This window comes from Lentzea atacamensis, from assembly GCF_003269295.1.
GTDB classification, from domain to species: Bacteria; Actinomycetota; Actinomycetes; order Mycobacteriales; family Pseudonocardiaceae; genus Lentzea; species Lentzea atacamensis.
Map to the genome: position 1 here is coordinate 171,902 of NZ_QLTT01000005.1, position 112,731 is coordinate 284,632.

At 68.4% G+C, this 112,731-nt stretch carries 113 protein-coding genes, 3 tRNA genes and 1 pseudogene (2 of these 117 only partly in view); 65 read left to right on the plus strand and 52 right to left on the minus strand.

Annotated elements, in window-relative coordinates; genetic code table 11:
- From C8D87_RS23370 to C8D87_RS49230, 3 genes are all read right to left on the minus strand, one after another.
- Positions 1–287: the 5' portion of a hypothetical protein gene (locus C8D87_RS23370; RefSeq protein ID WP_215732448.1), read on the minus strand. 13 nt of this gene lie to the left of the window's left edge; only the first 287 of its 300 coding nucleotides appear in the window; its start codon is at positions 285–287; the stop codon falls past the left edge of the window.
- A gap of 37 nt (positions 288–324) precedes the next feature.
- Entirely contained in the window at positions 325–834 is a 510-nt protein-coding gene (locus C8D87_RS23375) for a nucleoside-diphosphate kinase (protein ID WP_112228371.1), read from the minus strand.
- A gap of 83 nt (positions 835–917) precedes the next feature.
- Positions 918–1,424 (minus strand): substrate-binding domain-containing protein, encoded by a 507-nt coding sequence (locus C8D87_RS49230; protein ID WP_411711460.1) that lies wholly within the window; start codon positions 1,422–1,424, stop codon positions 918–920.
- A gap of 200 nt (positions 1,425–1,624) precedes the next feature.
- Here C8D87_RS49230 and C8D87_RS23385 point away from each other — a divergent pair, with 200 nt between their 5' ends.
- Positions 1,625–2,941, plus strand: a complete 1,317-nt coding sequence (locus C8D87_RS23385) for a ferredoxin reductase family protein (protein WP_112228372.1) — start codon at positions 1,625–1,627, stop codon at positions 2,939–2,941.
- Positions 2,942–2,975: 34 nt separating this feature from the next.
- Positions 2,976–3,341, plus strand: coding sequence for a hypothetical protein (locus C8D87_RS23390; RefSeq protein WP_109640757.1), 366 nt, complete (start codon positions 2,976–2,978; stop codon positions 3,339–3,341).
- Here the strand turns inward: C8D87_RS23390 and C8D87_RS23395 are convergent.
- Entirely contained in the window at positions 3,338–4,138 is an 801-nt protein-coding gene (locus C8D87_RS23395) for an NAD(P)H-binding protein (RefSeq protein WP_109640756.1), read from the minus strand. The two genes, C8D87_RS23390 and C8D87_RS23395, sit on opposite strands and share 4 nt — an antisense overlap.
- 88 nt (positions 4,139–4,226) lie before the next feature.
- Here C8D87_RS23395 and C8D87_RS23400 point away from each other — a divergent pair, with 88 nt between their 5' ends.
- Complete coding sequence (locus tag C8D87_RS23400; protein ID WP_112228373.1) at positions 4,227–4,988, plus strand: AraC family transcriptional regulator; 762 nt, start codon at positions 4,227–4,229, stop codon at positions 4,986–4,988.
- Here the strand turns inward: C8D87_RS23400 and C8D87_RS23405 are convergent.
- Positions 4,951–5,634 (minus strand): LysR family transcriptional regulator, encoded by a 684-nt coding sequence (locus tag C8D87_RS23405; protein WP_112228374.1) that lies wholly within the window; start codon positions 5,632–5,634, stop codon positions 4,951–4,953. The genes C8D87_RS23400 and C8D87_RS23405 overlap by 38 nt on opposite strands.
- 30 nt (positions 5,635–5,664) lie before the next feature.
- Positions 5,665–6,228 carry a TetR/AcrR family transcriptional regulator gene (locus C8D87_RS23410; RefSeq protein ID WP_112228375.1) on the minus strand — a complete coding sequence of 188 codons (564 nt, stop codon included), beginning with the start codon at positions 6,226–6,228 and terminating at the stop codon, positions 5,665–5,667.
- 86 nt (positions 6,229–6,314) lie between these two features.
- Between C8D87_RS23410 and C8D87_RS23415 the strand changes: the two genes are divergently transcribed.
- On the plus strand, positions 6,315–6,953 hold the full coding sequence (locus C8D87_RS23415) for a class I SAM-dependent methyltransferase (RefSeq protein ID WP_112228376.1): 639 nt from the start codon (positions 6,315–6,317) through the stop codon (positions 6,951–6,953).
- Here C8D87_RS23415 and C8D87_RS23420 read toward each other — a convergent pair.
- Positions 6,901–7,704 carry a DUF3152 domain-containing protein gene (locus C8D87_RS23420; protein WP_112228377.1) on the minus strand — a complete coding sequence of 268 codons (804 nt, stop codon included), beginning with the start codon at positions 7,702–7,704 and terminating at the stop codon, positions 6,901–6,903. The two genes, C8D87_RS23415 and C8D87_RS23420, sit on opposite strands and share 53 nt — an antisense overlap.
- A gap of 79 nt (positions 7,705–7,783) precedes the next feature.
- On the opposite strand from C8D87_RS23420, the gene C8D87_RS23425 reads away from it, so the two are divergent.
- Positions 7,784–8,449, plus strand: coding sequence for a response regulator transcription factor (locus C8D87_RS23425; protein ID WP_112228669.1), 666 nt, complete (start codon positions 7,784–7,786; stop codon positions 8,447–8,449).
- Positions 8,446–10,167 carry a sensor histidine kinase gene (locus tag C8D87_RS23430; protein ID WP_112228378.1) on the plus strand — a complete coding sequence of 574 codons (1,722 nt, stop codon included), beginning with the start codon at positions 8,446–8,448 and terminating at the stop codon, positions 10,165–10,167. The genes C8D87_RS23425 and C8D87_RS23430 overlap by 4 nt, the downstream gene beginning before the upstream one ends.
- Here C8D87_RS23430 and C8D87_RS23435 read toward each other — a convergent pair.
- The gene (locus tag C8D87_RS23435) at positions 10,151–10,957 is read right to left on the minus strand and encodes an NAD(P)/FAD-dependent oxidoreductase (RefSeq protein WP_112228379.1); all 807 of its coding nucleotides are present in this window, start codon (positions 10,955–10,957) and stop codon (positions 10,151–10,153) included. The genes C8D87_RS23430 and C8D87_RS23435 overlap by 17 nt on opposite strands.
- Positions 10,958–11,007: 50 nt before the next feature.
- Here C8D87_RS23435 and C8D87_RS23440 point away from each other — a divergent pair, with 50 nt between their 5' ends.
- A complete protein-coding gene (locus C8D87_RS23440; protein WP_109640748.1) occupies positions 11,008–11,568 on the plus strand; it encodes a helix-turn-helix domain-containing protein in 561 nt (186 codons plus the stop codon).
- A gap of 7 nt (positions 11,569–11,575) precedes the next feature.
- Positions 11,576–11,845: a DUF2277 domain-containing protein gene (locus tag C8D87_RS23445; RefSeq protein ID WP_112228380.1), complete on the plus strand. Its 270-nt coding sequence runs from the start codon at positions 11,576–11,578 to the stop codon at positions 11,843–11,845.
- Here the strand turns inward: C8D87_RS23445 and C8D87_RS23450 are convergent.
- Positions 11,842–12,099, minus strand: a complete 258-nt coding sequence (locus C8D87_RS23450) for a hypothetical protein (protein ID WP_109640746.1) — start codon at positions 12,097–12,099, stop codon at positions 11,842–11,844. The genes C8D87_RS23445 and C8D87_RS23450 overlap by 4 nt on opposite strands.
- Positions 12,100–12,413: 314 nt before the next feature.
- On the opposite strand from C8D87_RS23450, the gene C8D87_RS23455 reads away from it, so the two are divergent.
- Both C8D87_RS23455 and C8D87_RS23460 read left to right on the plus strand, forming a co-directional pair.
- On the plus strand, positions 12,414–13,064 hold the full coding sequence (locus C8D87_RS23455) for a hypothetical protein (protein WP_233440129.1): 651 nt from the start codon (positions 12,414–12,416) through the stop codon (positions 13,062–13,064).
- A 103-nt stretch (positions 13,065–13,167) separates the two neighbouring features.
- Complete coding sequence (locus C8D87_RS23460; RefSeq protein WP_112228381.1) at positions 13,168–13,893, plus strand: class I SAM-dependent methyltransferase; 726 nt, start codon at positions 13,168–13,170, stop codon at positions 13,891–13,893.
- Here the strand turns inward: C8D87_RS23460 and C8D87_RS23465 are convergent.
- Together C8D87_RS23465 and C8D87_RS23470 are read right to left on the minus strand one after the other, a co-directional pair.
- Entirely contained in the window at positions 13,880–14,521 is a 642-nt protein-coding gene (locus C8D87_RS23465) for an HNH endonuclease family protein (RefSeq protein WP_112228670.1), read from the minus strand. The two genes, C8D87_RS23460 and C8D87_RS23465, sit on opposite strands and share 14 nt — an antisense overlap.
- 63 nt (positions 14,522–14,584) lie before the next feature.
- The gene (locus tag C8D87_RS23470; protein WP_112228382.1) at positions 14,585–15,532 is read right to left on the minus strand and encodes a methionyl-tRNA formyltransferase; all 948 of its coding nucleotides are present in this window, start codon (positions 15,530–15,532) and stop codon (positions 14,585–14,587) included.
- A 92-nt stretch (positions 15,533–15,624) separates the two neighbouring features.
- Between C8D87_RS23470 and C8D87_RS23475 the strand changes: the two genes are divergently transcribed.
- Together C8D87_RS23475 and C8D87_RS23480 are read left to right on the plus strand one after the other, a co-directional pair.
- Complete coding sequence (locus C8D87_RS23475) at positions 15,625–16,875, plus strand: lysine N(6)-hydroxylase/L-ornithine N(5)-oxygenase family protein (protein WP_112228383.1); 1,251 nt, start codon at positions 15,625–15,627, stop codon at positions 16,873–16,875.
- A complete protein-coding gene (locus tag C8D87_RS23480; protein WP_112228384.1) occupies positions 16,872–18,401 on the plus strand; it encodes an amidohydrolase in 1,530 nt (509 codons plus the stop codon). Before C8D87_RS23475 ends, C8D87_RS23480 begins: the two co-directional genes overlap by 4 nt.
- A gap of 1 nt (position 18,402) precedes the next feature.
- Here the strand turns inward: C8D87_RS23480 and C8D87_RS23485 are convergent, their stop codons facing one another.
- The 3 genes from C8D87_RS23485 to C8D87_RS23495 are packed head-to-tail and all read right to left on the minus strand — an operon-like array spanning position 18,403 to position 19,990.
- Positions 18,403–18,714 carry an ArsR/SmtB family transcription factor gene (locus C8D87_RS23485; protein ID WP_109640742.1) on the minus strand — a complete coding sequence of 104 codons (312 nt, stop codon included), beginning with the start codon at positions 18,712–18,714 and terminating at the stop codon, positions 18,403–18,405.
- Positions 18,711–19,145 carry an SRPBCC family protein gene (locus C8D87_RS23490; RefSeq protein WP_215732451.1) on the minus strand — a complete coding sequence of 145 codons (435 nt, stop codon included), beginning with the start codon at positions 19,143–19,145 and terminating at the stop codon, positions 18,711–18,713. The genes C8D87_RS23485 and C8D87_RS23490 overlap by 4 nt, the downstream gene beginning before the upstream one ends.
- Before the next feature lie 35 nt (positions 19,146–19,180).
- Positions 19,181–19,990: a hypothetical protein gene (locus tag C8D87_RS23495; RefSeq protein ID WP_112228386.1), complete on the minus strand. Its 810-nt coding sequence runs from the start codon at positions 19,988–19,990 to the stop codon at positions 19,181–19,183.
- A 153-nt stretch (positions 19,991–20,143) separates the two neighbouring features.
- On the opposite strand from C8D87_RS23495, the gene C8D87_RS23500 reads away from it, so the two are divergent.
- Both C8D87_RS23500 and C8D87_RS23505 read left to right on the plus strand, forming a co-directional pair.
- Positions 20,144–21,616, plus strand: coding sequence for a CYTH and CHAD domain-containing protein (locus tag C8D87_RS23500; RefSeq protein ID WP_112228387.1), 1,473 nt, complete (start codon positions 20,144–20,146; stop codon positions 21,614–21,616).
- Positions 21,617–22,039: 423 nt separating this feature from the next.
- On the plus strand, positions 22,040–23,608 hold the full coding sequence (locus tag C8D87_RS23505; protein WP_411711461.1) for a beta-N-acetylhexosaminidase: 1,569 nt from the start codon (positions 22,040–22,042) through the stop codon (positions 23,606–23,608).
- 3 nt (positions 23,609–23,611) lie between these two features.
- On the opposite strand, the gene C8D87_RS23510 is transcribed toward C8D87_RS23505, so the two are convergent.
- Positions 23,612–24,949, minus strand: coding sequence for an aldehyde dehydrogenase family protein (locus C8D87_RS23510; protein WP_112228388.1), 1,338 nt, complete (start codon positions 24,947–24,949; stop codon positions 23,612–23,614).
- A gap of 182 nt (positions 24,950–25,131) precedes the next feature.
- Between C8D87_RS23510 and C8D87_RS23515 the strand changes: the two genes are divergently transcribed.
- The 8 genes from C8D87_RS23515 to C8D87_RS23550 are packed head-to-tail and all read left to right on the plus strand — an operon-like array spanning position 25,132 to position 31,227.
- Complete coding sequence (locus C8D87_RS23515) at positions 25,132–26,487, plus strand: GAF domain-containing protein (protein WP_233442250.1); 1,356 nt, start codon at positions 25,132–25,134, stop codon at positions 26,485–26,487.
- Positions 26,488–26,544: 57 nt separating this feature from the next.
- Complete coding sequence (locus tag C8D87_RS23520) at positions 26,545–27,819, plus strand: FAD-dependent oxidoreductase (RefSeq protein ID WP_112228390.1); 1,275 nt, start codon at positions 26,545–26,547, stop codon at positions 27,817–27,819.
- Positions 27,797–28,354, plus strand: a complete 558-nt coding sequence (locus C8D87_RS23525; protein WP_112228391.1) for a ribonuclease FAU-1 family protein — start codon at positions 27,797–27,799, stop codon at positions 28,352–28,354. Before C8D87_RS23520 ends, C8D87_RS23525 begins: the two co-directional genes overlap by 23 nt.
- Complete coding sequence (locus C8D87_RS23530; protein ID WP_109640865.1) at positions 28,351–28,953, plus strand: nucleoside/nucleotide kinase family protein; 603 nt, start codon at positions 28,351–28,353, stop codon at positions 28,951–28,953. The genes C8D87_RS23525 and C8D87_RS23530 overlap by 4 nt, the downstream gene beginning before the upstream one ends.
- A 47-nt stretch (positions 28,954–29,000) precedes the next feature.
- Positions 29,001–29,546 (plus strand): RNA polymerase sigma factor, encoded by a 546-nt coding sequence (locus tag C8D87_RS23535; RefSeq protein ID WP_109640734.1) that lies wholly within the window; start codon positions 29,001–29,003, stop codon positions 29,544–29,546.
- Complete coding sequence (locus tag C8D87_RS23540) at positions 29,543–30,262, plus strand: hypothetical protein (protein WP_109640733.1); 720 nt, start codon at positions 29,543–29,545, stop codon at positions 30,260–30,262. Before C8D87_RS23535 ends, C8D87_RS23540 begins: the two co-directional genes overlap by 4 nt.
- 10 nt (positions 30,263–30,272) lie before the next feature.
- On the plus strand, positions 30,273–30,569 hold the full coding sequence (locus tag C8D87_RS23545) for a DUF6412 domain-containing protein (protein ID WP_112228392.1): 297 nt from the start codon (positions 30,273–30,275) through the stop codon (positions 30,567–30,569).
- A 40-nt stretch (positions 30,570–30,609) separates the two neighbouring features.
- A complete protein-coding gene (locus C8D87_RS23550) occupies positions 30,610–31,227 on the plus strand; it encodes a YidC/Oxa1 family membrane protein insertase (protein ID WP_112228393.1) in 618 nt (205 codons plus the stop codon).
- Here the strand turns inward: C8D87_RS23550 and C8D87_RS23555 are convergent.
- Complete coding sequence (locus C8D87_RS23555; protein ID WP_112228394.1) at positions 31,209–32,717, minus strand: PucR family transcriptional regulator; 1,509 nt, start codon at positions 32,715–32,717, stop codon at positions 31,209–31,211. The genes C8D87_RS23550 and C8D87_RS23555 overlap by 19 nt on opposite strands.
- A gap of 111 nt (positions 32,718–32,828) precedes the next feature.
- Between C8D87_RS23555 and pruA the strand changes: the two genes are divergently transcribed.
- Together pruA and C8D87_RS23565 are read left to right on the plus strand one after the other, a co-directional pair.
- Positions 32,829–34,457, plus strand: coding sequence for an L-glutamate gamma-semialdehyde dehydrogenase (pruA, locus tag C8D87_RS23560; RefSeq protein WP_109640729.1), 1,629 nt, complete (start codon positions 32,829–32,831; stop codon positions 34,455–34,457).
- Positions 34,457–35,380, plus strand: a complete 924-nt coding sequence (locus C8D87_RS23565; protein ID WP_112228672.1) for a proline dehydrogenase family protein — start codon at positions 34,457–34,459, stop codon at positions 35,378–35,380. Before pruA ends, C8D87_RS23565 begins: the two co-directional genes overlap by 1 nt.
- On the opposite strand, the gene C8D87_RS23570 is transcribed toward C8D87_RS23565, so the two are convergent.
- Together C8D87_RS23570 and C8D87_RS23575 are read right to left on the minus strand one after the other, a co-directional pair.
- Positions 35,367–37,799: an ATP-binding protein gene (locus C8D87_RS23570; protein WP_112228395.1), complete on the minus strand. Its 2,433-nt coding sequence runs from the start codon at positions 37,797–37,799 to the stop codon at positions 35,367–35,369. The genes C8D87_RS23565 and C8D87_RS23570 overlap by 14 nt on opposite strands.
- A 21-nt stretch (positions 37,800–37,820) precedes the next feature.
- Entirely contained in the window at positions 37,821–38,234 is a 414-nt protein-coding gene (locus C8D87_RS23575; protein ID WP_112228396.1) for a hypothetical protein, read from the minus strand.
- 690 nt (positions 38,235–38,924) lie between these two features.
- Here C8D87_RS23575 and C8D87_RS23580 point away from each other — a divergent pair.
- The 3 genes from C8D87_RS23580 to C8D87_RS23590 all read left to right on the plus strand — a co-directional run bounded on the left by C8D87_RS23580 (position 38,925) and on the right by C8D87_RS23590 (position 42,195).
- The gene (locus C8D87_RS23580; RefSeq protein ID WP_411711462.1) at positions 38,925–40,565 is read left to right on the plus strand and encodes a bifunctional 3'-5' exonuclease/DNA polymerase; all 1,641 of its coding nucleotides are present in this window, start codon (positions 38,925–38,927) and stop codon (positions 40,563–40,565) included.
- Between the two features lie 125 nt (positions 40,566–40,690).
- On the plus strand, positions 40,691–42,070 hold the full coding sequence (locus C8D87_RS23585; protein ID WP_109640725.1) for a carbohydrate-binding protein: 1,380 nt from the start codon (positions 40,691–40,693) through the stop codon (positions 42,068–42,070).
- A gap of 53 nt (positions 42,071–42,123) precedes the next feature.
- A tRNA-Val gene (locus C8D87_RS23590) sits at positions 42,124–42,195 on the plus strand.
- A gap of 59 nt (positions 42,196–42,254) precedes the next feature.
- Here C8D87_RS23590 and C8D87_RS23595 read toward each other — a convergent pair.
- Positions 42,255–42,491, minus strand: a complete 237-nt coding sequence (locus tag C8D87_RS23595) for a hypothetical protein (RefSeq protein ID WP_109640724.1) — start codon at positions 42,489–42,491, stop codon at positions 42,255–42,257.
- Between the two features lie 76 nt (positions 42,492–42,567).
- Between C8D87_RS23595 and C8D87_RS23600 the strand changes: the two genes are divergently transcribed.
- Complete coding sequence (locus C8D87_RS23600; protein WP_233442252.1) at positions 42,568–43,209, plus strand: helix-turn-helix domain-containing protein; 642 nt, start codon at positions 42,568–42,570, stop codon at positions 43,207–43,209.
- Here C8D87_RS23600 and C8D87_RS23605 read toward each other — a convergent pair.
- Positions 43,191–44,012: a hypothetical protein gene (locus tag C8D87_RS23605; RefSeq protein ID WP_109640723.1), complete on the minus strand. Its 822-nt coding sequence runs from the start codon at positions 44,010–44,012 to the stop codon at positions 43,191–43,193. The two genes, C8D87_RS23600 and C8D87_RS23605, sit on opposite strands and share 19 nt — an antisense overlap.
- 147 nt (positions 44,013–44,159) lie before the next feature.
- Between C8D87_RS23605 and C8D87_RS23610 the strand changes: the two genes are divergently transcribed.
- From C8D87_RS23610 to C8D87_RS23625, 4 genes are read left to right on the plus strand one after another with little or no spacing between them, the layout of a single operon-like run.
- A complete protein-coding gene (locus tag C8D87_RS23610) occupies positions 44,160–44,567 on the plus strand; it encodes a hypothetical protein (protein WP_109640722.1) in 408 nt (135 codons plus the stop codon).
- Positions 44,568–44,583: 16 nt separating this feature from the next.
- A complete protein-coding gene (locus C8D87_RS23615) occupies positions 44,584–45,156 on the plus strand; it encodes a DUF3558 domain-containing protein (protein ID WP_109640721.1) in 573 nt (190 codons plus the stop codon).
- Between the two features lie 5 nt (positions 45,157–45,161).
- Positions 45,162–46,481: a PPE domain-containing protein gene (locus C8D87_RS23620; protein ID WP_112228398.1), complete on the plus strand. Its 1,320-nt coding sequence runs from the start codon at positions 45,162–45,164 to the stop codon at positions 46,479–46,481.
- 9 nt (positions 46,482–46,490) lie between these two features.
- A complete protein-coding gene (locus C8D87_RS23625) occupies positions 46,491–47,267 on the plus strand; it encodes an ESX secretion-associated protein EspG (protein WP_109640719.1) in 777 nt (258 codons plus the stop codon).
- Positions 47,268–47,310: 43 nt separating this feature from the next.
- On the opposite strand, the gene C8D87_RS23630 is transcribed toward C8D87_RS23625, so the two are convergent.
- From C8D87_RS23630 to rox, 6 genes are all read right to left on the minus strand, one after another.
- Positions 47,311–48,471: a lactate 2-monooxygenase gene (locus C8D87_RS23630; protein WP_112228399.1), complete on the minus strand. Its 1,161-nt coding sequence runs from the start codon at positions 48,469–48,471 to the stop codon at positions 47,311–47,313.
- 12 nt (positions 48,472–48,483) lie between these two features.
- On the minus strand, positions 48,484–48,855 hold the full coding sequence (locus C8D87_RS23635) for a VOC family protein (protein WP_109640717.1): 372 nt from the start codon (positions 48,853–48,855) through the stop codon (positions 48,484–48,486).
- A gap of 10 nt (positions 48,856–48,865) precedes the next feature.
- The gene (secD, locus tag C8D87_RS23640) at positions 48,866–50,986 is read right to left on the minus strand and encodes a protein translocase subunit SecD (RefSeq protein WP_325049703.1); all 2,121 of its coding nucleotides are present in this window, start codon (positions 50,984–50,986) and stop codon (positions 48,866–48,868) included.
- A gap of 78 nt (positions 50,987–51,064) precedes the next feature.
- Positions 51,065–51,391, minus strand: a complete 327-nt coding sequence (locus C8D87_RS23645) for a hypothetical protein (RefSeq protein ID WP_109640715.1) — start codon at positions 51,389–51,391, stop codon at positions 51,065–51,067.
- Positions 51,391–52,344, minus strand: coding sequence for a tetratricopeptide repeat protein (locus C8D87_RS23650; protein ID WP_109640714.1), 954 nt, complete (start codon positions 52,342–52,344; stop codon positions 51,391–51,393). Before C8D87_RS23650 ends, C8D87_RS23645 begins: the two co-directional genes overlap by 1 nt.
- 45 nt (positions 52,345–52,389) lie before the next feature.
- On the minus strand, positions 52,390–53,805 hold the full coding sequence (rox, locus tag C8D87_RS23655; RefSeq protein WP_112228401.1) for a rifampin monooxygenase: 1,416 nt from the start codon (positions 53,803–53,805) through the stop codon (positions 52,390–52,392).
- Between the two features lie 217 nt (positions 53,806–54,022).
- Between rox and C8D87_RS48665 the strand changes: the two genes are divergently transcribed.
- Both C8D87_RS48665 and C8D87_RS23660 read left to right on the plus strand, forming a co-directional pair.
- Positions 54,023–54,157: a hypothetical protein gene (locus C8D87_RS48665; protein WP_267899881.1), complete on the plus strand. Its 135-nt coding sequence runs from the start codon at positions 54,023–54,025 to the stop codon at positions 54,155–54,157.
- Positions 54,124–55,089: an MFS transporter gene (locus C8D87_RS23660; RefSeq protein WP_112228402.1), complete on the plus strand. Its 966-nt coding sequence runs from the start codon at positions 54,124–54,126 to the stop codon at positions 55,087–55,089. Before C8D87_RS48665 ends, C8D87_RS23660 begins: the two co-directional genes overlap by 34 nt.
- On the opposite strand, the gene C8D87_RS23665 is transcribed toward C8D87_RS23660, so the two are convergent.
- The 3 genes from C8D87_RS23665 to C8D87_RS47055 all read right to left on the minus strand — a co-directional run bounded on the left by C8D87_RS23665 (position 55,090) and on the right by C8D87_RS47055 (position 57,986).
- The gene (locus C8D87_RS23665) at positions 55,090–56,940 is read right to left on the minus strand and encodes a glycoside hydrolase family 97 protein (protein WP_112228403.1); all 1,851 of its coding nucleotides are present in this window, start codon (positions 56,938–56,940) and stop codon (positions 55,090–55,092) included.
- Positions 56,941–57,002: 62 nt separating this feature from the next.
- Entirely contained in the window at positions 57,003–57,395 is a 393-nt protein-coding gene (locus C8D87_RS47050; protein ID WP_109640710.1) for an NUDIX hydrolase, read from the minus strand.
- 9 nt (positions 57,396–57,404) lie between these two features.
- Positions 57,405–57,986, minus strand: a complete 582-nt coding sequence (locus C8D87_RS47055) for an FMN-dependent NADH-azoreductase (RefSeq protein WP_215732454.1) — start codon at positions 57,984–57,986, stop codon at positions 57,405–57,407.
- Between the two features lie 82 nt (positions 57,987–58,068).
- Between C8D87_RS47055 and C8D87_RS23675 the strand changes: the two genes are divergently transcribed.
- Complete coding sequence (locus C8D87_RS23675; RefSeq protein WP_233442253.1) at positions 58,069–58,539, plus strand: MarR family winged helix-turn-helix transcriptional regulator; 471 nt, start codon at positions 58,069–58,071, stop codon at positions 58,537–58,539.
- Here the strand turns inward: C8D87_RS23675 and C8D87_RS23680 are convergent.
- Complete coding sequence (locus C8D87_RS23680; protein WP_112228405.1) at positions 58,536–59,723, minus strand: NAD(P)/FAD-dependent oxidoreductase; 1,188 nt, start codon at positions 59,721–59,723, stop codon at positions 58,536–58,538. The genes C8D87_RS23675 and C8D87_RS23680 overlap by 4 nt on opposite strands.
- Before the next feature lie 200 nt (positions 59,724–59,923).
- Here C8D87_RS23680 and C8D87_RS23685 point away from each other — a divergent pair, with 200 nt between their 5' ends.
- The 3 genes from C8D87_RS23685 to C8D87_RS23695 are packed head-to-tail and all read left to right on the plus strand — an operon-like array spanning position 59,924 to position 63,033.
- Positions 59,924–60,124 (plus strand): hypothetical protein, encoded by a 201-nt coding sequence (locus C8D87_RS23685; protein ID WP_109640706.1) that lies wholly within the window; start codon positions 59,924–59,926, stop codon positions 60,122–60,124.
- Positions 60,125–60,178: 54 nt separating this feature from the next.
- Entirely contained in the window at positions 60,179–61,678 is a 1,500-nt protein-coding gene (locus C8D87_RS23690; RefSeq protein WP_170166558.1) for an AMP-binding protein, read from the plus strand.
- A gap of 26 nt (positions 61,679–61,704) precedes the next feature.
- On the plus strand, positions 61,705–63,033 hold the full coding sequence (locus tag C8D87_RS23695; RefSeq protein ID WP_112228406.1) for a LuxR family transcriptional regulator: 1,329 nt from the start codon (positions 61,705–61,707) through the stop codon (positions 63,031–63,033).
- A 222-nt stretch (positions 63,034–63,255) separates the two neighbouring features.
- Here the strand turns inward: C8D87_RS23695 and C8D87_RS23700 are convergent, their stop codons facing one another.
- Entirely contained in the window at positions 63,256–64,494 is a 1,239-nt protein-coding gene (locus C8D87_RS23700) for a helix-turn-helix domain-containing protein (protein WP_170155248.1), read from the minus strand.
- 29 nt (positions 64,495–64,523) lie between these two features.
- On the opposite strand from C8D87_RS23700, the gene C8D87_RS46095 reads away from it, so the two are divergent.
- The 4 genes from C8D87_RS46095 to C8D87_RS23715 all read left to right on the plus strand — a co-directional run bounded on the left by C8D87_RS46095 (position 64,524) and on the right by C8D87_RS23715 (position 67,034).
- Positions 64,524–64,682, plus strand: a complete 159-nt coding sequence (locus tag C8D87_RS46095) for a hypothetical protein (protein ID WP_170155247.1) — start codon at positions 64,524–64,526, stop codon at positions 64,680–64,682.
- Positions 64,683–64,805: 123 nt separating this feature from the next.
- Entirely contained in the window at positions 64,806–65,288 is a 483-nt protein-coding gene (locus tag C8D87_RS23705; RefSeq protein WP_459178196.1) for a PH domain-containing protein, read from the plus strand.
- Positions 65,285–66,808 carry a PH domain-containing protein gene (locus C8D87_RS23710; RefSeq protein WP_233442254.1) on the plus strand — a complete coding sequence of 508 codons (1,524 nt, stop codon included), beginning with the start codon at positions 65,285–65,287 and terminating at the stop codon, positions 66,806–66,808. The genes C8D87_RS23705 and C8D87_RS23710 overlap by 4 nt, the downstream gene beginning before the upstream one ends.
- A gap of 31 nt (positions 66,809–66,839) precedes the next feature.
- Complete coding sequence (locus C8D87_RS23715; protein ID WP_112228407.1) at positions 66,840–67,034, plus strand: hypothetical protein; 195 nt, start codon at positions 66,840–66,842, stop codon at positions 67,032–67,034.
- Here C8D87_RS23715 and C8D87_RS23720 read toward each other — a convergent pair.
- Entirely contained in the window at positions 67,013–67,954 is a 942-nt protein-coding gene (locus C8D87_RS23720) for a GlxA family transcriptional regulator (RefSeq protein ID WP_112228408.1), read from the minus strand. The genes C8D87_RS23715 and C8D87_RS23720 overlap by 22 nt on opposite strands.
- 71 nt (positions 67,955–68,025) lie before the next feature.
- On the opposite strand from C8D87_RS23720, the gene C8D87_RS23725 reads away from it, so the two are divergent.
- On the plus strand, positions 68,026–69,291 hold the full coding sequence (locus C8D87_RS23725) for an MFS transporter (RefSeq protein ID WP_233442255.1): 1,266 nt from the start codon (positions 68,026–68,028) through the stop codon (positions 69,289–69,291).
- On the opposite strand, the gene C8D87_RS23730 is transcribed toward C8D87_RS23725, so the two are convergent.
- Positions 69,223–70,743: a helicase HerA-like domain-containing protein gene (locus C8D87_RS23730; protein ID WP_112228410.1), complete on the minus strand. Its 1,521-nt coding sequence runs from the start codon at positions 70,741–70,743 to the stop codon at positions 69,223–69,225. The genes C8D87_RS23725 and C8D87_RS23730 overlap by 69 nt on opposite strands.
- Before the next feature lie 72 nt (positions 70,744–70,815).
- On the opposite strand from C8D87_RS23730, the gene orn reads away from it, so the two are divergent.
- The 3 genes from orn (at position 70,816) to C8D87_RS23745 (ending at position 73,241) form a co-directional block, all read left to right on the plus strand.
- The gene (orn, locus tag C8D87_RS23735; protein WP_109640701.1) at positions 70,816–71,421 is read left to right on the plus strand and encodes an oligoribonuclease; all 606 of its coding nucleotides are present in this window, start codon (positions 70,816–70,818) and stop codon (positions 71,419–71,421) included.
- Between the two features lie 64 nt (positions 71,422–71,485).
- Positions 71,486–71,558, plus strand: a tRNA-His gene (locus C8D87_RS23740).
- Between the two features lie 57 nt (positions 71,559–71,615).
- Complete coding sequence (locus C8D87_RS23745) at positions 71,616–73,241, plus strand: ABC-F family ATP-binding cassette domain-containing protein (protein ID WP_112228677.1); 1,626 nt, start codon at positions 71,616–71,618, stop codon at positions 73,239–73,241.
- Positions 73,242–73,263: 22 nt separating this feature from the next.
- Here the strand turns inward: C8D87_RS23745 and C8D87_RS23750 are convergent, their stop codons facing one another.
- Positions 73,264–74,301: a L,D-transpeptidase gene (locus C8D87_RS23750; protein WP_325049704.1), complete on the minus strand. Its 1,038-nt coding sequence runs from the start codon at positions 74,299–74,301 to the stop codon at positions 73,264–73,266.
- A gap of 380 nt (positions 74,302–74,681) precedes the next feature.
- Between C8D87_RS23750 and C8D87_RS23755 the strand changes: the two genes are divergently transcribed.
- A tRNA-Lys gene (locus C8D87_RS23755) sits at positions 74,682–74,755 on the plus strand.
- 119 nt (positions 74,756–74,874) lie between these two features.
- On the opposite strand, the gene C8D87_RS23760 is transcribed toward C8D87_RS23755, so the two are convergent.
- Positions 74,875–76,107, minus strand: a complete 1,233-nt coding sequence (locus C8D87_RS23760) for an IS110 family RNA-guided transposase (protein ID WP_112228412.1) — start codon at positions 76,105–76,107, stop codon at positions 74,875–74,877.
- Positions 76,108–76,909: 802 nt separating this feature from the next.
- Entirely contained in the window at positions 76,910–77,929 is a 1,020-nt protein-coding gene (locus C8D87_RS23765; protein WP_112228413.1) for a Ppx/GppA family phosphatase, read from the minus strand.
- Positions 77,930–78,045: 116 nt separating this feature from the next.
- Here C8D87_RS23765 and C8D87_RS23770 point away from each other — a divergent pair, with 116 nt between their 5' ends.
- Positions 78,046–78,489 (plus strand): DUF4383 domain-containing protein, encoded by a 444-nt coding sequence (locus C8D87_RS23770; RefSeq protein ID WP_215732455.1) that lies wholly within the window; start codon positions 78,046–78,048, stop codon positions 78,487–78,489.
- A gap of 251 nt (positions 78,490–78,740) precedes the next feature.
- Here C8D87_RS23770 and C8D87_RS48670 read toward each other — a convergent pair whose 3' ends face one another.
- Complete coding sequence (locus C8D87_RS48670) at positions 78,741–79,157, minus strand: Crp/Fnr family transcriptional regulator (protein ID WP_112228414.1); 417 nt, start codon at positions 79,155–79,157, stop codon at positions 78,741–78,743.
- A 515-nt stretch (positions 79,158–79,672) separates the two neighbouring features.
- Here C8D87_RS48670 and C8D87_RS23780 point away from each other — a divergent pair.
- Positions 79,673–80,047: an STAS domain-containing protein gene (locus C8D87_RS23780; RefSeq protein WP_112228415.1), complete on the plus strand. Its 375-nt coding sequence runs from the start codon at positions 79,673–79,675 to the stop codon at positions 80,045–80,047.
- 20 nt (positions 80,048–80,067) lie between these two features.
- Here C8D87_RS23780 and C8D87_RS23785 read toward each other — a convergent pair.
- From C8D87_RS23785 to C8D87_RS23810, 6 genes and pseudogenes are all read right to left on the minus strand, one after another.
- Positions 80,068–80,882 (minus strand): annotated as a pseudogene (locus tag C8D87_RS23785) (ANTAR domain-containing protein).
- A 243-nt stretch (positions 80,883–81,125) separates the two neighbouring features.
- A complete protein-coding gene (locus C8D87_RS23790; RefSeq protein WP_112228416.1) occupies positions 81,126–81,398 on the minus strand; it encodes a hypothetical protein in 273 nt (90 codons plus the stop codon).
- 127 nt (positions 81,399–81,525) lie between these two features.
- Positions 81,526–82,008: an MSMEG_6728 family protein gene (locus C8D87_RS23795; protein WP_112228679.1), complete on the minus strand. Its 483-nt coding sequence runs from the start codon at positions 82,006–82,008 to the stop codon at positions 81,526–81,528.
- Between the two features lie 26 nt (positions 82,009–82,034).
- Positions 82,035–83,453 carry a PP2C family protein-serine/threonine phosphatase gene (locus C8D87_RS23800; RefSeq protein WP_112228417.1) on the minus strand — a complete coding sequence of 473 codons (1,419 nt, stop codon included), beginning with the start codon at positions 83,451–83,453 and terminating at the stop codon, positions 82,035–82,037.
- Positions 83,454–83,506: 53 nt separating this feature from the next.
- The gene (locus tag C8D87_RS23805) at positions 83,507–84,229 is read right to left on the minus strand and encodes a GAF and ANTAR domain-containing protein (RefSeq protein ID WP_112228418.1); all 723 of its coding nucleotides are present in this window, start codon (positions 84,227–84,229) and stop codon (positions 83,507–83,509) included.
- A 46-nt stretch (positions 84,230–84,275) separates the two neighbouring features.
- Positions 84,276–85,667 (minus strand): glutamate--cysteine ligase, encoded by a 1,392-nt coding sequence (locus tag C8D87_RS23810; RefSeq protein ID WP_233442256.1) that lies wholly within the window; start codon positions 85,665–85,667, stop codon positions 84,276–84,278.
- Positions 85,668–86,024: 357 nt separating this feature from the next.
- Here C8D87_RS23810 and C8D87_RS23815 point away from each other — a divergent pair, with 357 nt between their 5' ends.
- The gene (locus C8D87_RS23815) at positions 86,025–87,245 is read left to right on the plus strand and encodes a cytochrome P450 (protein ID WP_112228420.1); all 1,221 of its coding nucleotides are present in this window, start codon (positions 86,025–86,027) and stop codon (positions 87,243–87,245) included.
- On the opposite strand, the gene C8D87_RS23820 is transcribed toward C8D87_RS23815, so the two are convergent.
- On the minus strand, positions 87,232–87,987 hold the full coding sequence (locus tag C8D87_RS23820; RefSeq protein WP_112228421.1) for an alpha/beta fold hydrolase: 756 nt from the start codon (positions 87,985–87,987) through the stop codon (positions 87,232–87,234). The two genes, C8D87_RS23815 and C8D87_RS23820, sit on opposite strands and share 14 nt — an antisense overlap.
- Before the next feature lie 111 nt (positions 87,988–88,098).
- Here C8D87_RS23820 and C8D87_RS23825 point away from each other — a divergent pair, with 111 nt between their 5' ends.
- From C8D87_RS23825 to C8D87_RS23840, 6 genes are all read left to right on the plus strand, one after another.
- On the plus strand, positions 88,099–88,866 hold the full coding sequence (locus C8D87_RS23825) for an esterase/lipase family protein (RefSeq protein WP_112228422.1): 768 nt from the start codon (positions 88,099–88,101) through the stop codon (positions 88,864–88,866).
- Positions 88,856–89,380, plus strand: coding sequence for a DEAD/DEAH box helicase (locus C8D87_RS48940; protein WP_325049705.1), 525 nt, complete (start codon positions 88,856–88,858; stop codon positions 89,378–89,380). The genes C8D87_RS23825 and C8D87_RS48940 overlap by 11 nt, the downstream gene beginning before the upstream one ends.
- Positions 89,368–90,024, plus strand: coding sequence for a helicase-related protein (locus tag C8D87_RS48945; RefSeq protein WP_325049706.1), 657 nt, complete (start codon positions 89,368–89,370; stop codon positions 90,022–90,024). The genes C8D87_RS48940 and C8D87_RS48945 overlap by 13 nt, the downstream gene beginning before the upstream one ends.
- A complete protein-coding gene (locus tag C8D87_RS48950) occupies positions 90,021–90,467 on the plus strand; it encodes a RecQ family zinc-binding domain-containing protein (RefSeq protein ID WP_325049707.1) in 447 nt (148 codons plus the stop codon). Before C8D87_RS48945 ends, C8D87_RS48950 begins: the two co-directional genes overlap by 4 nt.
- A 60-nt stretch (positions 90,468–90,527) precedes the next feature.
- Entirely contained in the window at positions 90,528–91,427 is a 900-nt protein-coding gene (locus C8D87_RS23835) for an SDR family oxidoreductase (protein WP_112228423.1), read from the plus strand.
- Between the two features lie 70 nt (positions 91,428–91,497).
- Positions 91,498–92,967, plus strand: a complete 1,470-nt coding sequence (locus tag C8D87_RS23840; RefSeq protein WP_112228424.1) for an aminotransferase class I/II-fold pyridoxal phosphate-dependent enzyme — start codon at positions 91,498–91,500, stop codon at positions 92,965–92,967.
- 5 nt (positions 92,968–92,972) lie between these two features.
- Here the strand turns inward: C8D87_RS23840 and C8D87_RS23845 are convergent, their stop codons facing one another.
- A complete protein-coding gene (locus tag C8D87_RS23845) occupies positions 92,973–94,430 on the minus strand; it encodes an amidase family protein (protein WP_112228425.1) in 1,458 nt (485 codons plus the stop codon).
- A gap of 185 nt (positions 94,431–94,615) precedes the next feature.
- On the opposite strand from C8D87_RS23845, the gene C8D87_RS23850 reads away from it, so the two are divergent.
- The 4 genes from C8D87_RS23850 to C8D87_RS47065 all read left to right on the plus strand — a co-directional run bounded on the left by C8D87_RS23850 (position 94,616) and on the right by C8D87_RS47065 (position 97,278).
- Positions 94,616–96,388, plus strand: a complete 1,773-nt coding sequence (locus tag C8D87_RS23850) for an N-acetylglutaminylglutamine amidotransferase (protein WP_112228426.1) — start codon at positions 94,616–94,618, stop codon at positions 96,386–96,388.
- A 55-nt stretch (positions 96,389–96,443) separates the two neighbouring features.
- Complete coding sequence (locus C8D87_RS48675; RefSeq protein ID WP_267899882.1) at positions 96,444–96,575, plus strand: hypothetical protein; 132 nt, start codon at positions 96,444–96,446, stop codon at positions 96,573–96,575.
- Positions 96,575–96,844, plus strand: a complete 270-nt coding sequence (locus C8D87_RS47060) for a hypothetical protein (protein ID WP_215732456.1) — start codon at positions 96,575–96,577, stop codon at positions 96,842–96,844. The genes C8D87_RS48675 and C8D87_RS47060 overlap by 1 nt, the downstream gene beginning before the upstream one ends.
- 113 nt (positions 96,845–96,957) lie before the next feature.
- Positions 96,958–97,278: a hypothetical protein gene (locus C8D87_RS47065; protein WP_215732457.1), complete on the plus strand. Its 321-nt coding sequence runs from the start codon at positions 96,958–96,960 to the stop codon at positions 97,276–97,278.
- 42 nt (positions 97,279–97,320) lie between these two features.
- Here the strand turns inward: C8D87_RS47065 and C8D87_RS23860 are convergent, their stop codons facing one another.
- Positions 97,321–98,628 (minus strand): glycosyltransferase, encoded by a 1,308-nt coding sequence (locus tag C8D87_RS23860; protein ID WP_112228427.1) that lies wholly within the window; start codon positions 98,626–98,628, stop codon positions 97,321–97,323.
- A gap of 728 nt (positions 98,629–99,356) precedes the next feature.
- On the opposite strand from C8D87_RS23860, the gene C8D87_RS48955 reads away from it, so the two are divergent.
- From C8D87_RS48955 to C8D87_RS49235, 4 genes are all read left to right on the plus strand, one after another.
- Entirely contained in the window at positions 99,357–99,755 is a 399-nt protein-coding gene (locus C8D87_RS48955) for a hypothetical protein (RefSeq protein WP_325049708.1), read from the plus strand.
- Positions 99,756–99,807: 52 nt separating this feature from the next.
- Complete coding sequence (locus C8D87_RS23870) at positions 99,808–100,308, plus strand: ATP-binding protein (protein ID WP_112228428.1); 501 nt, start codon at positions 99,808–99,810, stop codon at positions 100,306–100,308.
- Between the two features lie 207 nt (positions 100,309–100,515).
- Positions 100,516–101,295, plus strand: a complete 780-nt coding sequence (locus C8D87_RS23875) for a GAF and ANTAR domain-containing protein (RefSeq protein WP_112228429.1) — start codon at positions 100,516–100,518, stop codon at positions 101,293–101,295.
- A 294-nt stretch (positions 101,296–101,589) separates the two neighbouring features.
- Positions 101,590–101,799 carry a Scr1 family TA system antitoxin-like transcriptional regulator gene (locus C8D87_RS49235; protein ID WP_411711463.1) on the plus strand — a complete coding sequence of 70 codons (210 nt, stop codon included), beginning with the start codon at positions 101,590–101,592 and terminating at the stop codon, positions 101,797–101,799.
- Between the two features lie 57 nt (positions 101,800–101,856).
- Here C8D87_RS49235 and C8D87_RS23880 read toward each other — a convergent pair whose 3' ends face one another.
- The 5 genes from C8D87_RS23880 to C8D87_RS23900 form a co-directional block, all read right to left on the minus strand.
- The gene (locus tag C8D87_RS23880) at positions 101,857–102,681 is read right to left on the minus strand and encodes a hypothetical protein (protein ID WP_146771842.1); all 825 of its coding nucleotides are present in this window, start codon (positions 102,679–102,681) and stop codon (positions 101,857–101,859) included.
- Positions 102,682–102,890: 209 nt separating this feature from the next.
- Complete coding sequence (locus tag C8D87_RS23885; protein WP_112228431.1) at positions 102,891–107,282, minus strand: hypothetical protein; 4,392 nt, start codon at positions 107,280–107,282, stop codon at positions 102,891–102,893.
- Positions 107,282–108,028: a hypothetical protein gene (locus C8D87_RS23890; RefSeq protein WP_112228432.1), complete on the minus strand. Its 747-nt coding sequence runs from the start codon at positions 108,026–108,028 to the stop codon at positions 107,282–107,284. The genes C8D87_RS23885 and C8D87_RS23890 overlap by 1 nt, the downstream gene beginning before the upstream one ends.
- Positions 108,015–109,517 (minus strand): hypothetical protein, encoded by a 1,503-nt coding sequence (locus C8D87_RS23895; RefSeq protein WP_112228433.1) that lies wholly within the window; start codon positions 109,515–109,517, stop codon positions 108,015–108,017. The genes C8D87_RS23890 and C8D87_RS23895 overlap by 14 nt, the downstream gene beginning before the upstream one ends.
- A gap of 349 nt (positions 109,518–109,866) precedes the next feature.
- Positions 109,867–111,516, minus strand: a complete 1,650-nt coding sequence (locus C8D87_RS23900) for a helix-turn-helix domain-containing protein (RefSeq protein ID WP_215732458.1) — start codon at positions 111,514–111,516, stop codon at positions 109,867–109,869.
- A gap of 279 nt (positions 111,517–111,795) precedes the next feature.
- Between C8D87_RS23900 and C8D87_RS23910 the strand changes: the two genes are divergently transcribed.
- Positions 111,796–112,716, plus strand: a complete 921-nt coding sequence (locus C8D87_RS23910; RefSeq protein ID WP_112228435.1) for a hypothetical protein — start codon at positions 111,796–111,798, stop codon at positions 112,714–112,716.
- A gap of 6 nt (positions 112,717–112,722) precedes the next feature.
- Here the strand turns inward: C8D87_RS23910 and C8D87_RS23915 are convergent, their stop codons facing one another.
- A protein-coding gene (locus C8D87_RS23915) for a hypothetical protein (RefSeq protein WP_112228436.1) crosses the window boundary here: on the minus strand, positions 112,723–112,731 show its final stretch. The gene runs 1,350 nt beyond the window's last position; only the last 9 of its 1,359 coding nucleotides appear in the window; the start codon falls outside the window, past its right edge; its stop codon occupies positions 112,723–112,725.

Sequence of the window (112,731 nt, forward strand, 5' to 3'; positions counted from 1 at the left end):
TCGGCAAGGCGTTGCCGAACTACGCCCGTGTGCAGAAGATCAGGGATCGGAATCCCGCCCACGATCTGTCGCGTGCTTGAGACCTCACCAAGCCCGGCTGAAGGCAGCAGCTCCAGTAGCTCAACAGAACGGGTAGCCCAGATCTTTGCCAGGTCGAACCGACGCCGACCGTCAACATCCTCGTTGCGGTAGCGGAACGCGAGCGCGTATGCAGTCTCGGCGGCCGCACGTTTGTCGGTGACAAGTTCGCGATCGAACGCCAACTCAAGCGCTTCGATCGAGATCACGCTTTCCGCATCACCGACCATGGCTGTACGCGCCCCCTCAGTACGCGAACTTCTCGGCAAGAGTTTCGTACTCGAACTGCTCGGAAGCGTCGAACCAAAGCTCCACTTCGTACTTCGCTTCCTCAGAGTTGCCGGACGCGTGAACGAGGTTCATGACAGCCTTGCCGCTAACCTCAGACGACGCCTTCGTCTGGTGCGCAAAGTCGCCTCGCACGGTGCCCGGAGCGGCCTGATCCGGGAAAGTGCTACCGATTATCTTCCGTACCTTGGCTACCGCGTCCACACCTTCGAGCGCGAGCGCGAGAACCGGAGCACTCTGCATGAAACCAGCAGTGCAGTTGTAGATCTCCGCACCAGCGCGGTCTTCGAGGTCGAAGTAGTGCTTGCGGGTGAACTCCGCGTCCATGTGCTTCATCTTGACGCCGACAATCTTCAGTGCGGCATCCTCGAAGCGAGTGATAATGCGGCCCGCCAGGCCACGAGCGAGCGCATCAGGCTTCAGCAGAACAAGAGTCCGTTCAACACCAAGGTCCAGCGAATCAGACATATGTCTTCCTTCCGCAGAGGCTTGTGACGGGAATGCTACCGACGCCGACGACAACTCTTCCGTTGGTAGACTGAGACGGCAACTCAGACGGCCACCAAACCATCCACTATGGACAGTCGAGAGGCTCCCAGAGCCGTGGTGCGGGTCGTGGTGCGAACTGTGCTGAAACTGTGACCACAGAGACCCATATCGAACTTCGCACCACACCATAAGTGCTGGTAGACCCACCGAAGACGCCCGTATGGATCACTTCTAATCCCGAGGTCGCAGGTTCGAATCCTGCCGGGGGCGCTCCACGAAGTGGCCTCTGACCTGCATGGACAGGTCAGGGGCCATTTCTTTTCGATCTTGTGTCTGGTGGAGTAGCGAGGGGTCAGCACCGGCTGCACCAGCCGGCGCCGTTCCACACCGGTGCGCGCATTGATCAGAGCGATCAGCAGGTCGACCGCCTCATCTCCCACCTGGTCCGACCGGAGGCTGACCGTGGTGACGGCCGGAGTCGTCGTCGCGTAGTCCGGATCTTCGCTGATGCACGCCACCAGCAGGTCCTGCGGCACCCGGAGCCCGTGCTGCCGGGCGGCGGCGAGGATGTTGTGGTCGTGCGGTCACGGCCTCCAGGGTGGGACGCCGCCAGGCAGGCGTGCTCTTCATGTCGATCCCAACAGCCTGTGCCAGCTTGTGGTCAAGACGTCAATCACTCAACGTACCGGGCTACAGCGGCCCGGTCGGCCGCTGGACCCGCAGTGTCATGTGGACAAGAGGGGAAGCGGTGGAGGCGAGGATTTCACAGGTGCGGCAACGGGCCGTACCTCCGGTCGTTGCGGCGCGGTGGGCGCTGTGGACGTTTGTCGTCGTCAACTTGTTGATCGTCGAGCTGCTTTTCCTCACCGCGGGGACCGGCAAGAACGAGGTGCTCACGGTCGCCAAGTTCTTCGGCCTGCACGCCGCCGTGCTGATGCTGTTCCAGTTGCTGCTGGTGGCGCGGCTGCCGTGGCTCGACCGGCGGATCGGCATGGACCGGCTGACGGTGTGGCACCGGTGGGTCGGCTTCACCCTGCTGTGGACCGTCCTCACGCACGCCGTGCTGGTGGTGCTGGGCTACGCGAGGCTCGATGACGCGTCGATGACGAAGACGTTCTTCGCGCTGGCCGGGGTGCCGGCCTCGCTGCTCGGGATGGGCGCCGCGACGATCATCGTCGTGGTCGCCGCGGTCTCTGCCCGGTATGTGCGGCGGCGGTTGAGGTACGAGACCTGGCACGGGCTGCACCTGCTGCTGTACCTGGCGCTGGGGCTGGCGTTCGTCCACCAGTTGCTGGAGACGACGACCTTCAACTCCTCCGCGCTCGCGAAGACGTACTGGTGGGCGCTGTGGCTGTTCGCGTTCGGGGCGCTGGTCGTGGGGCGGATCGTGATGCCTTTGTGGCGCAACGCCCAGCACCGGTTCGAGGTCGCGGAGGTCGTGCGGGAGTCGGACGACGTGGTGTCGGTGCACGTCACCGGCCGTCACCTGGACAAGCTGCCCGCCAGGGCCGGGCAGTTCTGCATCTGGCGGTTCCCGGGGCACAACCACTGGTGGCTCGCGAATCCGTTCTCGCTCTCGGCGGCGCCCGACGGCCGCGCGTTGCGGCTGACCGCGAAGGCGGTGGGCAGCGCCAGTGCCGGGCTGCGGCACCTCCCGGTCGGGAGCCGTGCGTTCGTCGAGGGGCCGTACGGGGCGTTCACCTCGTTGCATCGGACGCGGCCCGGCGCGCTGCTCATCGCCGGAGGGGTGGGGATCACGCCGATTCGGGCCCTGCTGGAGGAGGAGTCGGCCGGCGACGTGGTCGTGCTCTACCGGGTGCGCAGCGAGAGCGACGCCGTGCTGGCCGACGAGGTGCGGGCACTGGTCGAGGAGCGCGGCGGGCGTCTGCACCTGCTCACCGGTCGCACGGCGGAAGGGCTTTCGCCGTTCGAGCCGGAGAGTCTCCGTGCCCTGGTCTCCGACATCACCGAACGGGACGTGTACGTCTGCGGCCCGCCCGCGATGACCTCGGCCGTGCTCAGCTCCCTGCGCGCGCTGAAGGTTCCCCGCCGGCAGGTGCACTCCGAGCGGTTCGGCCTGGCCTGACGAGCGACGGCGGGAGGGCTGGTTAACCTGCCGTGTGGACAAGACGCGGTTGGGCATCGGGCTGGTCATCGGCGTGCTCGTGGTGCAGACGCTGGCCTGTCTGGTGTGGAGTCCTGATGCGACGCTGACCGGGATCGGTCTCGCCTTCAACGCGGTGGCCGCGGTGTCGGCCGGGTTGTTCGTGCGGCGGGGCGGGCGGGCTGCCTGGGTCGTGGCCGGGTGGTGCGCCGGGTTCTTCGGCTGGCACGTGGCGGGGCTCGGCGAGCTGGCCGGCTGGTGGACGACCGGGATGGACGCGGCGTTTCTCGTGGCGTCGCAGTACCAGGTCTCGGTCGTCTACCAGGCGGTGATGGCCACGGCGGCCGGGTTCGCCGTGCACCTGTTGTTGCCTCGGCGCTAGCGCCAGGTGTTGGCCACGTAGGTGTCGAAGCTGGTGGCCGGGCGACCCAGCAGGCGGCTGACGTCGTCGGTCGGGGTGGCGAGCAGGCCGTCGCGCATGGCCTCGAACATGCCGTTCAGTTCGGCTGTCTCCTCCTCGGAAACGCCGTAGGACAGCAAAGTCTCGCGGTACTCGGCCGGGGTCAGCTTGACCAGCTCGATGGTCGGGGAGATCTTCTGCAGCGCCGCGGCGAAGGTGATCGCTTCGGGGCCGGTCAGGTTGTAGGTCTGGCCGTCGTGTTCGCCGTCGGACGTCAGGACGACCGCCGCCACCTCGGCGATGTCCTGGACGTCCACGAACGGTTCCGGCGTGTCGTCGACCGGGAGGGACAGGCGGCCGGCCCGGACCTCGGACTCCCAGATCTCCTCGGAGAAGTTCTGGTTGAAGTTGTTGGCGCGCAGCACGGTCCAGGACAGGTCGCTGGCGTGCAGTGCCCGTTCCGTCGCGGCCATGCCCTGGAACAACTGCTCGGGGGTCTCGTCGAGGCCCCGGCCGGAGAGGGCGACGAGACGGCGGACGCCTTCGGCCTGGGCCAGTTCGACGAACGGGGCAGCCGCGGCCGGGTCGGACGGGGCGATCACGTAGGCCGCGGTGACGCCGTGCAGGGCAGGTTTCCAGGTGGACTCGTCGGACCAGTCGAAACGGATCGCGCTGGAGCGGGAGACCGGGCGGACCTCGACGCCGGACTCTTCGAGGGTGCGGACGACGCGGCGTCCGGTCTTGCCGGTCGCGCCGATGACCAGGATCTCTTGTGACATGGGACCAAGCCAACGCGACGGGGCCGCGATCGACCATGGGTGAAAGTTCATCGATGATGTTCGATCGTTCTTCACTATCCTGGGTGGCATGGAGGCGTTCGACGAACTGCTCCGCGGAGTGCGCGCGGATGGTGCTGGGGTGCGTCGGGTCGAGGTGGCCGGGAGGGAGGTGGTCTCAGGCCTCACGTTGTACGCGGTGGCGTCGGGTTCACTCCGGGTCCTGGACCAGACCGCGAAGGCCGGGGACATCGTGGTGGTGCAGGGAACCGTTGCCGTGGAAGGGCTTGCGACGGTCATCAGCGGTACGTACGACGTGGTGGGGGCTGTGGCGCGCCGGCTCACGGCGGTGTTGCCCGCCGCGTTGGTCGCGCCCGGATCCGACGAGTGTGCGGACTTCTACTCGAACGTCGGCACCGCGTGGCCGGGTGTGGTGGCGGATCGGCTGCTGGACTGGATGATGGTGTGCGCGTTGCGGGAGTGGTTCGACCGCGAGCACGGCACCGGATGGCTGGCGGCGCTCGGGGACGAGGTGGTCGGACCGGTCCTGCGTGCGATGCACGCGGAGCCGGCGCGGGCGTGGACGCTGGCGTTGCTGGCCAAGGAGGCAGGGGTGGCGCGGACGACGCTCGCCGGGCGGTTCGCGCGGCTGGTCGGGGTGCCGCCGCTGACGTACCTGACCGAGTGGCGGATGGCCCTGGCCGCGGACCTGCTGACGGAGTCTTCCGCGACGGTGGCCGCGGTGGCGCGGCAGGTCGGGTACGCGGACGCGTTCGGGTTCAGCGCCGCGTTCAAGCGCGTGCAGGGCGTGAGCCCTAGCGAGTGCCGCAGCCGGTGCGTCGCGACTGCGTGACGTCCAGGCAGCAGCGGACGAACTCCGCCGCCGCCTCACCGGCGTCCGGCAGCCAGGCGACGCCGACCTCGCTGGGACTGATGCCGGTCACCGGTACGCAGTCCACGATCTCGTCCCGGTGAGCCAGCGGATGAGCGGAAGACAAGGCCACGCAACGAGGTTCGGTGAACAACGACCGGACACCGAACGCATCCTGGCCGGGGAAGGGCAACCGCAGCAACGCGACGGGCACCTCGGCGCTGGCGAGGCCCGCGGTCGCGTCCGTCCACGACGCCTGCCGCAGGTCGACCCGCCAGTCCGGCCTGCGTCGCGCGAAGGCGGCGACGATGTCCGGCGTGGCCTCGTTCGCCGCACCGGCCAGGAAACCGACGCGCAGCACACGCGCGGCGCTCCTGGTGTCGCGCACCGCGGTGTCCCAGTCGGCGAGCACCGGTGGCACCCGCGCGGCGAGGGTGTGGCCGGCCTCGGTGAGCGTCATACCGGTGCTGGACCTGGTGAAGAGCCGCACGCCCAACTGCGATTCCAGGTGCTTCAGCTGCTTTGTGAGCGATGGTTGTGACACGAAGAGCCGATGCGCCGCGCGCGTGAGGTTGCCCTCCTCGGCGATGGCGGCGAAGTACCGCAGCAGTCTCGTGTCCACGTCCATGCCGTCAGGTTATGGAGATGGACATCAACCTCAGGTGAGCACACGAGAGAGTTGGTGATCTACCAAGTCTTCCGCGGCTTCCGGCGTGACCTGACCTATCAGCACCTGAAGCATCAGGCCGTCGACGAACGCCAGCAACGCCATCGCGTCCCGCTTCGGATCACCGCCGGGACGCACCGCGGTGATCATCCCCGCCAGCCACGCCACCATCTGCTCGTTGCCCTCGTGCAACGGCACTCCGAGACGCGGCTCGACCACGGCCTGCGCCAGGAATGCCGCGAGCACCGGGGCCTCCGCGCGGGCGTCGGGACTCAGGGGCAGGAGCTCGAGCAGGATCGCGCGCAGGTACTTCGCGGGGTCGTCCGAGTGCACCGCGCCCAGCCGGGCAGCCACGCGTTCGCTGATCAGGTCGAACGCGAACATCAGCATCTCGTCCACGGTCGCGAAGTAGTGCTGGACGCGCCCCATGGACACGCCCGCCTCCGCGGCCACGTGACGCAGGCTCACGGCGTTCAGGCCTCGTGCGGCGATCACCCGGCACACGGCGTCGCCGATCTGGCGGCGGCGTTCGTCGTGGTCTACCTGCTTGGGCATGCGGCATCTCCAATGCGATCGCATTGCATCCTACGCACAACCTGTTTTACGATGCGTTCGCATTGCAAAAACGTCAGGGGGACGTCATGCAGCTCTGGGACTTCGCCGCACTCACCTACTACCGCGTGCTCGACCGGTTCGCAGGGACGCTCAACACGCTCGCGGTCGACAAGCTCGAGCTGGAGCCCGGCGAGGCCGTGCCCGACATCGGGTGCGGGACCGGGGCGTCGATCCCCGCACTCGTGGAAGCCGTTGGGCCGCAAGGACGTGTGGTCGCGATGGACTTCAGCCCGCGCATGGTGGCCATCGCCAGGAGACGGGCCGCGAAGTGGCCGAACGTCGAGGTGCGCCTGGCCGACGCGTGCACCACCGACCACGGAGCCGGGGAGTTCGACGCGGCGGTGGCGCTCGGGGCGTTCAGCGCGATGCCCGACGTGCCGGCAGCGATCGCGAACGCGGCCGACGCGCTGCGGCCGGGCGGGCGGTTGTTCGTGTTCGACGTGCGGCTGGCAAAGAAGACGCGGACTACCCGGTTCCTGCGGGCGGCCTACCGGAGGATCGCCGGGTTCACCGGCGCCGACGTCGTCGAGGAGCTTCGGAACGTGTTCGAGCGCGTGGAACCGGTGTTCCGGATCGAAGGTGACACCACGACGGTGGTCATGGCCAGGAAGCTCACGGATACGGCCACGGGTTCGGCGTGCACACCTTGCCGTCCTTCGGGATGACCGCGCCCTGGGGAACACCGTTGGTGATGTGGACGATCTCGTCGTTGGACACGCTGAACGTCTGCTGCATCATCACCGGAGCGGGGGCACCCGAAACCTCGCAGGCGCGGTGGCCCTGGCCGAAAGCGTGGCCGGTTTCGTGGTTGACCACGTACTGGCGGTACGAGGTCAGGTCCGGGAGGAACGCGACGGCTCCGCGGAACCAGCGGGCTGCGCTGAGGAAGACGAGGCCGCCCTCCCGGCACGAGACGTCGACCGGGATCTCGTAGCCGCACACGGCACGCGCCGTCTGCTGCGAGGTCAGCCTGATCCGCAGCGAGGCGGGGCCGGAGACGCGTTGGACCGAACGGGCGCCGCGCGCCGTCCAGCCGCGCGGGTCGGCGAGAGTCGCGTCCACGAAGGACGCGAAGGCCTGTTCGTCGACGGTGATGCCGTCCTCGACCTCGACGGCGTAGGTGCGCAGCGGGCCCGTGCCGACGACCGGACCCGATCCCGGTACCACGTGGAACGTGCCGGTGCCCGACACCGGGTATTCCGGGCCGTCGGGCAGCTCCGAACTGGACGTGTAGACACGAGGTGGCGGGGCCGCGGAGGAAGGTGGGGCCGGAGAAGACGGGGCCGCAGAAGAAGGTGTGACGGAGGACGGCGTTGTGGCCGGGGCGGCCGCTGGGGACGTTTCGCCTGCCAGTTGGGATGTCGTGAGCAACAGCGCGGTCAGTGCCGTCGCCCCCAGGACCAGGTGCACCTTCATGACGACAAGCCTCGCCGGAACTGATGAAGAACCTGTTTACGTTCCGCTTGACTGTCGTGAAGGACTGCATACTGCAGTGGTGTGTGCCCACATCCTCGTCGCCGAGGACAACGTTCACCAGGCGGAGCTCGTGCGCCGGTACCTCGAGCACGACGGGCATTCGGTGGTGGTCGTGCACGACGGCCGGGCGGCGATCGACGAGACGCGGCGGCGGAACCCCGACCTGCTGGTGCTGGACGTGATGATGCCGCTGGTGGACGGCATCGACGTGATGCGCGCCATCAGGACCGAGTCGGACGTGCCGATCGTGCTGCTGACCGCACGGTCCACTGAGGACGACGTGCTGCTCGGGTTCGACCTGGGGGCGGACGACTACATCACCAAGCCGTTCCGGCCGCGGCAGATGGTGGCGCGGGTGCGGACGATCCTGCGGCGCACCGGGCGGGCGCGCGAAACCAGCGCGACCGTGCTCAAGGTCGGCGACCTGACCATCGACCCCGTCCGGCACGAGGTGCACATCAAGGACGAGCTCATCAGCCTCACGCCCGCGGAGTTCCGGTTGCTCGCGAAGATGGCAGCGCAGCCGCAGCGGGTGTTCACGCGGGAGCAGTTGCTGGAGGACGGGTTCATCACGGCACGCACGGTCGACGTGCACATGATGAAGCTGCGGCGCAAGATCGAACAGGATCCGCGCCGGCCCGAGCGGCTGCTGACGGTCTACGGGATCGGGTACAAGCTCGCATGAAAAGCCTGCTGGTCCGGTTCTTCCTGTTCTCGCTGGTGATCGCGGCGTGTTCGATCGCGGTCACGGCGTGGCTCGCAAGCCAGGCGACGACCGGCACGATCCGCCAGCAGCAGGGTGAGGCGCTCGAGACGGACGCGCAGATCTTCGACGAGGTGCTGAAGTACGCGGCTACGCACGACAGCTGGGCGGGCGCACAGTCCGAAATGGACAGAATCGCGCGACAGCACGGCCGCCGCATCGCGCTGACCGACCACAACGGCAAGAAGCTCGTGGACACCGGCGACGCGAGCTCGCCACAGCTGCCCATCACTCCCAAGGCGATCGTCGACCCGCTCAACGTCAACGGCAAGATCGACCCGAGGGCGGTCGGGCCGTTCAAGCTCACCGACGAGGAGCACGACAAGCTGCACGCCTACGCCACGCAACTCTCCTCGTGCAACCCGCACATCAAGATCGTGGAGGCGCCCAACGGGCGGCCGCGGCTCTCCAACGACGAACCCGGCCGGCCCTCGTTGTGGGAGGACTGCGAGGTGGGCAACCGGCTTTACACGCTCACGGCGACGGAGACCGCCGCGTACAGGGAGCTGCAGACGCTGTTCTCGGAGTGCCTCGCCACGCTGCCGGGAGACCCGCAGATCCTGAGCAAGAGGCCGCCCCAGGTGACGTTCGACTGGGAGATCACGACGGTCCGCGACTCCTCGCCGGAGGTGGGCGCGTGCATCGAGACCGCGCGGCGCACGCAGCTGGAGCCGTACGTCGCCGACCAGGCCCAGCTGTTCCTCACCCCGCTGGCCGGTGAGGAGCCGAGGTCGATCGACCTGTCGACGACCGGCGTCACGCGGATCACGCTGGTGGCACTGGGAATCCTCGCGCTGGCGGGGTTCGCGTCGTGGATCACCGCGACGCAGCTGGTGCGGCCGATCCGCGCGCTCACCGCCGCCACCAAGCGCACCGCGGAGGGCGACCGCACCGCGCGGGTGGACGGCGGCGCGGGCGAGATCGGTGAGCTGGCCAAGTCGTTCAACGCGATGTCCGAGAAGCTCGCCGAGACCGAACGGCAGCGGCAGGTGTTGGTCAGCGACGTCGCGCACGAGCTGCGCACTCCGCTGGGCAACATCACCGGCTGGCTGGAGGCGACGCAGGACGGGCTGGCGGAACCCGACCCCCACCTGATCGACATGCTGCTGGAGGAGTCCCTTCTGCTGCAACGACTCGTGGACGACCTGCACGACCTGGCGCAGGCCGACGCCGGCACGCTCAAGCTCCACCGGGAACCGATCGCGCTGGACGACGTCGTGGACCAGGTCGTCAACGCGCAGCAGAACCGCGAGATCCTGCTGCGCGCCGAAACCACGCCGGTGCACCTCACCGCGGATCCGGTGCGGCTGCGGCAGGCGCTCGGCAACCTCGTCGCGAACGCCGTCCGCTACACCCCACCCCGCGGCGAGGTCGTCGTGAAGCTGTTCCAGGTCAAGGACAGCGCGGTGCTCGAAGTCGCCGACACCGGCAGCGGCATCGCACCGGACGACCTGCCGCACGTGTTCGACCGGTTCTGGCGCGCGGACAAGTCCCGCAGCCGCACCACGGGCGGCAGCGGGCTCGGCCTCGCGATCACCCGGCACCTCGTGGAAGCCCACGGCGGCACGGTGTCGGTGACCAGCGAGCTCGGTGAGGGCTCGGTGTTCCGCATCGAACTGCCGCTCAGCCACCAGCGGTGATCAGGTCCATGTTGATCATTCCGGCGGCCTGGGCACCCTGCGCGGCGGCGACGATCACGATCGCGGCCGGGTCGGTGACGTTGCCCGCCGCGTAGACGCCGGGCACGCTCGTGCGGCCCTTGTCGTCCGTGCGCACGAACGGGCCGACCATCGTCTCCTCGGTCTCGGCGCCCAACGCCAGCAGGAACTCGTCGCGCGGTTTGACCGGCGCGGAGTAGACGAGCGCGTCGGCGGGGATGCGCCGCGAGCCGGAGATCACCGCGACCAGGCGGTCGTCCTCCACCTCGATGCCGTCCACCGACGGAACGTGCGTGACGTCGTCCGACCACTGCCGGACCAGCGCGACCTTCATCTCCTCGCCGAACACCACGAGCCGCTGGTCGCGGACCTCGTAGCCGTGGCAGTACGGGCAGCTGAAGACGTCGCGGCCCCAGCGGTCCCGCAGCAGGTCCGGCACCTCGTCGACCAGGCCCGTCGCGAACAGCAACCGCTTCGCGTGCACGGTTCGCCCGGTCAGCTCGACCGCGAACCCGTCATCGAGCTTCGCGACACCGCGGACCGTGTCGTTGACGATCTCTCCGCCGTAGCCCTCGACCTCGGCCCGACCGTGCTTGAGCAGGTCCAACGGCGAGAGCCCGTCACGAGAGAGGTAGTTGTGCATGTGCGCGGCCGGCTTGTTGCGCGGCTCGGCACCGTCGACCACGAGCACGCTCCGGCGTGCCCTGGTCAGCATCAGAGCGGCACTCAGCCCGGCCGCTCCCCCACCGATGATCACCACTTCGTAGTCCATGACTGAACTGTGCGGTCGACAGGACAGTTTTGGCAACGTAAGTTGCCAATATGGCAACAACCGTGGGGCAGAGGCTCGCCGCGCTGCGAGCCGAGCACGACCTGACGCTGGCCGCGTTGTCCGAGATGACAGGCATCTCGAAGTCGACGCTGTCCCGGCTGGAGACCGACCAGCGCAAGCCGACGCTGGAGCTGCTGCTGCCGTTGTCGCGGACCTACCAGGTCTCGCTGGACGACCTCGTCGGCGCGCCGGAGGTCGGTGACCCACGCGTGGTGATGAAGCCGCGCGAGCTCGCGCACGGACGGGTCGGCATCCCGCTGACCAGGTCGATCGGGCCGCTGCAGGCGTGGAAGATGATCATCAAGGACCCGGTGCTGCACGAGCCGCGCGTGCACGAGGGCTACGAGTGGTTCTACGTGCTGAGCGGGCGGATCCGGCTGCGGCTCGGCGACAAGGAGGTCGTGCTGCGCGCCGGCGAGGTCGCGGAGTTCGACTGCCGGCAGCCGCACTCGTTCAGCAGCGCGGACGGCAACCCCGCCGAGATCATCAGCCTGTTCGGCAAGCAGGGAGAACGCATCCACACCCGCGCGGCGCCGCCGAAGGGGCCATAGTGGAGCCATGTGCCGAAACATCCGGGTGCTCCACAACTTCGAACCGCCGGCGACCCCCGACGAGGTGCAGGCCGCGGCGCTGCAGTACGTGCGGAAGGTGAGCGGGGCGGCGAAACCGTCGGCGGCCAACCAGGCCGCGTTCGACAAGGCGGTCGCGGCGGTGGCGGCGGCCACCCAGGAGCTGCTCGACGCGCTGGTGACGACGGCACCGCCGAAGGACCGTGAGGTCGAGGCGGCGAAGGCCAAGGCGAGGGCCGCGGAGCGGTACGGGCGCTAGTTCCGGACGCGGGTGTCCAGGTACATGCAGATCAGCTTGGCCGCGACGCCCGCGGAGCCGACGATGAAGGCCTGGTCGGGACCGAGCGTGAGGGCGATGGTCCACAGCAGCAGCGCGATCAGCACGAGGATGACCGTCACCTGCACGGCGTGCGGCCACTGGGCGAGGTGGACGAGCCACCTCGTCGGCTGCCTCGGCTGCGGAACCTCCACGTCACCCGCACTATCGGGTGAACGCTCCGCCTTGACCGCCATCTCTCTCCTCGCTCCGTTTACTCCTGCTGGACCTATTCTCCTTAGTTGATCTTCTACGGAGTGTTACTTCCGCTTGTCGTGCGGTGAGCGTTGCGTGAGCATCGCCGAACGGCAGACGAACGGTCATCGACGTGATCGGTTGCCGGTCCGTCACCGTCCGTTTACAGAATGAGGTCCACGTCGCAACTTTGTGTGCCACCCAATCGGGTAATCGTTCTACCCTGCGTAATCGTTACACCGTTCGGAGTAGCACCGTTTTTGTCAGACCCCTCGGATAACGTCGGGTGAAGAGAGCGGTACGAGGGGAGAAAACGTTGCCGGACAACAACGTCAGCGTCACCGCACTGTCGTTCACCGAGTACGTCATGAGCGGCCAGCGTGGACGCATCAACATCGTGTCGGAACAGCGGGGGATGTATCTGACCGACGACCCCAAGGTGTGCGGGTTCTACAACCCGATCCGCGACGCCATGCGACGAGCGGTCAACTCGACCGAACCTGAACTGGAGCTGAAGAAGGCGATTCTGGGCGCGAACAGGACCGGACAGCCGCGCGCGTTCGAGGAGATCGCGGACGGGTTCCTGCCCTGGCTGGCGTCGTTCAAGGCCACCGGGGTGCCGGTCGAACCGGCGACCTACCGGGTCGGCGACCTCACGCTGAAGGTCCGCCCGCACCTGGGGCTGCGCAAGAAGGACGGCTCCACCTACGCGGTGCTCGTGCACACCAAGGAGGTGCCGCTGACCAGGGAGGCCGCGAACGTCGGGCTGCGGATCCTGCAGCACACCATCTCCGACACGCTGCCGGGGGCCACACCGATGGTGCTCGACGCGCGGCGCGGCAAGGCCTACCAGATGCCGGTGCGGACGAACCTGGGGAAGCTCGACGTGCTGATCGCCGCCGAGGCGATGGGCTACGTGACGCACTGGCAGCTGTCCGGCCTGTTCGAGTCGGTCCGGGCGGTGTAGGGGAACGGGTGACGCGGCCCGTCTGGGGGTCGGGCCGCGTCCCCCGTTCTGCCGGGGGCAGAGTCGTCGGCGCAGGCGGACGGACTGAGGCAGTCTCGGGGACATGAGCACGACAGGCCTGGGGTTCAGCGGCGAGGTCGCCGGCTACTACGCGAAGTTCCGGCCCGGCTATCCGCCGCCGGTCATCGACGCGTTGGTCGCCGAGCTCGGGCTGACCGGCGACGACGTGGTGCTCGACCTCGGCTGCGGCACCGGCCAGCTCGCCGTCCCGCTGTCGGCACGCGTGCGGCGCGTGCTCGCGGTCGACCCGGAGCCGGACATGCTGGCCCATGCGCCGAAGTTGCCGAACGTCGAGTGGCGCGTCGGGTCGGACGCGGACGTACCGGAGCTCGGCCGGTTCGACGCGGTCGTGGTCGGGCAGGCGTTGCACTGGATGGACCACGAGCGGCTCTTCCGGCAGGCCAGGACGCGGAAGTTCGCGATCATCGCCAACGGGACGCCGTTGTGGCGGCAGCACCCGACGATCCGGCGCGTGCTCGAAGAGTGGTTCGGCAAGCCGATGACGGCCGGCTGCGGCACGGACTCCGAAGCGCGCCGGCGGTATGCGGACGCACTGCGCGAAGCCGGTCACGAACCTCGCGAGTGGACCGTGAGCTACTCGCACGAGCACACGATCGAAGAACTGGCGGGCAGCCTGTTCTCCGCCATGTCACCGGACACCCTGCCGAAACCGGACGAACGCCCGCGGTTCCAGGAGAGGCTCCGCGAGGCGATCGGGAACGACAGCTACGTCGAGCCGATCACGGTGGTGGTGATCAGCACGCCTTGAGCATCGAGGCCAGCGCGTCGTGCTCGGCCTGGTCCGCGGTGAGCTTGTAGGTGATCTTCACCGAGATCCAGTGCTGCGCGTAGGTGCACCAGTAGGCCTGTGCCGGCGGCTTCCACTTCGCCGGGTCCTGGTCACCCTTGGCGCGGTTGGACTTCGCGGTCACCGCGATGAGCTGGATGCCACCGAGATCGTTGGCGAACGTCTTGCGCTCGTCGTCGGTCCACTTGTCCGCCCCGGAGCGCCACGCCTCGGCCAGCGGCACCATGTGGTCGATGTCCGCCTCACCGGCGTCCCTGATCACCACGTTGTCGTAGGCACTGTTCCAGGTGCCGGAGACCGCCTTGCAGTCCTTGTCCGACTTGACGTCGGTGCCCTGGCGCTGCAGCACGATCTCCCTGGTGTCGCAGGAGTTTCCCTGCGAGGACCAGTGCGGGAAGCGGTCGCGGCTGTAGCCGGCCATCTTGCCCTCCGGCGCGATCGTCAGCGCGCCGAGATCGGACGAACCGACCGGAGCGGACCCGGTCGGCGCCGGCGGATTCTCCTTCGAGGACTGGAGATTCGTCAGGTACCAGCCCAGTGCCACGAGCAGCACGAAGACCACCAGTGACGTCACCGCCGCGCGATTCATGCGCTCATGATCGAGCATGCCGATCACGGACCGATCAACCGGCCTGTGATCGGCATGTCGTCGTTATGGACGCGACGTCAGGTAGCCGCCCATGTTCTTGAAGTACTCGTGCGCTTTGAGCTCGGTGCCGTCGGCGGTCCGAACCTTCTTGACCAGCAACGCCTTGCTGCGCCCGCGCCGGGCCTCGGCACCGGCGACGATCGCCACGCCGTCGCCCTCCCGGTAGAAGATCCGGCCGGGAGTGCCGCCGTACACGGCCTGCGACACGTCGGCCTCGATGATCTCCAGACGCTGGCCGCGGTGGAAGCAGAACGCGCTCGGGTACGGCGCACACTGCGCGCGCACGAGCCGGTCCAGCTCCTCCGCGGTCCAGGTGAAGTCGATCCGCAGGTCCTCCTCCGCACGCTTGTGGAAGAACGAGGCCTGCGAACGGTCCTGCTTGGTGAAGTCGGTGCGGCCGGAGGCGATCTCGGCGAGACCGTCGACGGTGATCGGGCCGAAGAGCTCCAGCGTCTTGGCGAAGAGGTCCGCCGTCGTGTCGCGCGGGCCGACCGGAACCGCGCGCTGCAGCACGATGTCGCCGGCGTCGAGCGTGTCGTCCATCATGTGCGCCGTCACGCCGACTTCCTTCTCGTCGTTGAGCAGCGCCCAGATCAACGGAGAGAAGCCCGCGTACTTCGGCAGCAGCGAGTCGTGCACGTTCAGCGTCCCGTGCTTGGGCAGCGCGAAGACCTGCGGCGGGATCCAGGTGCGCCAGTTGCAGGCGACGATCACGTCCGGCTCGGCGGCCTTGAGCTTGTCGAGCAGCTCCTGGTCCTCCGGCCGCTCGCGGACGACCACCTCGACACCGTTCTCACGGGCCAGGTCCTCGACGGAATCGCTCCAAATCTTCTCGTACGCGCCCTCACCCCTGGGGTGGGTGACCACCAGGACCACCTCGTGCTCGGACGCCAAAAGTGCCTGCAGGGTGCGATGACCCCAGGTCTGGAACCCGAACATGACGACCCTCACGGGGTTCTCTCCTTCACTTCGGTGAGATACGGTCAGGCTAACCTAACCGATGGCTTGCCAGGGCAGCTTAGGCTGCCCTAAGTTCGGTGCTCATGCATCCGATCTACGACATCGTCGGCATTGGGTTCGGTCCCTCGAACCTGGCGCTCGCCATCGCTCTGACCGAGCACAACGAGCAGGCCGGAACCCCTGTCACCGCGGTGTTTCTCGAACGCCAGGAAGCGTTCGGCTGGCATCGGGGCATGCTGCTCGACGACGCCACCATGCAGGTGTCGTTCCTCAAGGACCTGGTCACCATGCGGAACCCGACCAGCCGTTTCTCGTTCCTCTGCTATCTCAGGGACCGCGGCCGGCTCGTCGACTTCGTCAACCACAAGACGCTGTTCCCGCTGCGCGTCGAGTTCCACGACTACTTCGAGTGGGCGGCGGCGCAGGTCGACGACCTGGTCACCTACGGCGCCGAAGCCGTTGGCGTCGAAGCGATCCAGGACGACCTGTTCGAGGTGACCACGGCCACGGGTGACGTGTACCACGCACGCAACCTCGTCTTCGCCACCGGACTGCGGCCGTCCCTCCCGGACGGCGTCGAGCTGTCGGACCACGTGTGGCACAACAGCCAGTTCCTGCACCGGATCGGCGAACTCCAGCACCCGAAGCGCTGCGTCGTCGTCGGCGCCGGGCAGAGTGCCGCGGAAGCCGTGGCGCACCTGCACCGCGAGTTCCCGAACGCCGAGGTGTGCTCGGTGTTCTCCCGCTACGGCTACTCCCCCGCCGACGACAGCTCGTTCGCGAACCGGATCTTCGACCCCGAAGCCGTCGACCACTACTACGACGCACCGGACGCGGTGAAGCAGCGGTTGATGGACTACCACCGCAACACGAACTACTCGGTGGTCGACGTCGACCTCATAGCGCAGCTCTACCGCACCGCGTACCAGGAGAAGGTCCTCGGCACCGAGCGGCTGAAGATGATGAACCTGACCAGGCTCGTGGCGGTCGAGGAGTCCGGTTCCGGCGCGCGAGCGGTGGTCCAGTCGCTCGTCACCGGCGAGCAGGAGCTCATCGAGACCGACCTCGTGCTGCTCGCGACCGGCTACGACGAGGCCACGCCGGTCCTCGGTTCGCTGGACGAGACCTGCGCACGGGACGAGCAGGGCCGTCTGGTCGTGGGACGGGACTACCGCGTGCAGTCGTCATTGCGCGGCGGCATCTACCTGCAGGGCGGTACCGAGCACTCCCACGGCATCTCGTCGTCGCTCTTGTCCAACGTCGCGGTGCGTTCAGGTGAGATCCTGGCGTCCGTGCTGACCAACACCCCTGTGCCGGTCCTCGCGACGGCATGAAGCTCGACCTGAAGCTGACGGGCTGCCGGGCCATCACCATGGACCCGGCGCATCCCGCCGCGCACACGATCGGCATCTGGCAGGGCCGGATCGTGGGGATGGACGAGCAGATCGAGAGCCTGCCCGCCGCCGAGACCGTCGACCTCGGCAACGCCGTGGTGCTGCCCGGTTTCATCGACGCGCACACGCACCTCGCGTGGAACGGCCGGCGCACGATCGACCTGACCGGGTTGACGACAACGGCCAAGGTGCTCGACCGCCTGGCCGGTGCTGCCGGTGAGGGGTGGATCGAGGCGTCCGGCTACGACCGCCGGATCATGGAGGTGCCGCTCACCGCCGCCGATCTCGACCGGATCAGCGCGGGCAGGCCGGTGTACGTCGCCGACCTGTCCGGGCACGCGTGCGTCGTGAACTCCGTGGTGCTCCACCAGCTTCCGGGCATCACCAGTGACGGCTGGCTGACCGAGAACGAGCAGCTGGCCGCGCGGTCGTTGCGGCTGCCGTACTCGCTCGACGAGATCACCGCCGAACTGCACGAGAGCGCGCGGCAGGTGCTGGCCGAGGGCGTGACGATGTGCGCGGAGGCGGGCATCGGCGCCGGCCTCATCGCGAGCAGCCCGCTCGAGGCCGCCGCATACCAACGCGTACAGCTGCCGATCCGCGTGCAGCTCATGGTTTCCGCGTACGTGCTGCACGACGTCGCCGCGGATCCGGCGGACGGGATCCCGCGGGCGATCGACCTCGGACTGCACACCGGGTTCGGCGACGACATGCTGTCGCTCGGCGGCCTCAAGCTGTGGACCGACGGCGGCATGATCGCGCGCACGGCCGCGTTGTCCGAGCCGTACATCGGCACGGACAACTCCGGTCAGCTCGCGGAGTCCGAGGAGTTCATGCGGGCGGCGATCGTCGACGGGCACCGAGCGGGCTGGCAGCTCGCGATCCACGCGATCGGCGACCGCGCGATCGACTTCACGCTGGACGCGGTGGCGGAGGCACAACGGCAACGACCGCGCGCTGACGCCAGGCACCGGATCGAGCACTGCGGCCTGGTGCGCCCCGACCAGCTCGAGCGGATCGCGGCCCTCGGCCTGATTCCCGTTGTCCAACCGACGTTTCTGTGGTCCTACGGCGACGACTACAGCGAGATCATGGGCCCGGAACGCGCACCCTGGATGTACCGCGGGCGGTCGTTCCTCGACCACGGTCTCACCGTCGCGGGCAGCTCGGACCGGCCGGTCGCGGACGGGGCACCGTTGCGCGCCATCGAGTTCATGGTGCGGCGCCGCTCGTCGAGCGGCCGCGCGGTCGGACCGGACGAGGCGATCACCGTCGAGGAGGCGATCCGCGCGTACACGCTCGGCAGCGCCTACGCGTGCCGCAAGGAGCACGTGCTGGGCAGCATCACGCCGGGCAAGCTCGCGGACCTCGTGGTGCTCGGCGACGACCCGCGCACGAGCGACGCGATCGCCGACATCCCCGTGCTCGCCACCATGGTCGGCGGCACCCTCATGCCGCAGCGCTGAACTACCCCTCGGCGATCTTCTTGATCGCAGCCAGCCGCCGATCCCACTGGGAGGCGAGCGAGGCCATCCACGTGGCGGTGGCGTCCAGCGCGCCGGACCGGACGGAGAAGTTGTTCTCCCGGCCGGCCCGTTCGGACGCCACCAGCTCGGCCTTCTCCAGCACGGCGAGGTGCTTCACGATCGCCTGCCGGCTCACCGGCAGCTCCGTGGCGAGCGCGGACGCCGAGACCGGCCCCTTCGCGGCCACGAGATCGAGCACCCGGCGCCGCATCGGATCCGCGAGCGCGGCCAGAACGTCGTCGACCTGACTCACTTCTCCAGGTACTCCCGCAGCTCGTCCAGTTCGTGGCCCCAGCCGTCGACGTTCCCGGACGCGTAGCGCTCCTGGTCCTCCGACGGCAGGTCGAGCTGCGTGAACCCGCTCTCCACGACCTGCAGCAACGTGCCGCCGTCCACCGGCGTGAGCGTGAACTCGACCAGCGTCGCGTTGCCGGGCACCGGATCCGGCCCGAGCGGACCCGACCAGCGCCACGAGAAGAACGACTCGGGCTCGACCTTCTCGATGATCGCACGCCCGGTGCCGTGCTCCGCCCACGTCAGCGTGACCTCACCACCGGGCTCGAGCTCCGACACCGTCGCCCCGGCGTCACCGAACCACGTGCCGAGGTGCTCGGCCGAGGTCAGCGCGGCCCAGACGCGCTGCTGCGACGCGTTGATCAGCACGTCGCGTTCGATCCGGTCCACGTCCACCTCCTGCAACCGAGCGGTTGCAGAAAAGACTACTGCAGGTGGAACGTGGCGGCCAGCGTGGTGAGCCGGTCGGTGATGTCCGCGTGGACGTTCGTGCGCCGAACCCAGTTCTGACACCCGCTCGCCGCCGACGGCGGCGGACCGAGCGGCGACACCGCGTCCGTCACCCCGTACTCCAGCCGGTACGCGAGCACCGCGATCGCCGACTCCAGCCAGAACGACGGATCCGGTGTGGGAATCTCCCCCAGCCCGACCCGGAACCACACGGGCATCCGCGCGTACTGCCCGAGCGCCTCGGAGATGCGCCGGGCGGCCGCGTCCTTGATCTCCCCGCGAGCCTTGTCCCCGGCCAGCACCGCCTCGGTGCGCCACTCCTCACCACTGGCGTCCTCATCGGCCGCCAACCGGTCAGCGGCCCGCTTCGCACTCGCCTCGTTGGCGTTGATGAGCCACTCCATCTGCCGAACCTCGTGCGAAAGCGCGTCCCGCTCGAACCGGGGCACCCGCCCACCGTCCAGCTTGGACCGAGCCTCGTCCCGCCGGGCCTTGAGCCCGTCGAACTCGAGCACCTCCTGCTTGAGCTCCACCCGAGTGGGATCCGCGAGGATCTCCTGTTCGGCGTCCCAAGCCTTGCGCAACGCCTCGACCAGCGGCGCGATGTCCCCCGCCACCGCATCAAGATCCGCCAGCGGCCCGTCGCCAGCACCGGACAGCCGCCTCTCCAGCACCGTCAGCCGCGCGGTGACACGCTCCAGCTCCGCCGCCAGCTGTCCGACGTGACTGATCAACGTGGCGACCTGCGGCTCGACCACGTCAAGCCGTTCCTTCTCCGTGGGCACCCGACCAGCGAACCGGACCCCCGGCCCCCGGCCAAGGCACCGATCATCGAATGCACGCATTAGGGGCCAGACTTCCGCCCACCCGTGGCATTCGTCCCTCACGCACCGTCACGGCAGTGGGTGAACAATGACAAAACGAGGTATTACTAGTAAATGGCGACCTCTGTCACTGAGACCGAACGCAAGTACGAGGCACCATCGGACGCGAGCCTGCCGGACCTCACCGAGATCACCGGCGTAGCGACCGGCCCGGAGGAGTTCGACCTGGAAGCCACGTACTTCGACACCGACGACTACCGCCTGGCGCGCGCGGGCGTGACCCTCCGCCGCCGCGTGGGCGGCGACGACGAAGGCTGGCACCTCAAACTCCCCGCAGGCGAAGACTCCCGCCAGGAAGTCCGAGTCCCCCTCGGCCGAGCCGTGAAACAACCCCCGAAGGACCTCTCCTCCCTGGTCCGCGCCCACACCCGAGGCTCAGACCTGACCCCGGTCGCCGAAATCCGCACCAACCGCCGCCGCTGGCAGCTGACCAACGGCAACGGCCAGCTCCTCGCCGAGGTGGTCGACGACGTGGTCACCGCCCAAACCATGGGCTCCTCGACCACCACCACCTCCTGGCGCGAGATCGAGGTGGAACTGGGAGAAGGGGGCGACCGCAAACTCCTCGACACCGTCGAGCGCCACCTGGGCGACGCAGGAATCCACCCGTCCTCCTCGAAGTCCAAGCTCTCCCAGGTGATCGGCGTAAAACGAGACGCCATCCCCACCATCGGCAAAAAGTCCACAGCAGGCGACGTGGTCCTCGCCTACCTCCACGAACAACGCGCCGCCCTGCAGAACCAGGACCCCCGAGTCCGCCGCAACGAGGACGACGCCGTCCACCAGATGCGCGTAGCCACCCGCCGCATGCGCTCAGCCCTCCAAGCCTTCGGCAAAATCGTCGACCGCGAAGCCACCCGCTCACTGACCGACGAACTCAAGTGGCTGGCCGGAGTCCTCGGCACCTCCCGAGACCTGGAAGTCCTGCGCGCACGCTTCGAAGACGGCCTCCACGCCCTCCCACCCGAACTCGTACTGGGCGACGTGGCCGCCCGCCTGACCCGCCACTTCGCCCCGCTGGAAGCCAAGGCGCACAAGGACTCCGTAGCGGCCCTGGACGGCGAGCGCTACTTCACCCTGCTCAACTCGATCGACGCCCTGCTCGCCTCTCCCCCTCTGACCAAACTCGCATCCGGCAAGGCGAAGGACGTCCTCCCCAAACTCGTGGAGAAGTCCCGCCACCGCCTGGACGTCCGAGTAGAGGCAGCCCTGGCGGCCAACAACAACGACGAGCCCCTGCACGAGGCCCGCAAAGCCGCCAAACGCCTCCGCTACTCGGCAGAGGTCGCCGAGCCCGCACTCGGCAAGCACGCCAAGGCTTTGCGGAAGCGGGCAAAGGACGTGCAAACACTCCTAGGCGACCACCAGGACTCGGTGGTGGCCCGCCCCGTCCTCCTCGACCTGGGCCGTGGCGACGAGAACGGCTTCACCTTCGGCCTCCTGTACGGCCAAGAGGTAGAGCTGGCCCACAAGACGGAGGCAGCACTCCCAGCACTGTGGCGCAAGCTGAGCAAGGAACACCTCTAGCAACGTCTCGCGATGGCGAAGCCGAGCAAAAGGCGACGGCGAAGCCGAGCTGCCGTTAGCGCCGCAAGCCGCCCAACGCAACAGGCGTGCCATCAACCCGCGCGCGGCGCTGGCCGGTCTTTGATCAGATTGGCGGGGTCTGGGGCGGAGCCCCAGAAAAGCCCACCCAACCGGCACATACGCACGCACCGCAACCACCTACGGACACGAAACCGGAACCCGCCAACGCAACCGGGGGACGACCTACGGACAGAGCGCGCACAACCCAAACCCCCATTGGTCTAAACCTTGACACCCACCCCACCGCCTGAAACCGTGACCCCAACGCCGCCACCAAGGTCCCCCCGTGCCTGGAGGATTGGCGTGAAATCGAGAAAACTGCGGGCAGCCCTGACAGCGCTGACAATCGCCACCGCAGGAGTCCTGGTGACCGACCCAGCAGACGCGGCCCCAGCGGCAACATCAACCCGCGAGGCAGCGTCAACCAGCGAGGCAGCCGCATCCCGCAAGGCAGCAACCTCGCTACAAGAACTGGTCCCCCACCCGGCCCAACTCCAGCCCCGCCCAGACATCACCTTCACCCTGACCCCGAACGCCAAGATCCAGCTGACCTCGGACACACCCCGAAAACCAGCCGAACTGCTGGCAGGGATCCTCCGCAAGTCAACAGGATTCCCCCTCCCGATCACCACAGGCGTACAGGGCGAAGGCATAGTCCTGCTAGCAGGCGCCGACCCGAGAACCGGCCAAGAGGGCTACCAGCTGGACGTGACCCCGAACCAGGTGGTCATCCGAGCCAACACCACAGCCGGCCACTTCAACGGCATCGCCACCCTCCGCCAGCTCCTCCCGCCGAAGGCGGAGGCGAAGACCAAGCAGCCAGGCCCGTGGCAAGTCCCAGGCGCGAGCATCCTCGACCACCCGAGGTACCACCACCGAGGCACCATGCTCGACGTGAGCCGCCACTTCTTCACGCCGGACCAGGTGAAACGCTACATGGACCAAGCAGCGGCCTTCAAAATCAACTACTTCCACCTCCACCTGTCGGACGACCAGGGCTGGCGCCTGGAGATCAAGAGCTGGCCGGACCTGACCAAGATCGGCGGCAGCACTGAGGTGGGTGGCCGCAAGGGCCGGCTCTACTACACCCAGGACCAGTACAGGGACCTGGTCGCGTACGCGGCGAACCGCGGCATCACCGTGATCCCGGAGTTCGACATGCCGGGCCACACCAACGCGGCACAGGCGAGTTACGCCGAACTGAACTGCGACGGCAGGAAGCGCCCGCTCTACACCGGCACCGAGGTGGGCTTCTCGTCCCTCTGCATCAGCAAGGAGATCACGTACAAGTTCATCGAGGACGTGGTCAGGGAGGTCTCCGCGATCACCCCGGGCCCGTACTTCCACATCGGCGGTGACGAGGCCCTCTCGACTCCGGACGCCGACTACGTCAAGTTCATGAACCGCGTCCTGCCCATCGTGAAGAAGTACGGCAAGACCACGATCGGCTGGCACGAGTTCATCAAGACCACCAAGGACACCGCGGTGATCCCGCAGTTCTGGGGCACGACGACGTCCAACGCCGACGTGGCCGCGGCGGCCCAGCGCGGCAACAAGGTCCTGATGTCGCCCGCGAACCGGATCTACCTCGACATGAAGTACAACAAGGACACCAAGCTCGGCCTGAACTGGGCGGGCTACGTCGAGGTGAAGGACGCCTACAGCTGGAACCCCGGCGCGTACCTCACCGGCGTGTCCGAGGCGTCCGTCCGCGGCGTGGAAGCTCCACTGTGGACGGAGACCATCCGGACGAGCGCCGACATCGAGCAGATGGCGTTCCCGCGCCTCCCGGTGGCCGCCGAGCTCGGCTGGGCACCGGCGAGCGTGCACAGCTGGGACCGGTTCGCGCCACGGCTGGGCGCGCAGGCACCCCGCTGGAAGATCCAGGGCATCAACTACTACGCGAGCCCGCAGGTGCCGTGGAAGAAGTAGCCCCTAGAAGTAGCCCTGCGCACGGCCGGAGTAGCTGACCAGCAGGTGCTTCACGCGGCGGTACTCGGCGAGCGCCGCGGTGTTCGCCGGGTACGCGTAGTAGTTGTTGACCCACACCCGCTCGGCGTTGAGCTCCTGGCCGACGTTGTGCGCCAGCGCCACGTCGCGCGACCAGATGCCGGCGCCGAGCTGGGCGGTGGTCTCGTTGGCGATCTTCACGGCGTCGTCGCGGTCGTCGAACCTCGTCACCGAGACGATCGGGCCGAGCACCTCGTCGGCGAAGACGGCGGAACGGTGGTCGCCCTCGAAGATCGTGGGCTGGACGTAGTGGCCGGACGCCTCGCCCCCGGTCACCAGCCGCGCGCCCTCGGCCTTGCCGCGCTCGATGTAGGCGAGCACGCGGTCGCGCTGCGCCAGGCTCACCACGGCGCCGACCATGGTGTCCGTGTCGAGCGGGTCGCCCGAGCGGAGCTGCTGCGTGCGCTGGGTCGCGAGGTGCAGCAGTTCCTCGTAGATCGCGGTCTGGATGAGCGCGCGGGACGGGGCCGTGGAGATCTCGCCCTGGTTGGCCGCGAACATCGCGAAGCCTTCGAGTGCCTTGTCGAGGAAGCCGTCGCGTTGCGCGGTGACGTCGGAGAAGAAGATGTTGGGGCAGCGGCCGGCCACGACCGGGTGATCCTCGGATCCGGTGACCACGTTCACCACACCGGGCGGCAGCAGGTCCGCGATCACGCCGAGCAGCACGTGGATCGACGCCGGCGTCTGCAGCGCGGGCTCCAGCACCACGGCGTTGCCGGCGGCCAGCGCGGGGGCGAGCACGCGGCCCGCGTTCATCAGCGGGAACGTCCACGAGAGCCGTTCGTGCACCACGCCGAGCGGCTGGAACGAGCGGTAGTCGCAGGTGTCGCGGCCGAGCTGCTCGACCTCGCCGACCTCGGTGCGGATGACGGCGGCGAACTGGCGGAACTGCTCGATCAGCATCGGGACGTCGGCGACCAGGGCCTCGCGCACCGGCTTGCCGTTGTCCCACGTCTCGGCGACCGCGAGCTCGGTCGCGTGCTCCTCCACCCGGTCCGCGATCTCGCCCAGGACCGTGGCGCGCTCTCGTGCCGTGGTCCTCCCCCACGCGCGTGCGGCGCCGCTGGCGGAGTGCAGGGCACGCGCCCTGTCGGCGTCGGTACCGCGCGCGACCTCGGTGAAGACCTCACCGGTCACCGGCGTGACGTTCTCGACGTACTCACCGGAGACGGGCGGCACGTAGTCGCCGCCGATGAAGTGGTCGTACCTCGGCCGGTACGCGACCACGCTGCCGGGCCGACCCGGCGCCGCGTACTGCGTCATTCTCGACTCCCGCTGGGTGGCTCGGGTGGGGAAAATGAGAAACTAGGCAGCAGAACGTTGCATGCTCGTTGCAAGCCGTGGATGGATCAGTGGCCCACGACCCCGGGCAACACGCACTGTTGCTGAGTCGCGTAAGAGATGCCGTGTTGAGTGGTACTCGCACGGTGGATTCGCCACGCTCAGTGATTTCCGCGTCGTGGCAACGGTCACTCGCCGCCAACGTGGATCCGGACCTGCACACCGCCCCCACGGTCTTCGCCGCCGACGAACTTCCCGACCTGCGCGAACGGCATCCGCTGCACCCCAGCCTGCCGGTGCTGCGCGAGACCCTGCTCGGCTTCGCGCACGAGGCCAGGCACATCATGATCGTCGCGGACGCGCAGGGCCACATCCTGTGGTGCGAGGGCTCCCACGACACCCGCCTGAGCGCGGAGGACGTCGGCCTCGCGGAAGGAACGCGCTGGTCGGAGGACGCGGCGGGGACGAACGGCATGGGCACCGCGCTCGCGACGAACGCACCGGTCACGGTCCACTCCGCCGAGCACCTCGTGCGGACCTATCACCACTGGACGTGCGCGGCGAGCCCGATCCGCGACCCCGACACCGGCAGGACGATCGGCGTCGTCGACCTCAGCGGCCCGATCGAGACGGTCCATCCGTCGATGGTGGCGCTGGTGTCCGCGTCGGCCCGGCTCGCCGAGTCGGGAATGCTCGCCAGGATGCACGCGCAGGACGAGGAGTTGCGAGCACGCAACATGCGGCACCTGATCGCGTTGCGCGGCGAGCCCGGCGCGCTGCTCAGCCCGACCGGCAGGGTCGTCGCGGTCGAGCCGTACGGGCTGCTGCCGTCACGCGTCGACGTCTCCAGCGACCGGGTGCGGCTGCCGGACGGCCGGGAGGCGGTGCTGGAACCCCTCGCCCGCGGCTATCTGCTGCGCATGCCCCGGCAACGGCACGTGCGCAGGTCGGTGCTGTCGCTGTCGTTCCTGCTCCCGGAGCCGAAGGTCGTGCTGGACGGGCGCGAGGTGCCGATCTCGCTGCGGCACGCGGAGATCCTGTGCGCGCTGGCGTTGCACGGCAGGCTCTCGGCCGACCAGCTGGCACTGCGGCTCTACGGCGAGCGCGGCAACCCGACGACGGTGCGCGCCGAGCTGCACCGGCTGCGCGCCCAGCTCGGCGCCGACGTGCTGGCGACCAGGCCGTACCGGCTGACCGCGGACGTCGAGGCCGACTTTCTGGCCGTGCGGGCCGCGTTGAAGGACGGTGACGTGCCGCTGGCCGCCTCCCGGTACCGCGGCTCCCTGCTGCGCCGCTCCGAGGCACCGGTCGTGCTCGCCGAGCGCGACGATCTGGCGTCCGGCGTGCGCAAGGCCGTCCTGTCGCGCGGGGACGGGAACGCGCTGTGGACGTTCACCCAGACCGACTCGGGAGAACACGACGTCGAGGCACTGGAACAGCTGGTCAGGCTACTTCCGGCGGACGACGTGCGGCTCGCGATCGCCACCGCGCGGCTGAGGAGACTCAATCAGGACGATTGACAAGAGTCTCAGTAACTGAATATCTTCCCAACTAAGAGACTTGGTGGGGAGACTCTCATGCGCGCACTCATCATCGGAGCGGGGACCGGGGGCCTGTGCCTGGCGCACGGGTTGAAGAAGGCCGGCGTGGACGTGGCGCTGTTCGAACGCGACCGCACGCCGCGCAGCATGCTGATCGGCTTCCGGGTCGGGATCAGCCCGGACGGCAGCAAAGCGCTGCACAGCTGCTTGCCTCCGGAGGTGTTCGCCGAGTTCGTCCGCACGACGGCGAGGCCGGTCCGCCGGATCAACATGCGCACCGAGAAGTACGGCGAGCTCCTCGTCGCCGACCTGCCGCCCGCGGTGGACGAGACCCGCAGCGAGAAGTCCGTCAGCCGGATCGCGATGCGGACCGCGCTGCTCAACGGGCTGGAGGACGTCGTCCGGTTCGACAAGACCTTCACGCACTACCGCCACAACGACGACGGCACGGTCACGGCGTTCTTCGCCGACGGCACGTCCGAGACCGGTGACGTGCTCGTGGGCGCGGACGGCGCGCAGTCGAAGGTCCGCAAGCAGCGCCTGCCGGACGCGAAGGTGGTCGACACCGGCATCACTTCGATCGCGGGCAAGCTGAAGATGACGCCGGAGACACTCGCGTTGCTCCCACCTGACGGCGACGAGGCCGTCACGCTGCTCTACGGGCCCAAAGGCGCGTTCGTGATCCTCCACGTGATGCACTTCGACAACGGAGGCGCCGAGGACGACTACATCATGTGGGGCTTCTCCGCAGCCCACGACAAGTTCCCCGACCTGCGCGGGATGACCCAGGACCAGCTCAAGCAGGTCGTGCTGGACCTGACCCCGAACTATCACCCGAACCTGCGCGAGCTCTTCCGCCGCGCGAATCCGGAGACCGTGTTCGAGATCCGCATCCGCACTTCGGAGAAGCTGCCGCCGTGGCAGGCGAGCAACGTCACGATGATCGGCGACTCCGTCCACCTCATGACACCCGGGCGCGGCATCGGCGCGAACACCGCGCTGCGGGACGCGGAGTTGTTGTGCCGCAAGCTCGTCGAGGCGCACCACGGCAAGGACCTGGTCGAGGCCGTCTCCGAGTACGAGCGGGAGATGGTCGAGTACGGGTTCGAGGCGGTGCTCGCCTCACGCGAGCAGATGGACGGGCGTGGCGCGATCCACAAGCCGGTGATCGGCCGGGTCGTGCTGGCATGTTTCCGCACGTTCCTGCGGGTCACGAACGCGCTGCCACCGCTGAAGCGCCGCATGATGGCGAGGGACATGGCCGATCGTGATCACGTAGATTCAGCCCATGAGGTGGTTCACGCCCGGTGAGGTCATCGTGCGGCGGGAGGTGCTGCACGGCAAGGTCTGGTCCGAGATGCCGACCAGGGTGGTCGTCGACGAACCGGGCCTGCTCGCGGTGTTCGTGGAGCCGGGCACCCGGCTCACCTATCCCGACCACCACCACCCGCACCCGTGGGACAAGCCCGAGCGCGGGTTCTGGCGAGGGCACGGCAAGCTCATGCTGCACCGGCCGGAGGACGCCTACTCCGTCGACCTGTTCTGGAAGGGCGACGACCGGGTCTTCGGCAACTACTACCTGAACCTGCAGGCCCCCTACCGCCGCACCGAGGACGGGTTCGAGACGCTCGACCACGCGCTGGACTACACGATGGCGCCGGACGGCACGTGGGAGCAGCGCGACCTCGACGAGTTCGAGGAGCAGGTGGCGTCCGGCAAGTACTCCGCCCAGGAGGCCGAGGCGATCAGGGCGGAGGGCCAGAAGATCGAGAAGATGCTGGCCTCCGGCGAGATCTGGTGGGACACGGCCTGGGCGGACTGGCACCCTCGCGCGGAGTGGCGGTGAAGGTTCGACCGCTCACGTTCGACACGCTCGTCGCCGAGATCGTCTCCCGCATCAGCGCGATGGACGGCCGGGTGCGGGTGCTCATCGACGGGGCTCCCGCGGCTGAACCGGGCAAGCTCGCCGACGCGGTCGTGGAACCGTTGCGCGCCTTGGGCCGTGCGGTGCAGCGGGTGTCCACTGAGGACTTCCTGCGACCGGCGTCGGTGAGGCTGGAACACGGCCGCACCGACCCGTACTCGTACCGTCACGACTGGTTCGACTTCAACGGCCTGCAGCGCGAAGTCCTCGATCCCGCACTCGACGGCAAAGTGCTGCCGTCGCTGTGGAACGCGGCCACCGACCGGGCCAGCCGCGCCGAGTACGTGGACCTGCCGGAGAACGGTGTGGTGCTCGTCGACGGCACGCTGCTGCTCGACCGCTGGCTGCCGGCCGAGCTGACCGTGCACCTGTGGCTCTCCGCCGGCGCGCTCAACCGCAAGACCGCCGCACTCAAACCGGACGAGGAATGGACGCTGCCGGCGTTCGACGACTACGAGCCGGTGGCGGACCTGTTCGTGCGCTACGACCACCCGGATCGACCGGGTCTGGTCGAGTCGTGAACCTCACCTCCTCCTGCGGACATAGACGGGGCAGATGAGGAGGGTCCGTGACCGACGAAGAGCTCTGGGGGCAAGTCCGGGCCGGCGTGAGCGAGGCGTTCGGGCTGCTGTTCGAACGCCATGCCCAGGCCGTGTTCGCCTACTGCCTGCGCCGCACCGGCACGTGGGCCGTTGCCGAGGACCTGGTGTCCGTGGTGTTCATGGAGACCTGGCGCAAACGCACGTCCGTGACGGTCGAGGGGTCTCTGCTGCCATGGCTGTACACCATCGCACTCGGTGTCACTCGCAATCACCAACGCGCTCGCACGCGGTACAAGGCCGCGCTCGGCAAGGTTCCGCGGCACGACGCGGACGACGACCACGCTGACGATGTGGCACGGCGGGTGGACGCCGAGACCAGGACCAGGGCGGTGATCGCCGAGCTGGAGAAGCTACCCGCCGGGGACCGGGAGGTGCTGGAGATGGCCGCGTGGTCCGACCTGAGTCAGGCGCAGATCGCCGAGGTGCTCGGCATCCCGGTCGGCACCGTGAAGTCCCGACTCGCTCGCGCGCAACGCACCGTGCGTGGCGCCTTGGTTGAGGAGGCACTGTGATCACGCCCGAGATCCCGCAGCTGGACCCGCTGCGCCTTCAGATCCGCAAGCACGCACTGCTGAACGAGATCAGCTCGAAGCCGTCCCGCCGGTGGTGGCGCTTCACGGTGCCCGCGACGGCTCTCGTGGCCGCCGTCGCCGTGACGCTGGTGCTGTGGACCCCGACGAACCAGGACGCCTACGCGTCGTGGACCGCTGAACCGAGGGCACCCGGCGACCTGGCACCCGTGCTCGCGGACTGCACGAAGACGCTCGACCGCCACGACGCGCAGGGCGAGGGGAATCGGCCCAACTGGCCGGCCCCCCGTGAGGTGTCGGTCGTCGACCAGCGCGGAGACCTGACGATGGTGCTGTTCACCGGTCCGCAGTCCGAGATGCTGTGCCTGCGGACGCCGAAAGGTGTCGCGATGAGCGGACATGGGAACGCCACGGGCCGCGAGCCGCTCGGCGACAGGCTGTTCGCCGACTTCGCCGGGCAAATGGGCATGACGGACGTGAACACCCGCAACAGCATGAGCGTCCTGACCGGCCGGGTGAGCCCGAAGGTCGGCAAGGTGGTCATCGGCACGGAGGACGGGCTGGAGGTGACCGCGACCGTCGGCAACGGCTGGGTCGTGGCGTGGTGGCCGAGCTTGGGCAAGCCGAAACACGTCAGGCTTTATGACGAAGCAGGCGGCGTTCTGCAGACCTCCCCGATTCCCGTTCGCGTTCGGTAGTCTGCAAGGCATGTGGCGGCCGGAGACCAAGAACCGCGCGCTGTTGATGCTCGCGGTCTTCCTGCCTGCCCTCTACGCCTTCACGTTGTTCTCCTCGCCGACCGAGGTCGCCGCGGCCGTGACCGCGCTCGCCCTCGCGTTGATCGTGGTCGTCGCGCTGGTGCCCCAGCTGATTTCACAGGCGGTGGCGCCAGCGCGGTCGCTCTCGATCCGGGAGCGAGCACAACGATCAGCACAACTGCGGCTGCGCGACCCCGACGCCGCTGGTCGGCCCCGTCCTCGAGCACCGGGATGCCGGACGTTCTGACACGTCCCGCACTTCCCAACTCAAGACGGAGAACCAACCCTTGTTCGCTGACCTGGGCGCTGCCCTGGCGAGCTTCGGCATGCCCGCGCTCGCCATCGTGCTGTTCACGATCGTCGTCCGGCTCGCACTGCACCCGCTGTACCGCGCGGCCGTGCGCGGCGAGAAGGCCAAGGCCAAACTCGCGCCGGAGATCCAGAAGCTGCAGAAGAAGTACGGCAAGGACCTGATGCGGTTCTCGGAGGAGTCGCAGAAGGTCTACGAGAAGAACGGCGTGTCGATGTTCGCGGGCATGCTCCCGATGCTCGCGACGATCCCGTTCTTCATGGTCATCTACCAGGTCGTCACGACCCCCAACCCCCTCCTGGAGGGGACGATTTTCGGGGTTTCGCTAAGTGCTCACTTCATGAGCAGTTTCGAGTGGGTGTTCTTCGCGCTGTTCGGCCTGCTCGCGGTCGTCGCGTACGTGACCGTGCGGTGGCAGCAGTCGCGCATGACCACGACGCCCACGCCCGGCTTCATGACCGGGCTGATCAAGGCGCTGCCGTTCGGCACGATCCTGGTGGCGGCGTACCTGCCGCTGGCCGCAGGGCTGTACCTGCTCACCACGACGACGTGGACGATCGCGGAGCGGGCGCTGCTCTACCGCATCCTGAGCTGAAGCTGGGCGATGAGCCGGACGAGCGGATCGTCCAGGTCCAGGTCGATCCGCTTCAGCCGGTACCGCAACGTGTTCGGGTGCACGTGCAGCCGCTCGGCCGCGGCTCGCACGTCGCCCAAGGCGTCGAGGTAGACCAGCAACGACTTCGCGAGCTCCGGGTCGAGCGCGTCGATCCGGGGGTCGCGGATCCGGGGATTGTCCTGGAGCAGCGCGAGAATCTCGCTGACCAGGACCTGTGACCGCACATCGGCGAGCGTCGCGACTTCGGCGTCGAGATCGCGGGCCATCGCATCGAGCACGCGCTCGGCCTCCTGCCGCGAGACCTGCGCATCGTCCAATGTGGACACTGTCGAGCCGACCGCCGCCTGAACCGACGTGTGCAGGTGTCGTCGTGCGGTTGTGACGATTTCCCGCGTCAGGTTCAGAAGTTGAGCGTTCGGGGCGAGGTCCGGCAGCAGCACGTAGGTGCGGCCGCCGGACTCGCTGACCAGTGCGCTGCGCCGGTACGCCGCCGCGTGCACGGAGATCAGGCCGGTCATCTCGGCGCGGCGGAGCTCGTGTTCGCTGCGGTCGGCGTCACCTCCGCGCAACGCGAAGACCACGACGGCGGCGGGCTTCTTCGGGTCGGCACCGATCTGGCCGGCGACCGTGGCGGCGTCCATCCGGCCGGTGAGCAGCGCGGCGAGGAGGTTCTCGCGGAACCGCGACGTCGGCTGGTTGCGTTGCTGGATGAGGTGCGGGGCGGTGACACGGGCGGCGCCGAGCAGCGCCCGTTCCGCCTGCTCGGACAGCGGCTGGTCGCCCTCCTGCACCCAGATCGTGCCCAGCGGCTGCGAGCCCGCGTGGATGCCGACGGCGATGCGGCGGCGGATGCCGAGCTCCGGGCGTTCGTCGATGCGGACGACCTCTTCCGACGACCGCAGCAGGTTGTAGACGCCCCACTCGCGCAGCATCTTCAGGTACGGCTCCGGGCCCTGGCGTCCGAGGATGGAGAGCCGGCGCAGTTCGTCGACCTCGTCGGACGAGCGGGAGTAGGCGAGCACGCGGCTCGCGGTGTCCTCGATGCTGACGATGCCGCCGGTCAGGGTCGCAATCGTTTGCGCGAGTGCGAACAGGTCGCCGAGGATCTCGCCGTCGTCGGTCGTGGTCGTGAGCACGCTCTTGGCCAGCGACTCCAGGTGTCCCCACCGAACCTCCGGGCGGACTTCCAGCAGCGCCACGCCCGCGTCGATGGCGGCCTGGTCAAGGGCGGACGAGCTCTCCTTGACCGCGACAGCCGCAGCCTTCGCCCGGCCGGCGGCCCTGATCAGCGGCAGTGCAGCCCTGCCGCGTGCGCCGATGACCAGGGCGAGGTCTCCGGCGGCGACGTCCGGCGGGTCGTCCGGATCCATGATCACGACATCGCGCACGTCGACTTCCAGGCCGTTCGGGGCGACCTGCAGTTCGACCAGTGGATCGCCCAGAGCGATCAGGAGGTGGCGGAGGCTCATGGTTGTTCGATCGTACATCTGACCTGGTGAATCTTGGCCGGTCGCACAACGGCGGCGAGGTCATGCGGTCTTACGGTTTGGGCACCCCACATCTCGAAGAGGAGTTGCCGAGTGGACGCTGTCACCCAGGTTCCCGCCCCGGTCAACGAGCCGGTGCTGCAGTACGCCCCCGGTACCCCGGAGCGCGCGGAACTGCAGGCCAAGCTGGCCGAGCTGCAGAAGGAGCCGCTCGAGCTGACGATGACCATCGGTGGCGAACAGCGCATGGGTGGCGGCGCGCGGTTCGACGTCGTCCAGCCGCACAACCACCGCTCGGTCGTCGGCACCCTGGCGGGCGCGACCCAGCAGGACACCCAGGACGCCCTGCGCGCCGCTCGCGAGGCCGCCCCGGCGTGGCGCGCGATGTCGTTCGACGACCGCGCGGCCATCCTGCTGCGTGCGGCCGACCTGCTGGCCGGCCCGTGGCGCCAGACGCTGAACGCAGCGACGATGCTCGGCCAGTCGAAGACCGCGATCCAGGCCGAGATCGACTCCGCGTGCGAGCTGATCGACTTCTGGCGCTTCAACGTGCAGTTCGCCCGCAACCTGCTGGCCGAGCAGCCGATCTCCTCCCCCGGCGTGTGGAACCGCACGGACCACCGCCCGCTGGAGGGCTTCGTCTACGCGATCACGCCCTTCAACTTCACCGCGATCGCCGGCAACCTCCCGACCGCGCCCGCGCTGATGGGCAACGTGGTGCTGTGGAAGCCGTCGCCCACCCAGTCGTTCGCCGCGCACCTCACCATGCGGCTGCTGGAAGAGGCGGGCATGCCGCCCGGCGTGATCAACCTGCTGCCCGGTGACGGCCTGGCCGTGTCCGAGGTGGCGCTCAACTCCCCCGACCTCGCGGGCATCCACTTCACCGGCTCCACCGCGACGTTCCAGAAGCTGTGGGCGCAGGTCGGCGCGAACATCGCGAACTACCGCTCGTACCCGCGGATCGTCGGTGAGACCGGCGGCAAGGACTTCGTGCTGGCGCACCCGTCGGCCGACCCGGACGTGCTGCGCGTCGCGCTGATCCGCGGTGCGTTCGAGTACCAGGGCCAGAAGTGCTCCGCCGCGTCGCGCGCCTACGTGCCGCGCTCGGTGTGGAACAAGATCAAGGACCAGTTCCTGGCCGAGGTCGAGGCGCTGACCTACGGCGACGTCACGGACTTCTCGAACTTCGGTGGCGCGGTGATCGACCGCCGTTCGTTCGACAAGCTGTCGGGCGTGCTGCAGGCCGCGCGCGCGGACTCCACCCTGGAGATCGCCGCCGGTGGTACCGCGGACGACTCGGACGGCTTCTTCGTGCGCCCGACCGTGCTGCTCGGCTCCGACCCTTCGAACTCCGTGTTCACCACCGAGTTCTTCGGCCCGGTGCTCGCTGTCCACGTGTTCGAGGACGCCGACTACCTGACCGTGCTCAAGCAGATGGAGAGCGCGGCGCCGTACGGCCTGACCGGTTCGATCATCGCCCGTGACCGCACCGCCGTGGCGCACGCGATGGAAGAGCTGCGGTTCGCCGCCGGCAACTTCTACGTCAACGACAAGCCGACCGGTGCCGTCGTGGGCCAGCAGCCGTTCGGCGGCGGCCGCGCGTCCGGCACGAACGACAAGGCGGGGTCGGTCCACAACCTGCTCCGCTGGGTCAGCCCGCGCTCCATCAAGGAGACCTTCGCGGCGCCCACCAACCACCTTCACCCGCACCAGGGGGCGTGATGCTTCGCAGCTCTCTTCTCGCGGCGTCCCGCAGCAAGGGCGCTCGCAGGCTCGTCGAGTCGACGCCGCTGACCCGGCCTGTCGTCGAGCGGTTCGTCGCCGGTGACGACGTCTCCTCAGCGATCCACGCGACCGCCGAGGTGCTCGCGGACGGCCGGCTCGTCACGCTGGACCACCTCGGTGAGGACACCGTCGAGGAGTCGCAGGCCAACGACACGGTCGAGGCGTACCTGACGCTGCTGGCGCGGCTGGAGCAGCACGGGCTGACGCGGGGCGCCGAGGTGTCGGTCAAGCTGTCCGCCGTGGGCCAGTCGCTGCCGGTGGACGGCGAGAAGATCGCGCTGGAGAACGCCAGGCGGATCTGCTCGGCCGCCGCGGTCGTCGGCACCACCGTGACGCTGGACATGGAGGACCACACCACCACGGACTCCACGCTGGACATCCTGCGTGAGCTGCGGGTGGACTTCCCGTGGGTCGGCGCGGTGCTGCAGGCCTACCTGCGCCGGACCGAGCAGGACTGCCACGACCTCGCGTACTCCGGTTCGCGGGTGCGGCTGTGCAAGGGTGCCTACCAGGAGCCCGCTTCCGTCGCCTACCAGGACAAGCACGACGTCGACCTGTCGTACGTGCGGTGCCTGAAGATCCTGATGGAGGGTCAGGGCTACCCGATGGTGGCCTCGCACGACCCGCGCCTGATCGCGATCGCCGCCGACCTGGCGTCCGCGCGCTCGAAGGACTCCTACGAGTTCCAGATGCTGTACGGCATCCGGCCTGAGGAGCAGCGCCGGATCGCCGGCGAAGGCAACCGCATGCGCGTGTACGTGCCGTACGGCGACGAGTGGTACGGCTACTTCATGCGTCGCCTGGCGGAGCGTCCGGCCAACGTGGCGTTCTTCGTGAGGTCGCTGCTCACGACGAGCTGAGCGCCTCGACCGTTTCGAGGGCGAACTCCAGCTTCACCGGCTCACCCACCTCGCGCATGATCTTCACCGCGCGGTGGGTGAGCTGGAGTGCTTTCCGCAGCTGGTACTTCGTCTCCGCGCAGAGCCGCGCGTAGATCGTGAGCGTGTCGGCGTACCCGGCCTCCCGGTCGAGGTCCTTGCCCGTCAGGTGCCACAGCACGACGGCGGTGTGCGCGGTGTTCCTCGCCTCCACCCGCCGTTCCGCGCCGCGGAGCTTGCACGCGTGCTGCTGCACGGCCCCGATGTAGGCGCCATGGCCGGACGGCGACTTGTCCTTGAGCGCCCGCCAGATGTCGAGCATCAGCTCGGACGACTCCAGCGCGTGCCCGTGATACTCCATTTCGGACAGTGTGGCGGTCATGGGCTGCATGGCGATCGCGAGCTTGGCCCCGAAGAAGTCGATGAGCTGGGACGGCAGCCGCCGGACGATGTCGAACACCTCGGCCGCGCTGATGAGCGCCTTGTCCGCCTCGTCCTGCACGAGCAGCTGCTCGGTCAGCATCGACAGGGCGATCGCGAGGTCGGCCTGGTGCCAGACCGTGTTCTCGGCGGCCAGTTCCCGGTACACGTCAACGGCTTCCTGCGCCGCGGCGAGTTCGGCGTCGTAGTCGTGGGCGACTTTGACGACGTTGAGCAGCGCGGTGCCGAGCCCCTTGCGATCACCGGTTTCCCGCCACAGCATCACGGCTTCCTGCGCGGTGAGCTTCGCGTCCGGGTCCTCGCACAGGTCGCGCAACGCCTGGCTGTGCCGCATCAGCGCGTCCGCCAGCTCCGGCTGGAACGTCTGCGGGTTGACCACGGCGAGCCTGCGGAAGACCTCGACGGCTTCCTTGAGGGTCTCGTCGGCCGCTTCCGCGCGGCGGAGCTCGACGAGCATGGACCCGGCGGCGGCGAGGTTGCGGGCGAGCTCCGGTTCGTAGCGCGGGTCTTCCCGGGAGAGGATGCGCCAGTTCGCGATCGAGAGCTGCATCGAGTCGGCGGCGTGGGTGTTCTCGCCCTCGGCGTGGTAGCGCCGCGCGACGATGGCCGCGACCCTGGCGAAGTCGGCGCGGAACAACGCCGGGTGCATCTTCGCGAGCTCCTGGTACATCAGCGTCGCGCGGCTGATGGCGTCCATCGACTCCTCTGGCATGCCGAGGCTCTGGTAGCGGTAGCTGATCTGTTCGAGCGCCGACGCGAGGTGCGGGGTGGTTTCCGGGTCGTCGATCGCGATCTCGTGCCACAGCCGGATCGCCTCCTCGGAGACCTGCAGAACCTCCTCGGTGCGGTGCACGGCGAGCAGGCGCAGGCCCAGGTCTCCCAACGAGTCCGCGAGCAGCGGCCGGTTCTCGCGGTCCTGCTCGACGAGCTCGCGGTAGCACTCGACTTCCTGCTTCGAGGCTTCGACGGCTTCCTCGCGGAGGCCGCAGACCGCAGAGCGGGCACTGAGCATCCCGTACATCTCCGCGCGTTCGAGGGTGTCCTGCGCGCGGTCGATGAGGCGTTTCGTGATCGTGGACGGGATCGGGTCGGTGGCGAACCGCTCGTCGCGGAAGACGTGGCGGGCGATGTGCTCGAGCGTGGTGAAGGAGCCGATCTCGGCGGCGGCCCGGAGGCTGTCGCGCTCCATGTCGAGCACGATCTCCGGGTTGGCGTCGATGACCTCGTCGAGCTTGGCGCGCAGGTGCGGCCACCTCTGCGCGGCGCGGGCGAGCAGGTCGGGATCCGGGGCGTCCGGGGTGGCGACGGCGAGGTAGTCCTCGGCGATGCGGCCGTTCTTGGGACCGTTGTCGCGTTTCAGGAGCTGGCGGACGAGCTGGGTGCGGTTCACGTCGCACGGGTCGCCGTGGACGGCGGTCAGCGCGGCCAGGTGCAGGTCGAGGACCGTCTCCCCGGCGATGTTGGGCGGCGGCTCGTCGGGTGCCGTGACGTTGAGCTGCTTGGCGAAGTGCTGGCAGGCCAGGGTGAACGACTCGGCGCGGTCGTCCAGGGTCGGTGCCAGCGCGACGTCGGTGACCTCGTGGTCGAAGTCCGCGATGCGCTGGCGGGTCGAGGACCACCACCAGCCCGTGGTCCTCGCCGCCAGCAGCACCCGCGTGCGCTCGGGCCCGTGCCGGAGCGTGTCCTGCAGCTGCAGGAAGACGTCGTTCCACGTGAGGCGGTCAGCGTCGTCGATCAGCAGCAGCCTGCCGTGCTCCTCGTCGTCCCAGTGCTCCTCCTGGAAGTGCCGCAGGAGCCTGGTCTTGCCCGCACCCGCCGGTGCGTGCAGCAGCAGAGACGCCGCGGGCGCGGGGCTGTCGCGCCAGTGCGTGAGTGCCTGCAGCTCGGATTCTCTGCCGTGAAAGGGGACCACCTGTCGGGTGGGGTCCAGCAGTGCGGCGACGCTGAGTGCTCGGTCCACAGCCTCATAGTCGGCCGACGGTCAGGCCAGGGGTAGGAAGACCACACCATCGTGGCTTTTTCCCGTTTTTCCTTCACTCCTTTGCTGACTGGTTTGGAGATCCTCCAACGGTTGGGCACGCCGTGCGAGGTGGTGACGGTAACTTTCGTACTCACCCACGAACCCGGGCCGGATGCGGGCGAGCTCCAGCACCCCGGACAGGGCATCGCGGTGGCCGATGAAGTCCGCGCCGGCGTAGTGCGCGCCGCCGATGATCCGTTCCCTGAGCGGTATCCGCTTGCGGGCGTACTCCTCGCGGAAGAAGCTGCCGGGCGTCATGCGCCGGCGGATCGCGCTCTTCACGTTCCCCGTGACGTCGCGCTCGTGGGTCCACTCGAAGTCGGTGATCTCCCGCTGGAGCTTGCCGAGCCGCGCGGACGACCTGGGGTCGAACACGTCGATGAGCGAGAAGTGCCGCTCGGCGTCGCCCTCGACGTAGGTGAGCCGGTCGCCGCGGGCGAGCAGCGCGTTGGTCCTGCGGATGGCGTCCGCGAGATGTCGAGACCGACCGCTCGGGCGGGGTCCACGAGGCGGGCGAGGAAGTTGACGCCCTCGCCCATGCCACAGCCGACTTCGAGTACGTTGAGGGTTTTGAAATCGTTGCCGAGTGCGGCAGTCCGCGCAATGCCTGGAAGTAGAGCTGCTCGGAGAAACCGTCACTGACGCCCGCGTTGAAGTTCGGGCAGAGTTCTTCGAGCAGTTTCGGGCAATGCACGCCCCGGTTCCGGAAGTCGCCGGTCCGCGATCACGACGCCACGTCGTCGTAGACCGCCGAACCGGCACCTTTGGGCTGGTCACCGTCGGGTATACCGGCGTCGAGGTCGCGCAGCCCGGTGGCCGCGTTGCCGTTGGTCATGAGAGCACTGCCGAGGTGAGTGTTGCTTGTGTTCCGCACTGCGACAGCGCTTCCACCGGGAGATGACCATTCTTTTCATTCATTCCGGGTGAATTCGTAGAATACACCCTTGAATGCAACTCGTTGCAAAGATTTCCAACGTTCCCGGTCTTTTTCCCGGCACAGGACCGGCCGCCCGGTTTCAGTCCGGACTGAAACTGTCAGACCCTCGCTGCACAATCAGTGGCGTGCTGGTCGCCCTCGTCCTGGAAGCGGACGGTGCGGGCCGGTGGCAGAAGCTGCACGACGACGGGACGCCCGCTGGTCCCGCGATGGCGGCGGAGTCGCTGGCCCCCGCCGTCGCGTCGCTGGAGCTTGCCCACAAACCGCGGTGGGTGTGGGCGGACACCACCGAGGTTTACCCGGCACTGCTGCGCGCCGGGGTGCGGGTCGACCGGTGCTGGGACCTGCACCTCACCGAGGCGTTGCTGCTCGGCGCCGAGGGCAGGCACCGCGAGCCGAAGGAGCTGGCGGCGGCGCTGGCGCGCGAGCTGGGGATGCCGGCGCCGGCGGATCTGGGGCCGCGCAAGAAGGACGTCGAGCTGACGTTGTTCGAGCCCGAGCCGGTGGTGCTGCCGGGCGGCACGGACGCGCTGGCCGCGTTGTCGCTGGTTTTCCGGGCACAGCAACGGAATCCGGCGCTGGGGCTGCTGATCGCGGCGGAGTCGGCGTCGGCGTTGGTGGCGGCGGAGATGACGCACCACGGGTTGCCGTGGCGGGCGGACGTCCACAACGAGATCCTCGAGGAGATGCTCGGCCCGCGCACTGCGCCGGGCGTGCGGCCGAAGGTGTTGCAGGCGTTGGCGGACCAGATCCGGGAGGCGTTCGGCGGCAAGGAGGTCAACCCGGACGCGCCGGCGAGCATCGTGCGGGCGTTCGCGCGTGAGGGCATCGACGTGCCGTCGGCGCGGCGGTGGGTGCTGAAGAACATCGACCATCCGGCCGTGGAACCGTTGCTGGAGTACAAAGAGCGCGCACGGCTGTGGGTGGCGCACGGCTGGACGTGGCTCGACGCGTGGGTGAAGGACGGGCGGTTCCGGCCGGACTACGTCGTCGGTGGCGTGGTGTCGGGCCGTTGGGCGTCGCGTGGTGGTGCGGCCCTGCAGATTCCCCGGCTGATGCGGAAAGCGGTGATAGCGGACGACGGCTGGTGCCTCGTGGCGGCCGACGCCTCCCAGCTCGAACCGCGAATTCTGGCTGCTCTGTCGGGAGATCAGCGGTTGATCGAGGTGTGCGGGGACGACGATCTCTACTCCGCGCTGGCCGAGGACTCGTTCAAGGGCGAGCGGCCGCGCGCGAAGATCGCGATGTTGTCGGCGATGTACGGCGGCACCTCGGGTGAGGCCGGACCGCTGCTCGCCGTGCTGCGCAAGAGGTTTCCCCAAGCCGTCGGTTACGTGGAGGCCGCGGCGCAGGCCGGTGAGCAAGGGCGGATGGTCCGCACGCGACTGGGACGCACGTCGCCCGCACCCTCGGAGGCGTGGCGCGAGCTGACCGGCGGCGCGGACGACTCGGGCGAGGTGTCGAGCTCGTCGCGGCAGGCGGCGCGGAACTGGGGGCGGTTCACGCGCAACTTCGTCGTGCAGGGCAGTGCGGCGGACTGGACGGCGGCGTTGCTGGGCGTGCTGCGCAACAGATTGCCCGCCGACGCCCACCTCGTGTTCTTCCAGCACGACGAGGTGCTCGTGCACTGCCCGCGCGAGGACGCCGACGCGGTGATCCAGGCGATAGCGGACGCCGGACGCGAGGCGACGCGGCTGCTGTTCGGCGAGACCGCGGTGCGGTTCCCGATGAACGCCGTGCCCGTCGCGTGCTACGCCGACGCGAAATAAGTCCAAACAAGACGCGGTACGACCTGCTGCGTTCCGGCTCGTTGCTCCGAATGGCCGCTTGCCCCGCACCCCGTGAGAGCGCTCTCATAAGTGGACTGCACCCGTGACAAGGAGGTCACTCGCGCATGAAGCCACGCCGCCGCATCCTCGCGGCCACGACAGCTCTTCTTGCCGCGGTACCCCTGGCGATTGCCGCCATGTCTGCCAACGCTTCGATCCCACCCCCTGCAGCGGGATGGACGCAGGTCTGGGGTGACGACTTCAACGGCCCGAACGGATCGCTGCCGTCGAGCTCCAACTGGATCTTCGACCTGGGTCACAGCTACCCGGGCGGCCCCGCGAACTGGGGCACCGGCGAGATCCAGAACTACACGAACAGCACCAGCAACATCAAACTCGACGGCTCCGGCAACCTGCGGATCACCGCGCTGAAGGACGGCGCGGGCAACTGGACGTCGTCGCGCATCGAAACCCAGCGCGCGAACTTCAAGCCCGCGGCCGGCGGCAAGCTCGCCATCGAGGGCCGCATCCAGATGCCGAACGTCACCGGCGAGGCCGCACTCGGCTACTGGCCAGCGTTCTGGGCACTCGGTTCGCCGTTCCGCGGCAACTACTGGAACTGGCCGGGCATCGGTGAGTTCGACGTGATGGAGAACGTCAACGGCATCAACTCCGTGTGGGGCGTGCTGCACTGCGACGTCGCACCCGGCGGCGCCTGCAACGAGTTCAGCGGCATCGGCAACTCGCGCGTCTGCCCCGGCGCCTCCTGCCAGTCGGCGTTCCACACGTACCGCTTCGAGTGGGACGACGCCGAGAAGAGCTTCAAGTGGTTCGTCGACGGCCAGCACTACCACACCGTGACGCAGGCTCAGCTCGGCGCGGGAGTGTGGGACCGGATGACCTCGCACGCGGGGTACTTCATCCTGCTGAACCTCGCGATGGGCGGCGCGTTCCCGAACGCGCTGAACAACGGTCAGCCGACCCCTGTCGCGGCCACTCAGTCAGGACACTCGATGGTCGTGGACTACGTGGCCGTCTACACGGCTGGCGGTGGCCCCACCACTCCCCCGACGACGACCACGACGTCGAACCCCGGCGGTGGGGGTTCCGCGTACAGCGAACTGCAGGCGGAGAACGCCTCTGAACGTTCTGGCGGCTCCGTGGCACCGGCCGACGGCGGCTCCGGCGTGCACCAGATCGCGAACGGCGGCTACCTGAAGTTCTCCGGCGTGAACTTCGGTTCCGGCCCGGCCCGGCAGTTCTACGCCCGCGTGGCGTCGGGTGCCGGCGGCGGGGTGAGCGGTCTGGTCGAGGTGCGGCTCGGGTCGCGCACAGCCGCACCGGTCGGGTCGTTCGCGGTCGGCAACACCGGTGGCTGGGACGCGTGGAGAACCATTCCCGCGAACATCTCCAACATCAGCGGGGTGCACGACGTCTACGTGACGTTCACGAGTGGACAGCCTGCGCCGTACGTGAGCGTGAACTGGGTGAAGTTCGGAACCTGACCCTGGGTGAGCGACTCGGCTCGGCCCTGAGCTAGAATCTCGTCCGTTGGCTCGGACGATTAGCTCAGCGGGAGAGCACTACCTTGACACGGTAGGGGTCACTGGTTCAATCCCAGTATCGTCCACTCCACTCGGGGCGAGTTGTGTTCGCGGATTCCGCGAACACAACTCGCCCCGTCGTGTTTCACCTGGGGAGCAGGTAGAGCCAGTACTTCTGGCTGGCAGGGCTGGCGGAGTGCGGCCCGGTGCAGTCCCACCGAACCGTCTTGCCGGATGCGTAGTACTGGAAGCCCGCCGTCTCGCAGGCGGACTTCGTCGGGTACTTCTTGTAGGGCTCCTGCGCGGACGCCGTGCCCGCACCAGCGAGGATCACGCCCAGAACGACCGAAGCCGCCGCGACCGTGCTCAGGATTCGACTCATTGACATTCCTCCAGTCGATGTCGTTGATCATCCTGCCACGACGGTGTGGATCGTTCCGGACTGAGATGATGGGGTGGTGTACGCCGAACGTCCCGCACCCGCGGGTCTGGCTTGCCTGTGGACGCGCACGGTCTCGTCTCCGACCGTGCAGCGGGTGGTGCCGGACGGCTGCACGGACCTGATGTGGGCTCCGGCCACCGGTTCCTTGTTCGTGGCCGGGCCGGACACCCGGGCTCAGCTCGCCGAGGTCGCGCCGGGGACGCTGTACGGCGTGCGGTTGCCGCCTGGGGCGTTTCCCTCGGTGTTCGGGGTGCCCGCGCACGCCGTCCGGGATCTGCGGGTGCCGTTGTCCGAGTTGGTTCCCTCGGCGCGGCTCGACTCGTTCTCGGACATGGTCGCGTTCTGCGCTGCGCGGGTCGTGGTCGATCCGGCGCTGGCCGCGACGGCGTCGTTGCTGCGGACCTGTGACGTGGCTTCGGCCGCCTGGGAGATCGGGTTGAGCTCTCGTCAGCTGCGGCGCCGGTGCCTGGACGCGTTCGGGTATCCACCCAAGGTGTTGCAGCGGGTGCTGCGGTTCGACGCGGCGATGCGCCTGGCGTGGGACGGGATGCCGTTCGCTTCCGTTGCGGTTGAAGCGGGTTACGCGGACCAGGCGCACCTGGCCCGCGAAGTTCGTGCTCTGGCCGGAGTGCCGCTCGGTCAGCTGATCCGGCCGTAGCGGCGCAGGGTCAGCAATGCGTCGACCGTGGCGATGGAACGCCATTCGAAGTTGACGACCGGCGTGAACGCGGGAAAGCCGAAGTTCCAGCCGCCGTCTTCCTGCTGGCCGTTCTGGAGTTCGTCGAGGTCCTTGCTGAACTCGTCGTCGGTGAACCACGCGCGGGCAAGACTGGTCGGCTTTTCCGCGTAGTGGTGCGGAGCCATGCCTTCGTCGTCTTCATAGCCCTCGACCTGCAGATGCCTGAGCTTTTCCGCGGCGAGTTCCGCGCGCTTGCGGTCCCCGACCTCGTCCAGGAACATCACCGCGGCCCGTAGCTCGTACGGGTGGGTCTTCTCCAGTTTGTCGATCTCCTGCCAGCAGTAGGCGGTGGCCTTGTCGAGCCACGGGTCGGTGATCCCGAGCGCCAGCAGTGCGGCCGCGATCTGGGCCGTCAGGAGAAGTCCGCCCTGGTCGTCGGCGGCGATCCACGGGGCCATGGGATGCCCCTTCGACGTGGACATGCCGAACGGGACCGAGCCGTCGGGGCAGGTGTTCCTGAGCCACGTCAGAATCGATTCGGCATGCTCGGGGGCGTTGACCTCGCCGAACATCTGCAGCGCGCGCAGGGCGTGCAGCGGCTGGCTGGTGGGCCCGCGGTGGTCGGGTTCGAGGGCGTGACCGTAGCCACCGTCGTCGTTGCGGTAGGCCAGCACGGCCTGGACCACGGCGTTCGCCGAGCCACCGTCGAAGGCGTGCTCGAACCAGCGTTGTTCCAGCGTGCGGGCGTTGTGCCAGATGAAGTTCCTCGCTCGTTCGATCATGTCTCGAACCTAGGGCGGTGACTCTGCGGGGTCTTGAACGAAACGGCCATGTGACCTGATCAGCTGATTCGATCGCCTCCAAGTGGAACCGGCGCTGTGCGAAAATCCTCCAACAGGGGTGTTGAGTTCTGAGGGGAGCTGGCCAGGATGCTGATGTTCGACGCGATCGTGCCGGTGATGGCGACCGCGGCCAAGGCTGCCGGGGCCGCTGCGGGTGCCGCGGCTGGAGCCGGAGGCGCGGGTACTGCCCGGTTCAGCGTCGACCCCGACCAGGCCCAGAAGATGATCGACGGCTTGAAGCTGGCGATCGAACGGCTGGTAGAGCTCGAGCAGAAAGCTGGCCGTCTGCAGTCGTCAGGAGCCCCCGGTCCCGACCCCTACAGCGGGTGGGCAACCCTCGCGATGCGCCAGGCAGCAGGCAAAGACCCCGGTGGCTACGCCTGGGCCAACGAAGCCGCGCAGAGGGCGCTCGAAAAGACGATCGAGAACATCGAAAAGGCCCTGGCCAAGTACCGGGGCACCGACGAGGCGGCGCAGACCGCACTGAAGGGTTGACACGATCTTGAAGCGCATGACCGCCCTGCTGACCGCCGTCCTCGCCATCGGCGTCCTGGCCGGTTGCTCGGAAAAGACCGGTGGCAACGCCAACACGACGGCGCCGACCGGTGGCGAGCAGACGAGCACCGCGCCTACGAGCAGCGATTCGCCCTCGGGTCTCAGCATCGACAAGTTCGTCAGCAAGCCGTGCGAAATTCTCACGGCTGCCCAGGTCGCAAAGCTCGGTTCCGTCCGCGCACCTCAGACCGGCAGCGATGTGCTCGGCCCCTTGTGCACCTGGAAGGGCCAGGATGTCATCAAGAACTCCACATACACGATCTCCGTGACCAAGGACAAGGACGTTGAAGAGATGGTCGCCAACGTCAAGAGCGACCCTGTGTTCACCGACCACAAGGTCGACGGCGTGCGCCTTATCACCAGCGATCAGACGAACGGTGAGATGAGCTGCGCAACGATCATCCAGGCGTCCAAGACCGACTCGGTGACCCTGCAGGTCAACGTCGCGAAGGACGAGCGGGCGACGAAAAAGCCCTGCATCGAGTCCGAGACGGTCGCAAAGATGATCATTGAAAACCTGAAGGGGTAGCAGTTATGGCTGGGGATGAGCCGAACATCGGAGGCTTCCTGATGCTGCCCCTCGCGGGCGGCAACACTGTTTACAATTGGTTCGAGAAGGGCAAGGGACCGAGCCAGAGCACGGGACCGAGCGCTCAGGACTGGCGCGAGGTGTCCACCGGCCACGCCGACGTCTCGAGGCTGATCGAACAAGCCGTGAAGGACTCCGGTGCGTCCTGGGAGGGCGCGGCCGCTGACGCAGCGCGTGGCGCGACCTCACCGCTTGCCACGTGGGCGGATGTCACAGGAGAGTCCGCCAAATCCGTGGCCACGACGTCCGACACCGTCGGTCAGGCGTATGTCGACGCCAAGTACAAGATGTCGAAGCCGCCAGAGGTTCCGGACAAGCCGTTCCTCAACGACTGGAAGCCGTGGGAGACGGACTACGACAAGGCCGTCGAGCAGAACCAGAAGGTCAACGAGCAGAACATGCAGGCGTTCTCCCAGTACGGGGAGACCGTCACGGCCAGCACGAACAACATGCCGACCTTCATCTCCCCCACTGCCAGCGATGCGGGCATGGAGGAGCAGGGCAACGGCAAGATCGGCAAGGTCGACCGGAACGGTACGGGGGACCCGTACACGCCACCGGGCACCGGCACCCCTCCCGGCACCGGTACGCCTCCCGGCTCTGGCGACGACACCAACCTGTCGGGTTGGAAGCCGCCGAACAGCGACACGACCAATCCGCAGTGGACCGACCCCAACGACCCGCGCAACAGGCCGCCGGGTATCGGCGACCCGAACGACCCGCGCAACCGGCCTCCCGGCGGTGACCCCAACATCCCGCCCGGTGGCAGGTGGGACCCGAACAACCCGAACGACCCGCGCAACCGCGGCCGGCTCGACCCCAACGACCCGCGCAACCGTCCGGGCGGCCCCGGCGGGCGTGGGCTCGGCGGGCCCGGCGGCGGCGGCGGTGGCGGTGGCGGCGGTGGCGGTGGCGGCGGCGGAGGTGCCGGCGGCGGCCGTGGTGGAGGCGCGGGCGGCCTCGGCGGTGCCGCGGCGGCTCGCCTCGGCGGGCCCGGTGGCATGGGCGGCGGCTTCGGTGGTGCGGCCGGTGTGGCTGGCGCTGAGCAGGGCCGCGGTGGTGCCGGTGGCTTCGGGCCGGCGGGTGCCGCTGGTGCGGCCGGTCGTGGTGGCGCTGCCGGTATGGGCGCCGGAGGCATGGGCGCCGGTGCCGGTCGTGGCCAGGGAGACGAGGACAAGGAGCACAAGTCCGCGTCGTACCTGCAGGAGACCGAGGACATCTTCGGCGACGGAACGATGGTGGCTCCGCCGGTCATCGGCGGATAAGGAGAGAACGTGCTGAGATCCAGGGTCGCCATCCCCGTCACGGCGCTTTACCAGGCGTGGCAGGCGGCGGGCCTGCCGTCGCTGCACCGGGCGCTGCTCACGCAGGTCGAGTTCGACGAGGACCGCCTCGAGTCGGGTGACCTGAGCGAGCTCGAACGGCTGCAGCGCCTCGCGTGGGCACAACTCGAGGCCTACGGGCTGGCCCGCGGCAGCCAGGTCCATCCGGACCTGGCCAACGCGCTACGGCTCGTGATGGAAGCCGGCGTTGAGTACTGGGCGTTCTTCAGCCTGAAGGACGGGCCGCAGCAGAGCGTGCTGGTCGTGTCGAACGGCCAGGACGCGCTGCGGATCGTGCTGACGCCGGAACAGCAGTTCGTGCTGGAACCGGTCCGTCCGGAGGAGGCACCGCAGGCGCTGGTCGGTGCCCTGCCGCCCACGCCGGCCGGCAAGGGCAACCCGATCACGTTGCCAGAGGACGCGCTGGAGCAGAAGCGGCAGTCCTACGAGGACACCGGCTCGTTCATGCAGCAGAGCCGTCCGACCAGCACGCCGAACGACCAGCTGGTCGCGCAGCTCAAGGAGATCATGAACCAGCCGCGAATCGGCGGCGGTCAGGTCTACTCGGCCAAGCGCGACCACCTCGGCCGCAAGCAGCGCTGCATCGCACCGCTCACGTACATCGACACGACGAGCGGGCGCTACATCGCGGCGAAGAGCGAGGGCTGGCTGCGGGTGCAGCCCGCCGACTTCGGCACCCTCGCCCACCTGACCGCCACGATGCCGTAACGGCACCTCGGCCGGGTCGCGATCGCGGCCCGGCCGATGCTGTTCAGGCGAGCCGCAGCGCGTCCGGCCCGAGTTCAGCGGGGCTGCGGTGCCCCGACAGCCCGAGCGTCAGGTCGAAGTCCGCGAGCAGGCTCCGCACCACGTGCTTCACGCCGACCTGCCCGCCGTGCGCCAGCCCGTACGCGTACGGCCGCCCGACCATCACCGCCTTGGCCCCGAGCGCCAACGCCTTCACGATGTCCGCGCCGGTGCGAATCCCGGAGTCGAAGAGAACGTCGATCTGCTCCCCGACCGCGTCCACGATCGACGGCAGCGCGTCCAACGAGCCGACCGCACCGTCGACCTGGCGCCCGCCGTGGTTGGACACCACGATTCCGTCCATTCCGGACTCGACCGCCTTGCGCGCGTCGTCCGCGTGCTGGATTCCTTTGAGGACGATCGGCCCGTCCCAGTGCTCGCGCAGGAAAGCCAGCTGGTCCCACGACTTGTCGGTACCCGTGAACAGCTGCACCCACCGCAGGATCGCCATCGGCAGGTCGTCCTCCGGCGACTTCTGCAACCCTGCGCGGAAAACGGGGTCGCTGAAGGGAATCGCCGTGCCGACGCCCCGCAGGAACGGCAGATACGCCTGGTCCAGGTCGTGCGGCCGCCACGCCAGCGTCCACGTGTCGAGCGTGACGACCAGCGCCGTGAACCCGGCCTTGCGCGCCCGGTCCAGCAGCGACGCGCACACGTCCGGATCGTTCGGCCAGTACAGCTGGTACCAGCGAGGCCCGTCACCCGACGCCTCGGCGACCTCTTCGATCGTGTGCGAGGACGCCGTCGACAACACCATCGGCACCCCCAGCTCAGCCGCCGCCCGCGCGGTGGCCAGCTCGCCGTCCGGGTGCAGGATCGACTGCACGCCAACGGGTGCGAGCATCACGGGCGCGGGCAGCTCTGTGCCCAGCACCGACACACCGAGGTGCCGCTCGGTCGCGTTGGTCAGCATCCGCGGCACGATCCGCACCCGGTCGAACGCCTCCCGGTTCGCCCGCACGGTGGCGCCGGAGCCGGCACCTCCCGCCACGTACCAGAACGGCCCCGGCCCCAGCCTGTCGCGCGCGGACTGCTCCAGCGCGTCCGGATCGGTGGTGAACGGCGGCACCGCGCCGCCGAGCCCCTGCAGGTAGATCTCGTTCTGGTACGCGGCGAATGAGGTCATGCTCCTACTCTGCTACGAAGCGAGCTGAACCAGGAAGAACTCGTTGCCGAACGGGTCGCTGAACCACGTCGCCCGATCGCCCCACGGCATGGTCTCCGGCGCGGCCTTGACCTGCACCCCCTTCTCCTGGAAGGCCGCGCAGTCGCCGTCGATGTCGTCGGTGATCAGCGAGATGCCGCAGCCCATCGTGAACGACACGTTGGGCGTGTCGGACTGCGACAGCGCGAACGCCGTCTGGGCGCCGGGAGGAGCGACGGTCAGCCAGCGCATGCCCGCCTCGTTGCTGTCCTGTCGCTTCTCCCAGCCCAGCACGTCCACGTAGAAGCTCAGCGCCTCGTCGAGGTCGCGGACGTTGATGGTGGCCGAGTGCACATGAGTGATCATGCGCAGAACGCTAGGCCCGCACCCCCGCCGTCCGCTTCTTCGAAACTGCTCGCCTCGGCCAGCGGGACTCCAGCCACATCGCTACGGGCGCCGCGGTGACCACTGTGGACAGCGTCCCCGCGATCAGGCCGATCAGCAACGCCGTGGCGAAGTTGGCCAGCGAGCCGTCACCCAGGACCAGCAGCGCCGACAGGACGAACAGCACACCGATGCCGGTGTTCACGGTGCGTGGCACGGTTTGCACCACCGCGTCGGACACCAGGTCCGGGTACGACGCGGACAGCCGTGAGCCGCGCAGGGAACGCAGGCGGTCGAAGACGACCACGGAGTCGTTCACCGAGTAGCCGATCACGGTCAGCAGGGCCGCGAGGAACACGCCGTCCGCGGTCTTGCCCATCCACGCGAACACGCCGATGAGCACCAGCACGTCGCTGACCAGCGCGGCGACCGTGGCGAGGCCCAGGCGCCAGTCGAAGCGCACCGCCAGGTACGCGAGCTGGGCGGCGACGGCGATGGCCAGGCCGATCACGGCGTTGCGGCGCAGTTCGGACGACAGCGACGGGCCGATCAGCTCGGTGCTCGACTGGCGGGCGCCGTTGTCCACCGCCGAGGACACGATCGTGCCGATGCGGGACGAGTCGGCGTCGTTGATCGGGCCGGTGCGCAGCGACACCTCGTTGCCGGACGAGGACACGACGACGTCCCCGAAGCCGCCGTCTGCCAGCGCGGTTCGGACGCGGCCGGGGTCGACGGGGCCGCCCGCGGTGAAGTCGAGCATGCGGCCGCCGGTGAACTCGACGCCCAGGTTCAGGCCGCGCACGAACAGGCCGGCGAACGCCACGAGCACCAGCACGCCCGCGCTGATCAACCACGCGGAAGGCCGCCGGTACAGCACGACGGACAGCCGCTGCCGCACCCAGCCCAGCGTGTGCAGACCGCTCAGCCGTGGACGCTTCGACACGAACCGAGTGCCCAGCACCCACAGCACCAGCACACGCGACAGCACGAGGGCGCTGAACATCGAGGCCAGCACACCGATGGTCAGCGTGACGCCGAAGCCCCGGACCGGGCCCGTGGCCAGCCAGAACAGCAGACCGGCCGCCAGCAGCGTCGTCACGTTCGAGTCGGCGATCGCGCTCAGCGCCCCGCGGAAGCCGGATTCCGCGGCACGGCGCAGGTTCGGTTTTCGGGCGTACTCCTCGCGTGCCCGTTCGAAGATCAGGACGTTCGCGTCGACCGCCATGCCGATCGCCAGCACGAAGCCGGCCAGGCCGGGCAACGTCAGGGTCGCGCCGACCGCGAGGAGACCCGCGTAGGCGACACCCGCGTAGCCGGCCAGCGCCACGACCGCCAGAACGCCTGCCAGCCGGTACGCGAAGATCAGGAACAACGAGGTCAGGGCGATGCCGATGATCGCGGCCTTGGCGCTGGCGTCGATCGCCTCGGCGCCCAGGGTGGCGCCGACCGTGCGCTGTTCGATCACCTCGACCGGCACGGGGAGCGCGCCCGAGCGGATGACGAGGGCGAGCTCCTTGGCCTCCGGCTGGGAGAAGCGGCCGGTGATCGTGGTGGCGCCGCCTGCCTGGCCGGCGCCGCAGGGCGTGTCGGAGCTGACCTCCGGCGACGAGATGGGCTTGCCGTCCAGCACGAAGGCGATCTGGCGGCCGGGTGTGCCCGGCGGTTCGCAGGCCGCCTCGCCGGTGACCTTCTGCCACTTCGACGGGGCTTCGCCCTGGAACTGGATGTTCACGACGAAGCCCGCGCCCTGCTGGTTGCGGACAGCGGATGCGTCGGAGATGCCTTCGCCGGTCATGACGGTCTGGCCGTTGCGCTGAACGAGCAGCTGCGCGGTGCGGCCGAGAACCTTCACCGCTTCTTCCGGGTCCTGGACGCCGGGGAGTTCGACGACGATGCGGTTCTCGCCGGAGCGGGCGATGACCGGTTCGGCGACGCCGAGTGCGTCGACACGGCGGCGCAGGACCTCCAGAGATCGGTCGGCCGCGTCGGAGTCGCCCTTGGCCTCGAGGATGATCTGGGTGCCGCCGCGCAGGTCGAGGCCCAGGCGGGGATCGGTGGTGAGCAGGAGAAAAGCGGATGCGACGAGGACCCCGAGCGCTATCAGACCGCGCACGAGGAGACCCCGCCGCGCGTTGTCGCGCGACATGGGTGGTTGAAGCCTTCCGGGAAAGTGGTTGCTGAGAAACGGGTTTCAGCGACCGGAAGGCGGCGAGCGGTCCCGCTGCGGGGACCAACGGATGCCGTCGGGCGTGCGGTGCACGCGCCGGACGAAGGAGACGACGAAACGGACGGGCAGCGAGGGCTTCGCGACCGGCGGCACGTCCATCGGCAGCTGGGCCTGCGGCACCTGGGCCGCGTGGTGGTTGTGCGGCTTGGGCGCGGCGCCGGGCAGGTTCGCGAAGTCGTGGGCGTGCCGGACGACGGAACCGGAAGAGGGCGTGGGCTCGGCGGGCGCGGCGACGATGAACAGCTGCCCGAGGAACAGCAGAACCGCGAGCGCGACCGCGTTGCGACGCATCACCGCTTCCTGCCTCCCCCGACGTACACGAGCGCTCCCCCCACGACAGCGCACAACCAGGAAAGCACAAGTGGCTGCATCGTGGTGGCCCCGAACAGCAACGCGACCGTCCACGCGGTCAGGATCACCACGGAGGCGGCGAGCAGCGACACCGTCACGGCGAGCTTGCGCAGGCCGAAGAGCAGCTTGAACGGGCGCAGCCGCAGCGCCACGACAACACAGCACAACACCAGCGCGCCGGTGAAGAAGCCCAGGTAGGGCGTCGGCCGCGGCATACCGGCTACCAGCGCCAGCAGCCCGCCGCCGACCAGCAGCATCGCCAGCATGCGCAGCGCACGCCACACCTGGACCTTGTTCAGCTGCATCGGCGCGGGAGGCTTCGCGGCACGGCGCCGTTGCACGGTCGCGAGGTTGGCCTTGGAGTCCGCGTCGGACGGGTCGAGCTTGATCGCCGTGCGGTAGGCGTGCTCGGCGGTGCCCCAGTCGCGCATGCGCAGGGCCGCGTCGCCGAGCACCTGGAACGCCCGTGCCTCGGTGGGCGCGAGCTGCGAGGCGTGCAGGGCCGAGTCGAACGCCTCGACACCACCGTCCGGCAGGTCCGCGAGCACCTCGGCCAGCACGACGTAGCAGCGCCAGTCACCGGGCTTGCGGCGCACGGACTCCCGCGCCGCGACGGCGGCCTCCTGGTGCCGGCCGAGGTCGCTCAACGCCAGCGCCGCCAGCCGCTGCGGCCACGCCGGTTCGCCGTCGAGGATCATCGCCCGCTTGGCCGAGTCGAGCGCCTGGTCCGCCTCACCGAGGTCGAGGTGGGCGGCAGCGAGCCGGCACCACGCCTCGGAGTGCCGAGGGTTCGCCGCCACCAGGGGCCGCAGCAGGTCGATCGCCTGCCGCGGTTTCCCCGAGGCGGTGAGCTCGGCGGCGCGCAGCAGCACCGCGTTCATCGGCTCGGACACGCCGCACAGTGTGACAGCGCGCCCCCTGCCCCCGAACGGGTGACCTCAGCCGAACCAGCGAGCGAGCGCCGTTTCCAGGCTCTGCTGGTCGTCGCCGGCCCACGCCACGTGCCCGTCCGGCCGCACCAGCACGGCGGGCACGTCCAGCTCCTCGCTGACGTCGACGACGTGGTCGACCCGGTCCGCCCGGTCGCCCGTGGACAACCGCCCGGTCTGGTCGAGCAGGATCCCGCGTCCTGCGTGCATCTGCTCGTAGAGCCCGCCCCGCTTCAGCGCGAGGTCCCCGATCCGGCGACCCACCAGGTCGTCGGAAGAGCCGAAGTCGTACCGGATCGCGACCGCGATGATCTTCTCGACCAGATACCGGTTGACCTCCTCGAACCGCATCAGCTCCGTGAACACCCGCCGCACCGACTGCGGCCCCGGCTCGACCTTCATCAGCTCGATCTGCGCACGGGTGTTGTTCAGCACCTCCTCCGCCACCGGGTGCCGTTCGCCCTCATAGGTGTCCAGCAGGTCGGAGGGCGCCCAGCCGTTCACCGCAGCGGCGAGCTTCCAGCCCAGGTTGAACGCGTCCTGCAGGCCCAGGTTGAGGCCCTGGCCACCGGTCGGCGGGTGGATGTGCGCCGCGTCGCCCCCCAGGAACACGCGGCCGGACCGGTAGCGCTCGGCCTGCCGGGTGGCGTCGCCGAAGCGCGACATCCACCGCGGCGAGTGCACGCCGAAGTCCGTTCCGGCAACCGCGATCAGCCGCTGCTTGAAGTCGTCGAGCGTCGGCATGACGGTCCGGTCCTCGTTCACGCCCTCGGCAGGCACGATGACCCGATACCCACCGTCGCCGTACGGGCCGATGCCGAACCGCTTGTGCGTCTTGCGGACCTCCAGCATCAACGGCATCGCCTCCTCCCAGGGGATGCCGATCTCCATCTCACCCAGCAACGTCTCGACCCGCGAGGGCTCGCCGGGAAAGTCGATGCCGGCCAGCTTCCGCACGGTGCTGCGGCCGCCGTCGCAGCCGACGAGGTAGCTCGCCCTCAACGAGGTGCCGTCCGCCAGTTCGACGGTCACCCCGTCCTCGTCCTGCGACAGCCCGGTGACGGCGCACCCGCGACGGATCTCGGCGCCGGCCGCCAGCGCGTGTTCGGTGAGCAGGCGCTCGATCTTCGGCTGCGGGAGACCGAGGACGTGCGGGTACTTGGTGTCCAGCCGTTCCGGCGCGGGCCGCTCGATGCCGGCGAAGAACCCGGCGAGCGGGTGCTTCGTGCCGAGCTCGAGGAACCTGTCCACGAGGCCGCGCTGGTCCAGGACCTCGATGCTGCGGGCGTGCAGGCCGAGCGCACGGACCACCTTGGTCGGCTCCTCGTCCCTCTCCAGCAGGACCACGCGCACGCCGTGCAACCGCAGCTCGCCGGCCAGCATCATGCCGGTCGGCCCGCCGCCGGCGATGATGACGTCGATCATGGAGTCCCCATTTCCCCAGGTAAAGCACGTTGGCCGGGAAAGGATGAGGCATCACCGGGGCCTTGCCGCAAGACCGGGGGTGCGCTATACCTTAAAGAGGGCAGGGAGAACATCCCCGCCTTTTCGCGTTTCCGGGGACGTTCCACGACCGAATCGCACCGCAGCCCACCGGTCGCGCCAAGTTGAGTGCAGCAGGCTCAACTTCGGCACGAGCGCGATGTACCTGGTCGCCGGGATCTGGGTGAAGACGCTGACCGGCAGCGACGCCCTCGCCACTGTCGCGATCCTGTGCGTGTACGCGCCGGGCGTGCTGTCGCCGTGGATCGGCAGGATCGCCGACGCCTGCTGCTGATCTGCACCAACCTCGCGATGGTCCCGGTACTCGCGGTGCTGTTCTTCACCGACGACGTCCGGGTGATCTTCACGGTTCTGCTGGTCTACGGCGTGAAGGCGGTGCTGGTCAGCGCGGCGGAACCGGCGTTGCTCGTGGCGATGCTCCCGCAGGACCAGCTCGCCAGGGTCAACGGGCTGCGCATGTCACTGCAAGAAGGCATGAAGCTCGTGGCACCACTCGCGGGCGCGGCCCTGTTCGCCGCGTACGGCGCGTGGCCGGTCGTCGCGATCGACGCGCTGTCGTTCCTGCTCGCCGCGGCGGCCACCAGCATGATCAGAGTCGACGAACCACCGCCCGCACCGCGCGAAGCACCGAGCTGGCCGCATCTCAACGCGCTGACCTGGCCCATCCTCGGCGCCACCACAGCGTTGTTCGCAGGCTCACTGCACTCCGCGGCGTCGTTCGCGCTGGTCGAGAAGGGTCTGCACGATGGACCGGAGTTCCTCGGAGTGTTGTCCGCGGTCCAAGGCGCCGGATCGGTCCTCGCAGGCCTGACGGGGAAACGCGCGAACGTCACGGCCGGACTCGTGCTCATCGCGGTCGCGGCGCTGGCCAGGACGACGGCTTGGCTCCCCGCGGTGCTCGTGGCCGGGTTCGTGCACGGCATCGGGCTCGCCTGGGCCGTGATCGCGGTCGCCACCCTGGTCCAGCAACGCACACCGGCCGGCGCCATCGGCAGGGTCAGCGCGACCGCCATGAGCATCGTGTTCGGTGCCGCACCCCTGGGACTCGCAGCGGGCGCGGCACTCGTCGCGAACATCAGTTTCGAAGCGATCTACGTGATCATCGCCGTCATCACCGCCGCCGCCGCGATGTGGGTGCGCGGGAGCCGGGCGCGTCGCTTCACCACGCGCCAGGCCCCCGCGCGAGCGGCCGGCCAGATGGAGTGATCAGCCGCACGTCGTGGTGGTCGGCGGCACCTGGCAGAGCCTGGCCGCGTAACCGCCGTTCCGAGCCACGGGCACCGTCAGCGAGTCTCCCGCCGAAACCCGTTTGGTGTCGAACGTGATCTTGCCCGTCGGACCGTCGTGGTACAGCTCGACCAGCCAGGAGCCGGAGCCGAGGAATCCCGTGCCGATCGAGAGGTCACGTGGATCGCCCGCCACACCGGCACCCAGGAACCAGGTCGAACCGAGCCGCCTGGCGAGCACGGCCAGCCTGCCGGGATCCCCCGCCACGAGCCGGGTCTCGTCCCACGCGGCGGGAACCGTGCGCAGGAACTGCTCGGCCACCGGGTACGCGGCGTAGCTGGAGATCTTGTCCGCGAAATGCTGGACACCGGACTCGTAGAGCATCCCCAGCGCCAGCTCGGCCGCATCGGAGTTCGGTCGCACGCCGGAGAACGTCACCGGGGTGAAGTCCATCGGCCCGGTCAGGTTCCTGGTGAACGGCAACGTCAGGTAGTGCTCGATCGGGAACGGCTCCCGGCCGGGACGCGGTTTCGTGCCCTCCGCACCCTTCACCGCCTCCACCGTCAGCACGTGCGGCCAGGTCCGCTCGACCCCGCGCGGGATCGGCGCACCGTGGAAGTTCAGCATCAACCGGTGCTTGGCGGCCGCCGCGTACACGGCGTCGTACCAGCGCATGCGGTCCTGCCCGTCGGACTCGACGAAGTCGATCTTCAGACCGACCGCGCCCCACGAGCGGTACTGGGCGAAGAGCCGCTCTCGTTCGCTGTCGGTGTCGATGGTCTGCCACCGCACCCACAACCACGTCTCGACACCACGCGCCTTCGAGTACGAGATCAGCTCGGGAATCCAGTCGGCGCTCCAGCCGGAGTCGACGAGGTTGTACCGGTAGCCCTGCTTCGCCGCGTAGTCCGCGTACTGCTTCTGCAGAGCGAGGTTTCCCGTGCCGTCGCCCCACCACGACCACACCGCCGTGCCGGGCCTGATCCACGAGGTGTCGGCGATCTTCGACGGCGGTGCGAGCGACGTGATCAGCGAACTCTCGACCAGCGAGGACAGCGAGCCGACTCCCAGCACCCGCCACGGCGTGGCGAGCGGGCCAGCCGAGGTCTCCGCGGGGTCGGGCAGAACGAGCCGATAGCGAGAACCGTCGAAGACGACCCGTGATCCGCCGTAGCGGCCGTCGACATCGGATTCCGCGAGCAGCAACCACGAGCCCGAGACGTTGAACAGCGCCGGATACCCGTACTCGACGCCCTTCTCAGCCACGCGGACGTGCGCGGACTCGTAGTCGCCGCGCCCGTTGTCGTACGGCAACAGGAACTTCTCGGCGGAGGAAGGCACTGCGAACTCGGACGCCTCACCGAGCACGGTCGCCCACTTGCCCGACGGCAGGACGTACCTGTACGCCACGCCTTCCGCGGACGTGCGCACCACGACGTCCAGCCGTTCGGCCAAGCGCTGGAAGTGGAACGTCGTCTCCGTACCGACGTAGGTGTGCTCACGTTTCTTGCCGGACACCGTCGTGTACGAGTCCTGAACGAGCCGCGACGCCGACCCCACGAACTTCAGCCCCGACGTGAGGTCGGCGTCGGCGGTGCGGATGCCCAGCGCGGACGGCTCCAGCACCGTGGTGCCGCCGTGCCGGACCGAGAGGCTCAACTTCCCCTGGTCGAGCCGTACAAGTGCTTCTGGCGCAACGGATTGCGCCCCGATAGGCGCGGTGACGCGCCATTCCCCGGATTCGGCGATGGCGGGAGTCGTGCCGACCAGTGCGCCGGTGGCGGCCGCACACGCCGCCGCCAGCACCACCGATCTGTTGCGAAGCCCCATGCGTGTCACTCCCTACAGCGTGGCGGCGGTAGGTGGACAGGATTGGGAAAGCGCTTACCAGACTAGGCCAGCAGCCCTGCTTCGTGTAGATGAGCGAAGATGATTCGATCGACCGGCGAGATCCGGTCCGCGTCGGCGGTGGTGAGCCACGCGAGTTCCTCGATCTCGCTTGCCGCCACCAGCTCTCCCGCGAACGAGGCGGTGTAGCAGGTCATTCGCACGATCACCCCTGACGAGTGGCCGTGCGCCTGCGCCTCGAACGTCCCGATGTGCTTCGCCGACGCCGCGTCGATCTCGACGGTCAGCTCCTCGCGGATCTCGCGCACGAGCGTCTCGACGTCGGACTCCCCCGGTTCCCGTTTCCCGCCGGGGAGGTAGTACGTGTCCTTGCCGGCCGATCGGGTGCCCAGCACCCTGCCGTCCTTCAGATGGATCCAGGCGATCTTGTCGATCATGCCGCCAGGCTAGGCGGACGCGAGCTCCTCCACCACGCGGTGCGCGTCGGCGAGCGACTCGACCGCGAGCTCGCGGAACTGGTGCAGCTGCGGGTTGACGTCGGCCATCGTGAGCTCGGCGTGCACGAACTCCAGGTTCTGGTCGAGCCCGATCATCGACAGCACCGCCCGCAGGTACGGCTCCTGGAAGTCGAAGCCCGCGCGCGGCGTGCCCGGCTTGTAGGAACCACCCCGCGCGGTCACCACGACGACGCGCTTGCCGCCCAGTTCGAACGTGCCGTCCTCACGCGGGAAGAACTCCACGCCCGCGACCTGGTCGATCCACGCCTTCAGCGTCGACGGGATCGAGAAGTTGTACATCGGCGCACCGATGAGGATCACGTCGGCGGCCCTGACCTCGGCGACGAGGTCCGCCTTGATGTCGTGCTGAGTGCCGTCCACGTGCGGGACCGGTGCCGCGTTGAGGTCCCGGTAGACGTAACCGCCGCCCGGGTTCGCGGACCGCCAGACCTCGGCGAACGCGCCGGTGATCTCACGGGTCACGGAGCCCTCGTGGCGGATGCTCGAGTCGATGTGAAGCAGATTGGTCATACTCAGAACATACGAGCGAAGAACGTCCGAGTCAAGATGTTCTGATCCGAGAACATCTTGCCCGGGATGTAGGATGGACCACATGGAGGAGCAGCAGCCGATACCCGCGTGCATGGAGAAGTGGGACATCAACTGGTTGCTGCACCGCGCGGCCCAGCGGGTCGGAGCGGCGTTCGCCGACGAGACCGCGAAGTTCGGCGTCTCACCGCGTGGTCAGCTGGTGCTGCAGGCACTCGCCAACGACGAGGGGCAACGCACCCAGCTCAAGCTCGGCGCCATGCTCGGACTGGACAAGACGACGCTGATGAGCGAGCTCGACAAGCTCGAGCGCGCCGGTCTGATCCTGCGCGTACCCGATCCGAAGGACCGCAGGGTGCGCACGCCGATGATCACCGACAAGGGCCGTGAGCTGCAAAAGCAGGCGGGTGACGCGCTCGCCGAGGTCGAACGTGCCTTCCGCGACCGCTTCACCCGCGAGGAGATGGCGGTCATCCGCAGGGCGTTGATCAACCTCGCCGATGGTGAAGCGCCCGTGCACGGCTCCTGCCTCTAGGCCAGGGAACCCAGGTCCGCCTCGCGCAGCTGCGCCGGAGTCACGGTCGCCTGCGCGTCCACCAACGCCTGCAGCGCCGTGCCGTGGTCCCAGACGTTGACGTTCATGGCCGCCCGCAGCCGCCCGTCCCGCAGCCAGAACGCGATGAACTGCCGCGCGGCCAGGTCGCCGCGCACCACCACCTCGTCGCCGGGATCGGCGAGGCCGCGGTACTCCATGCCCAGGTCGTACTGGTCGGTGTAGAAGTACGGCGACTTCTGGTACGGCTCGTCCAGCCCGAGCAACGAGCCCGCGACGTGCGTGCCCTGGTCCTTCGCGTTCGCCCAGTGCTCGACGCGAACTCGGTGGCCGTGGCGCGGGTGGTCGTGCGCCGCGATGTCGCCGGCCGCGAACACGTCGGGTGCGGACGTGCGCAACGCGGCGTCGACCGCCACGCCGCCGTTGGCCAGTTCCAGCCCGGCGGCCTCCGCGAGCTCCAGTCGCGGCGCCGCACCCACGGCCAGCACCGTCACGTCCGGCAGCAGCTCGGTGCCGTCGTCGAGCACCAGGCCCGACGGAGAGAAACCCGCCACGCCGGTGCCGAGCTTGAACTCGACGCCGTGCTCCTCGTGCAGGCCGCGGAACATCCGGCCCATCTCCACGCCCAGTACGCGCACGAGCGGCTCTGCCAGGGGGTCGACCACCGTGACGCGGCAGCCGTGGGTGCGGGCGGCGGCCGCCACCTCGCAGCCGATCCAGCCCGCGCCGATGATCACGACGTGCCTGCCCTCGCGCAACGCGGACCTCAGCGCCAGCGAGTCGTCGATCGTGCGCAGCACATGTCCTTGCGCGCCAGGCAGAACACGTGGGCGCGATCCGGTCGCGAGCAAGAGCCGATCGTAGGAACGCACTGCTCCATCGGAGTCAACTATCGTGTGATCACCCGGTCGAAGCTCCAGCACTGAGACGCCGAGCTGGAGGTCGATCTCGTTGTCGGCGTAGAAACCCGGCTCGTGCATCCACGCGGGTTCGCCGGCCTTGCCGAGCAGAACGTCCTTGGACAGCGCGGGAAGTTCGTACGGGCGGTGATGCTCGGTGCCGAACACGGTGATCTTGCCGCCGTAGCCGCGGTCGCGGAGCGCGCCCGCCGCGGAGGCACCGGCGAGGCCCGACCCGACAATCACAATGCGTTGCGGTTCCGCCATTTTCACCCCTCCTGGTGACCAACTCTCGTCCCACGTGCGACGCTATCCGCAGCTCGGCGCGGTCGCTCGGCGGAGACATTTCCGGGGACCCCTCCCCGGAACGCGAAACCTCCGTCACGACCACCGGCCGCACGCGTCTCATCCACGCGAGCGCCGGCACGACCGGGTCGGCGCACCGAGTGAGCTGGAGGAAGAAACCCGTGGGAGCCAAAGAGGAGTGGCAGGTCAGCTGCCGCGACATCGCTTCGCGCCGACGGGACTTGACGGTGTTCGTCAGCCAGGGGCACGTCGTGATCAACGTGCCGCCGGGCGAAGCCGCTGTGCTGACCCCGCTGGAGGTCGGCCGGTTGCGGGCCGCGCTGAGGGAAGCCGTCGTCGCCGCGTCCGACACAGAGGTGTGACCGCAGTCACACCGTTACCTACTCGCAAGTAGGTTAGCGGCTAGAGTGAGTGGCATGCTGACGCGCGTGCTGCTGACCCTGGTCAAAGCCGGAGTGATCCGGCCGTTGGGCCCGCGCGGCCTCGCTGCCACCGCGCGCGGGTATCTGCAGTGGGACATCACGCTCGCGTGGGGTTACCAGACCGGCGCCGGCCGGCACCCGGACCGCGCGGCGATCATCGATGACGACGGCGTGCTGACGTACGCGGAGGTGAACGAGCGCACCAGCCGGCTCGCGCACGCCTTCCGCGCCGGGGAACGCGTCGGGCTGCTGTGCCGCAACCACCGCGGCTTCATCGAGACGATGACCGCGTGCACGAAGATCGGCGCCGACGCCGTCCTGCTCAACACCAGCCTGAGCAAAGGACAACTGGCCCAGGTCGCACAGGACCAGAAGATCGACAGGATCGTCGCCGACCGCGAGTTCGCCGACGTGCTGCCCGACGTCCCCGCGTTCTTCGACGACGAGCTCGAGTCGCTCATCATCAACGGACCGGCGGCACCACTGCCCCGCAGGCCTCCGCGCGGCCGGCTGATCGTCCTCACCTCCGGCACCACCGGCACCCCGAAGGGCGCCAAGCGCCCGGAACCCGCGAGCCTCGCCCCCGCCGCCGCACTGCTCTCCCGGATTCCGCTCAAGCACGGCGACGTCATCGCGATCACCTCCCCGCTCTTCCACGCCTGGGGCCTGGCCGCGTTCCAGCTCGGGCTCGTGCTCGGCGCCACGCTGGTGCTGCGCCGCAGGTTCGACCCCGCGCAGACGCTGAAGGACGCCGAGAAGTGCACGGCGATGTTCGTGGTTCCGGTGATGCTGCAACGCATGCTGGACACCCCGCACCGGCCGAAGCTGCGGATCATCGCGTCGAGCGGATCGGCCCTGCCGCCGCGCGTCGCCTCCCGCACGCTCGAGGAGTTCGGCCCGGTGCTCTACAACCTCTACGGCTCAACGGAAGTCAGCTGGGCCAGCATCGCGACACCCGAGGAGATGCTCGCCGAACCCGGCACGGCCGGCCGGCCACCGCTGGGCACTCGACTGGCCATTGTGGACGATCAGGGCAAGCCCGTGGCACCCGGTGGGACAGGGCGGATCTTCGTCGGCAACGAGATGCTGTTCGACGGCTACACCAACGGCACCAGCAAGGAGTCGTTGAACGGCCTGATGTCCACCGGCGATCTCGGCTACGTCAAGGACGGCCTGCTGTTCGTGGCCGGCCGCGACGACGAGATGATCGTCTCCGGTGGCGAGAACGTCTACCCGCGCGAGGTCGAGGACCTGCTCTCGAACCTCGACGGCGTCACGGAGGTCGCGGTGCTCGGCGTGCCGGACGACGAGTTCGGGCAGCGGCTCGCGGCGTTCGTGGTCGGCGACGAGTCACTGACGGCCGACCACGTACGGGAACACGTGAAGGCCAACCTCGCGCGGTTCTCCGTTCCGCGGGATGTTTTCTTCGTCAACGAATTGCCGCGCAACGCGGCCGGAAAAGTGTTGAAACGTCAATTGCGCGAACAGGTCTAGGCTCAGGCTCCGAAGGGGGCTTGATCATGACAGTTCCCGGCCGGACGGCGGATCCGCGGTCCAACGCCGTGCACAACCTGCGCGAGGCACGCATCGCACTGGACGAGGGCAGGCCAGGCGAGGCGCTGGAGTACGCGGAGAAAGCGGTTGCCGCCTTCGCGTGGCTGGACGACGTCGAGGGCGTCGCGGAGGGCGTGCTGGCGCAGTCCGTGGCGCTCGGCAAGCGCGGGCTGTGGCCCAGCGCCCTCGACACGATCGACAGGGTGCAGGAGATCGCGGCGGCGAACCGCCACATCGGACTGCAGGCGCGGTGCAGCTTTTCCCGTGCTGTCGTGGAACTGCGGCTCGACTCGCGGGAGCGGAGCTTCAACTCGTTCGCCCGCGCACTGGGTCTCGCCGAGCTCACGGGCGACAACGAGCTGATCGGTTCCGTGCTGTTCGAACAAGCCCGCGTGATGCGCATGCAGTACCACGAGCACTGCATGATCCGCACCCGGGAGAGCCGCTGCAGCCTCGACGGCGAGCCGTGCGTGCGCAAGCTCCGGCGCGCGGAAGCGTTGTGCGCTCAGGTGCGCGACCGGTGGAAGCAGGTCGGCGACCCGGTCCGGATGGCGATGGTGAACGTGCTGCTGACACACGTGCGCATTGATCTGGGTGAACTTGACCGTGCGCATCGCAGCTGGCAGCGCGCTGACCAGTTGCTTGCCGGAAGGAACCGCCCGGTGGCGCGGGCGGAGGCGTTGATGGCGCGCGCCAGGCTGAGCGGGGCGCGCAAGCGGTACCCGGACCAGATCTCCCAGCTGACGCAGGCCGCCGAGCTCGCCATGAGCTGCCTGGCGCGCGAGGTGGCGGTGCACGCCCACCAGCAGCTGAGTGAGGCGTACGAACGGTCCGGTGACCTGGAACGGGCGCTGCGGCACGCGCGGCTGCAGCTTGAGCAGTACCGGTTGTGGGAGCTGCAGGAAGGCCGTGACCTCCTGCGGATGCGCGAGCACGACCTGTCGTCACGGCTGGTGGAACAGTTGGCGCACAGGCGTTTCGAGCCCAAGCGCGAGGACGCGGTGGTGCGTGTCCCGCACACCGGTGAGCTGCACGAGACCGGCACCGCGGAGCACACGAACACCCGGATCGCCCGCGCGCTGCGGGCCGGTCTCACCAAGCGCGGCATCGAGGTGCTGCGGCTCGTGGCGGCAGGCGCCAGCACGACGATGATCGCGGAGTCGCTCGGCCTGTCCCCCAAGACCGTGCAGAACCACCTCCAGCGGATCTACACGACCCTTGACGTCAAGGGGCGCTCCGGCGCCGTCGTCTGGTGGATGAGCTTGACCAACAGCGAGTCATCTGTTGTCAAGTAATTGACAATTGCTCCGAGCAGCCAGTGGCCCCATCGCCCGTTCGGTCGCTTGCCGCCGACGGGGTGGTCCCGGTTCTTGGGTGATTTGCCCATGTCGGGGCGGTGGAATTAGGTGATGTGACCGGTAACTGGTCTGTGTCATGCTCCGTTAACAAGGTGTCCAGTTAACGAGCGAGGGACGGTCATGACCGGGCAACGCCGCCCAGCACCCGTGCTCACCCTCTCAGTGTTTGCGGAGGGCGATGCGGGCCACGTCGCGCCACAGGAGCGGATCGACACCCTCGGGGTTGATGTGTTCCAGCAGCGCGGCCAGGGCCGTGCGCGCTCCGGTGCTGCTGTCCGGGTCGACCTCGTCTGCCGCCCGCACCAGCAACAGGTGGCACCGCAGCTGCTGCTCTGCGTCGAGCCGGCCGGTCGCGATGGCCTGCTCCGCGAGCTCCCGCGCCCGGTCGATCTCGCCGTCGCGCAACGCCAGCTCGGCCCGCAACGCCCGTGCGTGCGCGAGCAGACCGTCCTGCCGGCTCATCGCGGCGGCCGTCGTCTCCACCTTGTCCAGCAACGCCACCACTTCGTCCAGGTTCGCGCCGGGCGTGCGCAACGCGATGGAGGCACCGGCGAGGCGGACGCGGCAGCGGTACTCGGGATCGCCGTCGAAGTCGTCGAGCATCCCGACGGCCTCACGGATGCAGTGCGCGGCTTCTGTTCTGTCGCCCAAACGGTCAGCGACCTTGGCCCGCGCCCACCACGTGGAGATGGCGAGCCGGTCACGGCCGAGTTCGGGCAGCCGCACGGAAAGCTGGTCCACGACCTGTTCGGCGTCGGCCAGACGTCCCGCGGCGGTGAGCTCGGCGCACAACGAGATGAGCGCGCGCGTGTTGACGCGACGCACCCGTTCACCGTCACCGTTGGCCAGCTCGACGGCCTCGTGCGCGGCCCGGACGGATTCGGCCGTCCGGCCGAGGCGCCGCAACGAGGATGCGCGCAGGATCTCCACCAACGCGTCCACCGCCGGACCGGGAGACCACGACTTGCGCAGCTTCGCCGCCGCCAGCAGCAGACCCTCGTCGTCGCGCTGCCTCGCGAGCATCACCAGGCGCGTCCACCGCACGCACCAGCCGAACATCTCCTCGTCCGACCGCTTTCCCAGTGTTTCCAGCAGGTCGACGGCCATCACCAGGTCGCCGTCGTGGTAGGCGAGCAGTGCCTCGCACCACGCCAGCGCCTCGTCCTGCATCGCGGTGCGGTCCTCGTCGACCATCAGCTCGGACGGGTCGACTCCCAGCACCTCGGCGAGCCTGCGGACCACGGCGGGCGACGGCACGCGTTCACCGGACTCCAGCCGCGAGACGTAGCTCATGGACACGCCGGGGCAAGCGAGGTCCTTTTGCGACAAACCGCGCTGCAGCCTGACCGCCCGCAACCGCGCGCCGAACCTCGTCAACGACTTCCTGCCCTCATCCACGGCCGCCACCAATCGAACGGAGCCCCTTGATGAAGTTGAACACTATCGCTCGAATCGCCGCCGTAGTGATCCTCAGTTTGGCGGGGATCGCTCTGGCGGGAGGCGCGGCCCTCGCCGACTCCTGCGGCAGCGGCGGGCCCGGCCACGTGACCAACCCGTTCAACCCGCCGTACGCGGTCGCGCCCTGATCGTCTCGACCGGTCGAGGTGGTCTTGCCTCCCTCGCAAGCAAGACCACCTCACCACCGACACACCAATTGACGCGCCTGGCCACATCGCCGGTTGCGCTTGAGGCACCCTTGGGGGGTGACTCTGCAACTGCGCACGCCTCGTCACCAGGTGAGTCCGAAGTCGGTCCTGCTGTGGACGATGCAGGCCGCCGTGTTCTGGCTGGTGCTCTTCGTCCCCCAGCTCATCGTGTTCCTGCTGGTGAACGAACCGCCGACGTGGGAGCTGGCGCTCATGATCGCCACGCTGGTCGTCGGCGTCTTGCACACCGCGGTCGAGCCGAGCTGGCGGTACCGCGTCCACCGCTGGGAGACGACGCCGGACGCGGTGTACACCCTCTCCGGCTGGCTGAACCAGGAGTGGCGGGTCGCGCCCGTGTCCCGCATCCAGACGATCGACACGAAGCGCGGGCCGTTCCAGCAGATGCTCGGCCTCGCGACGGTCACGGTGACGACCGCGTCGGCGGCGGGCCCCGTGGAGATCGAGGGCCTGGACCACGAGGTGGCGCAGCAGCTCGTGGTGGAGCTGACCAACACCACGCAGGCCACGCCGGGTGATGCCACGTGAGCACTCCCGCCGAGGTACCGGCCGGTCTGCCCGCCGCACCGGAGTTCACCGAACCCCTGTCGGAATGGCACCGCCTGCACGTGCGCATGCTGATCGTGCGGCCCCTCAACGAGGGCCTCGCGATGCTGGTACCGATCCTCGTTCTGCTGTTCACCGGCAACGGCGAGAAGTGGCGGCTCATCGCCAGCGGCGCCACGGTCGCGGCGATCCTCGCGTTCAGCTACCTCATCTGGCGCACCACGAAGTACCGCATCACCGACGACCAGGTCGAGCTGCACACGGGGTTGCTCACCCGCAAGCAGCTCGCCGTGCCGCGCGATCGCATCAGGACGGTCGATCTCACCTCCAAGCCCGGCCACCGCGTCTTCGGACTGTCGGCGGTGCGGATCGGCACCGGGCAGCAGGACATCCCGGGCACCGACGGCCTCACCCTCGACGCGGTGACCCAGGAGGAGGCCGAGCGGCTGCGGGTGTTGTTGCTGCAGAAGGCAGTCGCGCCGAAGACGGCCTCACCCGGCGAGCCGCACGCGGAAGTGGCCGTGCCGGAGTCCGAGGTCATCTCGAAGCTCGACCTGAAGTGGCTGAAGTTCGCGCCGCTCTCGCTGTCGGGCCTGGTCGCGATCGGTGCCGTGTTCGGCGTGCTGTCGAACTACGCCGACGACCTGGGCCTGCACCCGGTGCAGGACCTGTGGGAGTGGCTGTTCGAGCACCCGAGCTTCACGCTGCTCGGCGCGTTCGTGATCGCGCTGGTCGTGCTGGGGCTCGTGCTGTCGGTGCCGCTGTACATCCTGCAGTTCTGGAACTACCAGCTGACCCGCGAACCGGACGGCACCCTGCGGGTGCAGCGCGGCCTGCTCACCACGCGCTCGGTGTCGGTGGAGGAACAGCGGCTGCGCGGTGTGGACATCCAGGAACCGCTGCTGGTCCGCGCGGGCAAGGGCGCCAAAGCCGTTGCGGTGACGACAGGTCTGGGTTCGAAGGGCGAGAGCAACCTGCTGCTGCCGCCGGCACCGCTGTCGGTGGCGCACCAGGTCTCGCGCGACGTGCTGAAGGTCGCCGACGACCCGACCACGCGCAAGCTCCGCAAGCACCCGTTCGCCGCGTTGCGCCGCAGCCTGTTCCGGCACGTGGTGCCGTGGGTGGTCATCGCGATCGGGCTCGCGGTCTGGGCGCCGTCGTGGGCGTGGCCGATCCCGGTGGCGATCATCCCGTTCGCCGCGCTGGTCGGCTGGGACAACTACCGCTCGCTCGGCAACGCGCTCGACGACCGCTATCTCGTGACGCGCAACAACTCCCTGGTTCGCAGCACCGTGGCGTTGCAGCGCACCGGCATCATCGGCTGGCGCATCCGGCGGTCGTTCTTCCAGCGCCGCAGCGGTTTGATGACGATCGGCGCGACCACCGCGGCGGGCGCGGGCGTTTACCACGTGACGGACGTCGGCGAGTCCGACGGCCTGGCGCTGGCCGACGAGGCGGTCCCGGACCTGCTGCGGCCGTTCCTGGTCCGCGTTGACGGCTGAGTTCCGGTTACTCGGCACTCTCGACGTTGCGGTGCGGGGACGGGTCCTTCCGCTCCTCGCCGGGCTGTTGCGCGCCAACGAGATCGTCACGACCGATCAGCTGCCGGGGCAGGCACGCACGCCGAGGCGTTCACGTTGTGGCACGGGCCGGTGGATCTACGACGAGCTCGGCGCGCCAGAGGCAGATGAGATGCGGCAGAAGCTTCAGGCCGTGCGGAACGTCTGACGGTAGGCCGTCGGTGACACCCCGATGGACGCGGCCAGCTGCTGCCGCAACGCCGCTCCCGTGCCGAACCCGGCGTGCCTCGCGACCTGATCGATCGGCAGGTCCGTGGACTCCAGCAGGTACCTGGCCCGCTCCACCCGTTGCTGGGTCAGCCATCGGCCGGGCGACATGCCGGTCTCCGCGCGGAACCGCCGGGTGAACGTCCGCACGCTCATCCGCGCCTGCTCGGCGAGCGCCGACAGCTCCAGGGGCTCGTCCAGCCGGTCCAGGGCCCACGCGCGGGCCGGTGCCGTGGACGAGTCCGGGTCGTCGGGCACCGGTCGGTGCACGAACTGCGACTGGCCGCCCTGCCGCCACGCGGGGACGACGCAGTAGCGGGCCACCTGGTTCGCGATCTCGCTGCCGTGGTCGGATCTGATCACGTGCAGGCAGAGGTCGATGCCCGCCGCCACGCCCGCCGAGGTGAGCACGTCGCCGTCGTCGACGAAGAGCACGTCCGGGTTCAGCTCGACCTTCGGGTAGAGCGCGCGGAACGACTCGGTTGCGCTCCAGTGCGTGGTGGCGGGGCGGCCGTCCAGGATTCCGGCGGCGCCCAGGACGAACGCGCCGGTGCAGATCGACATGATCCGCGACGCCTTCGTGGTGGTGAGCGCCTCGTGCACCGCCGGTTCCAGCCGGCCCTCCTGGCGCGCGGGCGGGTAGCGGGTGCCCGGCACCAGGACCGTGTCGGCGTCGCGGAGGACTTCCAGGCCGTGGTCGAAGGTCATCGTGTAGCCGCCGGTCGTTCGGACGGGGCGGCGGTCGGGCGAGCACACGAGCAGCTCGTAGTCGTCCGGCAGCGCGCTGAAGATGTGGGTGGCGGTGCCGAAGTCGAAGGCGATCGACGTCTCCAGCGCCAGCACGGCGATCCGGTGGGCCATGGCCTGATTCTTTCACATGTTGGCTTTCGGGCCACTGGTTGTCGGATCCACCATCGCCGAACCTTGTCGGCGTGAGACTGCATTGGGCCTGGGTTGTCGCTGGTGTGTCCTTCATCGCCCTGGTGGGTGCCGCGTCGTTCCGTGCGGCACCCGGTGCGTTGATCGAGCCGTTGCGGGCGGAGTTCGGCTGGACGACCGGCACGATCTCGCTCGCCATCTCGATCAACCTGTTGCTGTTCGGGCTCACCGCGCCGTTCGCGGCCGCGCTGATGGACCGGTTCGGTGTGCGGCTCGTGGTGACCTGCGCGTTGACGATGGTCGCGATCGGCAGCGGGCTGACGGTGTTCATGACCACGTCGTGGCAGCTGATCCTGCTCTGGGGTGTCGTGGTCGGGCTCGGCACCGGTTCGATGGCGCTGGCGTTCGTCGCGACGATCACCGGCCGGTGGTTCGTGCGGCACCGCGGCCTGGTCACGGGGGTGCTGACGGCGGGTGGCGCGGCCGGGCAGCTGGTGTTCCTGCCGCTGGTGGCGTGGCTGTCCGCCACCTACGGCTGGCGCTCAGCGTCGCTGGTGATCTGCATCGCGGCACTCGCGGTGGTGCCGCTGGCGGCGTTCTTCCTGCGCGAGTACCCGCGTGACGTGGGACTCCTGCCGCTCGGCGCGACCGAGGACACTCCCCCGCCGCCCTCGGGTGGTGCGGCTCGCCGCGCGCTCACGGCACTGGGTTCGGCTGCTCGCACGCGACCGTTCTGGTTGCTGGCCGGCGGGTTCGCGATCTGCGGTGCCTCGACGAACGGGCTGGTGGGCACGCACTTCATCCCCGCAGCGCACGACCACGGCATGCCGACCACGACCGCGGCCGGGTTGCTGGCGCTGGTCGGCGTCTTCGACATCGTGGGCACGATCGCGTCCGGCTGGCTCACCGACCGGGTGGACTCACGGCTGTTGCTTGCCGCGTACTACGCGTTGCGCGGCCTGTCGCTGATGCTGCTGCCCCAGCTCTTCGGCGAGTCGGCGCACCCGTCGATGCTGGTGTTCATCATCTTCTACGGCCTGGACTGGGTCGCGACCGTGCCGCCGACGGTGGCGTTGTGCCGCCAGTACTTCGGCATGTCCGGGCCTGTCGTGTTCGGCTGGGTCTTCGCGTCGCACCAGGTCGGTGCGGCACTGGCGGCGTCCGCGGCCGGGCTCACCCGCGACCACCTGGGCAGCTACGACCTGGCCTGGTACGTCGCGGGCGCGCTCTGCCTCGGCGCGGCGGTGCTGTCAGCGTCGCTTGCGCGAGGTGCCGAAGATGCCCCGCGTGATCTCGCGCGCCAGGGTGCTGCCGGCTGACCGCAGGAACGACTTCACGGCGCTGTTGCCCAGCACCTTCTCGACGAGCCCCGGTTCCTCCTTCTCCTGCCTTTGCTGAGGAGGGGAATCCGGGGCCTGTTCCTGTTGCGGCGGCGCGACTTTCCGCATCAGCTGCTCGTAGGCCGACTCGCGGTCGACCGTCTCCGAGTACTTGCCGTGGAGGTCCGAGCCCTGCGCGGCCTGCTTGATCCCGTCGTTGCCGATGGTGTCCATCAACGAACGCGGCGCCCTGAGCCTGGTCCACGCGACCGGCGTCGGCGCGCCCTTCTCGCTCAGCACGGTGATGATCGCCTCGCCGATGCCGAGCGAGGTGAGCGCTTTCTCCAGGTCGTAGTGCGGCGTGTTCGGGTACGTCTTCACCGTGCGCGCCAACGCTTTCTGGTCGTCCGGTGTGAACGCGCGCAGTGCGTGCTGAACGCGCGCGCCGAGCTGCGACAGCACGTCGTTCGGAATGTCGGTCGGCAGCTGCGTGCAGAAGAAGACGCCGATCCCCTTGGAACGGATGAGCTTCACGGTCTGGGTGATCTGGTCGAGGAACGCCTTCGACGCGTTCGCGAACAGCAAATGCGCTTCGTCGAAGAAGAAGACGAGCTTCGGCTTCTCGACGTCACCTTCTTCCGGCAGCGTCTCGAAGAGTTCGGCCAGCAACCACATGAGGAACGTGGAGAACAGCGCCGGATTGCCCTGCAGCTCGGCCAGTTCCAGCAGGCTGACGACACCCTTGCCATCGCGCTGCCGCATCAGGTCGGCGGGATCCAGCTCCGGCTCGCCGAAGAACCGGTCGCCGCCCTGCGCCTCCAGGTTGACCAGCGCCCGCAGGATCACGCCCGCTGTGGAGCTCGACACACCGCCGATGCCCTTCAGGTCCTCCTTGCCCTCGTCGCTCGTGAGGTGCTGGATGACGCTGCGCAGGTCCTTGGTGTCGAGCAGCGGCAGGCCTTTGGAGTCCGCCCAGTGGAAGATCAGGCCGAGCGTCGACTCCTGGGTGTCGTTCAGGCCCAGCACCTTCGACAGCAGGATCGGCCCGAAGCTCGTGACCGTCGCCCGCAGCGGCACACCGATGCCGCCGGTGCCGATCGACAGGAACTGGATCGGGTACGACTGCGGCTGCCAGTCGTCGCCGGTGTCCTTGGCGCGGGCGTCGGTCCGGTCGCTGCGTTCTCCTTCCCGCGACAGACCGGACAAGTCGCCCTTCACGTCGGCCATCAGCACCGGCACGCCGTTGTTCGACAGCTGTTCCGCGAGCAGCTGCAGGGTCTTCGTCTTGCCCGTTCCCGTTGCCCCCGCGACAAGTCCGTGGCGGTTGACCATGGACAACGGGATGCGGACGTGCGCGGTCGACTCCACCTGCCCGTCGACCAGCACGGAGCCAAGTTCGATGGCCGCGCTCTCGGACGCGTACCCGGCAGCGATCTCAGCTTGAGCCGTCATGCACGAGGAGCGTAACCAGGTTGCTGCACGCCGCCACTCGAAGTTGACGCGTTGCGCAGTAATGTTCGGGTCGTGATGGATCGTCTGGTGTGGATCGACTGCGAGATGACCGGACTCGACTTGGGCAAGGACGCTCTGATCGAGATCGCGGCACTGGTCACGGACGCCGAGCTGAACGTGCTCGGCGACGGCGTGGACATAGTGATCCACGCATCCGACGACGTGCTCGCCTCGATGCCGGACGTCGTCATGGAGATGCACGCCAAGTCGGGGCTGACAGAGGAGGTCCGCGCCTCCACGGTGTCGATGGAAGAGGCCGAGGCGGCCGTGCTGGCGTACATCAAGGAGTGGGTCCCCGACCCGCGCACGGCCCCGCTGGCCGGCAACTCCATCGCCACGGACCGCGGCTTCATCGCCCGCGACATGCCCGCGCTGGACGCGCACCTGCACTACCGCATGGTCGACGTGTCGTCGATCAAGGAGCTGTGCCGGCGCTGGTACCCGCGCATCTACTACGCGCAGCCGGGCAAGGGCCTCGCGCACCGGGCGCTCGCGGACATCGTCGAGTCGATCCGGGAGCTCGCGTACTACCGGCGCACGGCGTTCGTGCCGCAGCCCGGCCCGACGACCGAGCAGGCCCAGGCCGTGGCCGCTGAGCTGCTGAAAAACACCGACTGACCCCCGATTTCAATATCGGTAGCTGTCGTTGCTATGCTTTCCTCGCCGGTCAACGCCGGTGATGGTGGGTGTAGCTCAGCTGGCAGAGCACTGGGTTGTGATCCCAGGTGTCGCGGGTTCAAGTCCCGTCACTCACCCTTTGTCGAAAGGCCTCCGCAAATGCGGGGGCCTTTCTTCACGTTTCGGGAGTGTTCATGACCACGCTCGTCGCCAAGGACCTCGCAGCCGGGCACGGTGATCGCGTCCTGTTCTCCGGGCTGAACCTCGTGGTCGCCCCCGGTGACGTCATCGGGCTCGTGGGCGTGAACGGCGCCGGCAAGTCGACGCTGCTCAGGACGCTGGCCGGCCTCATCCCCGCCGAGCAGGGCCGCGTCTCGCTGAACCCGCCCTCCGCGAACGTCGGGCACCTGCCGCAGGAGCCGGAGCGCCGCGAGGGCGAGACCGTTCGCTCGTTCCTGGCCCGCCGGACCGGCGTCGCGGAGGCTCAGGCCGATCTGGATCTCGCGACCGAGGCGCTGACCGCCGGGAACGACGAGGGCTACTCGGACGCGCTGGACCGGTGGCTCGCGCTGGGTGGCGCCGACCTGGAGGAACGGTCGCTGGAGGTGATCGCGGACCTCGGGCTGACCGTGGGTTTGGACGCCTTGATGACGTCGCTGTCCGGCGGCCAGGCGGCGCGGGCAGGCATGGCGTCGATGCTGCTCAGCCGCTACGACATCTTCCTGCTCGACGAGCCGACGAACGACCTGGACCTCGACGGGCTGGAGCGGCTGGAGAAGTTCGTCACAGGGCTGCGCGCGGGCACGGTGCTGGTGTCGCACGACCGCGAGTTCCTGGCCCGCACGGTGACCAGCGTGCTGGAGCTCGACCTGCACCAGAACGCCGTGCGCCTGTACGGCGGCGGCTACGAGTCGTACCTCGAAGAGCGCGCGCGGGCGCGTCAGCACGCCCGTGACGACTACGAGGAGTTCGCGGACACCAAGGCGTCGTTGGAGGCCCGTGCGCGCATGCAGCGCGCGTGGATGGAGAAGGGCGTGAAGAACGCCCGGCGCAAGGCCGGCGACAACGACAAGAACGCCCGCAAGTTCCGCGCCGACGCCACTGAGAAGCAGGCCTCGAAGGCCAGGCAGACCGACCGCATGATCGAACGCCTGGATGTCGTCGAGGAGCCCCGCAAGGAGTGGGAGCTGCGGATGGAGATCGCCGCGGCCCCGCGCTCCGGAGCCGTCGTGGCCTCTCTCCGCGCGGCTGTCGTCGAGCGCGGCGACTTCCGGCTGGGTCCCGTCGACCTGCAGATCGACTGGGCGGACCGGGTCGCGATCACCGGCGCGAACGGCGCTGGAAAGTCGACGTTGCTCGCGGCACTGCTCGGACGGGCAGAGCTGGCGTCCGGCTACGCCACCCTGGGCTCCGGCGTCGTGGTCGGCGAGGTGGACCAGGCGCGCGGGCTGTTCCTGGGAGACCTGCCGCTGGTGGACGCGTTCGAGGCGGCCGTGCCGGAGATGACGCCCGCGGACGTGCGGACGTTGCTCGCGAAGTTCGGGATGAAGGCGGCGCACGTGCTGCGCCCGGCGGCGTCGCTGTCACCCGGTGAGCGGACGCGGGCGGCTCTGGCGTTGCTGCAGGGACGCGGGGTGAACCTGCTGGTGCTGGACGAGCCGACGAACCACCTCGACCTGGTGGCGATCGAGCAGCTGGAGCAGGCGCTGGAGAACTACCCGGGCACGTTGCTGCTGGTGACGCACGACCGGCGGATGCTGGAGGCGGTGCGGGTGAACCGTCACCTGGCCGTTTCCGGCGGCCAGGTGACGGTTTCCTGATCAGTCCACAGTGGTCAGCGGGTCAGCGGTTGCCCTGCACCCACTGGGTCCACGGCACCTGCCAGTCGCCGAAGCCGTCCCACGGCTCCAGCACCGGCCCACCCGAGTTCTTGACGATGACCACGTCACCCTGCTTGCTGTTGTCGAACACCCACTTGGCGTTCTCCGGCGACAGGTTGAGGCAGCCGTGGCTCACGTTGCGGCGCCCCTGGTCACCGATGGACCACGGCGCGCTGTGGAAGAAGATGCCGCTGTTGGACATCCGGTACGCCCAGTCGACCGGAGTGCGGTAGCCGCCGTTCTCCAGCGCCAGGCCGTACGTGGTCGAGTCCATGATCATGTGGGAGTGCTTCTCCATCAGCACGTACGTGCCGGTGGGCGTCGCGTCGGCCGGCTTGCCCATGGAGGTCGGCATGGTCCGCACGACCTGCCCGTTGACCTTGGTGATCACCTGGTGCGTCTGGCCGTCGGCCTCGTGGATGACCTCGTCGCCGACCGTGGTGGTGATGGTGCGGTCTTCCTGGCCGTAGATGCCGTCACCGACGTGCTTGCCGTAGACCTTGATGTGCATGGTGATCTTGGTGCCCGGCTTCCAGAACTTCTCCGGACGCCAGTGCACCTCCTTCTTGTTGAACCAGTAGAAGGCACCCTCGACCTTGGGCTCGGTGGTGATCTCGAGCATCTTCTCGGCCGCGACCTTGTCGGCCACCGGCTCGTCGAAGTAGAAGGCGAGCGGCTGCCCCACGCCGATCGTGGTGCCGTCCATCGGGTTCGTCGACACGTAGGTCAGCGTCCGCGGCTTCACCGTGGTGAAGGACGACTCCTTGGTCTGCGGCTTGCCGTCCTCACCGGTGGCCGTGGCGACCAGCTTGTACGTCTTGGCGTACCCGAGCGGCTCGGTGTTGGTCCACTGCGTCGACTCGGGGTTCATCTTCCCCTCGACGACCTTGCCCTCGGGATTGGTCAGCTTGACCTCGGTCAGCTTCCCGTCCGCCGCCGTGGCGATGACCGGCAGCCCTGGCGACACGTCCACCGCGCCGTTGTTCAACGCCAGCGTCAACGTGACGGGCTTCGGCGGAGGAGGAGCACTCGACGACGTAGCCGCGGCTACGTTCGCCCCTTCACCGCCACCCCCCGAACAGCCTGCGATCAGAATCACAGCGACACCCGCCATGACCACCCCACGACCGCGCCTGCCCCACATCCCCATCGGTGTACTTCCGATCTACTTGTCGCCCACTCCCGAGACTGCCTGCACGAAGTCGTATTGGCGTCCCCCGACTAGGTGACGACATGGGGTGTGCCGAAGTTGCGCAAGTGGCCGGATCGTTACGTGCTCGTCCACCCCTGGACGTGGCCTGACCAGCCGATTGGGATCCGCTCGACGGCCTGTGCTAACGTTCTTCCCGTCGGAACGGCAAGTGACCGGCACACAAACAAGCGCCGCTAGCTCAGTTGGTTAGAGCAGCTGACTCTTAATCAGCGGGTCCGGGGTTCGAGTCCCTGGCGGCGTACTCCAAAGAAGCAGGTAGAGATTCGTCTCTACCTGCTTTTTTGCATTCTGCGTGCGCATCCTCATTCTCCGTTTCTGCGCTGTGGATCATGGTTTGCGAGCCCGAGGACATCCCTGGGATTAAGGGATCAGGCCGCGCACGCCGCGGTGTAGGTGGCCCCAGGCCGTGGCCTCGTCGTAGCTCGCGTGGGTGGCGAGGCAACCGTGAAGGATCCCGACGAGGCGGTTGCTGACGTGCCGTAGTGCGGCGTTGTGTGGGAGACCTCGTGCACGTTGGCGGTCGTAGTAAGCACGTGCGCCGGGCGAACCCGCGAGAGCAGCCATCGCCTGGCGCATCAGTGCGTCGATGAGTCTGGTGTTTCGCACGTAGCGGGCGTTGACGGTGCTTCTGCAGCCGGAGGCGATGGTGACCGGGCTGGTGCCGGCGTAGTTCTTGCGTGCCTTCGGTCCGGCGTAGCGGTCGGGATCGTCTCCGAACTCACCCAGCACCCGACTGCCCAGGACCACACCGATACCGGGTTGGGAGAGATAGATCGCGGAGTCTGGATGTTCATGGAAGCGCTCGGTCAGCTCCCGCTCGAGGTAGTCGATCTGCTCGGCTGTCGTGGCGGTCATCGCGACGAGCGATCGCACGGTCGTGGCGTATGCCTGCTGCACGGCCGCCGGTAGGCGAAGCTGCTCTGAGCGCAATCCGTCCTGGATCTTCCGCGCACGTTCGTCGATCTTGCGCCGACCCGCATGGCGTAGGGCCGCGGTGATCTTCGCGAGAGACAGCTTCATCGCCTTGTCGGGATCTGGCGCCTGCCCCAGCAAGTCCAACGCCTCTGTGGCGGCAAGTTCCTCTCCGAACGCCGCCAGGGCGGCCGGATAGAAGTCCCGCAGCTGCGCCCGCAACCGGGCGACCAACCGCTGCCGGTCCCAGATCAGGCTTTGATGAGCACGAGCCAGCAGCTTGATCGCCTCAGCCAGCTCGCTGTCGCCCGCGACCGGACGCAACTGGTGCGAATCGGTACGCACCATGTCCGCCAACACATGAGCGTCCGCGGCGTCGCTCTTCGCACCAGACGGCGAGAACCGTTCACGGAATCGGTAGGTCTGCCGCGGATTGACCACGAACACTCGGTAGCCAGCTGCTACCAAGGCTGCCACCCACGGTCCACGATCGGTCTCGATCCCGATCAACACCTGCTCCGGGTCGGCGTCCGGCCCGATCCGCTCAGCGATCAGCCCGTGCAGCTGGCCAATCCCCTCAACCCCTTCCGGCAGCCGAGCCTTCGTCAACGCCCGGCCGCTCGCGTCCATGATTTCGATGTCGTGATGACCTTCAGCCCAGTCATCACCGACGAACAACACCGTTACCTACCTCCAGTCGACCAGACGACATCGGGAGAACGCCAGCAGCCAATGGTCAAGTGCTCACGCCAAGCGCTAGACGCGGCACGACATCCCTTCAGCGGTCACTCCCCCAGCCACCAGCGAGCGCACGAACCACGGGCAGGACTCACCAACTCCGAACGAGCCAAGTGCTCACCCGCTGAGCAGCCATCTCGTTCCTGAACGTCGGCGCGCCACGGCGAAGTCTTCTGGGTCGCGGTCGAAGGTGAACTCGAACGGGTGAGGCCTCGTGATGTTCACCCAGGACATGGACCGTTTGCTTCTGGGGCATCAGCTGGCTGCGGCGACGATGTTCGGCCGGTGTGGCCCGCGCGAGCAACAGGTGGAACGCTGCTCGCGCCCGCTCCAGCTCGTTGTGCACCGCGCGCGGTGCGGACCACCGGGAGGCGCGCTGCACCGGCGCTACCGAACCCACGCGGTTGCTGGCTGCTCAACAACGCCTCTGAGCACCGCCAAACCACTCGCGCGTTCCACCGCGTCCGGCGGAGCTCGGGCCCGGCGAGGTCAAGAGTTCCCCGCCGCGTCCCCCGTATGCCTTCGCTCCACACAGGACGGCTCAGCCGGCATCACGCTTCGGCGGCGCGACTGCGGTCCGCGGCGGCGGCACTGTGCCGAGCAGCAGCGGCGTGGTGTTCCGCGGCGCCGCGGCCACACGGGCTGTTGCCTGGCATGGGCTGCTGCTCTCGTGCTTCAGCTGCGCGGCGCTGGGCTTCGGTCAGTGCGACGCAAGTCCCCGCGGAGGCGCCCGGCACCGCCGCGGTCAGCCAACCGGGTTGTCGCGCAGGCGAGTCACGGTGGCAGCAGGAGCTTCGGGCATGCGGACCAGCGGCTGCAGCGGAAGCCTGACGTTGGTGTCGGACGTGCTTTCGAGGTGCTGCAACATGATGCCTTCACGGAGCGCCCATGGGCAGATCCGCAGGCGTTGCACTCCCAGTGCGCTCATCGTCACGTGCGCCACGACCGCTCCCGCCAGGATCTGCTTGGCCCGCGGCCGCGACACCCCGCGCAACCGGCCCCGCTGGGCCGCCGACATCCCGGCCAGCCGCGGGATCCACCTCTGCACGTCCTCGATGGTCAGTTCCCGTCGCACGAACGGGCCCTCACGTTGAGGCGGTGCCCCGGCCAGGCGCGCGAGCTGCTTGAACGTCTTGGACGTGGCGACGATCCGGCGAGGCATGCTCTCCCAGCGCAGCCGGTCGACCACCTCGCCCAGCGTGTCGCTGACGTACCGGCGCAGCGCCCTGACCTCCGCCCGTTTCGGCGGGTCGTGGTGCAGGAACGCCCGTGTCAACCGGCCCGCCCCGACCGGCAACGACAGGGCGAGCTCGGGGTCGGCATCGCGGCCGAGCGCGATCTCCATCGAGCCGCCGCCGATGTCGAGCAGCAGCAGACGGCCGACCGACCACCCGTACCATCGGTGCGCGGCCAGATACGTCAGGCGTGCTTCCTCCTCGCCCGCGAGGAACTGCGGCCGGATGCCCACCGTCCGCTGGATGCGGTCGATGATCTCGTCCCGGTTGGTCGCGTCCCGCACCGCGGACGTGGCGAACGGGTACAGCTGGTCGACGCCGAGGCGATGGGCTGCGTCGACCGCCTCCGCCACCGCGACCGTGACGCGCTCCACGCCCTCTGGACTCACCGATCCGTCCGGTGTGATCTCCTCGCCCAGCAGCGTCGGCGACTTCACCGAGTGGGCCGGCAGCGGCGGAGCACCCGGCCGCACGTCGACCACCTGCAACTGCGCCGAGTTCGACCCGATGTCCAGCACACCAAGACGCATGCAGTGCACATACCCGCCTCCTGGCCGGCCAACCACCGCAGGCTCAGTTTGTCCTTCACGGCCGGGGGTAGCCGGATCTCGACCGAAGCGGTTCCCCGCCCCCAACGGGAGTTGTCATGTCCCGAACCGAGATGACCGCCCGCACCGCCGTGCAGAAGGCCGCCCTGGCCATCGCCGCGGTGTTCGCGCTCGTGGGCATCGCCGGGTTCATTCCCGGGCTCACGATCGACTACGACGCGATGGAGTTCGCCGGCCACGAGTCGCAGGCGATGTTGCTCGGCGTCTTCATGGTGTCGATCCTGCACAACATCGTGCATCTCGCCTTCGGCGTCGTCGGGTTCCTGATGGCTCGCACGGGGAACGGCGCGTACTGGTTCCTCGTCGGCGGCAGCATCGTCTATCTGCTGCTGTGGCTGTACGGCCTGCTGATCGACCACGAGAGCCAGGCCAACTTCGTACCGCTGAACAACGCCGACAACTGGCTGCACCTGCTGCTCGGGCTCGGCATGATCGGCCTCGGACTCGCGCTGGGCCGCCGCCGCACCGCCGGACGGCGTTAGCATCCCCAGTAGAGCATCCCACCTGGACCACTCCGGTGAGTACCGCCGGCGCGGACGCCACTTCCCGCGCCGGCGGCTTTACGTGCGCGGCACGGTGGTCCGCGCTCAGCCGTGAACACTTCTCCCGTCGGCTGATGGACCAGGTCGCCGCGCTTGATCCATCGGACCAGAGGACCCGACGCGCCGTCCGGCAGGACGCCGTTGTGGCGTGAGTTGCCGAGCGGTACATCGCCTGCCGCACCACGTTCCCGTCAGGCCGCCTCGGGGTGGGGTGGGAAGGCGGCATCGGTGGCGTCGCGGATGACGCGGTAGCAGCTGCAGGCGTTGGTTTCCAGGCGATCGCGGTCGCGCACGGTGATGCTGCCGCGGCTGTAGCGGATGCAGCCGTCTTCGGCCAGTGCACCGGCGACTTCGCTGACCGACGAGCGGCGCACCGCCAGCATCTGGGCGAGGAACTCCTGAGTGAGGGGGAACCGGTCGCTGTGCATTCGATCGGCGGTCATCAGCAGCCAGCGGGCACAGCGTTGCCGAGTCTGGTGGCTGCGGTTGCATGTCGGCGGACATCGATTCGTCACGTGCCGGCGCAGCGAAGCCCAGGTGGGCCATCGCACCGCGCTGGAGGTGCGTCCGGCACGGGTCGTCCAGGTCGACGCTTCGCTATCGCGCATTGTGACCGAGGTGGTTACCAGACGGCACAGGTCCCCTTCCGTCCTCTCGACAACACCTGTCGGCGGTGCGACCGCTTCCCCCAGCGATCCACACGACGCGCCATATCGGCCAAGGACAGCAACATGTGATGGCTTCTACACCACGCGCCCCCGGCAGATTCCGGCGGCCACCGCAACGCGGCGCTGACGGCCATCGCCGAGACCCGTCACCAAACCGTGTGACAGCGGCAGGCGTGACTGCTCGGCGGGATTGGACATCGTCCACTGTGGCCGGTAACGGTCGGGCGAGGCCATCGACGCCACACCAACAACAAGGTTTATTTCGACAACCTTCGGGTAGTGCGAACCGAAGGGCCCAGCCGGCAGGAGGTCACGTGCGAGGACGGTTGTGAGTAACCGGGTATGGCTCTACCGTGAGAACACCACACCAGAATGCCGAACACCGCGAAATGTCGTTGTCTGGGTTGAACACGCAGGCTGGCCAACCACGCGCGGACGCTTGAGAAGAGCATCCCATGCACGCTCTCTTCCGCTCCGACGACACCCAGGCCCTGACGATCACAACCCACACCTGCCAAGGCTTTCCGGTCACAGCCGTGCACGGCGAGATCGACATGTGCACCGAAGAGCTGTTCCGTGTCGTGCTGAAGCAACAGCTGGCGAACAAGCCGTCCGTTCTGGTGGTCGACCTGCGCGGAGTCACCTTCCTCGGCTCGTCCGGCATCAACGTCCTGCTGACCGGTCACGCCGACGCCAAGCTCATCGGTACGCGATTGGCGGTAGTGGCCAACCAGCGAGCCGTGCTGATGCCGCTGTCGGTCACCGGCATCGATCTCGTCTTCGACCTTCACCACGATCTGCACGAGGCGCTGCGCGTTCACGCTGCCTAGAGCGAGCCCCTGCTGCGCAGTCACTCGCCTGACGGGACGGAGACGTCTAGTTCGTCATGGTGTGCGATGACGGTCGCGGCGAGCTGGACCAGCTTGACGTTGAGATCTTGAGAGGTGCGCCGCAGCACGTCGAAGGCCTCGTCGGCGGACATTCCGCGCCGGCTCATCAGGATGCCCTTTGCCTGGCCGATCACATCCCTGGAGTCGATCGCATTGCGCAGGTGAACAGCCCGGAGCTCAGCTGCTCCGACGGCCTGGGTGTGGGCCAGGGCCAGCGAGGCGTGTGTTGCCAGCAGCAGCGCCATGTCCTCGTCAGCCTCCTCCAGGCCACGTGGACGATGGGAGTAGACGTTCAAAGCACCGGAAAGCAGCGGTAGCTCCGCGTTCGGCAGCAACGTGGTGGATAGCACCGCGCCTACGCCGTACCCGGCGGCGGCCGGACCGAAGCGCGGCCACTTGGACTCGGCCGCCAGATCGAAGCTGCCCGCCACACCGGGGCCTAACCCGAGTGCCGCGTCCAGGCAGGGACCCTCGCCGAGGTCGTATTGCAGCTGATCCAACGTGCCCGCCACCGGGTCGGTCTCGACAGGTGTGTGGAAGTGCCCGTCCGGCGTCCGCAGCGTGACCGACGCCAGATCCGCGCCCGGCACAGCCGCAGCGTCGCGTGCGTCACCTGTTCGAGCACCACAGCCACGGTGTCGGCATCCAGCAGCGAGTGGGTCAACGTCGCGAACTGCTGAGCGAGCGGCCCCAGCGGGAACCAGTGATCCCCCGCCACCGGACCGGCGACGAACCGCGCCTTGTCCCGAGCCCAATCCCACTCGCTCGGCTGCATGGCCGCTACCTCGGTTCTCCCGCTCCCACCCGTCGCGGGTGCGGACGGTGACCGGCGCGTCGGCCCCGCGCTGGTGAACGCCGGCCCGTCTGAACACCAGTCACCTTCGCGGCCAAGCGCAGGGTCAGCCCGACGTCCAGTCGCTACTGGTCAACGTACATCGCATCGGAGGTTTCGGCGATGCCCTGCACCGTGTGTCCGTGAGAATCGCTCGGTGAAACCGCGGTGGTGGCCGTCGGCCACTCAGGTAGCACGCTCGGGTCCTTGGCGGGGGCATTCCGGTGCCTGAGCCTGCACGATGTTCACGGTGTCGACCACCGACACGGTGCTGTCGGGCAGTCTCACCGGCACCCACAGGTGAGAGGTCTCCGGATCGACCACGTGCGCCCCGAGGACCACGCCGCACAAGAAGACAGCGGGGTGCAGCGCATCGGGGTTGAGGTAGGTGACGACCGCGCCGCGGTCAGGGCGTGGCGTGATGGGCATGGTGAAGTCCGTGGGGTCGGAAGCTCGCACCGGTTCGTTGCTGTGCAGCCTCAGGGGTATGAGGTCGGTTGCTCGACGTTCTGTTCGGATACCCGCGACAGGCCGGTGAAATCACGAGAAGGCGAGTTGCTGCCACGGATCATCGCGGCGACCAAGCTCATCGCACGCCTGAAGGCGCTGGACGGTCAGAGCGCGGCCACACGTACGGCAGATCGTCCGGAACTTCCGGGAAGAACCGGCGGTAATGCCCAGGATTCTTGCGCACCAGGGCGGATTGGTGGCTGCGGTGCATGGCTTCGTCACCCAGCCAGCCAGGCACCTCACCCTCGGCGGCGAGCTCGTCCTGGCTGCGAACCGTCGTGATCTGCTTGGCGTGCAACAGATCCGCGCGCATCGTGGCCTCACACGTGTCGCGGAACCCCGCCGCGCACCACACAGCGCAGATCTCCAGGCCGTATCGCACGAGCGCTTCCTCGTATCCCGCCCACATCCGCGCCGCCGGGTGGTGGCGCCAGCCGTGACCGGGCACCGTCAGTGCGCGCTGCAGCTGGAGCGCCTCAACTCGTTGCCTGCCGAGCCTGCGCTGATCCAGAACCCGCGCGGTGGCGGCGAAATCGGGGTACGGCAAGAATGTTTGCACACGGCTCGGATACCCGCCGTCACCGCTCACAACCTCAGCTCGTCCCGCTTGATCCATCGAGCGAGCAGGACGGACGCGTCGTCTTGCAGTACGTCGTTCTGGTGTGCCAGCACGGCTTTGACCAGTCTGCGCGCCGTCTCGGGTGGCGGGTGCGCCGCGGCGGCTTCCCGTTCGAGAAAGTCCGTCAGCCGCGTCTCACCGAAGAACTCTCCATTGTGGTCACGTGCTTCGGTCACGCCGTCGGTGTGCAGGACGAGCCAGTCGTCGGACTGCAGCACCTCCTCGGCGATGGTGAGTTCGCCGGTTCCCAGGCCGAAAGGTCGCCGGTGCCCGCCGGTGAGGCGTTTGACGACCTTGCCAGACCGCATCAGCAGCGGCGGTGGGTGGCCGGCATTGACGTACCGCAGCCGCCCGCTGATCAGGTCCAGTTCGGCCAGGACACCGGTCGCGAACGCGCCGTGGGGGAACTGGGTGTTGATCGTCTCGTCCATGGCACGGGCCTGTTCGAACAGGCCGTGCCCGGCGCGGCGGGTGCTGCGGCAGGCGGCCAGCGCGGCGGCGGTCACGAAGCCGCTGCGCATGGTGTGCCCGACGGCGTCGAAGATCGCCAGTGACGCCATGTCCGTCGACAAGGAGTAGTCGAAGGCGTCACCACCGACCTCGTAGCAGGGCTCCAGCATGCCGGCGACGGCGAAGCTGTCCGTGGCGGCCGTGAGCGGCGGCAGCAACTGCCAGATCAGGTCTGCGGCGGGTGTCCTGGGCCTCTGCAGGCGGACGACGTCCAGTCCGTCGCCGTAGTGCGTGCTGATGGTGACCAGGTGACCGATGAGGGTCGACAGCCATTGGCACCGCTCGCGCAGGTCGGGGTCGTGCAGGTCCGTTCCTTCTTGCAGGGTCATGTCGAGCACGCCGAGGCGTTCCACCCCATCGAGCAGAGGCACCCACAACCGCGGGTGTCCGTCGGTGGTGGACGGCACGGTCTCTACCGTCCTGAACGCCCGGCCCGGCAGGGTGGAGTCCACTCCGAGCGGTGTGAGGCCTGCATTTTCTCGGTCGCACAGCGGATGCAGGACGCGCTGGTCGTAGTCGACGAGATAGATCGTGATCTCCAGGCCCAGTGCCTGACCGGCGCGCGCTACGACGACGGGGAGGCGTTCCGGCGGTGCCTGGTGCATGCCGTCGAGCAACTTCACCAGTCCGGCCAGCGGGCCGGTGCGCGGGCTTGCCTGTGACCGGAACGTGTAGGGAACCCGGTGCGGCCAGGTGAGCTCGTCAAGACGCTCGTTGACCGCGTGCGCCAGCACGTCCCGCTGCAACGCGGACAAAGGCATGAGTCCGTGCAGGTACGCGTCGACCTCCATCAGGCCTGCGTCTCCACCGAGGGCGAAGTACCGCGTCCACAACTGCTGCAGCGTCAGGTCGGATCGGATGAAGGCGAGCGACATCGCATGGCGTTGCTCGTCCTGCTGTGGTGATTATTGTTCGGAGGACATGGTGATCAGCGGTCACGCCGGACGGTGGACCGGATCAGTGTGCCGGCCAGGTCGCGGACCTTCTTGTTCTCGTCGCGGGAGGCACGCGCCAGCATGGCGAACGCGGTTCCCTCGTCGACGTGTTCGCGCGCCATGAGGATGCCTTTGGCCATGCTGATCACGTCTCGGCCGCGCAACTGGTCGACGAGCGCGTCACTGAGTTTCCGAGCGTTGTCGAACGACCTCACGTTGGCCATCAGGATCGCCGCCTGCGCGGCGAACATCGTGAGCAGGTACTCGTCTCGGTCCCCGAACGTACCGGGCTCGTGGCCGTACACCTTGATCGCACCGAGCGCATCACCTCCGGCGACCAACGGCGCGCTCAACGCCGCCCGCATAACCGACTCCCTGGCAGCTGAGATCCACCGCTGCCAGCGCTTCTCGCTGGCGATGTCGTCGACGCGGAACACGCGGCGTTGTTCCCATGCACTCAGGCATGGGCCCTCCCCCAGCTCGTACTGAAGGTCGTCCAGGTGTTCCACGAGCGGATCGGTCGCCGCCGCGGTCGTCCTGCGTCCGTGCTCGTCCAGCAATGTCACGCCGGCTGCGGCGGCGCCGGGCAGCGCCTCCTCTGCCAGCGATGTCACGACGCTCAGTGCCGTGTGGACCGTCTCCCGCGACAGCAGCAAACCCGACATCCGCGCGGACACGGCTGCCAGTTCGTCGGCCAGCGGCAAGTCGTGGTCCATCCGCCTGGCTTCCCCGCACGCACGGCACCAAAACGGCCGGACACGATCAACCGGCGGTCGGCAAGGGCGCCTCGGGCTGCTCGCGCAGCGGCAGGAGGTTGTCCATGGCGGTGGCGTTCAGCACTCGCGCAACCGTCGCACTGGCAGTGACACTGATCGGCACACGCCGCTCGATCCCCTGTGCACGGATCCGGTCCAGTGCCGTGATGCCGGACGAGCCGAAGTACGCCACTTCCGACAGGTCGATCACGACCTCCTCGGCGCCGGCGTCCATCGCCTCCGCGCAGCGCCGCTCCAGCTCGTCGCTGTTCGACAGGTCGACGTCGCCGGCCATCCTCACCACGGCCATTCCGTGGCCGGAAGGGCGCTGCGCCGCGTCGGCGTCGAGCAAGGTGAGCAGATCCTTCGTCCCGCCCTCGCGGAACGCCCGGCGCTGACGATCCGCACCGCAGCCGTCGCGGTCCAGCACCCGCAGACCGTGCTCCACCAAAGCCAGGTCGCCGTTGGCGTCGAGCACCGGCGTCAGCTCGCGCACGAGTGCGTTCAGTTGCTGCCGCACCGGTAGCAACCGGCCGGACAGCACGTCCAACGTACTGCCCGTCAGACCGTCCTTGGCCGCGCGCCAAGAGACCTGGCGCAGCGTCTCGACGGGCACCGGCACCGCGAGCACACCGCGTTCGACCTCCGCCACCGCCTTCGTGGCCAGAGCACGTGCCAGGGCCGCCAGCAGCACCGCGTCGTCCACGCTCGCGGCCACGTCCGCAACACGCACCTCTACCGTCGGCAGGTGAGCGGACGGCCGGACGTCCCAGTAGATCATCCCCTGGTCCAGCGCGGTCTCCGCGTCCAGCAGCGTGTCGGACACGGCTTGGTAGTGCTGCCAGGAGGTGAAGTACGGCGGTGGCCCGGACACCGGCCACCGCGACCACACCATCTGCCGCCAGCTCGCGAAACCGGTGTCGGCGCCACGCGAGAACGGCGAGTTGGCGGTGATCGCGCCGAGCAACGGCAGCCACGGACGCAGGTGGTTGCACACCTGCACCGCCGTCTCCCGGTCCGGTACGGCGACGTGCACGTGACAGCCGCAGATCAGCTGCTGTTCCGCCAGCGCACCGAAGGCACGGGCGATCCGCCGGTACCGCAGGTCGTCCGTGATCACGCCGGTCATGTCTCCCAGCGGTGGCGCGCCGACCGCGATCGCACGGCATCCAGCTGCCCGCGCGGCGCGTGCGACCACACTGCGCGTGCGGAGCAGTTCACGTCTCACCTGCTCCACGTCCGTACACACCGCGGTGTTGGTCTCCACCTGCGACCCGGTCAGCTCGTGGTCCAGTTCGAGGCCGAACAGATCACGGGCAGCCGCGACGACGTCGCCAGCCCGGTTCACCGCCACGCCGGTCACCGGATCCACCAGGAGGAACTCCTCCTCCACGCCCACAGTCGGACTGCACGCCTCAGTCGATGATATCCGCTCCACGTCCCACCGCCCTGCTCGTGGCGCGTGTGCGCCGCAGATGTTCCTGGTGGGTGGCCGAATCATCACAGCACGCGGGACGGCCACCCGAAGGGGTACCGGCGCGCTGCTTCACCGGTGGATGCCCCCGTTCGCCGGAGCGAGCGGGGCACCGGCCGAATACCCGTTCGCACCAACACGAAACGTCGCCCGATATCAGCCCACCCGCTGCAGCACGACCAGCGATCGCGCCGTCAGAACGAGCTGACCGGTCGCGGCGATCGGCTTCTCGCCCTCACCACGTTTGAAGCTCAATGAAGCGGGCACAGGCAACGTATGGGAATGCGAGATCGTCACTGGGACCAGTCGCTGCGGGTCCTGCTCGAGGGCTACGCCTGGCTGCCAGGCCTTCGACGCAGCACCGGCAGCGACGTGGTGCGGACACGAGTCATGGGCCAGCCCGCACTCGGGTTGTGCGGACCGGAAGCCGCGCAGTACTTCTACGACGAGAAGCACGTGCAGCGGCACGGCGCGATTTCCAGCCCTGTGCTGAGCACGCTGTTCGGTCACGGCGCGGTGCACACTTTGGACGGTGACGCCCATCGGCAGCGCAAGAGCCTCTTCCTCTCGCTGGTGACACCCGACTCGATCGCCTCACTGGTCAGCTGCGTGGCGGCCGCGTGGGAGGACACCGTCGTCGGATGGCGAGCAGGCCGCGCGGTCGTGCTGTTCGACGAAGCGAGCCGCGCGCTCACGGCCGGTGTGCGCCGCTGGGCCGGCGTCCCGGTGGAAACCCACGACGTGGCGGACCTCGCGGCGGATCTCGTCGCGATGGTCGACGGGTTCGCCACGGCCGGGCCCCGGCACTGGCGTGCCCGCAAGGCCCGCAAACGCCGTGAGGTGTGGCTCGGATCGCTGGTGCGACAGGTGCGCGACGGTGAACTCGACGCACCGCACGGCTCTGCACTCGAGGCCGTCGCACGGCATCGCGACGCGGACGGCGAGCTGCTCGACCCGCACACTGCCGCGGTGGAGTTGCTCAACTTCATCCGGCCGACGGTCGCGGTGTGCTGGTTCGTCGCCTACGCCGGACATGCGCTGCACCGCTGGCCGCAGCACCGGGAACCACTGCGGGCAGGCGGTGACTTCGCTGTGGCGTTCGCACACGAGCTGCGCCGGTTCTACCCGTTCGCGCCGTTCCTCGGTGGCCGCGCGGCACAGGACCTGACGTGGCGGGGCGAGCACGTTCCAGAGGGATCCCTGGTGCTGCTGGACCTCTACGGCCAGAACCACGACAGTCGCTTGTGGACGGACCCGTACCGGTTCGACCCGCACCGGTTCGTCGTCCAGGAGATCGGCGCGTGGGACCTCGTTCCGCAGGGCGCCGGTGATCCGCACACCGGGCACCGCTGCCCCGGCGAGCCGTTCACCGTCGCGCTGCTCGCCGAGCTGTGCACCCGCCTGGCTCACCAGGACTACGACGTGCCCGGCCAGGACCTCACCATCTCGCTGAGCCGGATTCCGGCGCGCGTCCGCAGTGGGTTCGTGCTCAGCCCGAGGTGAACCCGGCGATGAGCTGAGCGGTCATCCCGCCCCTGCGGAACGGGAAGGTGTGTGCGCCGGCGACCTCCTTCGACCGTCCGTCCGGCGCCGCCGCGGTCAGCCGGTCGACCCACGGTTGCGGGGCGAACGCGTCGTGTTCACCACGGGCCAGCAACACCGGACAGCTGACCTCCGTGATGACGCGTTCCGGCTCGTCCTGTTGTGCCGACCGGACGAAGCGGCAGAGCGCCTTCGGGCCGCCGCGCAGGTAGTCCGGCACCGTCGCCGGCCAAAGGCCTGGTGGCTCGTGCCGCGAGTTGCGCACGTACGCGCGGAACAAGCCCTTCGCGGCACGTTGCTCCGGCGGGAACGTCGGCCCGAGCAGCACCAGCGACCGCACCAGTTCAGGCTGTGCCGCGGCAACATGCAACGCCGCCTGGGCCCCTGTGGAGTGTCCGACGAGGACCACGGGACCGCCCACCACCTCCTTGACCCAGCCGGACACCGCGTCCGCGACGGCACCGATCTCGGCCGGGCACACGCGCGACGCACGGTGGCCGAAGCCCGGCACGTCGAGCAGGTGTGCCCTGGCCCAGGCACCGCAGCCCGCGAGCGTGTCGACCAGATAGCCCAACGCCCCGAGGCCCGGCACCAGGACGACGTCCACGTGGCCGTCGTGCTGCAGGCCAGCTTGCAGACTGCGGACCTTCCGGGCCGCGACCTCGTCCCACCGCTCACACACGTGCCGCAGATGGTCCGGCATGACAGCCTTCCTTCCTCCGTCGGCTCGGAAAACGTGATGCTGCTCCGGGTTTGCCCACGCTCGGCCGGGCTAACTCCTCTGCACCGGATGTAATCGAGCGGAGATAGGACAATGGGGTCTGTCGAACAACTGCGAACGCTGGCACGCGAGCACGTCGCCGTCGCCGCGCTCACGATTCCGCGCCTGCTGCGGCATTCGGTGTGGCGCGACGCGAATCCCCACGAGGGCGCGGGTCTCGGTGTGCTCCTGGTGCCGGGATTCGGCGCGAGCGACTTCAGCCTCACCTTCGCCACCACCTGGCTGCGCGACCGCGGGTACGTGCCCACGGGCGCGGGCGTCGGGTTCAACGTGGGCTGCACCTCCGAGCTGGTGGACCGCATCGAACAACGGCTGGAAGAACACGCCGATGCCACCGGCGGGCCCGTGGTGCTGCTGGGACAGAGCCGCGGCGGCGGGCTCGCCCGTCTCGCCGCCGCTCGCCGCCCGGACCTGGTGTGCGGCCTGGTGATGCTGGGCAGCCCGGTGCTCGACCCGATGGGCGCGCACCCCCAGGTGCTGCTCGCCGCCAGGGCGCTGGCCCGGCTGTCCGCGCTGGGCGTGCCCGGGTTGATGGACACCGACTGCCTCTCGGGCACCTGCTTCGAGGACAACGTCAAGTCGGCCACCGCGCCACTACCGCCCGAACTGCCTGCGGTGTCGTTGTATTCCAAATCGGATGGCATTGTGCCGTGGCAGCTGTGCCTCGACCCGTCCGCCGAGTGCGTCGAAGTGCGCAGCACCCACACCGGCATGGGCCTCGACCCCGACGTCTACCTCGCCTTGCGTCCGCGCCTGGCCGCGTGGGCCGCCCAGCGGTACGACCTGCGCAATGCCGGATGACTCGCGACTCCTGCGGACAGCGGAAGAGGTCTTCGGCTGGACCGAGCTGCGCCGGGAACAGCTGCTCGGCATGCGGCACCTGCTCGACGGCCGGGACGTCCTGGTGGTCATGCCGACCGGTGCCGGGAAGTCCGCCATCTACCAGGTCCCGGCGATCCTGCTCGACGGCCCGACCGTGGTCGTGTCCCCGCTGATCGCCCTGCAACGCGACCAGGTCACCTCGCTGCGGGCCAGCGACGCGCCGGCCGCTGCGGCCGTGAACTCGGCGCAGTCGTCCGAGGCCAACGAGGAAGCTTGGCGGGCGTTCGGCGAAGGCAAGACCGAATACCTCTTCCTTTCGCCGGAACAACTCGCGAACGCCGACACGCTTCAGCGGCTGCACCAGGTGAGGCCTTCGTTGTTCGTCGTGGACGAAGCCCACTGCGTGTCGGCGTGGGGCCATGACTTCCGGCCCGACTACCTGCGTCTGCGGCACGTGATCGAGCGACTCGGTCATCCGCCGTGCTCGCGCTGACCGCGACCGCGAGCGGTCCGGTCCGGGCCGATGTCGTCGAGCACCTCGACCTGCGCGACGCCGCGGTGATCGTCGCCGGATTCGACCGGCCCAACCTGCACTTGGCCGCCCGCTTCTGCACCGACGACGACGAGCGCAGACGGGCGGTGACCGAGTGGGTGGCGGAGCGCGCCGGGCCGGGCCTGCTGTACGTGGCCACCCGCAAGGACACCGAACGGTACGCAGCCGGCCTGACCTCGCGGGGCTTGGCCGCGGGCGCCTTCCACGCCGGTATGAAGGCAGCTGACCGGCGACGGGTGCAGGACGGCTTCATGCGGGGCGAGCTGGACGTCGTCGCGGCCACCTCCGCGTTCGGCATGGGCATCGACAAGCCGGACGTGCGGTTCGTGGCGCACGCCGCCACACCCGGCTCGCTGGACGCCTACTACCAGGAGATCGGCAGGGCCGGCCGCGACGGCGAGCCTGCGGAGGTGATGCTCTTCCACCGCCCAGAAGACCAAGGCCTGCAACGGTTCCTGGTCACCCGGAAGCTGGACCGCGAGTGCGTTGGCGAGGTCGCGGCCGCGGTGCGCCGTCGCCGCCTGGGCATCGCGATCACCGAGCTGGCGCGGCAGCTGGACCGCTCTCGCAGGAAGGTGTGGTGAACCTGTTGGAGAGCGCGGAAGTCGTGCGGACCGACCACGACCGGGTGAGGTACGAGGAAGGTGCTCCGCCACCGGCGAAAGCCGTCGCAGCCGTGAGCAAGGAGGCTGAGCGACAGGCGAAACGTGACCGTTCGCGCGTGGAGGTCATGCGCGAGTACGCCGAGACCCGCGGCTGTCGCAGGCGTTTCCTGCTCGGGTATTTCGGCCAGGCGCTCGAAAAGCCGTGCGGGAACTGCGACATCTGCGACGAGGGCGTGCCGGCCGATGACGCGGAACCTGGTGAGTACCCGCCGAACTGCGTTGTGTGCCACGAACAGTGGGGGCGCGGCACGGTCGTGCAGCGCGAAGCCGATCGGTTGATGGTGTTGTTCGACGACGTCGGCTACAAGACGCTCTCCCTTGCTGCCCTCCGCGGCACCGAGGTGCTCGCGCGGTGCGGTTGAACATCGGCCGGACGGGAACACCTGCGGTGCCCGAGTTCCATCGTCACGAGGCGGCCGCACATGCCAGAAGACCAGTACACCCGCCAGGACCCGCGGACCCAGTACCAGCGCCCCGGTCACCAGGAAGGCCAGGAGCAACCGCACCCCGGCACTGACCGGCAGATGGGACCCGAGCCCGACCACGGCGAGCGCACCTACCGCGGCAGCGACCGTCTGCTCGACGCCAAAGCGGTGATCACCGGCGGTGACTCCGGCATCGGTCGGGCCGCGGCGCTCGCGTTCGCCCGCGAAGGCGCGGACGTGCTGCTGTCCTACCTAGAGGAGGAGCAGGCCGACGCCGAACGCACCGCCGAACTCGTGCAGGAGGCCGGCCGCCAAGCCGTGCTGGTGCCTGGAGACCTCCGCACGGAGGAGGCGTGCCAGGAGGTGGTCAAGCGCGCCGACGAGGAATTCGCGCGCATCGACGTCCTGATCAACAACGCGGCCTATCAGATGGCGCAGAGCGAAGGCCTGCTCGGCATCAGCAGCGACCAGTTCGACCGGGTGTTCAAGACCAACATCTACGCGATGTTCTGGCTGTGCAAGGCCGCGGTACCGCTCATGCACCCCGGCTCCACCATCATCAACACCTCGTCGATCCAGGCGTTCATGCCCTCTCCGCCGCTCATGGACTACGCCGCCACGAAGGCCGCGATCGTCAACTTCACCAAGGCGCTGTCGGCCGACCTCATCGGCAAGGGCATCCGGGTCAACTCCGTCGCACCCGGTCCTGTGTGGACGCCGCTGATCCCTGCGACGATGCCTGCCGAGAAGGTCGACGACTTCGGCGCGCAGACGCCGATGGGCCGCGCCGCGCAACCCGCCGAACTGGCCCCTGTCTACGTCTTCTTCGCGTCCCAGGAGTCCAGTTACATCACCGGCGAGGTACTCGGCGTCACGGGCGGCCAGCTGCTCACCTGACCAGGTGTCCCCCGACCAGCCGACGCAGACCACATGGTTCAAGTCGCAGCGTCCCGGCTAACCCTCCTCTATGGACCAGAGCAGGGTACCGGTGCTGGAAGCGTTGCAGGCGTATCGCGAGCGCGGCTACACGCCGTTCAACCCGCCCGGCCACCGCCAGGGCCGCGGCGCGGACCCGCGCGTGCTGGAGATCCTCGGCGAAGCGGTGTTCGCCGCCGACGTCATCTCGGTCAACGGGCTGGACGACCGGCTCAACCGGCAGGGCGTCATCGAGGAAGCGCAGCAGCTGATGGCCGAGGCCGTCGGCGCCGAGCAGGCGTTCTTCTCGACCTGTGGCAGTTCTCTGTCGGTCAAGAGCGCCATGCTCTCGGTCGCGGGACCGCACGAGAAGCTGATCGTGCCCCGCCATGTCCACAAGTCGGTCATCTCGGGGCTGATCCTCAGCGGAGTCTCACCGGTGTGGCTGTCCCCGCACTGGGACGCCGAACGCCACCTGTCCCACCCGCCGGGCGTGGACGAGGTGCGCGAGCTGTTCGAGGCCGAGCCGGAGGCCAAGGGCATGCTGCTGGTGACGCCCAACGACTACGGCACCTGCGGCGACATCGCCGCGATCGCGGAGGTCTGCCACGAGTTCGGCAAGCCGCTGATCGTGGACGAGGCCTGGGGCGCGCACCTGCCGTTCCACGGCGACCTGCCGCCGTGGGGCATGGACGCGAACGCCGACGTGGTCGTGACGAGCGTGCACAAGTCCGGTGCCGCGGTGGAGCAGAGCTCGGTGTTCCACATGCAAGGCGATTTGGTCGATCCGAACGTGCTCAAGGCCCGCGAGGACCTGCTGGCCACCACCAGCCCCACGTCCCTGGTCTACGCCACCCTCGACGGCTGGCGGCGGCACATGGTCCAGCACGGCGAGGGCCTGCTCACCGCGGCCCTGGCGCTGGCCCATTCCACCCGCGCCGCGATCAACGACCTGCCCGGCCTGCGCGTGATGGGCGAGGCCGAGTTCCTCGGCGAGAAGCTGGCCAAGTCGCTCGACCCCCTCAAGATGGTCATCGACCTGACCGGCCTCGGCATCAGTGGCTACCAGGCCGCCGACTGGCTGCGTGAGCACCAGCGCGTCACCGTCGGCCTGTCCGACCACCGGCGCGTCGTCGCCCAGTTCACCCACGCCGACGACCACCGCACCGCCGGCATCCTGCTCGACGCGCTCGGCGCCCTGGTCAAGGCCGCCGACGAGATGCAGACGCCACCGCCGGTGGATCTGCCCTCACCGGAGGACCTGCAGCTGGAGACGGCGATGCTGCCGCGCGACGCGTTCTTCGCCGAGGTCGAGCAGGTCGGCGCCGACCAGGCGATCGGACGGATCTGCGCCGAGATGGTCACGCCCTACCCGCCCGGCGCACCCGCCATCCTGCCCGGTGAGGTGATCACCGAAGAGGTCGTCGACTACGTCCGCAGCGGCCTGAACGCCGGGATGCAGCTGCCTGACCCGGCCGACTCGGAGCTGAAGACGTTCCGCGTCGTGGCCAGGAAGCCGTAACGGCGTCAGGGCAGCGTGCGCAGGTAGGCCGGTGCACGTCGTGCGGGTGCCGCGCGTTCGAAGTCCGCGGCGAACCGCAGGACCGTCGCATCCGCCCCGTGCCCGCCCAGGAACGACACCCCGATCGGCAGCGGCCCGGCGAACCCCGCCGGGACCGTGATGGTCGGACAACCGGCGACCGCCGCCGGACTGGCGGTGCTCAGCCCGTCCGGATCGCCGTTGTCCGCGGTGGGCCACGCCGGACCGTTGGTGGGCGCCATGATCACGTCCAGGTGGTGGGCGGCGAGCACCTCGTCGATCGACCGGCGCGCCAGTGTCGTCGCCGTGCGCCGCTGGTCGAGGTAGGCCGCGTCACCGATCGGCGGCGCCTTCTCGGCGTCGAAGAAGCGCTCCTGCCCGAACCTGCTCAACTCGACCGGGTCGTTCTCGTTGAACTCGATCAGCTCGCGCACCGTCCGCGGCACCCCGGGCCGGGTCCTCAGGTACTCCTCCACGTCGTGCTTGAACTCGGTGACCAGCGCGGCACGTTCGGCGGCGTGGATCTCCTCCTGGTACCGGAGTTCGACGTCGACGGTGGTGGCGCCGCAGCCGCGGAGGATCTCCACCGCCGATTCCAGGACCCGGTCGACCACGGCGCTGAACCCAGCCTTGCGCCACACGCCCACCCGCGCACCCCGCAACGCACCGGGCGTGAGCGGGTGGTCCACGCCTGCCAGCACCGACATCAGGACGGCGACGTCCTCGACGTTTCGGGCCATCGGGCCCGCGGTGTCCTGCTCGAGCGAGATCGGCACGACACCGGCGCCGCTGACCCTGCCGAGCGTGGGTTTGAACCCCACGACGCCCGTGTGGCCCGCCGGGGACACGATCGAGCCGTTGGTCTCGGTGCCGATCGCCACCTGCGCCAGCGAGGCCGCCACCGCCGCGGCCGACCCGGACGAGGAGCCGCACGGGCTGTGCCCCAGCACGTGCGGGTTGCGGGTCTGCCCACCGACCGCAGACCAGCCGGACGGCGTCCACGGGGAGCGGAAGTTCCCCCACTCCGACATGTTCGTCTTGCCCAGCACGACCGCACCGGCGGCCCGGAGGCGGCGCACCAGCTCGGCGTCGTGCCGCGGCGGCACGCACAACGCTCGTGAGCCGGCCGTGGTCGCCAGGCCGGCGGTGTCGATGTTGTCCTTGAGCAGCACCGGAACACCGTCCAGCGGTCCACGTGACTGTCCGCGCGTACGCCTGTGATCGCTGTCAGCCGCCTGCTTCAACGCCGTCGGGTCCACCGCCAGCACCGCCCGTACCAGCCGGTCGACGTCAGCGATGCGCCGCAGGTAGGCGTGAGTCAGCTCGACCGAGGTCAGCGTGCCGTCCGCCATCAGATCGGCGAGCAGCGGGATCGTCGCCCGGTCCAGGTCGACGTCCGCGCACGGACCGGCGGTCACCGGGGCGCTGGCGGTCACGAGCTGCATCTTGCAATTGCCGGACCGCGGGCGGCGTGAGTCAACCACAGAACCGCCGATTCAAACGTGTTTTCCCTCACACGTCGCCGTCGAAGCACCCCGTAACACCAGGTAGGCGCTTGATCGTGCGCAAACGGGGTAACTGAGTTGCATCGAGCAGTCCGGTTCATCCGAGGAGAGACGCCACGTGTGGAATCGCCGGAGAGGTCGTGACCGCGCAGGTGGGAAGCCCCGACCTCGCCGCGGTGGAACGCATGACGCGATCCCTGTGGTCACGGGGCCCGGACGGTGCGGGGCACTGGTCCGAGGGACGGGTGGCGCTCGGACACCGAAGACTGTCGATCATCGACCTGTCCGAGAACGGCACCCAGCCCATGATCGACGACGAGCTCGGGCTGGCGATCGTGTTCAACGGGTGCATCTACAACTACCGGGAACTGCGCGCGGAGCTGTCGAGCCGCTACCGCTTCAGGTCCACCAGCGACACCGAGGTGATCCTCAAAGCCTACGACCGCTGGGGTGAGCGGTTCGTCGAGCACCTCGTCGGCATGTTCGCGATCGCGCTGGTCGACCGGCGGCGCGACCGGGTGCTGCTGGTCAGGGACCGGCTCGGGATCAAGCCCCTCTACGTGGCCGAGGTGCACGGGCGGACGCGGTTCGCCTCGACCCTGCCCGCGCTGCTGGCGGGTGGCGGTGTGGACACGGAGCTCGACCCGGTGGGCCTGCACCACTACCTGACCTGGCACTCCATTGTCCCCGCACCGCGCACGGTCCTGCGCGGCGTGCGCAAGCTGCCGGCCGCCACGATCCGCGTGCTCGAACCGGGCCGGGCACCCCGAGATCACGTCTACTGGCAGCCGTCGTACACGCGGCGGTCCGAGCACGCCGGGTGGGCCGCGCAGGACTGGCGTGACGCGGTCCGTGAGGCGCTGCAGGTCGCGGTGCGGCGGCGCACGGTGTCCGATGTGGACGTCGGCGTGCTGCTCTCCGGAGGACTGGACTCCAGCCTCCTGGTGGCGTTGCTCGCCGAGGAAGGGCAGCAGCCCAGCACGTTCAGCATCGGCTTCACCGACCGCGACGGAGTGGACGGTGACGAGTTCGCCTACTCCGACGCCGTCGCGCAGAAGTTCGGCACCGATCACCATCAGCTGCGCATCGATGACGAGCAGATCGCCTCCGCCGTCGAGCACGCCGTGGGATCGATGAGCGAACCGATGGGCAGCCACGACGCCACCGCATTCCACCTCGTGTGCCGCGAGGTGTCCCGGCACATCAAGGTCGTGCAGTGCGGTCAGGGCGCCGACGAGGTGTTCGCGGGCTACCGCTACCACCAGCCCGCAGCCGGCGCGGCACGGCACCAAGCGGCCGACGTGCTCCGCGAAGCGTTCCACGACCTGACCCACGACGAGCTCGCGCACGTGCTGAAACCGGACTGGCTTCCGGATGAGGACGTCAGCAGCGACCTCGTTGCGCGGCACCTCGCCGCTCCTGGCGCGGACACTGCGCTGGATGCCGTACTGCGGACGGACACGCATCTGCTGATGCCCGACGACCCGGTCAAGCGGGTGGACAACATGGCGATGGCGTGGGGCGTCGAGGCGCGCGTGCCGTTCCTCGACCAGGACCTCGTGGAACTCGTCGCGGCGTGCCCGCCGGAGCTGAAGTCCGGACAGGACGGCAAGGGCATCCTCAAGGACATCGGGCGCGATCTGCTGCCCGTCGAGGTGGTCGACCGGAAGAAGGGGTACTTCCCGGTTCCGGCGCTCACCCGGCTCGACGGAGAGGTGCTCGGCCTGCTCCGCTCCGCGTTGAGCTCCCCCGCCGCCCGCCGTCGCGGCGTCCTGCGCCCCGGTTACGTCGACGCCCTGCTGGCCGATCCGAACGGCCAGTTCACCAAAGCCGGGAGTAACGCGCTGTGGCACCTGGGCGTGCTGGAAATCTGGCTGCAGCAGCACGGCATCGGCTGAGTCTGCACGGGCCGCAGCTGGCCTCCGGTTGGACCGGAATCGTCGGGGTACGCCAGTGCCGCTGCTGGCACGGCACCTGCCCGACAGCAAGGCCGACATGATGTTGCGCGGGCTGGAGCAGGAACCCGACGGCGGCGGCGCGAAGGAACAGCTGCTGAGGCAACGCGCCGCGGAAAGGAACCCGTGATGACCCGGCCGGATGTGCGTCCCGGAACCATTGTGATCTACACCGACGTCGCTTGCGCGTGGTCGACCGTCACGATCGCGCGGCTGCTGCGCACCCGCGCCGACCTCGGCCTCGACGAGCAGGTGCGGCTGGACCACCGGTGCTTCCTGCTCGAGGACGTCAACTCCTTCCCCATCCCCAAGAAGCTCCTCGACTCCGAGATCCCGGTCGCCGGCGCCCTCGAACCCAGTCTGGGCTGGAAACCCTGGCAGGCCGATCCGTCCGAGTGACCGGTCACCACAGCGCCGGCCAACGAGGCCGTTCACGCCGCCAAACTGCAGTCACTGCAGGCCGCCGAGGAACTCGATCTGGCGTTGCGCCTGGCGTTCTTCCGCGACAGCCGGTGCATTTCGCTGCGCCACGAGATCGTCGACATCGCGCAGGGCTGTCGCACGTCGACGCCACCGAGATCGGCGCGGCACTGGACGACGGCCGGGCACGCGGGCCCATGATGCGCGACTACCGAGCCCATCGAGAGGCCGTGCAGGGCAGTCCGCACCTGTTCTTCGCCGACGGTTACGACGTGCACAACCCCGGCGTTCAGCTGCGCTGGGAAGGCGAGCAGGGCGCCGGATTCCCGGTGGTGGACTCCGACGATCCCCTGGTGTTCGAACGACTTCTGCGGCACGCCGCAGCCGCTGACCGGTCGACGACGGCCACATGACAGGGACGATCGAACTGCCGTTGGGGGGGCATCGTCGGCAGATCAGCGACGTTCGAGCTCTGCCGCACGCCAGCGATCGGCCCCGACGGCAACGCGGTGACCGGCGGCAGCGGTGCGATGATCCTCGGCCTCGCTGCCACCGCGTGCCGCCGTCGCCAAGTTCGGGACCGCCGCACGAGCTCGCTGGTAAACGCGCAGCATGTCGGCAGCGACCCGGTCCCACGAGTAACGCGCGGCTACACGATCCTGTCCCGCTATGCCGAACTCCTGGCGCTGGGTGGCGTCGGCCAGCAACGCGTGCAACGCACGTGCCAGCGCAGCTGGATCGCGCGGCGGAACATGCACACCGGTCACGCCGTCCACCACAGTGTCGGTGAGCCCACCGACCGCGGTTGCGACCACCGGCACGCCACAAGCCATGGCTTCCAGGGGCACGATGCCGAACGGCTCGTACCACGGTGCACACACCACGGCATCCGCCGATCGCAACAATGCGGGCATGTCCGATCGTGACACCTGCCCGGTGAACACAACGCGGTCCGCGACCCCGGCATCAGTCGCCAGAGCCCTCAGCCGCTTCGCCTCGGGATCGTCCCGCAACCTGCCGCCGGCAGGCCCACCGGCGATCACCAGCTCAGTGTCGTCCAATTTGGAGAGAGCAGCGATGACGTCGTCAAATCCCTTGCGCCGCACGAACCTGCCGACCGTGACAATGCGCCTTGGTCGGCCGCGCTCGGCACGCGGACCTTCTGGAGTGAACATCGCCAGGTCCACCCCGCACGGCACGATCGACATGCGTGAACGAGCAAGCCCCATGCGGATGAGCTCGGACACCTCGTCCGAACAGGTCGCCGCGATCGCCGCGACCCGCCGGCCGATGAGCCGTTCGACACCGACACGCTCGGGTGGGCTCGTGTCATCGGCAGCCTGGTGGCGCCGCTTCACGATCCCAAGTGCGTGATAGGTCTGCACCACCGGCACGTTCATCGGACGCGCGCCGTGCACCGCCGCGAGTCCTGACATCCAGAAATGGGCGTGTACGACATCCGGAGTGTCATCGCTCCACCGGGCGGCCAGGAAGTGGGCGAACTCCCCCATGTGCGGAAGAAGCTCGTCCTTGGCGAGCCGCGTCGCCGGACCAGCCGGCACATGCACCACGTCATAGCCTTGATCAGTGCGCACACGGGCAGATGAGCGTGGATGGTCGCGTCTGGTGTACACCACCACCTCGTGCCCGTGCCGGCACAACGTCGCCGACAACTCCGCCACGTAGAGGTTCTGTCCCCCGGCGTCCACATCGCCCAACACCGCCAGCGGGCTGGCGTGTTCGGACACCATCGCGATCTTCACCTGCTCACCTCCGTCAACGGATCAGCGCTTCGACTCCCTCGGAGCGCGCCCAACGTCCGCCGATCACCTGCCGTAGCGCTTCGCCGGTCAAGCCGCCGAGCGGCCCCGGAGACGTCCTTCCAGCAGGTCACGCGCACGACCCCGGCGATACCAGCGACAACACCGCTATCACTGTGATCAGGACACGGTCGTGTCGGTCACGAATGGCGGATAACCGACAGCACAGCGGTCGAAACACCGCTACTCACCGTTGCGGCGGAAGACGATGACCGACCGTCGTTTGAAGTGGCGGTCCACGGGTACGGCACGAGTGACCGCAAGAGCAAGGAGAGCAGCCAGCGGAGGCAGAGCGATGAATGTCGTTGACAGGATCCGTTCCGCAGCCCGCGAGCACGTTCTCGTCGCCATGCTGGGCATACCGCAGCTGCTGCGCCATCCTGTGGCGGAACGCCGACCCGAACCAGGGCAACGGACTCGGCGTGCTGCTGGTGCCAGGTTTCGGGTTCGGCGACGCCAGCCTCGCCTTGACCGCGACATGGTTGCGCAACAGGGGCTGTCAGCCAGCAGGCGCTCAGATCGGTCTCAACGTTGGGCTGCACCAGCGAACTCGTTGAACGGATCGAACGCCGGCTGGAGCAGCACGCCGAAGCGACCGGTCGCCGCGTGGTCCTGCTCGGACATAGCCGAGGCGGCCTCGCCCGGCTCATGAGCGTCCGCAAGCCGGATCTGTGCGAGAGCTCGTGATGCTGGGCAGCCCGGTGCTCGATCCGCTCGGAGGGCACACCGGCGTGCTGCGGGTCGCCCGCCCGCTGGCACGGCTGTCCGCCGTGGGACTACCCGGACTGCTCGCAGAGGACTGCCTGACCGGCACCTGCTTCGACCAGAACATCGCGGCACTGGCCGAACGCTTGCAGGTCCCGGCGATCGCGATCTATTCCCGTGAGGACGCGATCGCACCCTGGCGCTCGTGTCTCGATCCCTGCGCCGAGTGCGTCGAGGTCCGCAGCACCCACACCGGCATGGACCTCTACCGCGTCCTAAAACGACGGCTGGCGCACTGGGCCGATGACAGCCGACAAAGCACCATGAAACGCGCACGGCAACGGACGCATGAGGCCAGGACGTAGGCCTCCATCGTGGATGGTGGTTCTCGGCTGAAACGAGCATCATTTGACGGGTATGTCCGGCTGGGCGGCCGCACCGCCGACGAACGTCTACAGCAGCGAGGACGTGAGGCACGTGCTCTCCACCGGCCAGCTCGACGACAACCCGAGACCCGCCGTGGTCGACCTCGACCGCCAGGTATCTGGCCTGGCGGCGGTTCGGCGCTGGACTCGCGACGCCCTGTGCGGTGTCACCGCCGACGAGCTGGAAGACATCGTGCTCGTCGTCAACGAGCTGGTGAGCAACGCGTTCGACCACGGCAGTAGTCCGCGCCAGATGCGACTGCACCGATCGATGGAGCCGTGTTTCGTCCGCGTGGAGATCGACGACGGCTCAGCCGAAGTGCCCACGCTGGGCGCCTCGCGCCTGAACGGCGACCGTGGACGAGGAATGCTCCTGGTCAACCGTTTGGCCAAGGATTGGGGGGTGACACCTCGCTCCGATGGCAAGACGGTGTGGGCTGAGATCACCTGCGAGCCCCCGTGCCGTATTACCGCTGGCCCACCGAGCGGATGAGCGACACCCGTTGCCACAGTGCTTGCTACAGACAGCAACTGGCCTGGGCATCGGGTGCCCCGGCTCGGCGGCTGCACAACGCCCAGGAAGCCGAGGACGACGGCGACCGGCTGACCAGTTGTCGCCAGGTGGCCGCGCCAGGCCCTACGCTTCCGTAGCGTCACACGTTGGACGCGAGCAGGTTGTGCGAGCAGAGGCGGCCGTGACATGAACCGAGCAGACGAGAACAGCGAAGTCACGGCGACTGTGTCCGAGAACCGTCCTGATCCCGTGGACCGCTTGGATGAAGCCGCGATCGCACTGGAAGACCTACGTGGTGCGTTCGCCCTGCACGAGCCGCTGGCCACGGTTCTGCGGCGCGTTGCCGACTCCGCCACCAAGGTCATCCCCGATGCCGACGCGGTCACGATCACGGTGCTGGAAGAGCAGACCGTGAGAACGGCCGCCGCGACTGACGACCAGCTCACCGAGATCGACCAGGCGCAGTACACCGCGCAGCGGGGCCCGTGCCTGCAAGCCGCCACCACGCTCAGGCCCGTCCGTGCGGTCGTCGGCAACGAGGTTGAGAGCTGGCCGGAGTTCGACGCACTGGCCGCGAAGCGCGGGATCTGCGCCTACCTGTCGGTGCCACTGCTGGCGCTGGACGCCGGCGGCGAGGAACAACTGGTGGGCTCGCTCAACGTCTACAGCTACACCCCCACGGCGTTCGACCCGTTCGACGAAGGTCTCATGCGTTTGTTCACCACCGCCGCGGGCATGGCCATCACCAATGCCCAGGCGTGGCACACCACGAAACAGCGCCTCGCACAGCTGGAGACTGCGCTGGTCTCACGTGCTGCGATCGATCAGGCAAAGGGTGTCCTGATGGCGGTGCACGGCTGCGACGCGATTGAGGCGTTCGCGATGCTGGTGCACCAGTCCCAGAACACCAACACCAAACTCCGCGACGTCGCACACGAGATCCTCATGACCGCCAAACGAAACTGACCCGGACCCAGGAGATCGACCCGCGGAAGCAAAGCCGGAGAGCAAGTTCAGCACGTTGCCGACGCCGAACAAGAGGGTCAGCCCGGCCGCCGCAGCATGATCACCGTGACCGCACGCCCAGCGCGCCAGAAACAGCACCTGGCGAGCACGAGGACATCCCTGGGATTAAGGGGTCAGGCCGCGGCGAGGTAGTGCGCCAGGCTCATGGAGGTGAGTGAGCAGCCAGATGAGAGCGTTCGGATCGTTCCGCGCTCAGCGGGGCCTAGCCCGCGACGGGCCTGTCCCTTCACATAGCTGAGCTTCCCAGACCGACAGCACGATGACGTCGGGTACACGGAGACGTTCCTGCGCTCCGGCTACGTCGAGAACCACGAGCAGGTGCAGGAAGTCACAGCACGGTTCTTCGCGTTGTCGAAGTTGGCCCTCGATGGGCATAAGTCGACAGAGCTCATCGCCGAAGCAGCTACAGGTCTGTGGCGGTCTGACGCGCTCGTCCGAGAGTGAGTTGCGATCGTGAGGTCAGACCATCCGGACGCGGTTCGACCGCTTTTAGGACAACAGCTACGCCACGATCAAGGTCCGGAGCAGGTCGTAACGGAGCGCTTCCTGAGGAATCACCCGGCCCTCGGTCAGCAAGTCGAATGCCTTGCCCCGTACCTCTTGGGGAAGCCAGCCGACCAGTCGCTTGGCATGGGTGACGTCGACTGCACGTCCTGGCCTTGACGACCTGTCGATCAGGAGCTCCCACAGCCGGCACGCAGGCCCCGCTCGGACACCGACATTTTCGGCCGTGGCACACGCCGTGAAGGCGATCTCCAAACCGGCGGCGTCCAGGTCGCCGAGGTAGTCGAGGCGTGTCACGGAGAACGGCAGGCTTGGCAACGACTCCAAGGGCGCGGTGTTGCGACCCTGGACCCACGCCACGGCTGCCCAAGGCGAGGAGGGCGACTCGCGGAGCACGCGCAGCAGGGTGCGGAACGTGGCGTGGTTCTCGACGCAAACGATTCTTCCCGCACCTGTGGCGGACAGACTCACGGGCTCCCACGTGAGCGGCGTCGGCACCCGCTCGCATCGGAGCAGCCCGAAGGTCAAGCGGTTCGACTGCCACAGCGTCGTCCCGCCTCGTGGTGGTGAGGAGTCGAACGCCTTTTCGTCGCCCAGAACCTCATAGGCACGTTCGGCGGTTGCGATGACGGGAACCTTGCCCCCGTTCGTGCGCCTGAGCCACTCGTTCACTGCCAGCAGGACCTCTCGCTGGGCGACAGACAGCAGTAGCCCTGTGGCCCATGTTGACAGTTCGTGGCGTAGCGGCGTGTCGATCGTCCGTCGGCGTTCTGGTGGCTCCTTGCGTCGCGGTAGCAGCACGGACTTGGGCAGCACGGTCACGCCGGACAGCACGGTCGCGGTCCGGGAGGCCGACCATCGTCCCTCGCGCTCTCCGCGGTCGATCGTCTCGCGCACCAGCTCAGCAACCGCCGCTGCTTCGACGTCGGGCGCGATCGCTTGGACCGCAAGAGACACAGCTTCGACACCGCGACGCCCGCCACGCCCGTCTGGGTCCAGTGTCGCGACAACGGCGTCGAGATCCACGTTCCTCATTCGCCCAGCACCGCCAAAGCGTCCTTCTGGACCAGAGTCAGGTCGACTACTTCGCGGCCACCGTTGTCCACGACGACAACCCGTTCTTTCGATGACGGGCGTGACTTTCGTGCCAGCATGACGACCCGGTCGAACATCGACAGCGCGCCTTTGTCCTTCGGTGCCGCGGTGAAGACCAGTTGAAGGCCGAGTTTGTCGGCGGCGAGTCGCATCGTGCGCACGAACTGATCCGCCGATGCCTGGCCGAACGGATTGTCCAGCCAGAGCCACCCGATCGACGACGGTTCGCCGGAGGCACGGACCCTCGTCATCGCGGCATACAGCAGCACGCCGGCGGTGACGCGCTGTCCTCCTGAGAAGTTCTTCAGCTCGGCCACGTCCACGCGGTCGACCGCGAGATTGGTGTGGGGCTTGAGGATGCGCACCTGGAATGGTGCGTCCACGAGTGCACGGGCTGCGGCGAACAACATCTCCTGCGCGTCGGAACGACCCGTGCCGGGTGCGAGGAGGGAGTGGACGACCCGTGCGACTCGGTCGACGGCCACGGACTCGTCATCGGGCACCGGTTCGTGGTCGATGGTCACGAACTTCCTCTGTGACCATTCGCCCAACCCTTCCGGTAAACTCGACTGGTTCTGGTAAGCGCGTAGGCGTTGAAGCGCTGTAGCGGCTTGAACGTGCAGCATCTTGGCCGTGGTGCGAACGTGCTTGTCGTGATCGGCGAGGTCGTCACGCAAGGTCGCTATCCGTTGCTCCAGTTCGTCGGCGATCCGCATCGCGTCCGCAGGGAGCTGTTCATCACCACGCAGCCGATGAATCAGGTCGACCAGTCGTGGGTCCTGATCGGTCCGACCTTCGACGAGCCGCGCCTGTGGACTGTTGGCTTGTGCGCGTACGGCGTTCGCCGCCCGGTTCTGGTTGCCTTCGTCGGCGTCCAGATCATGCCGTGTGGTGTGGATCCGTTCGTTCGCCTCGTCCAGCTGGTCGATCAACTGGTCGACGTCGGCGGCGGGCCTGCCGTCCTTGATCGGAGCAGCTAGTCGGCGCAGCGGCTTCACTGCCCGCTCGACGAGCTTCGTGGCCTCCTCGGCGCGCTGGAGCGCGTTCTTGGCGTCGTCCAGGTTCGCCTCGGCTTCGCGGTGGGCTTCGGACAGTTCCGCGGCCTTGGCGTCGAGCCTGAAGGCGACCCGCTCCGCCTCTCGCGCCTCGGTGATCGCGTTGGCGGGCGGGAACCCCTCGACGTCGGGCGATGTCCGGTCGGCGACCTCGGCCGCGCGAGATTGGTAGTTCGTGTGTGCCGTATCTGCGTGAGCTTGTGCCTTGCTGTATCTCTCGCGTGCGACACCCTCGTGTGTCTCTGCGGTGGCCACCGATTCGGTCAGTGCCACCGGATGACGCGCTCCGTCAGTTTCGGCGAGCTGTTCAGCGAGGGCACGGAGAGCGGGGTCGCGGCTGAGCCGCGCCTCGAGGTCAGCCAGTTTCGACCGAGTGCGGTGGATGGTCTGGTGGAGTTCCGGATCGACAGCTGCACTCGCCAATGCCGCCTCGACGCTCGCGAGCCGCGCCCGGAGTGCCGCTTCGCCTGCCGTCGGGATCGGACCTTCCGAGTTCGGGGCGAGTCCTGCAGCGCGCAGCGCTTCGACCATGTCGGCGTGCTGTCTGGTCGCATCTTTCGCCGTTTGCTCCATGTCGCGGGCCTTCTCCCGCAACTCTGGTATCTGGGTGTCCAGCTCTGCGACGCGCTGTCTGAGCGTGAGTTCCTTCTCCAGGTGCGCCGGGAGGTCCTGCCTCGCCTGCGATCCAGCCCTTGCCGCCTCGACGACGGGCATCAACAGCAGTCGCGTATCCCTCAAGTCGTCAATCGCGGTTTGCGCGTCGATCCTCTGTTGCTGCGCTTCTTCTCTTTGTGCCGCAAGGACCTCCAGCTCATCCTCTGCGGCCTGCAGATCGGTCTGTGCCGCGGCCCGGCGTTCGTGAGCCGCATGAGCCTTATCAGCGAGGCCGCGCCTCGGGTCTGTGGGAAAGTCCGTCCAAAGCGAGGCGAACGACGCGGCCATGTCTCGCGCGTTGGATGCGCGGCGTGTCGCCAAGTCGATCTCGGCGTTGGCCTCTGCCAGTGCGTCCGCCGCCTTGTCGACCATCTTCGACGCCGCATCCCTGTCGTACGTACCGGGCGGCGGCAACAGCACGCGGCCGTGTGCACCGTCGTCAGCCAACGTTCGTGCCCTTGCGGCGGCTGGGTCGACGACAGCGCCGATCCACACCGCGACGTCTCGGTCCACGTTCGCTGCCAGTTCGGCGGCGCGGTCGAGCAGGTCCGGTCGCGCCACGACCACCCCGGACACGATTTCCGGACGGGCCAGGGCGAAGGCAGTGGCCTCCTCGGCGGTCATGGTGTCGGCAAGCCAGCACCACCCAGGCCAGGCGAGGATGCTGTCCGGCTGTTCAGTCAGGAGGGCGACGACGTCCTCAGCGAGCTGCGGCGGAGGAAGCAACCCGTCCGAGCCGACCGAGTGGATGGTGCGTTGTGCAACGTCGCGGCGTTGCCGGGCGGTCGCCGCGTCCTCTTCGTACACACGCGCGTACTCGGCGAGAGACTCGACGATCGACGCGCGCGCTTCCCACGGATCGTCCACGCCGGAGCCCACGACGTCCAGGAAGCGGACATCTGTTGTCAGCGCTCGAATTCGGCTCTCGATCGCTAGGAGGGCGCGCTCAGCCTTCTCGGCGTCGTCACGAGCTGTGTCGGCACGCCGTTGTGCCCCGGACAGAACCTTCTCAGTCTTGCGGATGCTGCGGTCGGCCTCCGTCAGCGTTCGGTCAGCGGCATCGCGGTCGAGCTGCGCCCGATGCTCGCTTTCGGCAGCCTGCTCGGCGCGCTGTGCCGGATCCTCACCTTCACCGAGAAGTCCATCGAGTACGGCCTGGTTGAGCACCAGTTCCGATGTCTCGATCGTCGATCGGAGCTGACCGACATGCTGCGCCTGAGCGGCGTGGTCGCGGACGTAGGCGCGGAGGTCTTGCTCCGCGTCGCGGAGCACCGCCGCCGCGGCTTCGAACAGTCGGGCCGCTTCCTCGGAGGCCCGACCGGCACGGTCCCGCCGGCTGGTCAACAACCGGGCCAACTCCCGGCGGTGCAGTTCCTCGTCCTGCCGCAGCTCCTCGGTCTGCTTCTCCGCCGCGTCACGACGCTCTTCCAGACCTGCCAGAACGCCTTGGTTCACGGTGAAGTCAAGGACATCACCAACCAGCCGCCACGCGTTCAAGACGCGTACCGCCTCGTCCCGATCGCGAGCACGCTGCTCTGCGATGTTGCGTGCGTCGGCTGCGGTCAGCTCGAAGGCGCGCAGTTCCATGCGCAGGCGGTGGGCCTGTGCACGTCTGAGGGCGGCGCCGGCGTCGCGGCGCTTCTTGTCGTACTCGCCCTGCAGTCGGTTCGCGGTTTCACTCTCGGCGGCCAACGCTCTGATCGTCGCGTCGCCGACGGTCAGCACCCTCACAGCGTCGGCTTCAGCCGTCGCCAGTGCTCGTCGACTGGCACCGACGCGGTCGTAGGCGACGGCAAGATCCAGGATCGGTCCCGCCAGCTTCTCCCACAGATCCAGTTCGGTGACCCAGTGAGGTCGCGCGGAAGCGTTGGCGCGCAGCGTCTCGATGCTCTTGGTGATCTGGTCAACGGTCGAGGAGGACATCGTCGCGCCGGTCAGCCACCGCACGAACGCGTCGGAGTCGGCGAACCGCATGACCCTGTCCACGCCTCCCTCCGACGCGTTCATGATGGTTTGAAACCGCACCTGCTCCAGGTCGATGCCCGCGTTGGCAAGCCAACGCTGCCAGCTCCCCTGATGATCGGACGGTGCGTACGGAGCGCCTGCTCCGCTTCGCGGGAGGATTTCGCGCACACCGCTGATGAACTGGGGACGGGTCGCCCACCGGCCCGCCTGAGTGCGAAACGGCAGATCGTCGATCGTGGGCCCGGCCACACCACACTGCCATCCGTAGAAGTGCCGGTGAAGTCTCCCTGGGTTGTCCAGGTCTCTCGTGCCGCCGTCCGGCCACTCGGCGACCATCCCGACGACAACCCGCTGCAGCTCACCATCAACCACTCTGCTGACCTGCTCCACGACATGGCAGACGTCCCGCGAGCGCACCAGCTTGGCCAGAGATCGGTCCGAATCACCGCGGATGAAGTCCCGCGAATGCGGAAGGTACAGCGCGTACCGCAAGGCGGTGATCATGGTCTTGCCGGTTCCGTTGTCGGCCCACAGCGCCGCGTGGCCCGAGGCGTCGAACGGGTCGGCCCAGCCGATGTCCAGGCCCTCCAGGCGCGACTCGTCGCGGCCGGCACCAGCGAGATAGGTGCGCTCCAAACGCCAGGCCGTGTGCATCAGGACTCCCGCTCGTCGAGATGGACCACCTGTTCGGCCACGTGCGACTGGACGATCGTCTGCCAGGCGAGCGGTCCTCCGCTGGTGGCGACGTGGGCGCGGAAGCGGTCGGTGGAACGCCAGACACGCAGGCCGTGCAGTGGCGGCGCCACTGATCTGTCCGCAATCAACAGGCCAAATGCCCCGAGCAGGCCGAGGGCGTCGTCGCACATCTTGACCGTGCAGCCCACCGCGAGGTTCCGGCCCTTGCCGTAGGCGACCTGCTTGCGGCGCCGGTACGCCTCCCAAGCCTCGTCCAGTCCGGCATCCAGGCCGATGTCTCCAGACTCCACCGCGGTGGCGTGCTCACGAACGAGCCGGTCCACGTCGACCGCGGTGACCCGTCGGGTGCCGGGCTCCCGCACCGATCGGGAGGTCGGGTAGCACCAGGCCGCTGTGCCGCCGAGGGCTACTCCGTAGATCATGCGGTCCTCAGCACCTTTGACCCGCAGCCAGGGGGCGGTGTCCGACACCGCCATCGGTGAGTCGGGCTCGGCGGCCAACACGAGACCGACTGCTCGGTCAGCGGTGAGCACTCGTACGCCGAGGCCTGCGATGACCTGGTCGAAGGCTGTGCGCAGATCGGGGTCGGCGTGGTAGCGGTCCAGAAGTCGGCCGTAGTCGTCGTGGCGGCTGGGAGTGAGCGTGTGGTCCAGCGCGTATCGGAGGAGAAAGCCGGCGTCCCGAGCGTCGTCACGAGCGGTCATCTTCGGTTCCCTTCCGGTGGATGAGCAGGTCCGGCAGATCCAGGTCAGACAGAACTGCGCGGATCCCGTCGTCGACGGCCCACCACTCGTCGTGTGCATCCGGGATGTTGTCGGGACGCCACAGCATCATCGCGTCGAGTGCCAGCAAGAGCCGGAGGCGACGGCGTGCCGTGTCCGCGGTTCCGGCCAGCACCGCCAACTCCTCCACCAGGCCGATGTCCTGGTGGGTGAACAGCACGTCGACGTCGTTCAGCAGTTCGGTCAACCGAGTCTTCATTCCGGGAGACGCACGGTGCGCCCGCAGCAGGTCGGCGGTGCTGTGGAACTGCTCAGGAAACTGTTCGTACACGCCGTCGCTGTCCACGAGCGGATCTCCGGGCTCAGCCGGGCCGGGGATGTCCAGGACCCTCCTCGGCGGCGCAACCAGGCGATTTGTCAGAGCCGTGAAGTCGAGCAGGCGAGCTGATGCGGGCGGTGACGCGTTGGCACCGGGTGGCAGTTCTTCGCCGATGAGCAACGCGGTCAACACATCGGTCGTCGGGTCCACCGCGCTGACGGGCGCAGCGCTGAAGGCCTGGGCAGCCTGGGCGGTACGCCACCTCGGAGTAGCGCCGATGACCTCGGTGTGCAGTTCGGCGAGGATCTCCACCGCGTCCGACAGGCGGCCCGCTGCTCCCGTGAGCAGCCGGACCTCGTCCGGGTTCTGCTTCTCCGAAGCATCGGCGCGCATGTGTTCCAAGTGCCTTAGCAGGGTGCCGTCGACCTCGACGCGGCGCTGCACGTGCTTCTTCGCAGCCGACAGCTCCGGACGCAGAGCGTTGATGTAGTCGATCCGGCTGACGTCCCGTTCAGCCTCGGAGATCATCCTGCGGACGTTGGCGGCGTACGTGCGCGAGAGCGTCAACGCATCCTCCGCCGACTCGATCGCCGCGTCGAGCCGGCCGCTCTGGGCTTGTGCCCTCATCACCGCGATGACGGCCTCGTGCTCGTCCTCGAGCGACCGGTTGGTGGCGATCAGCAGCAGCGTCACAGCGGTGTTGTCGACGTTGACCTGCAGCGTCGAACCATCGACGGCAAGAGTCTCGTACAACACCCGCACCGAATGCGTCACTTTGCGCCACGCCAAGCCTGGGTCCGCGAAGTCCACTGAGAAGTACGGGCTTGGCTCGTCGTGGCGCAGAAGGTGGTCGAGCACATGCCGGGCGACGTGTGCGTGCTCTTCGTACGGACGGTCGGGAGCCATGGCGGCCGCCGTCCTCGTCATCTCTTCCAGCACCTCGGTGCGCGGAGCACCGAAGTTGCCGTCCAGCCCCGAGGACAAGGCGATCATGTCGACCGTGACCTGGATCAGCGCGATGAAGTCGTAAGCCGACCACTGCACAGCCGATGGGTTGCGTGCCCGGTTGAGGTGGAGTTCGAAGATCGGCGACAGGTGCGCGAGCACACGGCGGCGGCGTGCAGCAGTGCCGACCAGCGGTGAAATGTTCACATCTCACGCCCAGCAACGACAATTGGCGTTGCTGGATCCTGGTTGCGAACCTCCGGTTGCCGAGTTCGGCCCACGCCACCTCCATGAGCTTGTCTAGCTGCCATACCTCTCATCGCTCAATCCGCCGCCCGTGTTGCATTCAGCGCGTTCGCGGTCAAGGCTGAACAACAAGCAGGCCATCTCGGAACTTGCAATCGTCATAACTGTCGTAGCGACTCGGAGCCTGTGGAGCTATCCGCCATCACAGCGATCCTGGAGCGAACTGCTGGGATTGGCATCCAGCCGCACACGAGTCGACTACACCCGGCGGAAGCAGCATGTCCGAACCCCAGCAACGGCGAGTCGACGCTCACAAATCGGTAGCGGTGGCGGGTGGTTGTCCCAGGTTCCAGTCCACCGGTTCGACCATGCGCGAGATCGGTTTGCTGGCGGCGTGGAATCGCAGGCCTCTGGGACCGTCCACTCCGGCGGCCGGCATGTCGATCAGCCACTCCAGGACGTCGTCGCCGAGCTGGTCCGGTTCTGCGACGTCGATGACGAAACGCTCTGGGCCGAATTGGTCGTACGGCACCGGAAGCGCGATGCCGCCTGCGACGGCATCCTCGACGATCGCCTGGCAGATTGCCGTCCAGCGACCTTGTCCCCACCAGTGCCAGGTGTAGCTGGTGGAGCCGCCGATCGTCAGCAACCTCAAAGTGGCCGTCGGGCCGAGCAGGTCTTCATCGAGGCGACACCACGTCGTGAGATTCTCGCTCACGGTGCCCCGCACTTCCTGCCATCCCTCGCCGAAAAGCGCAGAGATCGTCCTGCCGTCCGGCAAGGCCCACTCAGGATCGGTCAGCGCCGCCTCCAGGCCGATCCAGTCGACGCCCTCGTCGGGGTCGACGTGCTCGGCGATCTTCCTGGTGACCGCGATGTTGATCCGGGCCATCAGCACGTCGTCCGGTACGTGCCAGGCCTCGACCGCGGTGTCATTGCGCCAGCACCACGCCGCGATTCCGTGGACTGCGGCGTCCGGGACCAGATCCGGCAGTACGCCCTGCCCGAACCCGTCAACGACCGTGGAGAAGAAGGTCCGGAGGTACGTGTCTGCGTCGAGACCATCAACGACTTCAACGACCGTCTTCTGGCGATAGCCAGCGATCTCGTCGAAGACGAACTCGGTCAACTGGACATCCATGAACTGCCGCAAAGTCACGTCGGAGTCAGGATCCACCTCGACGCGGGTCGCGTCGAGCAGGCCGAGGGCACCGGCACGTTCCGCGACGAGCCGCTGCTGTTCGTCGGCGTCTCCGTCGAGTTCGATCACGACCTCGTCGTCGAGCATGCTGAAGATCTGCGGCCAGCCACCTGGGTAGTCGTCGTGGAGAAGCCGGAGTCGCGCGTTGGAAGGGTGATATTCGACGTCGAAGGCCATGCAAGTCCGGCGCATGGTCGTGTAGAGGATCGGTCCGGTCTCGTCGTCGTACTCGTGGAAGTAGTCGTGCTCGCCTTCCGACCATCCGGCCCATTCGAAGCAGCTGACCAGTGTCTCGAGGTGTTCGGCGTGCTCGGCCCACTCTTCGTCGGACGGCGCGTCCTCATCAGGCACCGGTCTGCTCATGCGCCCCACGAGCCAGGCAGCAGCTTCGGGGTCGTCCACGGAGAGCAGGAGCGAGAGTCGGCGGGGTCCGCCCTCGCCGGTTTCGAAACCTCGGAAGACGGACACGTCGACTCCGCGTCCAGCGCAGACTTCTCGCAGTCGTGTCTCGGCCTCCTTCAGCGCCTCGTTGTCCTTGAGCACCTGTTCGCGGGCCTGCAGGCGCTCGCGCTCAATCTTCTGTGCATCCAGGCGACGTTCTGCTCGCCATGCGGCAACCTGCTCGCCGGTCCCCCAGACTTCCCGTTTGTCCACCTCCCACGTTGCGACCTTGCGCTCGTTCAACAACCGTCGCAGGGCGTACGACACGGTCGGCGGTGAGAGCGACAGCCGGCTGGCGACCTCCGCCGCCGTCAGCAACCCGCCTTCCTTCTCCTGTTCCCCGAAGAGCCAGAGGATCTGTCCCTCGGTGGACCACAGCGGGTTGGAGTCGAGCTCCTGCAGTTCGCTCGGAGTCATGTGCTTCCGACAGGCAGGCGCCACCGTGTTCAACGGCACCGACTGGCGAACCACCGCTCCGCACGGCGTTCCGGCCTTCGTCGGACGTCCGCACTTCGCGCGGTCAGTCACTTCGCACCTCCGGTTCGCGCCTAGGATCCGTTCCTTCGACCAAGCGGCGATCGACGAGGTTCACGAACGATGATCCAGATCGGCGACGAGCAAATCTACCGGCAGCGGGACCAAGATCCTTCGCAACGCGTGCGCGTCGTCTCGATCGACACGAGTAGACGAAATCCGCGCTACGAGATCGAGTTCCTCGACGGCGAGCGGGCCGGCAAGCGGGAGAACGTCCCCGAGAGGCGACTGCGAGGGCCTTGGTCGGGGGTGCGCCAGTACGACGAGAACGTGGCGAACTGGGAGCGTGTATCGGCTTTCGAGCTCACCGACGTCGAGGAGTCCGCGGTGGAGCTCGTCTTCGAGGCGTTGATTCCAGAGGAGGTGGCAAATCGGCTTTGGAACGACAACGTCACCGAGATCGCCGATCCGGTGAAGCTCGAGGCGCTGATCGGGTCGTCGGTGACGGAGCTCGTCGAGCGCGTCGAGTCACTCACCAACGACGAGGGCAACGAACTCGTGTCGCCCGAGGGCACGCTCATCATCGCGGAGCTCGCCTGCACGGTGAACCCGATGCCGGTGCTCACCCTCGTGCTGGAGGAAGAACGGGAATACCGCGAGAAGAGCAAGCACGGCTGGACCATTTCCAGCAGCCGCGGCGAGGATTGGACCGTCAGCCCCGAGCGGATGTACAGCCGATACCTGGAGTCCATCCGCCCGCTCCACGAACTGCTCCGCGGCTGGTGCGGTCATCGGGCCGTGTCCCTACAGGAACGGCTCGGCGCGGCGGAGGCTGAGGTGAGGCGCCTCGATCTGCTCGTCACGCGCCTGGTCGACGAGTTGCGCGAGAACGGCCACAGCAGGTTCGCCGACGTGATCGCCGAAGTGCACGAGGAAGAACGCATCACCCCGGCGAACTTCCGCCCTGTCGTCGACCGCCCGTTGAAGCCCTCGGAGATTCCCGTGCGGTACATCGAGGTTCCGCGTCGCCGCCGATGGGGCTGAGACTGCTCAGGGCCT

What these genes read in the sequence shown, in the direction of transcription:
- C8D87_RS23395 (WP_109640756.1), bottom strand. Translation starts at nt 4,138, where the DNA reads ATGTCACAAGAGATCCTGGTCATCGGCGCGACCGGCAAGACCGGACGC.
- C8D87_RS23420 (WP_112228377.1), bottom strand. Translation starts at nt 7,704, where the DNA reads ATGAAGGTGCACCTGGTCCTGGGGGCGACGGCACTGACCGCGCTGTTG.
- C8D87_RS23720 (WP_112228408.1), bottom strand. Translation starts at nt 67,954, where the DNA reads ATGGCCCACCGGATCGCCGTGCTGGCGCTGGAGACGTCGATCGCCTTC.
- C8D87_RS23375 (WP_112228371.1), bottom strand. Translation starts at nt 834, where the DNA reads ATGTCTGATTCGCTGGACCTTGGTGTTGAACGGACTCTTGTTCTGCTG.
- C8D87_RS23555 (WP_112228394.1), bottom strand. Translation starts at nt 32,717, where the DNA reads ATGAGCCTCCGCCACCTCCTGATCGCTCTGGGCGATCCACTGGTCGAA.
- C8D87_RS23400 (WP_112228373.1), top strand. Translation starts at nt 4,227, where the DNA reads ATGGAGGCGTTCGACGAACTGCTCCGCGGAGTGCGCGCGGATGGTGCT.
- C8D87_RS23840 (WP_112228424.1), top strand. Translation starts at nt 91,498, where the DNA reads ATGGACCAGAGCAGGGTACCGGTGCTGGAAGCGTTGCAGGCGTATCGC.
- C8D87_RS23595 (WP_109640724.1), bottom strand. Translation starts at nt 42,491, where the DNA reads ATGAGTCGAATCCTGAGCACGGTCGCGGCGGCTTCGGTCGTTCTGGGC.
- C8D87_RS23475 (WP_112228383.1), top strand. Translation starts at nt 15,625, where the DNA reads ATGCATCCGATCTACGACATCGTCGGCATTGGGTTCGGTCCCTCGAAC.
- C8D87_RS23450 (WP_109640746.1), bottom strand. Translation starts at nt 12,099, where the DNA reads ATGGCGGTCAAGGCGGAGCGTTCACCCGATAGTGCGGGTGACGTGGAG.
- C8D87_RS23780 (WP_112228415.1), top strand. Translation starts at nt 79,673, where the DNA reads ATGCACGCTCTCTTCCGCTCCGACGACACCCAGGCCCTGACGATCACA.
- rox (WP_112228401.1), bottom strand. Translation starts at nt 53,805, where the DNA reads ATGATCGACGTCATCATCGCCGGCGGCGGGCCGACCGGCATGATGCTG.
- C8D87_RS23565 (WP_112228672.1), top strand. Translation starts at nt 34,457, where the DNA reads ATGCTTCGCAGCTCTCTTCTCGCGGCGTCCCGCAGCAAGGGCGCTCGC.
- C8D87_RS23730 (WP_112228410.1), bottom strand. Translation starts at nt 70,743, where the DNA reads ATGACGGCTCAAGCTGAGATCGCTGCCGGGTACGCGTCCGAGAGCGCG.
- C8D87_RS23675 (WP_233442253.1), top strand. Translation starts at nt 58,069, where the DNA reads ATGGAGGAGCAGCAGCCGATACCCGCGTGCATGGAGAAGTGGGACATC.
- C8D87_RS23745 (WP_112228677.1), top strand. Translation starts at nt 71,616, where the DNA reads ATGACCACGCTCGTCGCCAAGGACCTCGCAGCCGGGCACGGTGATCGC.
- C8D87_RS23690 (WP_170166558.1), top strand. Translation starts at nt 60,179, where the DNA reads ATGCTGACGCGCGTGCTGCTGACCCTGGTCAAAGCCGGAGTGATCCGG.
- C8D87_RS23825 (WP_112228422.1), top strand. Translation starts at nt 88,099, where the DNA reads ATGGGGTCTGTCGAACAACTGCGAACGCTGGCACGCGAGCACGTCGCC.
- C8D87_RS23445 (WP_112228380.1), top strand. Translation starts at nt 11,576, where the DNA reads ATGTGCCGAAACATCCGGGTGCTCCACAACTTCGAACCGCCGGCGACC.
- C8D87_RS23510 (WP_112228388.1), bottom strand. Translation starts at nt 24,949, where the DNA reads ATGACGCAGTACGCGGCGCCGGGTCGGCCCGGCAGCGTGGTCGCGTAC.
- C8D87_RS46095 (WP_170155247.1), top strand. Translation starts at nt 64,524, where the DNA reads ATGAAGTTGAACACTATCGCTCGAATCGCCGCCGTAGTGATCCTCAGT.
- C8D87_RS23870 (WP_112228428.1), top strand. Translation starts at nt 99,808, where the DNA reads ATGTCCGGCTGGGCGGCCGCACCGCCGACGAACGTCTACAGCAGCGAG.
- C8D87_RS23665 (WP_112228403.1), bottom strand. Translation starts at nt 56,940, where the DNA reads ATGGGGCTTCGCAACAGATCGGTGGTGCTGGCGGCGGCGTGTGCGGCC.
- C8D87_RS23620 (WP_112228398.1), top strand. Translation starts at nt 45,162, where the DNA reads ATGGCTGGGGATGAGCCGAACATCGGAGGCTTCCTGATGCTGCCCCTC.
- C8D87_RS47055 (WP_215732454.1), bottom strand. Translation starts at nt 57,986, where the DNA reads ATGACCAATCTGCTTCACATCGACTCGAGCATCCGCCACGAGGGCTCC.
- C8D87_RS23845 (WP_112228425.1), bottom strand. Translation starts at nt 94,430, where the DNA reads ATGCAGCTCGTGACCGCCAGCGCCCCGGTGACCGCCGGTCCGTGCGCG.
- C8D87_RS23770 (WP_215732455.1), top strand. Translation starts at nt 78,046, where the DNA reads ATGTCCCGAACCGAGATGACCGCCCGCACCGCCGTGCAGAAGGCCGCC.
- C8D87_RS23820 (WP_112228421.1), bottom strand. Translation starts at nt 87,987, where the DNA reads ATGCCGGACCATCTGCGGCACGTGTGTGAGCGGTGGGACGAGGTCGCG.
- C8D87_RS23480 (WP_112228384.1), top strand. Translation starts at nt 16,872, where the DNA reads ATGAAGCTCGACCTGAAGCTGACGGGCTGCCGGGCCATCACCATGGAC.
- C8D87_RS48670 (WP_112228414.1), bottom strand. Translation starts at nt 79,157, where the DNA reads ATGCGCGATAGCGAAGCGTCGACCTGGACGACCCGTGCCGGACGCACC.
- C8D87_RS23460 (WP_112228381.1), top strand. Translation starts at nt 13,168, where the DNA reads ATGAGCACGACAGGCCTGGGGTTCAGCGGCGAGGTCGCCGGCTACTAC.
- C8D87_RS23520 (WP_112228390.1), top strand. Translation starts at nt 26,545, where the DNA reads ATGCGCGCACTCATCATCGGAGCGGGGACCGGGGGCCTGTGCCTGGCG.
- C8D87_RS23765 (WP_112228413.1), bottom strand. Translation starts at nt 77,929, where the DNA reads ATGCGTCTTGGTGTGCTGGACATCGGGTCGAACTCGGCGCAGTTGCAG.
- C8D87_RS23405 (WP_112228374.1), bottom strand. Translation starts at nt 5,634, where the DNA reads ATGGACGTGGACACGAGACTGCTGCGGTACTTCGCCGCCATCGCCGAG.
- C8D87_RS23800 (WP_112228417.1), bottom strand. Translation starts at nt 83,453, where the DNA reads ATGTCGCTCGCCTTCATCCGATCCGACCTGACGCTGCAGCAGTTGTGG.
- C8D87_RS23585 (WP_109640725.1), top strand. Translation starts at nt 40,691, where the DNA reads ATGAAGCCACGCCGCCGCATCCTCGCGGCCACGACAGCTCTTCTTGCC.
- C8D87_RS23415 (WP_112228376.1), top strand. Translation starts at nt 6,315, where the DNA reads ATGCAGCTCTGGGACTTCGCCGCACTCACCTACTACCGCGTGCTCGAC.
- C8D87_RS48940 (WP_325049705.1), top strand. Translation starts at nt 88,856, where the DNA reads ATGCCGGATGACTCGCGACTCCTGCGGACAGCGGAAGAGGTCTTCGGC.
- C8D87_RS23635 (WP_109640717.1), bottom strand. Translation starts at nt 48,855, where the DNA reads ATGATCACTCATGTGCACTCGGCCACCATCAACGTCCGCGACCTCGAC.
- C8D87_RS23410 (WP_112228375.1), bottom strand. Translation starts at nt 6,228, where the DNA reads ATGCCCAAGCAGGTAGACCACGACGAACGCCGCCGCCAGATCGGCGAC.
- C8D87_RS23440 (WP_109640748.1), top strand. Translation starts at nt 11,008, where the DNA reads ATGGCAACAACCGTGGGGCAGAGGCTCGCCGCGCTGCGAGCCGAGCAC.
- C8D87_RS23875 (WP_112228429.1), top strand. Translation starts at nt 100,516, where the DNA reads ATGAACCGAGCAGACGAGAACAGCGAAGTCACGGCGACTGTGTCCGAG.
- C8D87_RS23545 (WP_112228392.1), top strand. Translation starts at nt 30,273, where the DNA reads ATGTGGCGGCCGGAGACCAAGAACCGCGCGCTGTTGATGCTCGCGGTC.
- C8D87_RS23500 (WP_112228387.1), top strand. Translation starts at nt 20,144, where the DNA reads ATGGCGACCTCTGTCACTGAGACCGAACGCAAGTACGAGGCACCATCG.
- C8D87_RS47060 (WP_215732456.1), top strand. Translation starts at nt 96,575, where the DNA reads ATGACCCGGCCGGATGTGCGTCCCGGAACCATTGTGATCTACACCGAC.
- C8D87_RS23430 (WP_112228378.1), top strand. Translation starts at nt 8,446, where the DNA reads ATGAAAAGCCTGCTGGTCCGGTTCTTCCTGTTCTCGCTGGTGATCGCG.
- C8D87_RS23605 (WP_109640723.1), bottom strand. Translation starts at nt 44,012, where the DNA reads ATGATCGAACGAGCGAGGAACTTCATCTGGCACAACGCCCGCACGCTG.
- C8D87_RS23885 (WP_112228431.1), bottom strand. Translation starts at nt 107,282, where the DNA reads ATGCACACGGCCTGGCGTTTGGAGCGCACCTATCTCGCTGGTGCCGGC.
- C8D87_RS23435 (WP_112228379.1), bottom strand. Translation starts at nt 10,957, where the DNA reads ATGGACTACGAAGTGGTGATCATCGGTGGGGGAGCGGCCGGGCTGAGT.
- C8D87_RS23890 (WP_112228432.1), bottom strand. Translation starts at nt 108,028, where the DNA reads ATGACCGCTCGTGACGACGCTCGGGACGCCGGCTTTCTCCTCCGATAC.
- C8D87_RS23525 (WP_112228391.1), top strand. Translation starts at nt 27,797, where the DNA reads ATGAGGTGGTTCACGCCCGGTGAGGTCATCGTGCGGCGGGAGGTGCTG.
- C8D87_RS23815 (WP_112228420.1), top strand. Translation starts at nt 86,025, where the DNA reads ATGCGAGATCGTCACTGGGACCAGTCGCTGCGGGTCCTGCTCGAGGGC.
- C8D87_RS23695 (WP_112228406.1), top strand. Translation starts at nt 61,705, where the DNA reads ATGACAGTTCCCGGCCGGACGGCGGATCCGCGGTCCAACGCCGTGCAC.
- C8D87_RS47050 (WP_109640710.1), bottom strand. Translation starts at nt 57,395, where the DNA reads ATGATCGACAAGATCGCCTGGATCCATCTGAAGGACGGCAGGGTGCTG.
- C8D87_RS23680 (WP_112228405.1), bottom strand. Translation starts at nt 59,723, where the DNA reads ATGGCGGAACCGCAACGCATTGTGATTGTCGGGTCGGGCCTCGCCGGT.
- C8D87_RS23645 (WP_109640715.1), bottom strand. Translation starts at nt 51,391, where the DNA reads ATGCGTCGCAACGCGGTCGCGCTCGCGGTTCTGCTGTTCCTCGGGCAG.
- C8D87_RS23610 (WP_109640722.1), top strand. Translation starts at nt 44,160, where the DNA reads ATGCTGATGTTCGACGCGATCGTGCCGGTGATGGCGACCGCGGCCAAG.
- C8D87_RS23910 (WP_112228435.1), top strand. Translation starts at nt 111,796, where the DNA reads ATGATCCAGATCGGCGACGAGCAAATCTACCGGCAGCGGGACCAAGAT.
- C8D87_RS23835 (WP_112228423.1), top strand. Translation starts at nt 90,528, where the DNA reads ATGCCAGAAGACCAGTACACCCGCCAGGACCCGCGGACCCAGTACCAG.
- C8D87_RS23465 (WP_112228670.1), bottom strand. Translation starts at nt 14,521, where the DNA reads ATGAATCGCGCGGCGGTGACGTCACTGGTGGTCTTCGTGCTGCTCGTG.
- C8D87_RS23615 (WP_109640721.1), top strand. Translation starts at nt 44,584, where the DNA reads ATGACCGCCCTGCTGACCGCCGTCCTCGCCATCGGCGTCCTGGCCGGT.
- C8D87_RS23630 (WP_112228399.1), bottom strand. Translation starts at nt 48,471, where the DNA reads ATGACCTCATTCGCCGCGTACCAGAACGAGATCTACCTGCAGGGGCTC.
- C8D87_RS48665 (WP_267899881.1), top strand. Translation starts at nt 54,023, where the DNA reads ATGTACCTGGTCGCCGGGATCTGGGTGAAGACGCTGACCGGCAGCGAC.
- C8D87_RS23805 (WP_112228418.1), bottom strand. Translation starts at nt 84,229, where the DNA reads ATGGACCACGACTTGCCGCTGGCCGACGAACTGGCAGCCGTGTCCGCG.